Annotated in this window: 91 protein-coding genes, 1 tRNA gene and 4 pseudogenes; 44 read left to right on the top strand and 52 right to left on the bottom strand. The window is 70.6% G+C overall.

The genetic code is table 11. The annotated features are described in order from the left end of the window. From ABZV77_RS32175 to ABZV77_RS32185, 3 genes are all read left to right on the top strand, one after another. Positions 1-978, top strand: a 978-nt coding sequence (locus ABZV77_RS32175) for a PP2C family serine/threonine-protein phosphatase (RefSeq protein ID WP_356264539.1), incomplete at its 5' end; no start/stop codon positions are given. Positions 979-1,047: 69 nt separating this feature from the next. Then, entirely contained in the window at positions 1,048-2,403 is a 1,356-nt protein-coding gene (locus tag ABZV77_RS32180; protein ID WP_356264542.1) for a VWA domain-containing protein, read from the top strand. 82 nt (positions 2,404-2,485) lie between these two features. Next, the gene (locus tag ABZV77_RS32185) at positions 2,486-3,880 is read left to right on the top strand and encodes an FHA domain-containing protein (RefSeq protein WP_356264545.1); all 1,395 of its coding nucleotides are present in this window, start codon (positions 2,486-2,488) and stop codon (positions 3,878-3,880) included. Positions 3,881-3,910: 30 nt separating this feature from the next. On the opposite strand, the gene ABZV77_RS32190 is transcribed toward ABZV77_RS32185, so the two are convergent. Further along, positions 3,911-4,870 carry a methyltransferase domain-containing protein gene (locus ABZV77_RS32190; RefSeq protein ID WP_356264548.1) on the bottom strand — a complete coding sequence of 320 codons (960 nt, stop codon included), beginning with the start codon at positions 4,868-4,870 and terminating at the stop codon, positions 3,911-3,913. A gap of 126 nt (positions 4,871-4,996) precedes the next feature. Here ABZV77_RS32190 and ABZV77_RS32195 point away from each other — a divergent pair, with 126 nt between their 5' ends. The 4 genes from ABZV77_RS32195 (at position 4,997) to ABZV77_RS32210 (ending at position 12,101) form a co-directional block, all read left to right on the top strand. Continuing rightward, the gene (locus ABZV77_RS32195; RefSeq protein ID WP_356264551.1) at positions 4,997-5,410 is read left to right on the top strand and encodes a globin; all 414 of its coding nucleotides are present in this window, start codon (positions 4,997-4,999) and stop codon (positions 5,408-5,410) included. A gap of 112 nt (positions 5,411-5,522) precedes the next feature. Then, positions 5,523-8,309 (top strand): FtsX-like permease family protein, encoded by a 2,787-nt coding sequence (locus ABZV77_RS32200; RefSeq protein WP_356264554.1) that lies wholly within the window; start codon positions 5,523-5,525, stop codon positions 8,307-8,309. Position 8,310: 1 nt separating this feature from the next. Beyond that, positions 8,311-11,106: an ABC transporter permease gene (locus ABZV77_RS32205; protein ID WP_356264557.1), complete on the top strand. Its 2,796-nt coding sequence runs from the start codon at positions 8,311-8,313 to the stop codon at positions 11,104-11,106. Then, positions 11,103-12,101, top strand: a complete 999-nt coding sequence (locus tag ABZV77_RS32210; protein ID WP_356264560.1) for an ABC transporter ATP-binding protein — start codon at positions 11,103-11,105, stop codon at positions 12,099-12,101. Before ABZV77_RS32205 ends, ABZV77_RS32210 begins: the two co-directional genes overlap by 4 nt. 31 nt (positions 12,102-12,132) lie before the next feature. Here the strand turns inward: ABZV77_RS32210 and ABZV77_RS32215 are convergent, their stop codons facing one another. From ABZV77_RS32215 to ABZV77_RS32245, 7 genes are all read right to left on the bottom strand, one after another. After that, on the bottom strand, positions 12,133-12,819 hold the full coding sequence (locus ABZV77_RS32215) for a hypothetical protein (RefSeq protein WP_356264563.1): 687 nt from the start codon (positions 12,817-12,819) through the stop codon (positions 12,133-12,135). Further along, positions 12,816-13,265 carry a thioesterase family protein gene (locus ABZV77_RS32220; RefSeq protein WP_079074856.1) on the bottom strand — a complete coding sequence of 150 codons (450 nt, stop codon included), beginning with the start codon at positions 13,263-13,265 and terminating at the stop codon, positions 12,816-12,818. Before ABZV77_RS32220 ends, ABZV77_RS32215 begins: the two co-directional genes overlap by 4 nt. Positions 13,266-13,272: 7 nt before the next feature. Further along, positions 13,273-14,937 (bottom strand): energy-dependent translational throttle protein EttA, encoded by a 1,665-nt coding sequence (gene ettA, locus ABZV77_RS32225; RefSeq protein ID WP_356264566.1) that lies wholly within the window; start codon positions 14,935-14,937, stop codon positions 13,273-13,275. Between the two features lie 191 nt (positions 14,938-15,128). Next, a complete protein-coding gene (locus ABZV77_RS32230) occupies positions 15,129-16,487 on the bottom strand; it encodes a Cys-Gln thioester bond-forming surface protein (protein ID WP_356265164.1) in 1,359 nt (452 codons plus the stop codon). Between the two features lie 383 nt (positions 16,488-16,870). Continuing rightward, positions 16,871-17,314, bottom strand: coding sequence for a single-stranded DNA-binding protein (locus ABZV77_RS32235; protein ID WP_356264569.1), 444 nt, complete (start codon positions 17,312-17,314; stop codon positions 16,871-16,873). Positions 17,315-17,513: 199 nt separating this feature from the next. Beyond that, entirely contained in the window at positions 17,514-19,268 is a 1,755-nt protein-coding gene (locus ABZV77_RS32240; RefSeq protein WP_356264572.1) for a GTPase, read from the bottom strand. A 341-nt stretch (positions 19,269-19,609) separates the two neighbouring features. After that, complete coding sequence (locus tag ABZV77_RS32245; RefSeq protein ID WP_356264575.1) at positions 19,610-21,307, bottom strand: dynamin family protein; 1,698 nt, start codon at positions 21,305-21,307, stop codon at positions 19,610-19,612. 269 nt (positions 21,308-21,576) lie between these two features. On the opposite strand from ABZV77_RS32245, the gene ABZV77_RS32250 reads away from it, so the two are divergent. Next, positions 21,577-21,649 (top strand) — tRNA-Arg (locus ABZV77_RS32250). Between the two features lie 176 nt (positions 21,650-21,825). On the opposite strand, the gene ABZV77_RS32255 is transcribed toward ABZV77_RS32250, so the two are convergent. Then, positions 21,826-23,088, bottom strand: coding sequence for a site-specific integrase (locus ABZV77_RS32255; RefSeq protein ID WP_356264578.1), 1,263 nt, complete (start codon positions 23,086-23,088; stop codon positions 21,826-21,828). Beyond that, positions 23,088-23,288: a helix-turn-helix domain-containing protein gene (locus tag ABZV77_RS32260; RefSeq protein ID WP_356264580.1), complete on the bottom strand. Its 201-nt coding sequence runs from the start codon at positions 23,286-23,288 to the stop codon at positions 23,088-23,090. Before ABZV77_RS32260 ends, ABZV77_RS32255 begins: the two co-directional genes overlap by 1 nt. Before the next feature lie 468 nt (positions 23,289-23,756). Here ABZV77_RS32260 and ABZV77_RS32265 point away from each other — a divergent pair. After that, a pseudogene (locus ABZV77_RS32265) lies at positions 23,757-24,401 on the top strand (helix-turn-helix domain-containing protein); the annotation flags it as partial. Here the strand turns inward: ABZV77_RS32265 and ABZV77_RS32270 are convergent. Next, positions 24,389-24,655, bottom strand: coding sequence for a winged helix-turn-helix domain-containing protein (locus ABZV77_RS32270; RefSeq protein ID WP_356265167.1), 267 nt, complete (start codon positions 24,653-24,655; stop codon positions 24,389-24,391). The pseudogene ABZV77_RS32265 and the gene ABZV77_RS32270 sit on opposite strands and share 13 nt — an antisense overlap. A 266-nt stretch (positions 24,656-24,921) precedes the next feature. Between ABZV77_RS32270 and ABZV77_RS32275 the strand changes: the two genes are divergently transcribed. After that, the gene (locus tag ABZV77_RS32275) at positions 24,922-25,998 is read left to right on the top strand and encodes a DUF262 domain-containing protein (RefSeq protein ID WP_356264583.1); all 1,077 of its coding nucleotides are present in this window, start codon (positions 24,922-24,924) and stop codon (positions 25,996-25,998) included. A 2-nt stretch (positions 25,999-26,000) separates the two neighbouring features. Further along, on the top strand, positions 26,001-26,756 hold the full coding sequence (locus tag ABZV77_RS32280) for a HEPN domain-containing protein (RefSeq protein ID WP_356264586.1): 756 nt from the start codon (positions 26,001-26,003) through the stop codon (positions 26,754-26,756). Between the two features lie 72 nt (positions 26,757-26,828). On the opposite strand, the gene ABZV77_RS32285 is transcribed toward ABZV77_RS32280, so the two are convergent. Both ABZV77_RS32285 and ABZV77_RS32290 read right to left on the bottom strand, forming a co-directional pair. Beyond that, positions 26,829-28,268 (bottom strand): hypothetical protein, encoded by a 1,440-nt coding sequence (locus tag ABZV77_RS32285; protein ID WP_356264589.1) that lies wholly within the window; start codon positions 28,266-28,268, stop codon positions 26,829-26,831. Between the two features lie 3 nt (positions 28,269-28,271). Beyond that, on the bottom strand, positions 28,272-28,838 hold the full coding sequence (locus ABZV77_RS32290; protein WP_356264592.1) for a hypothetical protein: 567 nt from the start codon (positions 28,836-28,838) through the stop codon (positions 28,272-28,274). Positions 28,839-29,460: 622 nt separating this feature from the next. Here ABZV77_RS32290 and ABZV77_RS32295 point away from each other — a divergent pair. From ABZV77_RS32295 to ABZV77_RS32305, 3 genes are read left to right on the top strand one after another with little or no spacing between them, the layout of a single operon-like run. Beyond that, positions 29,461-30,264 carry a GntR family transcriptional regulator gene (locus ABZV77_RS32295; protein WP_356264595.1) on the top strand — a complete coding sequence of 268 codons (804 nt, stop codon included), beginning with the start codon at positions 29,461-29,463 and terminating at the stop codon, positions 30,262-30,264. A 5-nt stretch (positions 30,265-30,269) separates the two neighbouring features. Then, the gene (locus tag ABZV77_RS32300; protein WP_356264598.1) at positions 30,270-31,571 is read left to right on the top strand and encodes an MFS transporter; all 1,302 of its coding nucleotides are present in this window, start codon (positions 30,270-30,272) and stop codon (positions 31,569-31,571) included. 49 nt (positions 31,572-31,620) lie between these two features. Next, on the top strand, positions 31,621-32,478 hold the full coding sequence (locus ABZV77_RS32305) for a hypothetical protein (protein ID WP_356264601.1): 858 nt from the start codon (positions 31,621-31,623) through the stop codon (positions 32,476-32,478). An 84-nt stretch (positions 32,479-32,562) separates the two neighbouring features. On the opposite strand, the gene ABZV77_RS32310 is transcribed toward ABZV77_RS32305, so the two are convergent. Next, positions 32,563-33,123 carry a hypothetical protein gene (locus tag ABZV77_RS32310; protein WP_356264604.1) on the bottom strand — a complete coding sequence of 187 codons (561 nt, stop codon included), beginning with the start codon at positions 33,121-33,123 and terminating at the stop codon, positions 32,563-32,565. A gap of 256 nt (positions 33,124-33,379) precedes the next feature. Here ABZV77_RS32310 and ABZV77_RS32315 point away from each other — a divergent pair, with 256 nt between their 5' ends. Continuing rightward, positions 33,380-33,808 carry a VOC family protein gene (locus ABZV77_RS32315; protein WP_356264606.1) on the top strand — a complete coding sequence of 143 codons (429 nt, stop codon included), beginning with the start codon at positions 33,380-33,382 and terminating at the stop codon, positions 33,806-33,808. 28 nt (positions 33,809-33,836) lie between these two features. On the opposite strand, the gene ABZV77_RS32320 is transcribed toward ABZV77_RS32315, so the two are convergent. The 3 genes from ABZV77_RS32320 to ABZV77_RS32330 all read right to left on the bottom strand — a co-directional run bounded on the left by ABZV77_RS32320 (position 33,837) and on the right by ABZV77_RS32330 (position 37,741). Continuing rightward, complete coding sequence (locus ABZV77_RS32320; protein ID WP_356264609.1) at positions 33,837-34,889, bottom strand: hypothetical protein; 1,053 nt, start codon at positions 34,887-34,889, stop codon at positions 33,837-33,839. A 178-nt stretch (positions 34,890-35,067) separates the two neighbouring features. Then, entirely contained in the window at positions 35,068-36,990 is a 1,923-nt protein-coding gene (locus ABZV77_RS32325) for an AMP-dependent synthetase/ligase (RefSeq protein ID WP_356264612.1), read from the bottom strand. 127 nt (positions 36,991-37,117) lie between these two features. Continuing rightward, a complete protein-coding gene (locus ABZV77_RS32330; RefSeq protein ID WP_356264615.1) occupies positions 37,118-37,741 on the bottom strand; it encodes a TetR/AcrR family transcriptional regulator in 624 nt (207 codons plus the stop codon). 162 nt (positions 37,742-37,903) lie between these two features. On the opposite strand from ABZV77_RS32330, the gene ABZV77_RS32335 reads away from it, so the two are divergent. Then, entirely contained in the window at positions 37,904-38,374 is a 471-nt protein-coding gene (locus tag ABZV77_RS32335; protein ID WP_356264618.1) for an SCP2 sterol-binding domain-containing protein, read from the top strand. A gap of 84 nt (positions 38,375-38,458) precedes the next feature. Continuing rightward, a complete protein-coding gene (locus ABZV77_RS32340; protein WP_356264621.1) occupies positions 38,459-40,225 on the top strand; it encodes a hypothetical protein in 1,767 nt (588 codons plus the stop codon). A gap of 25 nt (positions 40,226-40,250) precedes the next feature. Here the strand turns inward: ABZV77_RS32340 and ABZV77_RS32345 are convergent, their stop codons facing one another. The 4 genes from ABZV77_RS32345 to ABZV77_RS32360 all read right to left on the bottom strand — a co-directional run bounded on the left by ABZV77_RS32345 (position 40,251) and on the right by ABZV77_RS32360 (position 46,183). Continuing rightward, on the bottom strand, positions 40,251-41,846 hold the full coding sequence (locus ABZV77_RS32345) for a von Willebrand factor type A domain-containing protein (protein WP_356265170.1): 1,596 nt from the start codon (positions 41,844-41,846) through the stop codon (positions 40,251-40,253). Positions 41,847-42,055: 209 nt separating this feature from the next. Continuing rightward, entirely contained in the window at positions 42,056-42,976 is a 921-nt protein-coding gene (locus ABZV77_RS32350; protein ID WP_356264623.1) for an ABC transporter permease, read from the bottom strand. After that, on the bottom strand, positions 42,973-45,636 hold the full coding sequence (locus ABZV77_RS32355) for an alpha/beta fold hydrolase (protein WP_356264626.1): 2,664 nt from the start codon (positions 45,634-45,636) through the stop codon (positions 42,973-42,975). Before ABZV77_RS32355 ends, ABZV77_RS32350 begins: the two co-directional genes overlap by 4 nt. A gap of 154 nt (positions 45,637-45,790) precedes the next feature. After that, positions 45,791-46,183, bottom strand: coding sequence for a hypothetical protein (locus ABZV77_RS32360; protein WP_356264629.1), 393 nt, complete (start codon positions 46,181-46,183; stop codon positions 45,791-45,793). Between the two features lie 186 nt (positions 46,184-46,369). Here ABZV77_RS32360 and ABZV77_RS32365 point away from each other — a divergent pair, with 186 nt between their 5' ends. Both ABZV77_RS32365 and ABZV77_RS32370 read left to right on the top strand, forming a co-directional pair. Beyond that, positions 46,370-47,629: a histidine kinase gene (locus ABZV77_RS32365; RefSeq protein WP_356264632.1), complete on the top strand. Its 1,260-nt coding sequence runs from the start codon at positions 46,370-46,372 to the stop codon at positions 47,627-47,629. After that, positions 47,614-48,267, top strand: a complete 654-nt coding sequence (locus tag ABZV77_RS32370) for a response regulator transcription factor (protein ID WP_356264635.1) — start codon at positions 47,614-47,616, stop codon at positions 48,265-48,267. Before ABZV77_RS32365 ends, ABZV77_RS32370 begins: the two co-directional genes overlap by 16 nt. 7 nt (positions 48,268-48,274) lie before the next feature. Here the strand turns inward: ABZV77_RS32370 and ABZV77_RS32375 are convergent, their stop codons facing one another. From ABZV77_RS32375 to iolC, 7 genes are all read right to left on the bottom strand, one after another. After that, on the bottom strand, positions 48,275-49,708 hold the full coding sequence (locus ABZV77_RS32375) for an APC family permease (protein ID WP_356264638.1): 1,434 nt from the start codon (positions 49,706-49,708) through the stop codon (positions 48,275-48,277). 405 nt (positions 49,709-50,113) lie between these two features. Then, positions 50,114-50,458 (bottom strand): 5-carboxymethyl-2-hydroxymuconate delta isomerase, encoded by a 345-nt coding sequence (locus ABZV77_RS32380; RefSeq protein ID WP_356265173.1) that lies wholly within the window; start codon positions 50,456-50,458, stop codon positions 50,114-50,116. A gap of 133 nt (positions 50,459-50,591) precedes the next feature. Continuing rightward, positions 50,592-52,094, bottom strand: coding sequence for a CoA-acylating methylmalonate-semialdehyde dehydrogenase (gene mmsA / locus ABZV77_RS32385; protein WP_356264641.1), 1,503 nt, complete (start codon positions 52,092-52,094; stop codon positions 50,592-50,594). Positions 52,095-52,111: 17 nt separating this feature from the next. Beyond that, complete coding sequence (iolD, locus tag ABZV77_RS32390; protein WP_356264644.1) at positions 52,112-53,980, bottom strand: 3D-(3,5/4)-trihydroxycyclohexane-1,2-dione acylhydrolase (decyclizing); 1,869 nt, start codon at positions 53,978-53,980, stop codon at positions 52,112-52,114. Next, entirely contained in the window at positions 53,977-54,789 is an 813-nt protein-coding gene (gene iolB / locus ABZV77_RS32395; RefSeq protein ID WP_356264647.1) for a 5-deoxy-glucuronate isomerase, read from the bottom strand. Before iolB ends, iolD begins: the two co-directional genes overlap by 4 nt. Positions 54,790-54,818: 29 nt before the next feature. Beyond that, positions 54,819-55,706, bottom strand: a complete 888-nt coding sequence (locus ABZV77_RS32400; RefSeq protein ID WP_356264650.1) for a deoxyribose-phosphate aldolase — start codon at positions 55,704-55,706, stop codon at positions 54,819-54,821. Between the two features lie 121 nt (positions 55,707-55,827). Then, the gene (iolC, locus tag ABZV77_RS32405; RefSeq protein WP_356264653.1) at positions 55,828-56,799 is read right to left on the bottom strand and encodes a 5-dehydro-2-deoxygluconokinase; all 972 of its coding nucleotides are present in this window, start codon (positions 56,797-56,799) and stop codon (positions 55,828-55,830) included. 138 nt (positions 56,800-56,937) lie between these two features. Here iolC and ABZV77_RS32410 point away from each other — a divergent pair, with 138 nt between their 5' ends. The 4 genes from ABZV77_RS32410 (at position 56,938) to ABZV77_RS32425 (ending at position 61,197) form a co-directional block, all read left to right on the top strand. Beyond that, entirely contained in the window at positions 56,938-57,837 is a 900-nt protein-coding gene (locus ABZV77_RS32410) for a sugar phosphate isomerase/epimerase (protein WP_356264655.1), read from the top strand. A gap of 321 nt (positions 57,838-58,158) precedes the next feature. Then, positions 58,159-58,356: a MarR family transcriptional regulator gene (locus tag ABZV77_RS32415; protein ID WP_356264658.1), complete on the top strand. Its 198-nt coding sequence runs from the start codon at positions 58,159-58,161 to the stop codon at positions 58,354-58,356. A 131-nt stretch (positions 58,357-58,487) separates the two neighbouring features. After that, positions 58,488-58,808, top strand: a complete 321-nt coding sequence (locus tag ABZV77_RS32420) for a heavy-metal-associated domain-containing protein (protein WP_356264660.1) — start codon at positions 58,488-58,490, stop codon at positions 58,806-58,808. A gap of 115 nt (positions 58,809-58,923) precedes the next feature. Next, on the top strand, positions 58,924-61,197 hold the full coding sequence (locus ABZV77_RS32425) for a heavy metal translocating P-type ATPase (protein ID WP_356264663.1): 2,274 nt from the start codon (positions 58,924-58,926) through the stop codon (positions 61,195-61,197). Positions 61,198-61,608: 411 nt separating this feature from the next. Here the strand turns inward: ABZV77_RS32425 and ABZV77_RS32430 are convergent, their stop codons facing one another. Together ABZV77_RS32430 and ABZV77_RS32435 are read right to left on the bottom strand one after the other, a co-directional pair. Beyond that, positions 61,609-62,907, bottom strand: coding sequence for a citrate synthase (locus tag ABZV77_RS32430; RefSeq protein WP_306332543.1), 1,299 nt, complete (start codon positions 62,905-62,907; stop codon positions 61,609-61,611). A gap of 133 nt (positions 62,908-63,040) precedes the next feature. Then, positions 63,041-65,326: an ATP-dependent RecD-like DNA helicase gene (locus tag ABZV77_RS32435; RefSeq protein ID WP_356265176.1), complete on the bottom strand. Its 2,286-nt coding sequence runs from the start codon at positions 65,324-65,326 to the stop codon at positions 63,041-63,043. Between the two features lie 336 nt (positions 65,327-65,662). On the opposite strand from ABZV77_RS32435, the gene ABZV77_RS32440 reads away from it, so the two are divergent. Beyond that, positions 65,663-66,229: a DUF937 domain-containing protein gene (locus tag ABZV77_RS32440; RefSeq protein WP_356264666.1), complete on the top strand. Its 567-nt coding sequence runs from the start codon at positions 65,663-65,665 to the stop codon at positions 66,227-66,229. A gap of 45 nt (positions 66,230-66,274) precedes the next feature. Here ABZV77_RS32440 and ABZV77_RS32445 read toward each other — a convergent pair whose 3' ends face one another. The 3 genes from ABZV77_RS32445 to ABZV77_RS32455 are packed head-to-tail and all read right to left on the bottom strand — an operon-like array spanning position 66,275 to position 69,434. Beyond that, positions 66,275-67,111 carry a sugar phosphate isomerase/epimerase family protein gene (locus ABZV77_RS32445; protein WP_356264669.1) on the bottom strand — a complete coding sequence of 279 codons (837 nt, stop codon included), beginning with the start codon at positions 67,109-67,111 and terminating at the stop codon, positions 66,275-66,277. After that, a complete protein-coding gene (locus ABZV77_RS32450) occupies positions 67,108-68,277 on the bottom strand; it encodes a dihydrodipicolinate synthase family protein (RefSeq protein WP_356264672.1) in 1,170 nt (389 codons plus the stop codon). The genes ABZV77_RS32445 and ABZV77_RS32450 overlap by 4 nt, the downstream gene beginning before the upstream one ends. After that, a complete protein-coding gene (locus tag ABZV77_RS32455) occupies positions 68,274-69,434 on the bottom strand; it encodes a Gfo/Idh/MocA family oxidoreductase (protein ID WP_356264675.1) in 1,161 nt (386 codons plus the stop codon). Before ABZV77_RS32455 ends, ABZV77_RS32450 begins: the two co-directional genes overlap by 4 nt. 134 nt (positions 69,435-69,568) lie before the next feature. Here ABZV77_RS32455 and ABZV77_RS32460 point away from each other — a divergent pair, with 134 nt between their 5' ends. After that, positions 69,569-70,612, top strand: a complete 1,044-nt coding sequence (locus ABZV77_RS32460) for a LacI family DNA-binding transcriptional regulator (RefSeq protein ID WP_356264678.1) — start codon at positions 69,569-69,571, stop codon at positions 70,610-70,612. Positions 70,613-70,617: 5 nt separating this feature from the next. On the opposite strand, the gene ABZV77_RS32465 is transcribed toward ABZV77_RS32460, so the two are convergent. From ABZV77_RS32465 to ABZV77_RS32485, 5 genes are read right to left on the bottom strand one after another with little or no spacing between them, the layout of a single operon-like run. Then, the gene (locus ABZV77_RS32465) at positions 70,618-71,052 is read right to left on the bottom strand and encodes an NUDIX hydrolase (RefSeq protein WP_356264681.1); all 435 of its coding nucleotides are present in this window, start codon (positions 71,050-71,052) and stop codon (positions 70,618-70,620) included. A 24-nt stretch (positions 71,053-71,076) separates the two neighbouring features. After that, positions 71,077-71,868 carry an STM4013/SEN3800 family hydrolase gene (locus ABZV77_RS32470; protein ID WP_356264684.1) on the bottom strand — a complete coding sequence of 264 codons (792 nt, stop codon included), beginning with the start codon at positions 71,866-71,868 and terminating at the stop codon, positions 71,077-71,079. Continuing rightward, positions 71,865-72,374 carry a hypothetical protein gene (locus ABZV77_RS32475; protein WP_356264687.1) on the bottom strand — a complete coding sequence of 170 codons (510 nt, stop codon included), beginning with the start codon at positions 72,372-72,374 and terminating at the stop codon, positions 71,865-71,867. The genes ABZV77_RS32470 and ABZV77_RS32475 overlap by 4 nt, the downstream gene beginning before the upstream one ends. Beyond that, positions 72,367-73,011, bottom strand: a complete 645-nt coding sequence (locus ABZV77_RS32480) for a thymidylate kinase (RefSeq protein WP_356264690.1) — start codon at positions 73,009-73,011, stop codon at positions 72,367-72,369. Before ABZV77_RS32480 ends, ABZV77_RS32475 begins: the two co-directional genes overlap by 8 nt. Beyond that, a complete protein-coding gene (locus ABZV77_RS32485) occupies positions 73,008-74,036 on the bottom strand; it encodes a radical SAM protein (protein WP_356264693.1) in 1,029 nt (342 codons plus the stop codon). Before ABZV77_RS32485 ends, ABZV77_RS32480 begins: the two co-directional genes overlap by 4 nt. A gap of 205 nt (positions 74,037-74,241) precedes the next feature. Here ABZV77_RS32485 and ABZV77_RS32490 point away from each other — a divergent pair, with 205 nt between their 5' ends. Continuing rightward, positions 74,242-75,597, top strand: coding sequence for a helix-turn-helix transcriptional regulator (locus ABZV77_RS32490; RefSeq protein WP_356264696.1), 1,356 nt, complete (start codon positions 74,242-74,244; stop codon positions 75,595-75,597). 1 nt (position 75,598) lies between these two features. After that, positions 75,599-76,417 (top strand): class I SAM-dependent methyltransferase, encoded by an 819-nt coding sequence (locus tag ABZV77_RS32495; protein WP_356264698.1) that lies wholly within the window; start codon positions 75,599-75,601, stop codon positions 76,415-76,417. Here the strand turns inward: ABZV77_RS32495 and ABZV77_RS32500 are convergent. Beyond that, positions 76,380-77,891, bottom strand: a pseudogene (locus ABZV77_RS32500) (PLP-dependent aminotransferase family protein); the annotation flags it as partial. The gene ABZV77_RS32495 and the pseudogene ABZV77_RS32500 overlap by 38 nt on opposite strands. 78 nt (positions 77,892-77,969) lie before the next feature. Between ABZV77_RS32500 and ABZV77_RS32505 the strand changes: the two are divergent. The 3 genes and pseudogenes from ABZV77_RS32505 to ABZV77_RS32515 form a co-directional block, all read left to right on the top strand. Next, the gene (locus tag ABZV77_RS32505) at positions 77,970-78,569 is read left to right on the top strand and encodes a LysE family translocator (RefSeq protein WP_356264700.1); all 600 of its coding nucleotides are present in this window, start codon (positions 77,970-77,972) and stop codon (positions 78,567-78,569) included. A gap of 116 nt (positions 78,570-78,685) precedes the next feature. Beyond that, entirely contained in the window at positions 78,686-79,618 is a 933-nt protein-coding gene (locus ABZV77_RS32510) for a bifunctional helix-turn-helix transcriptional regulator/GNAT family N-acetyltransferase (protein ID WP_356265179.1), read from the top strand. A 55-nt stretch (positions 79,619-79,673) separates the two neighbouring features. Next, positions 79,674-80,354: pseudogene (locus tag ABZV77_RS32515) on the top strand (sugar phosphate isomerase/epimerase family protein); the annotation flags it as partial. Here the strand turns inward: ABZV77_RS32515 and ABZV77_RS32520 are convergent. After that, complete coding sequence (locus ABZV77_RS32520; RefSeq protein ID WP_356264703.1) at positions 80,341-81,345, bottom strand: EamA family transporter; 1,005 nt, start codon at positions 81,343-81,345, stop codon at positions 80,341-80,343. The pseudogene ABZV77_RS32515 and the gene ABZV77_RS32520 overlap by 14 nt on opposite strands. A gap of 90 nt (positions 81,346-81,435) precedes the next feature. Here ABZV77_RS32520 and ABZV77_RS32525 point away from each other — a divergent pair, with 90 nt between their 5' ends. The 3 genes from ABZV77_RS32525 to ABZV77_RS32535 all read left to right on the top strand — a co-directional run bounded on the left by ABZV77_RS32525 (position 81,436) and on the right by ABZV77_RS32535 (position 85,906). Beyond that, positions 81,436-82,332: a LysR family transcriptional regulator gene (locus ABZV77_RS32525; RefSeq protein ID WP_356265182.1), complete on the top strand. Its 897-nt coding sequence runs from the start codon at positions 81,436-81,438 to the stop codon at positions 82,330-82,332. A 953-nt stretch (positions 82,333-83,285) separates the two neighbouring features. Then, positions 83,286-85,130: a glycoside hydrolase family 3 protein gene (locus ABZV77_RS32530; RefSeq protein ID WP_356265185.1), complete on the top strand. Its 1,845-nt coding sequence runs from the start codon at positions 83,286-83,288 to the stop codon at positions 85,128-85,130. Between the two features lie 113 nt (positions 85,131-85,243). Continuing rightward, a complete protein-coding gene (locus ABZV77_RS32535; RefSeq protein WP_356264705.1) occupies positions 85,244-85,906 on the top strand; it encodes a hypothetical protein in 663 nt (220 codons plus the stop codon). A gap of 97 nt (positions 85,907-86,003) precedes the next feature. Here the strand turns inward: ABZV77_RS32535 and ABZV77_RS32540 are convergent, their stop codons facing one another. From ABZV77_RS32540 to ABZV77_RS32570, 7 genes are all read right to left on the bottom strand, one after another. Then, positions 86,004-87,488, bottom strand: coding sequence for an aminopeptidase (locus ABZV77_RS32540; RefSeq protein WP_356264708.1), 1,485 nt, complete (start codon positions 87,486-87,488; stop codon positions 86,004-86,006). Positions 87,489-87,590: 102 nt separating this feature from the next. After that, positions 87,591-87,998: a hypothetical protein gene (locus ABZV77_RS32545; protein WP_356264710.1), complete on the bottom strand. Its 408-nt coding sequence runs from the start codon at positions 87,996-87,998 to the stop codon at positions 87,591-87,593. 100 nt (positions 87,999-88,098) lie between these two features. Next, complete coding sequence (locus tag ABZV77_RS32550; protein ID WP_356264713.1) at positions 88,099-91,836, bottom strand: ABC transporter ATP-binding protein; 3,738 nt, start codon at positions 91,834-91,836, stop codon at positions 88,099-88,101. Between the two features lie 81 nt (positions 91,837-91,917). Continuing rightward, a complete protein-coding gene (locus ABZV77_RS32555; protein ID WP_356264716.1) occupies positions 91,918-92,856 on the bottom strand; it encodes a serine hydrolase in 939 nt (312 codons plus the stop codon). A 151-nt stretch (positions 92,857-93,007) separates the two neighbouring features. Further along, on the bottom strand, positions 93,008-94,696 hold the full coding sequence (locus ABZV77_RS32560) for a thiamine pyrophosphate-binding protein (protein ID WP_356264719.1): 1,689 nt from the start codon (positions 94,694-94,696) through the stop codon (positions 93,008-93,010). After that, the gene (gene speB, locus ABZV77_RS32565) at positions 94,693-95,676 is read right to left on the bottom strand and encodes an agmatinase (RefSeq protein WP_356264722.1); all 984 of its coding nucleotides are present in this window, start codon (positions 95,674-95,676) and stop codon (positions 94,693-94,695) included. Before speB ends, ABZV77_RS32560 begins: the two co-directional genes overlap by 4 nt. A 51-nt stretch (positions 95,677-95,727) precedes the next feature. Next, on the bottom strand, positions 95,728-97,203 hold the full coding sequence (locus ABZV77_RS32570; protein WP_356264725.1) for a sodium:solute symporter: 1,476 nt from the start codon (positions 97,201-97,203) through the stop codon (positions 95,728-95,730). A gap of 177 nt (positions 97,204-97,380) precedes the next feature. On the opposite strand from ABZV77_RS32570, the gene ABZV77_RS32575 reads away from it, so the two are divergent. Further along, positions 97,381-98,850 (top strand): PucR family transcriptional regulator ligand-binding domain-containing protein, encoded by a 1,470-nt coding sequence (locus ABZV77_RS32575; protein WP_356264728.1) that lies wholly within the window; start codon positions 97,381-97,383, stop codon positions 98,848-98,850. A 222-nt stretch (positions 98,851-99,072) separates the two neighbouring features. After that, positions 99,073-99,870 (top strand): phosphatase, encoded by a 798-nt coding sequence (locus tag ABZV77_RS32580; protein WP_356264731.1) that lies wholly within the window; start codon positions 99,073-99,075, stop codon positions 99,868-99,870. On the opposite strand, the gene ABZV77_RS32585 is transcribed toward ABZV77_RS32580, so the two are convergent. The 4 genes from ABZV77_RS32585 to ABZV77_RS32600 form a co-directional block, all read right to left on the bottom strand. Then, positions 99,831-100,802: a cation diffusion facilitator family transporter gene (locus ABZV77_RS32585; protein ID WP_356264734.1), complete on the bottom strand. Its 972-nt coding sequence runs from the start codon at positions 100,800-100,802 to the stop codon at positions 99,831-99,833. The genes ABZV77_RS32580 and ABZV77_RS32585 overlap by 40 nt on opposite strands. A 20-nt stretch (positions 100,803-100,822) precedes the next feature. Next, complete coding sequence (locus tag ABZV77_RS32590) at positions 100,823-101,683, bottom strand: acyl-CoA thioesterase II (protein WP_356264737.1); 861 nt, start codon at positions 101,681-101,683, stop codon at positions 100,823-100,825. Positions 101,684-101,719: 36 nt separating this feature from the next. After that, a complete protein-coding gene (locus tag ABZV77_RS32595; RefSeq protein WP_356264740.1) occupies positions 101,720-102,877 on the bottom strand; it encodes an acyl-CoA dehydrogenase family protein in 1,158 nt (385 codons plus the stop codon). A 104-nt stretch (positions 102,878-102,981) separates the two neighbouring features. After that, positions 102,982-103,572, bottom strand: a complete 591-nt coding sequence (locus ABZV77_RS32600; RefSeq protein ID WP_150218537.1) for a TetR/AcrR family transcriptional regulator — start codon at positions 103,570-103,572, stop codon at positions 102,982-102,984. An 86-nt stretch (positions 103,573-103,658) separates the two neighbouring features. Here ABZV77_RS32600 and ABZV77_RS32605 point away from each other — a divergent pair, with 86 nt between their 5' ends. From ABZV77_RS32605 to ABZV77_RS32635, 7 genes and pseudogenes are all read left to right on the top strand, one after another. After that, positions 103,659-105,275 (top strand): carboxyl transferase domain-containing protein, encoded by a 1,617-nt coding sequence (locus tag ABZV77_RS32605; RefSeq protein ID WP_356264743.1) that lies wholly within the window; start codon positions 103,659-103,661, stop codon positions 105,273-105,275. Between the two features lie 13 nt (positions 105,276-105,288). Continuing rightward, positions 105,289-107,226 (top strand): acetyl/propionyl/methylcrotonyl-CoA carboxylase subunit alpha, encoded by a 1,938-nt coding sequence (locus ABZV77_RS32610; protein WP_356264746.1) that lies wholly within the window; start codon positions 105,289-105,291, stop codon positions 107,224-107,226. Then, positions 107,223-108,221 carry a hydroxymethylglutaryl-CoA lyase gene (locus ABZV77_RS32615; protein WP_356264749.1) on the top strand — a complete coding sequence of 333 codons (999 nt, stop codon included), beginning with the start codon at positions 107,223-107,225 and terminating at the stop codon, positions 108,219-108,221. Before ABZV77_RS32610 ends, ABZV77_RS32615 begins: the two co-directional genes overlap by 4 nt. A 6-nt stretch (positions 108,222-108,227) precedes the next feature. Then, complete coding sequence (locus ABZV77_RS32620) at positions 108,228-109,382, top strand: acyl-CoA dehydrogenase family protein (RefSeq protein WP_356264752.1); 1,155 nt, start codon at positions 108,228-108,230, stop codon at positions 109,380-109,382. A 131-nt stretch (positions 109,383-109,513) separates the two neighbouring features. Continuing rightward, positions 109,514-110,554: an ABC transporter substrate-binding protein gene (locus ABZV77_RS32625; RefSeq protein WP_356264755.1), complete on the top strand. Its 1,041-nt coding sequence runs from the start codon at positions 109,514-109,516 to the stop codon at positions 110,552-110,554. Between the two features lie 125 nt (positions 110,555-110,679). Continuing rightward, complete coding sequence (locus ABZV77_RS32630; protein WP_356264758.1) at positions 110,680-112,044, top strand: aspartate aminotransferase family protein; 1,365 nt, start codon at positions 110,680-110,682, stop codon at positions 112,042-112,044. Next, a pseudogene (locus ABZV77_RS32635) lies at positions 112,028-112,246 on the top strand (GNAT family N-acetyltransferase); the annotation flags it as partial. The gene ABZV77_RS32630 and the pseudogene ABZV77_RS32635, both read left to right, overlap by 17 nt. A 90-nt stretch (positions 112,247-112,336) precedes the next feature. On the opposite strand, the gene ABZV77_RS32640 reads toward ABZV77_RS32635, so the two are convergent. Continuing rightward, positions 112,337-113,953 carry a beta-N-acetylhexosaminidase gene (locus ABZV77_RS32640; RefSeq protein WP_356264761.1) on the bottom strand — a complete coding sequence of 539 codons (1,617 nt, stop codon included), beginning with the start codon at positions 113,951-113,953 and terminating at the stop codon, positions 112,337-112,339. A gap of 126 nt (positions 113,954-114,079) precedes the next feature. Between ABZV77_RS32640 and ABZV77_RS32645 the strand changes: the two genes are divergently transcribed. Then, positions 114,080-114,967: a DUF4429 domain-containing protein gene (locus ABZV77_RS32645; protein WP_356264764.1), complete on the top strand. Its 888-nt coding sequence runs from the start codon at positions 114,080-114,082 to the stop codon at positions 114,965-114,967. A 110-nt stretch (positions 114,968-115,077) separates the two neighbouring features. After that, entirely contained in the window at positions 115,078-115,335 is a 258-nt protein-coding gene (locus ABZV77_RS32650; RefSeq protein ID WP_356264767.1) for a hypothetical protein, read from the top strand. Positions 115,336-115,343 lie beyond the last annotated feature (8 nt).

Consider the following 115,343-nt stretch of genomic DNA (forward strand, 5'->3'; position numbering starts at 1 on the left):
GCGGCGCCCGCGCCCGCCGCCGACCCCCGCACGGCCGCGCCCGACCCCACGCCCGCCACGGGCACCAAGCTCTGCGTGGCGTGCCGCTCGGGCCGCGTCGACCCGGACGGGTACTGCGAGAACTGCGGGCACGCCCAGCCCCGCGAGCGCGACCACATGGAGCAGGAGCTCGACACCGTCGCCGCGGTCAGCGACCGCGGCCTGCGCCACCACCGCAACGAGGACGCCTTCGCAATCTCCACGGCCGCGCTGCCCGACGGTTCCCCCGCCGTCGTCGCGATCGTCTGCGACGGCGTCTCCTCGGCGACCCGCCCCGACGAGGCCTCGCTCGCCGCGTCCCGCGCCGCCAACGAGACGCTCCTCGACGCGCTGCCCCGCGGCACCCACCCGCAGCAGGCGATGCACGAGGCGATCCTCTCGGCCGCCGACGCGGTGAACGCGCTCGCCGCCGAGCCCGCAGCGGCCCGCGAGCACAGCCCGCACCAGAACGCGCCCGCCTGCACCCTGGTCGGCTCGGTCGTCGCGAGCGGCCTGCTCGTCGTCGGCTGGGTCGGCGACAGCCGCGCCTACTGGGTCCCCGACGACCGGGAGGGCCCGACCGTCCGACTGACCGAGGACGACTCGTGGGCCGCGCAGATGGTCGCCGCGGGCCTGATGAACGAGGCCGAGGCGTACGCCGACGAGCGCGCGCACGCCATCACGGGGTGGCTCGGCGCGGATGCGTACGAACTGGAGCCGCACACCGCTTCCTTCAAGCCGGACCGTGCGGGTGTAGTGGTGGTGTGCACGGACGGGCTGTGGAACTACGCGGAAGCCGTCGAGGAGATGGCCGACGCGGTGCCCGCCGACGCCGCGGACCGGCCGCTGCACAGCGCCCAGGTCCTCGTCGGCCACGCGCTGGACGGTGGGGGCCACGACAACGTAACAGTGGCCGTCGTCCCGTTCCCGTTCGTGCCACAAGGGGCAGGATCGGCCTAGAGACGGGCGGGGGGCCGTACCGGCTCGTGAGGTCTTGAGGTTCTGAAGGATCTGAGGGGGAGCAGTTCCATGGCCAATTTCTCGAAGTCGAACGTGCCGCAGTTCTCGGTCGACGTCTACCAGAACGAGTACCTTCCGGACGGCGGCCGGGAGGTCAACGCCATCGCCACGGTCACCTCGACCGGCGGCGGGACGATCGGGGCCGCGGTCGGCGCACCGCACCTGTACACGGCGGGGCAGAGCCCGGACGCCGCCGTGGCGATCATGGTCGACTGCTCCGGTTCGATGGACTATCCGCCGACGAAGATGCGGGGCGCACGCGACGCCACCGCCGCCGCGATCGACGCACTCCGCGACGGCGTGCACTTCGCGGTGATCGGCGGCACCCACGTCGCCAAGGAGGTCTATCCGGGCGGCGGGCGGCTCGCGGTCGCGGGACCGCAGACCCGCGAACTCGCCAAGCAGGCGCTGCGCAGGCTGAGCGCGGGCGGCGGCACGGCGATCGGCACCTGGCTGCGCCTGGCCGACCGCCTCCTCGCCTCCGCCGACGTCGCCGCGTCCTCGGTGCGGCACGGCATCCTGCTCACCGACGGCCGCAACGAACACGAGTCACCCGACGACCTCAAGGCCGCGCTCGACGCGTGCGCGGGCCGGTTCACCTGTGACGCCCGCGGCGTCGGCACGGACTGGGAGGTGAAAGAGGTCACAGGGATAGCGTCCGCGCTGCTCGGCACCGCCGACATCGTCGCCGACCCGGCCGGGCTCGCCGCCGACTTCACGCAGATGATGGAGACGGCGATGGGCAAGGAGGTCGCCGACGTCAGTCTGCGGCTGTGGACACCGATGGGCGTGGAGATCAAGTTCGTGAAGCAAGTGGCGCCCACCGTCGAGGAGTTGACGGACCGTCGCACGGAGGCCGGACCGCGTGCCGGGGACTACCCCACGGGCTCCTGGGGCGACGAGTCCCGCGACTACCACATCTGTGTCCAGGTGCCGGGCGCCGAGCTGGGCCAGGAGATGCTCGCGGCCCGTGTCTCACTGGTCGTGCCGCAGGGGGACGGCAGCGCGCAGACGCTGTCGCAGGGCCTGGTGCGGGCGGTGTGGACCGACGACATGGCGGCCTCCACCTCGATCAATCCGCAGGTCGCGCACTACACGGGCCAGGCGGAACTGGCACAAGTCATCCAGCAGGGACTCGACGCGCGCAAATCGGGAGATGTCGACGGGGCGACGGCCAAATTGGGCCGCGCCGTCCAGCTCGCGAGCGCCTCGGGCAACGCGGATACGGCGAAACTGCTTTCGAAGGTGGTGGACGTCGTGGATGCCGCGGCGGGTACTGTTCGATTGAAGGCGAAGGTCGCCGAGGCCGACGAGATGACACTCGAGACCCGGTCGACGAAGACCGTTCGCGTGAAGAAGCAGTAGCGCGGCGCCCCCGGCGCCGCGGACGGTTCACCAGCAGTACGTACGGCCCTCGGGCCGGAGAAGGAGAGGGGGAAGCGCCGACATGCCGACCTGCCCGAACGGACACCAGTCGGGTTCCGATGACTGGTGCGAGGTCTGCGGTCACCGCATGGCCGGTGCCGTACCGCCGCCGCCCCCGCCGCCACCCCCGGCCGGGTACGGCTATCCCCCGCCGCCGCCCGGCCAGGACCCGGGCTTCCCGCAGCCCGCGCCGGGGCGCCCGCATCTGGCCGCCGTGCCGGATCCGGCTCCCGAGGCGGAGCTCTGCCCGCAGTGCCGCACGCCCCGCGAGGCGAACGCGCCGTTCTGCGAGGAGTGCCGCTGGAACTTCCTGACGAACACGGCGACCTCGTACACCCCGGCCGCGCCGAACCCGCCGCTGCCCGGCACGCACGGCGGTCCCGGCAGTGGTCCCGGCATGCCGCCGGGTCCGAACCCGGCGCAGCAGTTCCAGCAGCCCCCGCCGGGGTACGAGTACCAGGGCTCGCGGCCCTCGCAGATGAACCGGCCCGCCGAGCCGATCCCGCCGTTCGGCAACGGCGGCGGCCAGCAGGGCCCCGGGCCTCAGGGTCCGGGTCCGCAGGGCCCCGGCCAGCAGGGCCCCAACCCCCACGGGCCCGGCCCGCAGGGTCCCGGCCAGCAGTTCCCGGGTCAGCAGTTCCCTGGCCAGCCCGGTCCACAGGGTCCAGGGCCGCAGGGTCCCGGTCAGCAGGGTCCCGGCCCCGGCCAGCCGCCGCCCGGTGCCCCGCAGGCGTTCCAGCAGCCGGGTCCGCCCGCGCCGCCCGCCTTCCCGCAGGAGACCGGCGCCCCGCAGGGCCCGCCGCCTCCGCCGCCCGGCCCTGGCGGTCCAGGTGGTCCCGGCGGTCCTGGTGGCCCGTCCTTCGGTGGCGGAGCCGACGACTGGGTGATCTCGCCGCCGTCGTCCCCGGCCCAGCAGGAGCCCTACCAGCAGGAACCGTTCCAGTCGGACTCGTTCCAGCAGGACCCCTTCCAGCAGGGCCCCCCGCAGGCGCCCCAGCAGCCACAGGGTCCCGGCACGTGGACGGTGACGATCGGTCCCGACCGCGAGTACTTCATGGCGATGATGCACCGCAGCGGCCCCGAGGCCTCGGGGCTCAACCTGCCCGCGTACTCGCCGGAGCAGCAGCGTCCGCTGACCGGGAACCAGATCAGCATCGGCCGCCGCAGGCACTCCACGGGTGACACCCCGGACATCGACCTGTCGGTGCCGCCGGAGGACCCGGGCGTCTCGCACCAGCACGCGGTCCTGGTCCAGCAGCCCGACGGCAGCTGGGCGGTCGTCGACCAGAACTCCACGAACGGCACCACGGTCAACGGCGGCGAGGAGCCCATCCAGCCGTTCGTCCCCGTCCCCCTCCAGGACGGCGACCAGGTCCACGTGGGCGCCTGGACGACGCTCACCATCCGCCGCGACTGACCCACCACGCTCCGCCCACGGGCGGGCCGGTCACAGAGGCCAGACGTACGGCCCTTCGGGGTCGTCCAGCCAGGCCCATTCGTACGGTCCGCTCGTGGTGATCCCGAAGCGCTCGCGCACCGGCCGCCCCTCGCGCTGCCACAGCGCGAGCGCTTCGTGCGGATCGAGGCTGCCCGCGGTCAGCTCCAGGAGGAAGCGGAAGAGCTCGCTCTGCAGGGCCCTGCGCGGCAGCCCCCCGACGTGCTGCTCGTACGGGGTCCTCGCGCCGCCCCCGCGCAGCGGCACGAAGTAGGCGGGTGTGTGCAGGAAGCGCCCCTCGGCGTGCTCCGCGTCCCGCACGGTCAGCGCGATCAGGCCGGTGGCCAGCGGCGCCAGGATGCGGGCGCCGGGCCTGCACTGGGCGAGCCAGGCCCCGGGCACCGAGTTCAGGGTGCAGGTGGCGATGATCCGGTCGTAGGGCGCGCGCTCGGGGCAGCCTGCCGCGCCGTCGCCGGTCACCACGGCGGGGCGGTGTCCGGCGGCCGCCAGGTGCTGCCGCGCGGACTCCGTGATCTCCGGGTCGAGGTCGACGGTCGTGACGTGGTCGTCGCCGAGCCGGTGGGCGAGCAGCGCCGCGTTGTAGCCGGTGCCCGCGCCGATCTCCAGCACGTGGTCCCCCGCGCGTACGTCCAGCTCCACGAGCATCTTCGCCATCAGGGACGGCTGGCTGCTGGAGGAGACCAGGTCCCCGTCGCGCACCCGGGTCGCGAGGGGCGCGTCCGTGTAGGCGCCGCGCAGCCAGCGGGTGCGGCGCCGGTCGTCGGGGTCCTCGCCCCACAGCCGCTCGTATCCGCCGCCCGCGCCCACGTAGTAGTACGGCACGAACAGGTGCCGCGGCACGGCCGTGAACGCCGCCCGCCAGGCGGGGTCGTCCCGCCAGGCCCCGCTCGCCTCGATCTCCCGCACGAGGGCGGTCCGGGCCTCGGCGAGCAGTACAGGATCGGGTTCCATGGGTCCACTGTGCTGCGCCGCGGCCTCCGATGCGAGTGGCGGAACCGGCGCCGGACCCCTGTCCCCGACCCCTGTTGATCGTGGATGGTCCTAAGCCTTCCGTACTCGGCCGCCCCGTCTGAGACCATGGAACGTGTGAAAGAGATCCCGCACGGCACGCTTCAGGAGCAGACCTACTACGAGCAGGTCGGCGGCGAGGAGACCTTCCGACGCCTGGTGCACCTCTTCTACCAGGGGGTCGCGGAGGACCCGCTGCTGCGCCCGATGTATCCGGAGGACGACCTGGGCCCCGCCGAGGAGCGCCTCGCGCTCTTCCTCATGCAGTACTGGGGCGGCCCCCGCACCTACAGCGACAACCGCGGCCACCCCCGGCTGCGCATGCGGCACGCGCCGTTCACGGTCGACCGGGCCGCGCACGACGCCTGGCTGAAGCACATGCGCACGGCGGTCGACCAGCTCGGCCTCTCCGAGGAGCACGAGCGCACGCTGTGGAACTACCTCACGTACGCGGCGGCTTCCATGGTCAACTCCGAAGGCTGACATCAGCTTTCTGCCCTTTCGTACCTTCCGTTGAGTGCCTGCCCTCTGAAAGCATCCTGAGTGACTGCCGGGGGGCGGCGCCGGGGCAGGGGTAGGTACGGGGGTTCACGGGGTGACGGGGTTCGTTCTTCTGCGCGTGCGCGCCCACCGGCTGCTGCTCGCCGCCGCGCTCCTCGCCGTCCTGCTGACCACGGCGGTCCTTGCCACCCTCACCGCGTTCTCCGGCGCGATCGGCGACGCCGCGCTGCGGCACACCCTGCGCACCCGGTCGGCCGCCCCGGCGGCGCTCGTGGTGCGCAGCCAGGTCCCGCCGGGTGAGGGCGACGCGGCGGAGCGTGCGGTGCGGGACGGGGCGCGGCGCACCTTCGACGGCCTTCCGGTGCGGCTGCGCTCCCTGACCCGGTCGGGCACGTACGCGCTGCCCGGCTCCCGCAGTGCCGACCAGCCCGACCTCACCCGGTTCGCGACCCTCGACCGGTCCAGGATCCGCCTCACCAAGGGCAGTTGGCCGCGGCCACCCGAGAGCAATTCCGCCAAGCAACCCGTCGAGGTCGCCCTCCCCGAGGCCGCCGCCGCCAAGCTCCGCCTCCGCCCCGGCTCCGCCCCCGTCACCCTCACCGACCGCCTCTCGGGCCCGAAGGTCACCGTCCGCGTCACCGGTGTCTACCGCCCCGCCGACGCCGCCGATCCGTACTGGCGGCTCGACGAGCTGGGCGGGCGGGGCATGCGCCAGGGCGTGTTCATGGTCTACGGCCCGCTGCTCGTCGACCCCGCGGTGCTCGCCGGGTCGCACGTCTCCGCGGACGGCACACAGTGGCTGGCCACCGCCGACTTCGCCACCGTCACCACGGACCGCGTCGACGCGCTGCGGGACACGGCCGCCAAGGGCCCGGCCGCCCTCGTCCAGAACGATGCCCTGAGCGGCAGTCCGAGCGCGACGAGCGCGCTGCCCGACGTCCTGGACCGGGCCGAGCGCGCCCTGCTCGTGTCCCGTTCGACGCTGCTCATCGTCGCCCTGCAACTGATCATGCTCGCCGGTTACGCGCTGCTCCTGGTCGCCCGGCTGCTCGCCGCCGAACGCGGCGGCGAAACCGAACTGCTGCTTGCGCGCGGTGGCGCGCGGGGCCGGATCGCGTGGCTCTCGGCGGTGGAGGCGCTGCTGCTCGCGCTGCCCGCCGCCGTCCTCGCGCCGCTGCTCGCGGGCCCGTTGACCGGGCTGCTCGCCGGGCAGGGCGCCCTCGCGCGGACCGGCCTCGACCTGCACGTGTCGGCGGGCGCCGCCGTGTGGGCGGCCGCCGCGGCCACCGCTCTGGGCTGCGCGCTCGCGGTGGTCGCGCCCGCGCTCTCGGCCACCGCGGGCGTACGTCGCTCCGTACGGTCCGCCGCGCTGCCGGCGCCGCTGCGGGCGGGCGCGGACGTGGGCCTGCTGGTGATCGCCGCGGTCGCGTACTGGCAGCTGGACAGCCGTACTTCGGGGTCGGGCGCGCTCAGCGACGACCGGTCGGGGCAGCTCGGCATCGACCCGCTCCTGGTGGCCGCGCCCGCCCTCGCGCTCCTCGCGGGGACCGTGGTGACGCTGCGGCTCCTGCCGCCCGCCGCCCGGCTCGCCGAACGGCAGGCGGAGAAGGGGCGCGGGCTGCCCGGCGCGCTCGCGGGCTGGCAGCTCAGCAGGCGCCCGCTGCGGGGCGCGGGTCCTGTGCTGCTGCTCGTACTCGCCGTGGCGATGGGCATGCTGGCCATCGGGCAGGGCGCGTCCTGGGACCGGTCGCAGGAGGACCAGGCGGACTTCGGGGCGGGCGCCGGGATCCGGGTGCTCGGCAGCCGGGTGCCGGACGGGGAACAGGGCCGGGTGTTCGCGGCGCTGCCCGGGGTGCGCTCGGTGGCGCCCGCCACCCGCTTCCCGCTGGACCTCTCCGACAACCGGCAGGCGACGGTGCTCGCCCTGGACTCGGCGCATGCGGCGGCCGGGATGCTGACCCGTGCGGACACCGCGGACGGGCAGGCGCTGGCGGCGGCCCTCGCGCCGGAACGGCAGGGGCGGCCGGTGCGCGGAGGCGGTGGTTCATCGCCGCTGCCTGCCGTGGTCACGGACGCGTTCCTGCGGGCGGGCGGCGCGAAGGTCGGTGCGGTCATGGACGTACCGGCCGGGGGCGGCACCTTGCAGGTGCGGATCGTGAAGTCGGTGCGGGAGCTGCCGACGACGGCGGCCGGGGACGGGGCGGGCGCTGGCGGGCCCGACGCGGGCGGCGCGTCCGAGGAGGGCGGTGCCGTCCTGCTCGACCTGCCGAGCGTGAACGCCCGTCTCGCCGCCGCCGAGAAGACCCCGCTGGCCCCGTCGGAGTGGTGGCTCACCACGCCTCCGGGAGCCGCCGCGGAGGCGGCCACCGCGCTGCGCGCCCGCCCCGACATCGACCCCGAACAGATCCTCGTGCGCGACGAGATCGCCGAGGAGCTCCGTGGCGACCCGCTCGGCGCGGGCCCGCAGTCCGCGCTGCTCGCCGTCGCCGCGGCCGCCGCCGCGCTGGCCGCGGTCGGCTTCGCGGTGAGCGCGGCGGCGTCGCTGCGCGAACGGTCCGCGGAGTTCGCGGTGCTGCGCGCGCTCGGCGTCCCGCGCCGCCAGCTGGCCCGGCTGATCGCGGCGGAGCAGGGCTTCCTGCTCACCCTCGCGCTCCTCGTCGGCCTGGGGCTCGGCGCGATCCTGACCCGGGCGGTGGTCCCGCTGATCGTCCTCACCGGCGAGGCGGCACAGCCGGTGCCGCCGGTCCTGGTCCAGCTGCCCGTCACGCACGTGGCGGCCCTGCTCGCCGCCGTGGCCGCCGTCCCCCTCCTGATCATCGCGGCCCTCTCCCTGCGCCGCGGCGACCCGACGGTCTCGCTCCGCCACGAAGGGGGCAACTGACATGCCGATACGCACCGTCGCCCCCTGGGTCCGCACCCGGCTGCGCGCCGCTCCTGCGGCCGCGACGGCCTTCGCGCTGCTGGTCGCCGTGACCGCCTTCCTCGCCGCGCTCTTCCCCCGTGCGGTCGAGGCGTACGAGAGCGACGGCGTGCGCGCCGCGATCACCGACGCGGGCCCGGCCCGCAGCGTCATCGAACTCGGCTCCTCCGCACCGGGGTTGGACAAGACACAGCGCGAACGCGAGGACGCGCTGCGCCCCGCCCCGCTGCGGGAGCAGTACGAGAAGACCCTCCGCGCCCTGCCCGCCCCGGTCCGCGCCGACATGAAGCAGTCGACGTACGGCGTCCAGACCGTCAAGTCACCCCAGGGCACCGACCGTTGGCTGCCGCACCTCAGCCCGGTCCACCCGCAGTTCACCCTCGCCGCCCAGTCCGGCCTGGACACCCACGCACGCCTCAGGGAGGGCCGCCTGCCCGGCGGCAAGGGCATCACGTCGGACAGCCGCCGCGTCGAGGCGGCCGTCACCGAGGACACCGCGCGCGTCATGCGGCTCAAGGTCGGCAAGGTCGTCCACCTGAGCTCGGAGCTCGGCGACACCGTCACCGTCCGGATCACCGGCATCCTCGAACCGCTGCGCCCGAAGAGCGCCTACTGGTCGTACGACCCGGTGCTCCGCACCCCCGCCAAGGCCGTGGCACCGGGCCCGACCCCGCAACCCGAGCTCTGGCACGCCGGACTGCTCCTCGCGCCCGACGCGGGCCCGGTCCTCCCTGCCGTCGACCAGAACCCGCAGCGCTACTGGCGCGTCGCCGCCGACCCCGGCGGCCTCACCGCCCGCGACCTGCCCGCGCTCAAGAGCCGGATCGCCTCACTCGAAAAGGGGCCGCTGCTCAGCGAGTTGCGCTCCTTCACGGACCGGGACGCGCGGGTCTCCACCGACCTGGACAAGATCCTCACCGAGCACGCCGGGCTGCGGGACGCCGTCGCGCCGATCGTCGCCGTCGCCGCGTACGGGGTGGGCGGGGTCGCGGCCGTCGTCCTCCTGATGACCTGCGCGCTGAGCGCGGTGCGACGGCACGGCGAGCTGGCGCTGCTGCGCTCGCGCGGCGGCTCCGTGGGCGGCATCGCACGGCGGCTGTTCGCCGAGACGTCGGTGGTGGCGTTGCCCGCGGCGGCTCTCGGGCTGCTGTCGGCGGTCCTCGTCGTGCCGCACGCGCGCGTGGGGCCCTCGGCGGTGGCCGCGGCCGCGGTGTGCGTGCTCGCGTGCGGGGCGCTGCCGGTGCGGGCCGCGTTCACGCACCGCAGGCCCCGCGCGCACGAGGGCCGCGGCGACCTCGTCACGGCGCGCCCGTCCCGGCGGCGGACCGTCGCCGAACTGGTGCTGCTCGTCCTGGCGGTGGGCGCGGTGGCGACGCTGCGGAGGCGGGGGACGGACGCGTCGGGCTCCGCGGGCGCCGACGGGAGCTCGTCAGGGGGCTCGGTGGACTGGCTGGTCAGCGCGGCGCCGCTGCTCGTCGGCGGTATCGCGGCGCTCCTTCTCGTACGTCTCTATCCCCTGCCGCTGCGCCTGTGCGCCCGCCCCTTCGCGCGACGCCGCGGCGCCCTCGGCTTCCTCGCGACGGCGAGCGCGGGCCGCGCTTCGGGCGCTCAGGTCTTCCCGCTGCTCGCGCTGTTGCTCGCCCTGACAACGGCGGCGTTCGGCGGTTCGGTGCTGGCCGGGGTGCAGGACGCCCGCGACCGCACGGCGCTGCTCGCGGTGGGCGCGGACGCCCGTGTGACGCGGGACGGCGCGCCGCTGCCCGCGTCCCTGGCCGACGCGGTGGGCCGGGCCCGCGGGGTGCGCGAGGTGGCGGCCGTCCACATCGACTGGAACCTCTCGCTGCCCGACGGCACGACGGCCCCGCTGATCGCCGCGGACCCGGCGACGTACGCGCGACTGACCGCCGAGACGGGCCTCGGCCCCCTCACCGCACCGGACCTGACAGCCCCGCGGGCCTCTGCCAAGGCACGTACGGCCGCCTCGGCTCCGGTGCCCGCCATCGCCTCCCCCGACCTCGCCCGCAAGCTCGGCAGGACGCCCCACACCTTCCGCACCCCCTCGGGCACCTTCACCGCCAAGGTCACCGGGACCCGCACGACGACCCCCGCACTCCCCACCCAGGGGGCCTTCCTCCTGGTGGACCGCCGGGCCCTGCCGAAGGCGCGGGACACCGCGCTGCTGGTGACGGGGGGCGGCATCACGCGGCAGGCAATCGTGGACGCGGGTGCCGGAGGCGGCACCCGGGGCGGGCTTGCGATCGACGTCCGGTCCGAGGAACGCGCCGCGCTCTCCGACTCGCCGCTCCAGTCCGGCGCCGAGCGCGTCTACGTGGCCGCCGTCGCCGCCGGTGCCGGATACGCCGCGCTCGCCGTGCTGCTCTCCCTCCTGCAGTCCGCGCCCCGGCGCGCCGCGCTCCTCGCGCGGCTGCGCACCATGGGGCTCGGCGCACGGCAGGGGCGGCTGCTGCTCGCCCTTGAGGCCCTGCCCCAGGCGCTGCTCGCGGCGGGCGGCGGGGCCCTCGTGGGGTGGGCGGCGGTCGAGCTGCTCGCGGACGGCCTCGACCTGCGCCGCATCGCCCTGAACACGCACGGCGGCCTCACCGGTCTGGGGGACGTCACACTGCGGGCCGACCCGTGGTCGCTGCTGCTGCCCGCCGCGGGCGTCGTCGCGCTCACCGCCGCGGTGGCGTTCGCCCAGGCCTGGTGGACCACCAGACGTACCCCTGCCGCCGATCTGAGAACGGGAGACACCCGATGACAGGTACGAGTACGAATACGAGTACGAATACCGGTACCGCCCCGTCCCCGTCCCCTTCCCTCGCCGAGCTGGAGGCGCGGGCGGCCGCGCGGCGCGACGGGCCCTCCTACGGCCACGACGCGCTGATCACCTGCGACCGTCTCGTCCGGGTCTTCGCGACGGACGGCGTCGAGGTGCAGGCGCTCCAGGGGCTCGATCTCCTGGTCCGTGAGGGCGAGTTGATGGCTCTGGTCGGCGCGTCGGGCAGTGGCAAGTCGACGTTGATGAACATCCTCGCGGGCCTCGACGAGCCCACCGCGGGCGCCGCACGCGTCGCGGGCCACGGCCTCCTCGCCATGAGCGCCAAGGAACGCCTGCGCTACCGCCGTGACGTGGTCGGTTTCGTATGGCAGCAGACGGCACGCAACCTGCTCCCGTACCTGACGGCGGCCCAGAACGTGGCGCTGCCCATGCAGTTGAAGGGGGCGCGCGGCTCGAAGCGCGCCCAGAAGTCCGAACGCACTCTGAAACTGCTGGAGTTGCTGGAGGTCTCGGACTGCCGGGACCGCCGCCCGCACCAGATGTCCGGCGGTCAGCAGCAGCGCGTCGCCATCGCGGTGGCCCTGGCCAACGACCCCGCGGTGCTCCTCGCCGACGAGCCGACCGGCGAGCTGGACTCGCACACGGCGGAGCAGATCTTCGAGGCGTTCCGCACCGCGAACGAGGAGCTCGGCACGACGATCGTCATCGTCACCCACGACCAGGCGGTCGCCTCGGAGGTCCGCCGCACGGTCGCCATCCGCGACGGCCGCACCTCGACGGAGGTCCTGCGCCGCACGGAGGTCGACGCGTCGACGGGCCAGGAGTCGTTGATCTCGCGCGAGTACGCGATGCTGGACCGGGCAGGCCGCCTCCAGCTCCCCGCCGAGTACACGGCGTCGCTGGGGATGCGGGACAGGGTGGCGCTGGAGCTCGAACAGGACCACATCGCCGTATGGCCGGACGAGCGGGAGTGATCGGAGCCCCCTCCCCCGCCCTTGTCCGCCCTTACGCGGGCGTGACCGTCAGCCCTCCGACACCGGCCCGGCGCACCGCGACGGACCCGTAGTCCGTACGCAGCCGCAGCCACGCCCCCGAGGACAGCAGGGTCAGCGTGTCCCCCCGCAGGAACCCGAGGGACTGCGCCGCGTGCGCCGCCCGCACCGGCAGGTCCGTGTCACCGACGGGCCGGGACCAGATCTCCCGCCCCACCCGGTCGAGCTCGGCACGCACCCGCCGCTCGGCGGGCAACTCCTCGATCCGCGACCTGAATTCGGCCACGGCCCGCTTGACCAGGAACCGCATCGCGTCCGGGGCGGGCAGCCCCGGCTCCTGCCGCCAGCCGCCCCGCGGCGGCAGCACGCCCGCCCACGGCGGCCCGGTGACGGCAGCGGGGACGTCGGCGACCCCCGCCGTCTCCACGGACTCCGCCGACTCGCCGACGCGCTCCAGGAACTCGCCCGCGGAGACGGTGACGTCGAGCGTGGTGTCGAGCCCGTGCTCGTACGGCTTGGCGAGCCGCGCCGTCCGGATGACGAGCACCTCGAACGACGGCGGCCGCCCGAACACGGCGAGCGTGTCCCCGGCGGCCTGCAGCCGCACCGCGGCCGCCTTGTCGTAGTGGATCAGCCGGGCCAGGAAGGCGGCGAGGTCCGCCGCCTCCCCGGCATCGGCGAAGTGGAGCCGCGCGGTCATGCGGCAAGCGCCCCCGAGCCGCCGTCGACGCCACCGGCGCTGTCGTCCACGTACTCCTGGAGGAACGACCTCTCCTCGGCGGAGATCCGCCGCGGCCGCTGTGCCTCCAGGTCGAAGGGCACGACCACGGTCGAGGCCCGCACATACACCTGCTGCGCGTCCTTGATCTCGTACGCGATGGTCAGCGACGCCGCACCGATCTTCGTCACCCACGACTCGACGGTGACCGGCTCGTGCCGGTGCACCAACGGCCGTACGTAATCGATCTCGTGACGGGCCACGACCGATCCGCCGGAGAACGACGGCGACCCGTCACCGGGTGCCAGCCGGAACATGAAGTCGATCCGCGCCTCCTCCAAGTACCGCAGGAAGACGACGTTGTTGACGTGCCCGAAGGCGTCCATGTCCGACCAGCGGAGCGGGCATTGGTATATGTGTCGAGCCACGGTCGCCTCAGCCCCGAGTGAGCTTCTTGTAGGTGGCACGGTGCGGACGGGTCGCGTCCGCGCCGAGGCGCTCGACCTTGTTCTTCTCGTACGACTCGAAGTTGCCCTCGAACCAGTACCACGTGGATTCGCCCTCGTACGCCAGGATGTGCGTGGCGACCCTGTCCAGGAACCACCGGTCGTGGGAGATCACGACAGCGGCACCCGGGAACTCCAGGAGCGCGTTCTCCAGGGAGGACAGGGTCTCGACGTCCAGGTCGTTCGTCGGCTCGTCGAGGAGGAGCAGGTTGCCGCCCTCCTTGAGGGTCAGCGCCAGGTTGAGGCGGTTGCGCTCACCACCGGAGAGCACCCCGGCAGGCTTCTGCTGGTCCGGACCCTTGAAGCCGAAGGCGGAGACGTACGCCCGCGAGGGCATCTCGACCTGTCCGACGTTGATGTAGTCCAGCTCGTCGGAGACGACGGCCCACAGCGTCTTCTTCGGGTCGATGTTGGCGCGGCCCTGGTCGACGTACGAGACCTTGACCGTGTCGCCGATCTTGATGCTGCCGGAGTCCGGCTGCTCCAGGCCCTGGATCATCTTGAACAGCGTGGTCTTGCCCGCGCCGTTCGGACCGATGATGCCGACGATGCCGTTGCGCGGCAGCGAGAAGCTGAGGTCGTCGACGAGGACCTTGTCACCGAACGCCTTCGACAGGTGCTCGACCTCGACGACGATCGAGCCGAGCCGCGGGCCCGGCGGGATCTGGATCTCCTCGAAGTCCAGCTTCCGCATCTTGTCCGCCTCGGCGGCCATCTCCTCGTAGCGCGCCAGACGCGCCTTGGACTTGGCCTGCCGTCCCTTGGCGTTCGACCGCACCCACTCGAGCTCTTCCTTGAGCCGCTTGGCGCGCTTCTCGTCCTTGCGGCCCTCGACCTTGAGGCGGGTCTGCTTCTTCTCCAGGTACGTGGAGTAGTTGCCCTCGTAGGCGATGGCACGCCCGCGGTCGAGCTCGAGAATCCACTGGGCGACGTTGTCCAGGAAGTACCGGTCGTGGGTGACGGCGATGACGCAACCCGCGTACTGCGCGAGGTGCTGCTCCAGCCAGTTCACCGACTCGGCGTCGAGGTGGTTGGTGGGCTCGTCGAGGAGCAGCAGGTCGGGCGCCTCGATGAGGAGCTTGCAGAGCGCGACGCGGCGCTTCTCGCCACCGGAGAGGGTGGTGACGGGCCAGTCGCCGGGCGGGCAGCCCAGCGCGTCCATCGCCTGCTCCAGCTGGGCGTCCAGGTCCCACGCGTTGGCGTGGTCCAGGTCCTCCTGGAGCTTGCCCATCTCCTCCATGAGCGCGTCCGAGTAGTCCGTCGCCATGAGCTCGGCGACCTCGTTGAAGCGCTTGAGCTTGCCCATGATCTCGGCGGCGCCGTCCTGCACGTTCTCCAGGACGGTCTTCGACTCGTCGAGCTTCGGCTCCTGCATGAGGATGCCGACGCTGTACCCGGGCGAGAGGAACGCGTCACCGTTGGACGGCTGCTCGAGCCCGGCCATGATCTTCAGCACCGTGGACTTACCGGCGCCGTTGGGGCCCACGACACCGATCTTCGCGCCGGGCAGGAAGCTCAGGGTGACGTCATCAAGAATCACCTTGTCGCCGTGCGCCTTGCGCGTCTTGCGCATGGTGTAGATGTACTCAGCCAAGAGAAACCGTCCGGCAATCAGTGAGTGGGCAGATACACCCCATCTTGCCGTACAGCCAGCCCCCGGCGAAAACCGGATGGTCACCCACCGGACCCCCGCCTCGCGCACGGTAGCCATACGACTACCGCACGCTGCGACTTCCGGTCCCTCACTCCTCGGCGGCTGGTCCCTTACTCCTCGGTGGAGGCCTCCTACTCCTCGGTGGAGGTCTCCGCCGGGTCGTCCTTCTTGCGCAGGAAGAACACCGCCGCGCCACCGACCACGAGGAACGCCACCGCGATTCCGATGATCAACGGGGTGTTGCTGGAGCTGCCGGTCTCCGCCAGGTCACCGCCGCCCCCGATGGTGGTGCCGCCCGCCGACGCGGGACTCGGCTCGGAGACGGGCTGTGTCTTGTTGGTGATCGTGTCGCCCGCCGTGCGGCAGTCGAGCACGCCCTTGAACCGCTTCTCCGAGCCGTTCGCCCCGTTGATCGTGAAGTCGTAGGGCTGGTCTTCCTGCAGCGGGATCGTCACGGTCTGTGACTCGCCCGCCTTGATGGTGTGCTTGAAGTCCATCAAGCGGAAGGTGAAGGGCTTGTCGCCCTTGTTGGTCGCGGTGATGTCCACCCCGCTCTTGGCGCAGTTCTTCTCGGCCGAGAGCGCGGGCAGCGCTCCCTCGGCGGCCCAGTTGGCCGTCGCCGTCGCCGACACCGACGACTCGCTGGAGCCCGCGAGGATCTGCGTCTGGCTCCTGGTCTCGGACGCGAAGGCCCGGCCGACCGGCACGGTGGTCGACGTCTGCACGGACAGCGCGGCCGAGCCGTCCGGTGCGTCCTTCGGTACGTCGAAGTAGAGACGGCTGCCGTTGCCCGCGGACTTCACGGGCTTTCCGTTCTTCCCGACGACCTTCACACCGCTCGCCACGGAGTCCGCGGGCGGCGTGACCGTCACCGATTCGGCGTCGGTCCGCACGGTGACCGGGCCGATCTTCTCCCCCGCACGGCCCGACACGGCCGGGGGCTCCAGGGTCAGCGACGCCTTGGGCTCGGCGCTGCTGCGTGCGCTCTTGTACAGATAGTCGGCGAGCTTCTCGGCCTGCGGGTCGACGGCGTCGACCTTCGCCCCGTCGGAGTATCGCCAGATCGCCACCTGGGTGCCGGCCGCGGCGGTCTGCGCGGTGAGGGATCGCGCGCCCGCCTTGCGGGCCAGCTCCGCGAGGTCGTTCACCTGCGGATACGAGTGCTGCAGGATCCAGCGGATCTTGCCCGCGTCCCGGTTGCCGTTCAGTGAGGTGCCGCTCCAGGGGGTCTCCTGGTACTTGGCGTCCTTCTGCGTGGGGTTGAGGATGTCGATGCAGTACGTCTGCAGGGCGCCGCCGCCCTCCACGGACATCTCGAAGAGCCCCGCGGGCACCCGCTGCGAGCTGCCGTTGTCACGGATGACGGCCTGGTCGAACGTCTGCAGCCCGCCCAGCGTCGCGACGGCTCCGCCCCGGTGCTGCGGCGTCTCCTCCGCCGCGGCCGCGCCCGCGACGGTCAGCCCGCCCGCCAGGGCCAGACCCGCCGCCATGGTCACTGCGGCGAGACGGGCGGCGCCTCGGCTACGTATGGACAACGCAGAAAACACTGAATTCCCCTCCGGGCGGGACCCGTTCACAACGTTGGGGGGTGGTCCCGCCAGCAGACTGAATGGGGCAGGATCACCTGCCACCTGCGTGACATCACCTGCCGACTGCCCCGTGAGCTACGTCCGGCATCCTAAGGAAACGCCGCATCACGAGCCCCACGCATAGGGCTGGACGGCGGATCCGACTCGGAATCGTTATCCCCAACAACCGCTCCGAGCTGGGCTTATCGACAAATCAATGCCACCCATTCGCCGATATGCCGTACTTCGGCGGTCTCGACGAGGGGCCTTTCGACTGTCTCCGCACGAGGCCACCTGACTGCACGTCACCCCACCGGCTCGGGCTCCCTCTTCCACACCCCGGCGGTATCTTCGCCCCGCCCCGCCGCCGGTTCCGTCAGCGTCGGATTGCCCCTGCCCACCCTTCGGAACGCCGCGGTCCCGCGCGACAGATCGTGTCCGATGGCCACCGCCTCGATGTCTGCCGATGTCCAGTGCTGGCCACCCCGCTCCTCGTCCCGCACCTTCAACCGGCCCTGCACGATGACCGGTTCGCCGACGGACACCGACCCCTGCACGTTCGTCCCCAGCGCCCGCCAGGCCCAGACCGTGAAGAAATTGGTGTGCCCATCGGTCCATGTGCTCTTCGCCGCGTCGTAATACCGCGCCGTCACCGCGAGCCGGAACCGCGCCACCGGTCCCGACGGCAGCTCCCGATACACCGGCGTCGTCGCGACATTGCCCACCACCGTCACCAAGGTCTCGTTCATCGCCGAACCCCTCCCCCGCTTCATCCGTTGCCTGCAGCCCCGCGGCTGTGATCTCAGATTGCACCGGTCCGGCCGATCCCGCTGAGCCCTGTGGGCCACCACCCGATTGTGGAAAACTCCGTCACTCGATCGGGGAAGGCGCCCCCAACACCCGATCGGGGAACGGGCCCCCGACATCCGACCGGGGAACGCGCCCCCGTCATCCGATCGGGGAACGCGCCCCCGACACCCGCACGTACTGCTCCCTGACCTCCCGGTACCGCAGCAGCTCCGCCGCCACCGGATCGAGGACTCTCGCCCGCCCGCACCCGGCCGCCGCCTCCCGCAGCCGCCGCTCCGCGTCGTGCCCGTACCGGCGCGCGGGCCCCCGCGCCGCCATCCGGCTCGCCCACTCCACGCACGGACCGCCCACGATGCCCGCCAGCATCAGCAGCGCAGGCACGCCCAGGTTCGGCGTGGCGACCCCGATGATCTGCCCCACCAGCCAGACGCCGCCCACGACTTGAAGCAGCGTCATCGCCGCCTGGGCCAGCACAGCGACCGGCCACCAGCCGGGGCGCGGCGGCCGCCCGCTCGGCACCCCCGCCGTCACCGCGAGCTCGTCGAGCGCCTCGGGAAGACCTTCGGCGCCGCGCACCGCGGCCTCCCGCACGGCCTGCCCCCAGGGCGTGGGCAGCCCCGTCGTCGCCTCGTCGGCCACCGTGCGCACGGCGTGCTCCACCCGCTGCCGCGCCGTCGCCTCCTCGTCCACGGGCGTGAGGGCGACCGGTGTCGGGACGCCCTGCGAGTAGCGCCGGGCGTCGTACCAGCGCCACAGCCTGAACCAAGGGTCGCCGCACGCCTTCCCGGCATGCCTGCGCCAGGCCCGCTCCGCGGCGTCCCCCGCGGCTGCCGCGCCCACGGCATCGGCGAGCCGATCGGCGAACTCCTCGCGCGCTTCCTCGCTGAGCCCGATCCGCCCGCGGTTGCGTCCGGCGTGCACCCCGGTGACGTACACCGGACGCAGATGTTCCGCGGCGGCGTCCACGTCCGCGGAGATGCGCCGGGCAGCGGCGCCCCTCTCCTGCGTGAACTGGCCGAGTGCCTCGCGCAGTTCGCCCACGCCCTCGCCGGTCAGCGCGGAGATCGAGAGCACCGTGGCGCCCGGCTCCCCGTGCTCGCCGAGCGCGACGCCGTCCTCGTCCAGGAGCCTGCGCAGATCGTCGAGCACCTGGTCGGCGGCGTCCCCGGGGAGCCGGTCGATCTGGTTGAGCACCACGAAGGTGACTTCGGCGTGCCCGGCCATGGGCCTCAGATAGCGCTCGTGGAGCATCGCGTCGGCGTACTTCTCCGGGTCGACGACCCAGATGACGGCGTCGACGAGGGCCAGGATGCGGTCGACGTGCTCACGGTGCTCACCGACCGCCGAGTCGTGGTCGGGCAGATCGATCAGGACGAGCCCCTGGAGCTCGTCGGCGCCGGGCCCCTGGAGCGGGCGGCGGCGCAGTCTCCCGGGAATCCCGAGCCGGTCCAGGAGGCCCGCGGCGCCGTCCGTCCAGCTGCACCCGATGGGCGCGGCGGTGGTCGGCCTGCGCACCCCGGTCTCCGAGATCATCACTCCGGCGAGCGAGTTGAAGAGCGTCGACTTGCCGCTGCCGGTGGCCCCCGCGATGGCGACGACAGTGTGCCGTTCGGAGAGCCTGCGCCGGGCGGCGGCCTCGTCCAGGACACGACCCGCCTCGGCGAGCGTGCCGCTGTCGAGGCGGGCACGGGAGAGCCCGACGAGTTCGCGCAGGGCGTCGAGGCGGGTGTGGAGGGGGCCTTCTTGTGGAGGGGTGGGGGTGGTGGAGGGGGCGTGGGCGGGGGTGCTGGTGGGAGTGCTGGTGAGGCTGCTGGTGGGGTTTACGGAGGGGGCGTACGAGCGGACTCCGGCGTCGGCGTCCGAGTCCACGCTCGCGCCCATGCCCATGCCCATGCCCGCACTCGCACCTGCACCTGCACCTGCACCCGAGCCCGAGGGCCGTTGTGCGCCCGCGACGCGTCGGGCGATGAGGCCGTCGTCCCAGGCGGGTCCGGAGCGGCTGCTGGGGCGGCTGCCGGGGGGCGTGTCGCGCCCTTCGCCGCCTGCGCGTCCCTCGGGGGCCTGTTCGGCCTCCGGCTCGCTCCGGTCACCGGGGTTGGCCCAATCGGCTCTCTCGGCGTGATCGGTGCGATCGGTGCGATCGGTGCGATCGGTGCGATCGGTGCGATCGGACCCATCAGCTCGATCGGTGTGATCGGACTGATCGGCGTGATCAGTGACGGCGGTCACCGCGGTCACCTCTCCTTCTGCAGTACGGACAGGGCAGCGATCAGCTCGGCCTGGGGTTCGGGATGCACCTCTAGGGCGTCCAGGGGGGCGAGCCTGCGCTCCCGTTCGGTGTTGAGGACCTTCTCCAGGTAGTCGGTCAGCAGGCGCCCGCCCCGGTCGCGCAGCCGGACCGCCACCTGGGCGCCGGTCCGCTCGGCGAGTACCTCCCCGGCCCCGCGCGCCCGCCGCCCGCCGAGCAGCGCCGTGGCGAGCAGCGCGGCGACGACCTCGGGGTCGGGAAGAGCGTTCTTGTCGACGCGTTCGAGGCAGCGCACCTCGTCCTCGGCGTACTCCTCCAGTTCGCGCCGCCACCTGCGGACGGCCATCCCGATGCGGTGCTCGGCGCTCTCGGTCTCCGGGTCGCGCCCGGCGAGGCCCGGGGCACCGGCGGCGGGTTCGCGCCGCCAGGCCTCGTCGATGCGCTCGTCGGCGGCGGTGACGGCGCACAGCAGCAGCGCCTCCAGGCTCTCGACGATGGCGTCGAGCAGTTCACCGGCCCTGCAGTCGAGCGGGTAGCTGCGCCACCGCTTCAGGGCTCCTCCGGCGAGTACGCCGCCCGCCTGCAAACGCCTGCCCACGCGCGCGTGCTCACTCTCGTACGCCTCGTCGACGGCAGAGGTGAGCCGCAGCGCGGCGGCGTACTGGGCGGCGACGGCGCCCGCCAGCTCCGGCATACGGGAGTCGAGGGACCCGATGACGCCCAGGGCGGTACGGGCAACGGCCCGGGTGCGGACGGCGGGTTCCTGGACGTGGTGGGCGAGCCAGGCGCGCAGGGGGGCGACGGCGGTAACGGGGAGCAGCCCGCCGCCGCCCGCCGACTCGGGCAGTTCGGGCACGGTGAAGCGCGGTACGTCGCCGAGGCCCGCCTTCGCGAGCAGCGCCCCGTACTGCCGTGACACCTCGGTCACGACCTGGTGGGGCACGCGGTCGAGGACCGTGACGAGGGTGGCGTCGTGCTCCTTGGCGGTGCGCAGCAGGTGCCAGGGCACGGCGTCGGCGTACCGCGATGCGGTGGTGACCATGACCCACACGTCGGCGGCGGAGATCAGTTCGGCGGCCAGGACGCGGTTGTCGGCGACGAGGGAGTCGATGTCGGGGGCGTCCAGGAGGGCGAGTCCGCGGGGCAGGCTCTGCGCGGTCTCGATGCGCAGGGCGCGCTCCTCCTCGCCGACCATCGCCTGTACGTCCGCGGTCTCGTCCTCGTCCCCGCTCTCCCCGCCGCCCATGTCCTCGCCGGAGTCCTGGCGGGGCACCCACACGCGCGTGAGGTCGGGCAGGATCCTCATCCCAGAGAACCAGTGATGGTCGTCCGGATGGCAGACGAGCACCGGCGTGCGCGTGGTGGGCCGCAGCACACCCGCCTCACTGACCTGCCGCCCCACGAGGGAGTTCACGAGGGTGGACTTGCCGGCCCCGGTGGATCCGCCGACGACGGCCAGAAGGGGCGCTTCGGGAGCCTTGAGCCGGGGCACGAGATAGTCATCGAGCTGTGCCAACAGCTCGTCACGGTTGGCACGCGCGCGTGGCGCCCCTGGCAGGGGGAGCGGAAAGCGTGCGGCGGCGACACGCTCGCGCAGGGCGGAGAGTGCGTCAAGCAACTGAGGCCGTACGTCCAAGGTCACCACATGCGAAGAATGCCCAATTTTGGCGCCTTTCTGAAGCATATGGCTGCCTCTGCGCGCCGATCGGACACAGGTGATGGAAGGGACGACCGGGGGCGCAGGCATAACGAGTGCACAACACCCGGGGCGTGAGACGCCAAAAGCGATGCGAGATTCGTACCTGCCTGCGATTATCAGGATCGCTTCACCGAACCTCCACATCACGGCGCGGAGGCGAAGCACCAGGGACAGGGACCAAGGAGCCCTATCCTTGTCCCCGGCAAGGTCACGGATCTCCCCCACATCCGGCTCCATGCCACCGGCCACACCCGGCCCCCGTAGCTCAGTGGATAGAGCAGGCGCCTTCTAAGCGCTTGGCCGCAGGTTCGAGTCCTGCCGGGGGCGCCTTTCATAGGCTCTACTTCGGCAGAGCCTTTCTGCTGGTCAGAGCCGCGCCACTCCCCTCAGCGGAGCACCGGACCGCCACCGAGTGATCGCGGGGAGGGTCCGGCACTGTCCGGCTGTTCACGGGTTTCTGCGGGTGGCTGCGGAGAATACGCGGAGACGTTCGCCTGAGCCGGTCACTCCCCCTCGGCGAGCTCCGGAAGGTCCCCCTGTGCCTCCATTCGACGCTTGAGGTCTGGGAGCTGTCCCTCGATGCAGCCGGCGTAGAAGCTCAGCAGGACCGGCACGCTGTTCCCCGCCCAGTAGGCCACCTGGGCGGGCGGGAAGCCGTCGTTGAGCCACTTGGTCAGGCGGGTGTGCCTGATGTCGTAGATCCGTCGGCCCATCGGCGACTCGCGCTCCCGCTCGGTCAGCTCGGCCTTACGAGCCGTTCCCCAGGCACGGCGGGTAACGGACCCGGCGAGGATCCGGATCCCGCCGAACTCCCCTTGGAACAGCCGGTCGCCGGGTATGAGGCCCTCCGCCTTGATGCGCTCCCGGAGAATCCTTGTCAGCGCCGGCGGGCCCGGCACCAATCGGGTGTCGTCTTCGGCTCGCCCCTTCAACCCACGCTGTTCGTGGATCCGCCCGTCATCGGTCCAGTTCTTCCCGACCTCCGGTTGCGCGGTGTGGAACAGGACGTCGCACCACTGGTCCTCCGCGTCCTTCGGCGGAAGCGTGACGTCGTCCACGTACATCGCCACGGCCTCTTCGGGCCGCGGGCCGGTGTAGTAGAGCGTGCTGAAGTACGCGTGGAGGCGTCTACCGCCGCGGGTGCGCCTGCGGATCCGGGCGAGGATCCGGGCCATTCGCTGTGGGTGAATCAGGGATCGGCAGTCGACGGCATTGGAGGTCTTGGGCGTTGCTCCGCGCCCCTTCGGCAGGGGATTTGTCCGAAGGATCTTGCGCTTGACCGCGTGCTCCATGGCCACGTTCAGGATCCGCCTGTTGCACTTGATGAAGCTGGCCGCGGCCCGCTTGCTGTTAAGCAGCGTGTCGACAGCTCGCAGGACATCGTCGACCTTGACCGGGTCCTCCCATGTCGCCATGGACAAGGTGTTGCGCTTCACCCACTTCAGAATGACTGCGACCTCGGGAGGTGCCTCGTCCCGGCGGCGAGCGTTGAAAGCGTACTCGCGAAGCGCAGTTCGTACGTCAACCAGCCGGAAGGCCGACGGCTGCGCGCGTAGGAAGGCAACGGTCGCGGCCGTCAGCGCCTTTGCCGTGTTCTTCCGGCTGTTGCCTGCGGTCCGGTGCCATTGAGAGTCCGCGAGCGCGCTCGTACCGAAGGGGGCGCGGAATTCCTCACCGTCCAAGGTCCAACGCACCGTGTAGGTGGTGACCTTGGTGCCTCGGTACACAGCTGTCTTCCAGACCTTGACCCTGTACGTCGTCTCCATTAAGCGGCGTCCTCAAGTTCGTTGAGCCAGTGGTCCAGGTCGCTCCGGCGTACGCGCAGGTCGCCGTTGGGGAGCTTGATACAGCGGGGCGCGCGGCCCTTCTGGCGTGAGTCGTAGAAGGTGGAGCGTGAGACGTGGAGTTCGTCGCAGACCTCGAGGCGCGTGAGCATCGTGCGAGCGTTGCCGCGGCTGGTGGGCATGGGGCGGGCCTCCATCGGAGCGGGATCAACTCGCCTGGCTTTTTTGGAGATCCGCGCGCGTGTGTCCGAGGTTCGGATTTCTGCGTCACCGCGTCACGTGCGTCATTCACGCGTCTGGCCTGCGGGTATTGGTGAAACAGGGCGGATGCAGGTGCGTCAATGCTGCGTCACCTGTGTCACTGGGGCGTGACGCAGGTGACGCAGCGTCTTCCTACTTAGGAAAAGAGAGGGGGGTGGTGTCTGTGGTTGTGCGCGCCTCAGGGCGTGAAGAAGGAGCCGCTGCGCGGCACGTCCGTGGGGCGGTGCGTTGCGCCGAGCAGCAAGAGGAGCACCCTCGTCGTGCCGGGTGCTCCTCTTACTGTTGTGCGGTGACCTCGGTTAGAACGCGGCTTCCTGCCTGTACGACTCAGGTCGTTCTTGGCTAGCGTGAAGTCGTACCAAGTCGTCCCACCCAGGCGGAGGTTGGACGTGGCAAACGAGCGACTGCGCGGCGCGATGGTGGACTTGGGCTTAAGCCTCGATGAGGTCGCCGCGCGACTCGGCGTCGCACCCAAGACGGTCGAGCGTTGGACCAACGAGCCCGAGCGAAAGCCCTACCGCCGCTTCCAGTACGCGACCGCGTCGCTATTGAAGTGCGAGGTCTCATACCTGTGGCCTGACGAACGCACACCAGCCCAGGTCACAGCCTCCGGCAATGCAGAGTTAGTCCGGCTCTATCCACACCGATCCGTCCTGATGCAGACCCTCTGGACGAACCTCTACTCCAAGGCCACCCGCCAGTTAGATGTCTTGGTGTACTCCGGGTTCTGGCTCACGGAGGATACGACGTTCCACCGTATCGTGAAGGAGAAATCAGCTGACGGGGTGCCCATCCGCTTCGTGTTGGGCGAACCGACGTCACAAGCCGTGGCCGTCCGCGGTGAGGACAAGGGAATCGGCGCCACCATGGCCGACAAGGTTCGGAACGCCCTCATCAACTACGCCTCGCTCTTCGGCCTGCCAGGGGTTGAGTTCCGACTGCACGGCACAACCCTCTACAATTCCATCTACCGGGCCGACGACGAGACGCTGGCGAACGGGCATCTATATGGCGTCGGCGCCTACATGGCACCTGCAAGGTGCGTCGGTCGCTCCCCCCGGGCCACGCGCCAACCGCTGCCTGGCACCGACTCCAGCACACCCTCTTCCTCGAGAACCTTGAGGGCACGCCGGATTGTGTTGCGGGAGACATTTTTTGCTGCCATCAGAGCAGCCTCTGATGGCAGTGTGTCGACAACCTCTCCCTTCTCAATGCTCTTGCGCAACGTCTCAGAGATCACCAAGTAGGTACCGCGCGGACTGGCCTCCGGCACTCTGCCTCTCCTCACATCGCTTCATGTCTCGCTGCCAGGGCCCCACGCGGCCGCCGTAGGGTGGCTCCGCTCGTTGGTGCTGGTAGGCGGGCAAGAGCCGTCGGTTGCCCGCCGATAGTTCCCGAGAAGTGGTCGCATGGGTCAACAGGCCTCGGAGAGGAGCGGGGACCACGCGCTCGCCCGGCCAGCACCATGCGGGCAGTGCTTGTTCAACGTGCTCATCCCGAGCATGCTGCAGACTCAGGGGCGCCCTTGAGGGCCGTCACGAGGGGAAAAATGTCATGCAAGATCGAAACCCTGCCGAGACACACGCGCAGGAAGATGTCCAGGCCGACTGGGAAGCACTCAAAGCCGACATCCGAACCATCGCCATGGACTTCTCTCTTGAATCGCTAGCAGGGATCTACGAACAAGGCGAATTGGTCATTCCGCCCTTCGCGCGAAGGATGGTTTGGAGCCTGTCTCAGCGATCGCAGTTCATCGAATCACTTTTGTTGAACATTCCAATCCCCTCGCTATTTTTCGCCGAGAACCCAGAGACATTCCAATATTCAGTCCTAGATGGAACTCAACGACTGGACGCTTCGATTTCCTACCTGAAAGGAGAATATGCACTAGCCGGCCTGGAAACCCTCACTTCCGCGAACACGCTTAAGTTTGCCGATCTGCCTCTCAGAATGCAATGGCACCTGCGCAGGTCTACGATGCGTGCCGTCATCATTAGCTCCAATTCAATCTCCGATGTGACTTCAACCGTCTTCTCTCGCCTGAACACTGGAGGAACCCTTCTCTCTTCTCAAGATCTCAGGAATGCCACTCAGCAAGGGCCGTTCAATTCTCTTACCATTGAGCTTTCCAGCATGCTCGAATTTCAGCAAGCTGTTAATGCGGGACCAGCCTTCACCAGAGGTCAGCGTGACGTGGAACTCGTGTTGCGATACTTCGCACTATCCGAAGGCTTCGCGCAAGAATCACCCCTCACGCAGCAGGCACTCACGGAGTTCTTGCACACCAAGAACGACTCATCACAGGTGGAAATTGAGAGGTATCGAGCTTCTTTCCTCAGCTCGCTCCACAAATGCTTGAATACATTCGGCCCTGAATCTTTTAGGCGCTGGCGCCCAGAACTAGGGAAAGCGGAATCTCGATTTTCTGCCCCGGTTTATGAAGCTCAAATGGTGGCAGTTGAAAGATTTCCCTCTAAGCAGCTTATTAAGCATGCACATAAAATCCGTGTCGGGATGCGGAAACTCTTCGAAAGTGATGAATTTTCCAGGTCCCTGAAGCTCAATACTCCACGCTCCTTTGAGGTCAGGGTGGAGAACATCGCGGCCATGATTGAAAGCATCGCGAGGTAGCGATGCCCACCCAAAAGTTCAGCACCCAGCTCAACGATGTCGAAGATCTATTGAATCTTGCTGAATCCATCACCCTACGCCATCCAGCATTCTCATACTTGCCGGACAGGCCATCTCCCAGTCCTATTCTTGCCGGAGCCGTGGTACTTCTCTGCGCCCGATTCGAGGAGTTCATCAAGGACGTCGTCACATATGCGTTGGAGCGACATGGAGATGCGACTCCAACGCTCATTCTGTCGGACCTTCCAGAGCAGCTTCAGATATTGCTCATTTCCAAAAACATGACAGCTGCCCTGCAAGCAAAAAGATTCGGCAGATCACGCACCTCCACGGACAGAATCAGCGACGGCCTATCGGCAGCTCGGGATGTAATCGCAGGGAAAATTAATGCCGAACACGCAATTGAAACTGGCGGGAATCCAGGACCTGACACGGTTACCGAGTTGATGAAACTTGTCGGCGTGGAAAGACCATGGTCTCAGATTTCAACACACTTTGATGCGCACTACAGCCCGCCCGTCAGGCCTGAACTTTCAGGAATAGCGGTAGGGAACCTGCAAGAACGCCTTCGAGAGCTCGTCAACCTGCGAAACATAGTTGCGCATAGCGGTGCAAGCATCCCACGCTCACCAGCGGAAATTCGATTCGATGTCCACTTCACACGCCACCTTGCGGAAGCGATCTACTTGGCGTTGAAGGAGAATGTCGAAAATTACGCGCGATCTGCCGGGCGAGTCCCTGGAGTGTGGACTCCCTAGAAAGCTCGGGCATGGCTCGCCGGCCTAACCGAGGAACTGGTTCACCGCGTTGGATCGTGCTGGCCACCCGTGCTATTCAGCGACTGGTTCGGTTCCGTCCTGCCACCAAGGAAGCCTGCCTCCCTCGGAAACAAAACGCTGAAATCCTTCCAGCGCATGCGACGATGATTGCCTGAGGAGGTCAAGTCCCAGATATGCAAGAATATGCAAGCCGATCGCAGATCCAACGGACTCGACCGCCGATCGGTCAAAATCGATCTCGACATTTTGGCGAGACCTCGGCCATCGAAGTTCAACTGAAATTACCCGCGCCATCTCTCCAAGAGCTTCAGAGAGCGCCTGCATGTCCATGGACTCTCGGAGGCCCTCGCTAGTGCTGCTTCGAATATGAGTTTTACTTCCGGGAGAGGTGAACTCGATTCCCTCGATGCCATATCGATCAAGTCGACGTTCGATCTCGTACCATCTAGGCGCAATCCCCATTTCAGTACGATGAGAAATTTTGCGCCGGTCGTCAACAAACCTAAATCCGGTCTCGCCACAGCGGAGGTTAAGCTGCGAGTCCAGAACTTCCCAGCAAGGCGGCCCACTGAGGTCATCGAATAGATCCGGGTGCAGTCGATCAACTGCTACCCCTCTCGCGTTGATGCGATCGAGGTTGACATTAACAAGCAGATCCAGATTTCTACTTATGCGCCGATTCTCAAGTTGCTGCAAGTGATCCAGTGTCAGGTTCTCGCCCAGATTTCGCCAAAACTCAAGATTAGTCACATCTTCCAGAGAGAGCAGGAATGGAAGAATTTGATTAAGCTCCTCTGATGACAGAGAGGCCGCTGTTCGACTGGCTCCCGGGAAGCGCTGAGCGTCGCCCCCTTGGCTCACCCACATGACCTGCATAACGCGCGCGATACGAGAAGCAAAGCTCTGCGATAGGTGTTCTTTCATCGCCCTCACACTTGCTTCCACTTCGATTTCATCCAATTGCGAAAGCGCCCCGTCGGCCCGCGATACGGCGCGCTGCACACCGGCAGCGGCTTCGCCTACCAGATAGCCTTTTCCGCCTTGAAGCAGCGAAGACTTGAGCATCTGGGTTACGGGCGTGGGAGAGTTCTCATTCGAGATAGATTCCAGCGTCGATGCGCTCGACAGCAAGCAGTTGTCGTACTCATGAGCCGCGAACTCTGATTCGGCTGAAGCTCGGGCACCACCGGCGATCGAGATGAACGCCGGCGACTCCTCATGGAGACTCTGTAGGTCCCTCTTGATTAGCGGAGCATCAACGCTGAACCGGAGATACACATCACGAGTCGGTCGGTGATCGCCAGCACCTCCCCAAGAAAGAACAAAGTCAGGAATGAATGTATGATTGAAGTAATCAGTAGTCTTGATTTCGGTCTTGGGGTCTAGCGATTGGAGCTCTCGCGCCACAACATGCTTAACGTCTCGCATGGCTGCTTCAGGTGAGGCCTGGTGAAGAGCATCCTGAATCTGGGTATCGATTTCCTGCAGCATGCGTCACGGCCCCTTCGTAACAACAGATCGAATGTGCCCCAGGTACTCGCGTGTCATCATCAACTCATCTTGTCTTTCGGATAGGACGATGAGCCAAAGTCTGTCAGCGAGCAGCTTACCGATCTCGGGCTCGTAAGCGTCCCCGCCGAGTTTTTCCGGGTACTCTCTGACCGCTTCCTGGATCATCGAGGAATCGCACAACTTGGTCCACGCCCCCATGGCAAAGGGGTGCCAAGTTATCCACATGAATTCACATTGGCGATCCAGGCCGTCTTTGATCATCCGCGCCGTAGCCGAATAGCAGTCCGTCAAGTACTCACGATACTTGGGACCTTGGCTGTCGCTTGAGTACGCCTTGATCTCAGCGTAGAACATATTCTTTTTCTCGTTTTCGAAATATCCGGCCACATCCCACGACTCCTGCTTTCCATTCAGCAGGGTTAGCGTGGTCATTTGTGAGGCCTCGTAAACGATCCAAGGAGCGCTCACTCGCGTGGTGCTCTCCAGCCACTGCTGCGCAAAGTAGGCGCCCTCACGACCACGCTCCTGCTGCTCCTCGCCCGCCACCATGAAGGCAAGGTATGACTCGCGAACATGCATGTCACCAGCGCGATCAACAAGTCACCCTAGGTAAGGCCATGGCCAAAGCGATCTGTCTGGCGCATCGACAGGACCCGCACGCGGCGGAATGAATCGCTCCGGTGAATAGACGGTGGCTCATGGCTGGTGGACGCGAGCGATCTCCTAGCAGTGCAGGTCACGTCTGTGGACGCGGCCAACTGACAGCCTCTCTTCTAAGCGCTTGGCCGCAGGTTCGAGTCTTGCCGGGGGCGCCTCTGTCCGTGCGGTGTTCCGCCCTCCCCTGGGGAGGGCGTTTTTGTGAGGCGTGGCCTGTTGCCGCCGGGCCGACCGCGCTCCTTCGGGACCACAGCGAGGCCGCCCGCTCCGCACGTACTGCCGCGCGGCAGTGTCATCGACCTCGCCTCGCTCCCACCCGCCACCCGCCGCCCGCCGCCCGCCGCCCGCCGCCCGCAAGGACGGGACCGCCAGACGGCAAATCGTCAGCGGGTCACTTCGGTGTTCGGCGGACCGAGCGCATATCTACTCCAGTAGCTTTCGCCTGGTGCCGTAGCTTGCCAGCGCCACCTGGAATCGCCAGATGCCGCGCAGCAGAGCGACCGGAGAGTCACCTATGCCCCGAGAGGCGCCGTACCTTGCCGTAGCCGATGCGCTGTGCGCACGGATCCTCGCGGGAGAGTGGGAGGTCGGGGAGCGGCTGCCGTCCCGGGCGCGGCTTGCCGAGGAGTACGGGGTCGGGCGCAACGTCACGCAGCGGGCCGTGGACCACTTGGTCGTCAAGGGTCTCCTCGAGGGGCGCGCGGGCTCGGGCACCTACGTCCGTCGGCCGCGCGAGCGGCTGCGGATGGTCCGTTCGCGGCACCGTGAACGCCGGGACGGCTCCCCCTCCCTTGCCGGTATGAAGGAGCGGGGCAGGGCCAACGCCTGGGATTCGCACAGCCAGGTGCGTGTTCCCGCTCCTGAGGCAATCGCCGAGCGGCTCGCCATCAGCCCCGGGGACCTCTGTGTCAACACGCACTACGAGTTCCTCGCCGACGGGCAACCCGTGCAGCTCTCCGACTCCTGGGAGCCGATGGCCATCACGGACGGAACGCCGGTCGTATGGCCCGAGAGGGGGCCCCTCGCGGGAAAGGGGGTGGTTGAGCGTATGCGCTCGATCGGCGTGGACGTCGAGAGCGTGGTCGAGCTGCCGCGTCCGGCTCGTGCCACCCAGGCGCAGGCGAACCTGCTGGGGATCAGCGTCGGGGACCTGGTGCTGCAGATCGAGCGGACCATCTACGACACCGGCGGGCATCCGGTGGAAACCGCCGACATGGTCATTCCGGACGTGCGCCGGGAAGTGGCCTACGAGTTCGTGGTCGACCATCCGCAGCCGCTGAAGCCGACAGGGCGCCCCTTCGAAGCCGACAGCAGGTAACTCGCATGTCGATATCCTCCCGGCCCGGGCTCTTACGCGATCCGGACTTCGGGCGTTTGTTTGCCGCCACCGCGCTCGGTCAGTTGGGCGACCGCATCATTTTTCTGGCGCTGCCGCTGGTTGCCGTTGTGACATTGAATGCCGACGAATTCCAGGTTGGCCTACTGACCGCGATGACCACGGCAGGCTCACTCTTCGTCGGGCTTCCGGCAGGCGCATGGGTGGACCGTATGCGGAAGCGATCGGTGATGATCAGCACTGATCTCGCCAGGGCTGTGGTCCTCTTGACGATACCGGTGGCGTGGTGGTCGGATCTCTTGACGATCTGGTGGCTCTTCACGGTCGCGTTGGTGCATGGTGTGCTGACGGTCTTCTTCGATGTCGCGTACGTCAGCTACCTGCCCCACCTGGTGGGACGCGACAACCTCGTTGAAGGAAACTCGAAACTCTCGGCGATACGCTCGGTCACCAGCATCAGTGGACCAGGGATGGCCGGGCCATTGGTCGGCTTGCTCGGAGCCCCCGCAACACTTTTGGTGAGTTCGGCCGGGATGGCGATGTCGGGTCTGCTCGCGACCGGTATCCGCAGACGCGAACACAAGCCGGAGTCGAGTGAGCGCCCTCAACTGCTTCGAGATATCAAGCAGGGGTTGAAGTTTGTTCTCAAGCAGCCTGTCTTGCGTGCAACGATCCTGGGGGATGCCCTATTCAATCTTTTTCTGGTCATGTATCAGACCATGTTGCTGGTCTTCCTGGAGAGGGAGATGGGCCTTGGGGCCTTCGGCATCGGCCTCGTTCTGTCGGGAATGGGCTGCGGTGCCCTGCTGGGTGCACTTTCGGCGAAGAAGGTCTCGCAGCGGGTCGGACAAGGTCCCGTCATCTGGCTCGCGCCACTGGTGACGTGTCCGCTGACAGCCCTGATGCCGTTTGCGCGACCGGGTTGGAGCGTCTGTGTGGCGGCGATCGGACTCGCCGGTCTTTCCCTGGGCGGAGTCGTCCGCGTGGTGGCCCAGTCGAGCCTCCAGCAAGCCCTCACGCCCGATCAACTCCTGGGCCGGATGAGCGCGACAGCCCGATTCGTGTCCTGGGGCGGCATCCCTCTCGGTGGAGTCCTGGGTGGAGCCTCGGGCTCTGTCTTCGGGGCAGCAGCCACGTTGTGGATCGGCACAACGGGCATGACATTGAGCTTTCTCCCGAACTTCCTCTCACCGCTTCGGACCATGCGCACCTTGCCCAATGAGAGGGATCCCGTGCCTCGCACCCTGAGGCCGCGGCGCCGGTCCGCCGCTTCCCGCCCGCGGCCGTGACGACATAGCCGGGCCGCACTAGGCTCCGCCCCACAACGGGGTGGTAGTCATGACGCAACCAGATCCTTCGGATCGTCGCATCAGGGACAGTCTGACCCAGGCCGGTGAGCGGGTCGATGCACGGCTCGTGGAGTTCATCCGCTGGTATCAGCTTCGTCCCAGGCGGGCGCCGGACGAGGAAGCCGCGGATCAGCATGCGGGTTCGGATTCGAGGAAGTGGGGCGCGGTGGGGCGCGCCACCATCGTGCTGGGGCTCGCCCAGGCCGGTCTGCCCGCCGTGGCGATCATGGGCCTGTACACCGCACTGGCCAACGTCGAAGAAGCCCAGGCCACGATGCTCAAATCGCTCGACAAGAAGGCCTCGCTCCTTCTTGACGGTCCGCTGCGCACAGCCCAGCTGCTGGTGCGTGAGGCGGCACGCATCGGCTTGTCCGATCCCCGCTATGCCGCGACGCTGCAGCAGGCGTGGGACCGGTTCTTCGATGCGTACGGCTTGGCGGGCTCGCCACAGAGTCGAGCGGTCGTCCAGATGCACCTGGGCCAGGTGAGCCTGCTGCTCGGTCGGCACGAGGATGCCGCCCATTGGATGATGGAGAGTTACCGCTGCGCCCGCGAAGCCATCGACGTGCTTGCGGCAGGCTCCAACGACGGACGGGTTCTGCGCAGCAAGTGGGGCACTGCAGCGAGCGTCTATGTCTCCCCGGTGGGTCTCGCCGTGTTCGCCCGGAAGCTGGGGAAGATCCGGAAGGCGCAGTACTCCCTCGAGGCGACCCGCTCCTACGTGGAGTTCGTCAACGCGGTCGCGGCCAGCGCCAATGCCGTCTCCACGCACGCCACTGCAGCCGGGCTCAGTGTCGAGCGGCTCTCCCTCAACGAGTTCGTCATTCGGGAAGTGCGGCTGCCTTAGCGTGCGTCATCGTGCGTCAGAGTGCGTCGTGAGATCGGCGAAGGGTTCTTCCAGGGCCGTCGGACGGGTGGCGTGGTCAGCCGGTCACTTCTGCTTGACCGGCGGGCACGTGCCCGTGTCCTCGCCGATCGAGTTGATCTCGGCGTTCGAACGGGTGTCGCCCGCGTAGTTGACCTGGTCCGTGCACTTCTTGTTGGGGTCCTTCGGCGTGCCCGTCGGCTTCTCGGACTTCTGGACCGGCGGGCAGGTGCCGGTGTCCGCGCCGATGGAGTTGATCTCGGCGTTCGAGCGCGGGTCGCCCGCGTAGTTCAGCTGGTCCGTGCACTTCGTGTCGGACTGCGACTTCTTGACCGGCGGGCACGTGCCCGTGTCGGCGCCGATGGAGTTGATCTCGGCGTTCGAGCGGGAGTCGCCCGCGTAGTCGAGCTGGTCCGTGCACTTCGTGCCGGACTTGGCGGGCGTGCCCGACGCCTTGTCCTTCGTGGCGTCGGGCTTCGAGGCGTCGGGCTTCGATGCGCTCGCGTCCGACGACGAGCTGCTCCCGGAAGAGGACGCGTTGTCGGCGCCGTCGTTGTTGCATGCCGTCAGTGCCAGGCCGAGGGCCACTGCGGTCATGGTCAGGGCCGAGATCTTCCGAGTGCGCATTCTGGTCTCTGTCCTCTGCGTGGGGGCCGCCGCTCCTGGGGAGCAGACGGGCGAGTGAACTGGGCGACTGTTCGTCCGTGTCGCTTTCTGTCCTGTCAGACAGTCAGCGTGGTTGCCTCGGTTTCATCTTGATCGTTCCCAGTACACGTTCGTGACATGACAGTTGTCGTGTCGTGAACTCCGCGTCGGGGTGCAGGTGAGCTGCGATGTCCTGCTTGGGGTGTTCGAACGCAGCGCCCCGCCCTACGGTGACCCGATGACGTCGATCAAGAAGTTCCAAGTCACCTTCGACTGCGCGGAACCCGAGCGCCTCGCTCGCTTCTGGTGTGAAGTGTTGGGGTACGTCGTACCGCCGCCGCCGGACGGGTTCGCCACTTGGGACGACTTCACGCGCTCGCAGCCGCCGGAGCAGCGGGACTCCTGGTTCGCCTGCAGTGATCCCACGGGTGTGGGCCCGCGGCTGTACTTCCAGCGCGTCCCCGAAGGCAAGGCCGCCAAGAACCGGGTCCATCTCGATGTGCGGGTCGGCACGGGGCTCGTGGGTGAGGAGCGCCTCGCCGTGCTCGAGGCCGAGTGCGCGCGGCTGGTTCCGCTCGGGGCCGTACACCTGCAGACGCTGTACGACGGCAATGATTCCTGTATCCCGATGCAGGACATCGAGGGCAATGAGTTCTGTATCGACTGAGCGGTGCCCTGTCGACTGAGGGGGCGCCCTAGGGTGCCCCCTCACCCTTCGCTACTTCCGGGCCTCGCAGGACCCCTTCCCCCGCAACGTCAGCACGCGGGCCGCCGCGAGGATCGGCAGGAACAGGAGCATCCAGCCCGCGGTGGACCAGCCCATGACCGCCCAGGCGACCAGCACCAGCGCCAGGTAGGTGATGGTGAGCAGCAGGAGGTCCTTCTTCTTGCTCATGGGGCGTGACTCGTTCCTCTTCGGGGTCGGATGCGACTGCGGGTGCGGCTGCGACTGCGGGTGCGCTCGCCTGGGCGGTCAGGGCGGCGCCGCAGCCCGCCGCGGCCACCGCGTTGGGGATCTTGGCGCAGGCCATGACCGTGGCCACCGCAGCGAAGTGGTACATCGGGGTCTTGGCCATGTCCTTCACCTCCTTCTTGCTGAAGCGGAGGTAGATGGACCAGCCCAGCGAGACCTTCGGGTCGGCGACCACCGGGAACGCGGTGTCGGCCGTGACGTCGACCGTCTGCGTCAGCTTGTCGCCGTCGAGGCGGTAACGGGTCGGCACGGCGTTGCCGTTGGCGTCCTTCGCCCAGGGCGCGTCGACCGCGCCCAGGATCTCGGTGTCCTCGCCCACAGCTTCACCTTCGCCCTCACCGTGGCTCTTGGTGATCAGGAAGCCGTTCTCGCCGTCCTCCGTCAGCCGCGTGCCCTCCGGGAGCTTCAGCGAGAAGTCGTGGGTCGTCGGCGCGTTGCGGTCCTTCAGCGTCACCAGCGTGCGGGCCGCGCCGTCCGACGTGGGCTGCACGGCGATGTCCGTCGAGGGGGCGGCGTCGGGGTAGACCACCGTGCCCGCCCCGGCCGCCACGCCCTCGGTGCCCTTCGCCTCCGGGAGGCCGAGCGAGACGTCGGCGTTCGGCGCGTCGAGCAGTACGTCGCCGTCGGCCGTCGCCGGTGCCGTTACCGTCACCTTTCCTTCGCCCGTCCGTCCGCTGCCCCTGCGGCCGTCCAGCTTGGTCAGGTCCGCGGTTCCGGTCGCCTTCTCGACGACCTCGGCCGCCCGAGCCGCCCGGCCCGCCGACGACGACGGCACCTCGTCCGCTGCATGGTCTGCGTGGTCTGCATGGGTCCCTCCCGTTTTTGCGCATACGAAGGCACCCCGAGCCCTCGAAGAGGATCCCCGCCCGGGGTGCCGCCCATACTTTTACATACGTGTAGAAGTTAGCGGAGGGGACTTTGGTCCCGACCCCTGTCGACGCGGTCCGCGCGCCTCACCCGCCGTAAAGATCCTCGATCTCCGCCGCGTACGCCGCCGTCACCGCATGGCGCTTGATCTTCAGGGAGGGGGTCAGCAGGCCGTTGTCCTCCGTGAACTCGCCGCCGACGATGGCGAATTTGCGGATCGACTCGGCCTTGGAGACCGCCGCGTTCGCGTAGTCCACCGCCTTCTGGACCTCCGCGATCATCTTCGGGTCGCGGGCCAGCTCTTCGAGCGGCGTGTTCTTCGGGCGCTTGCGTACGGTGAGCCAATGGTCGACGGCCTCGGGATCGAGGGTCACGAGCGCGGCGACGTACGAGCGGTTGTCGCCGACGACGATGCACTGTCCGACCGGCGCCCGGCTGCGCAGCCGGTCCTCCAGGACGGCGGGCGAGACGTTCTTGCCGCCGGACGTGACGAGGATGTCCTTCTTGCGGCCGGTGATCGTGAGGTAGCCCTCGCCGTCCAGCGCTCCCAAGTCACCCGTGGCGAACCACTCGTTGGTCAGTACGGCGTCGGTCGCGGCCGGGTTCTTCCAGTACGAGCCGAAGACGATGCCGCCCTTGATCAGCACCTCGCCGTCGTCCGCGATGCGCACGGCCGTGCCCGGCACGGGCAGCCCGACCGTCCCGGGGCGGGGCTTGAGGGGCGGGGTGATGGTGGCGGCGGCCGTGGTCTCGGTCAGCCCGTACCCCTCGTAGATGATGATCCCGGCGGCGTAGAAGAAGAGGTTGAGGTTGCGGTCCAGGGGGGAGCCGCCGCTGATCGCGTAGCGCAGCCGGCCGCCGACCTCCTTGCGGATGCGGCGGTAGACGAGGAGGTCGTACAGCGCCCAGCCCGCGCGCAGGCCGAGGGACGGGCCCGGGCCGCTCCCGTCGAGGAACTTGTTCAGGTACGCCTCGCCGAAGCGGACCGCGATCCGTTCGGCCCGGTCGAACGAGGCGGCGCGGCCGATCTTCTCGGCGGTCGCCCGGCCGGTCTCGTGGATCTTCTCGAAGAGGTACGGGACGCCGACGACGAACGTCGGCCTGAACGCCCGCAGCTCCGGGCGGAGTTCGTCCGGCTTGATGCTGGGACAGTGGCCGAGCTCGATGCGGGCCATCATGCAGGCGATCTGGATGCCGCGGCCCAGGATGTGGGCGAGCGGCAGGAAGAGGAGCGTCGAGGCGACCTGTCCCGTGATCGCCTTGAAGACGGGGTGGAGCAGCTCGACGGTGTTCGCCGCCTCCGCGTGCAGATTGCCGTGCGTGAGGACGCAGCCCTTGGGGCGGCCGGTGGTGCCCGAGGTGTAGCAGAGGGTCGCGATCGAGTCCGGGGTGAGCGCGGACCTGCGTTTCGTGACTTCCTCGTCCGACAAGTCCCGTCCCAGCGTGACGAGTTCAGTCATGGCGCCGCCGTCGATGTGGCGTACGCGCGGGGGCTCGTCGAGCGCGGCCACGGCGCCCTCGGCCGTCGTCGCGTTCTCCGCCGTCTCCGCTATGAGGAGGCAGGAGCCCGAGTCGCGGACGATCCACTCGATCTGTTCCGCCGAGGACGTCGCGTAGATGGGCACGGTCTGGCCGCCCGCCGCCCAGATCGCGAAGTCGAGGACGGCCCACTCGTAGCGGGTACGGGACATGAGGGCGACGCGGCCGCCCGGTTCGAGGCCGTCCGCGATCAGGCCCTTGGCCGTCTCCGTCACTTCGCGCGCGAACGCGGCGGCGGTGACGGGGCGCCACTGGCGGTGCTCCTTGCGGCGCAGGACCACGGCGTCGGGGGCCTCGACCGCGTTCGTGAAGGGGATGTCCGCGGTGCTGCCCGCGGTGGCCCTCGGTACGAGGGGGGCGGTGCGTGCCTCGCGCACCGTGCCGTGCTCGTCCTTGACGAGTTCGACCTCGGCGCGCTCCGCCAGGTCGCTGTGGCGCTGTGCCTTCTTCAGATCCTTGCGTACGCCCATGACGGCTCCCGGCTTCCGGTTCCCAGCTGATGTGCAGGTGATCGGCGCGCGTACTTACTCACGGGTCAACTTACTGGCACGTAAGGAAAATTCAAGGGGCGGGTCGATTACGGTTCGACCCGCCCCCTCAGCCCGTCACCGGCTTCCAGGCCTCGCCCTCCAGCACCCGCCCCATCCCGACCCACACCATGTTCATCAGCCGGAGCGTCACGCCCTCCGGGGACTGGTCGGGATGCCGGGCCATCCAGTCCGTCAGCGAGTCCGCCGCACCGACCAGCGCGTGTGTCACGAAGTCCGCGTCCTCGTCCGTGAGCTGCCCGGTCGGACCGCCCTCCGCGATACCCGCCCGCACCAGACCCGCGACCTCCGCCATCACCGCACGGCGGGCTTCGGCGACCGCCGCCGCGATGGCCTCGCTCAGCTCCGAGGCCTGGCGGTGCAGCACCACCCAGCTGTCGCGGTGCTCGGAGACGAACGCGAAGAACGCGAGGAGCCCTGCGTACAGCCGGAGTTCGGGTGTCGTGCCGCTCGCCGTCGCCGCGCCCTGGAAGGCGCCGACCAGGCGGTCCGCCTCGCGTCGCAGGCAGGCGAGGAAGAGGCCCTCCTTGGAGTCGAGGTACAGATACACCATCGGCTTGGAGATTCCGGCCAGTTCGGCGATCTCGTCCACCGAGGCGCCGTGATAGCCACGCTTGGCGAAGACCTGGACAGCCACATCGACGATCTGCCGCTCACGCTCACGACGTGGCACCCGGCGCCTGCGCGGGCCGGGGGCTCCATCGGATGCCGGTGCGCCATCGGATGCCGGTGCGCCTTCGGACGTGCCACTCATGTGCCGCTCACCCTTGTCAGCCTCCCTGGCGACGATTTACCTTACCCTTTAGTAAGTTTACTCCAGAGTAAGGAGATTGACGTGGCTGATGCCATCAGCAAGATCAGCGAGCTCGACTTCGCCCGCGTCACGCCCGACGAGTTCGCGCGGATCGTGAAGGGGCTCTCCAGCAAGGAGTTCGCCGAGATCGCGGAGGACGGGGCGCTGCGCGGCCGTATCCTCCAGGAGGTCTTCGGGCGGATGGAACGGCAGTTCAAGCCGGAGGCCGCCGCCTCGCTGACGGCCCTCATCCGCTGGAAGATCACCGGCAGCGGCGACAACGAAGAGGTGGTGTACGAGACGGACATCGCCGACGGCACCTGTGTCGTGCGCGAGGGACGCTCGGAGTCCGAGCCACGGGTCACGCTCATCCTGGCCGATGCCGAGTTCCTCAAACTGGTGTCCGGAAACGTGGGTCCCGTCGCGCTGTTCATGATGCGCAAGGTAAGGGTTGTGGGTGATGTGGCGCTGGCGGCCGGGCTCACCCGTTACTTCGACATTCCCAAGGTCTGAGGTCCCGCAGGTCGGGGCACCGGCGCCGGCCAGGTCCCGTCGCCGTCGCTCAAGCAGTCATTGACCTGCGCCGATGTAGCGGTCATGACGACGTCTGCGTACACCTCCGTCCGTGGCCCCGAAACCGTCGCCGAGCCCTCCCCCGGAGCGCTCGGCCGATGGCGGGCCCACATCCGGCTCGGGGTCTGTCTGCTGCCCGCGCTCGTCATCGGCATCGCCGGATTCCAGCGGCGGTGGATGTCGGACGACGGGCACATCTACGTCCGTACGGTCCGGCAGGTCCTTGCGGGCAACGGACCCGTCTTCAACGCGGGCGAACGCGCCGAATCGTCCACCGGCACCCTGTGGCAGTGGCTGCTCGTGGCGGGCGGGGCGCTGGGGGCCGATGTGGCGACCCTGGCGATGTACGGGGGGCTGCTGCTGACCGTCGCCGGGTTCGCGCTCGCCGGGATCGGGGCGCTGCGGCTGCGGTCTCAGCCCCAATCCCAGTCCCAGTCTCAGGGAGGCCACCGGGGCAGGGTTCTCGTGCCGTGTGGGGCGCTGGTCCTGCTCGCGCTGCCGCCCGTCTGGGACTTCGCCACCTCCGGTCTGGAGACGGGGCTCGCCACCTGCTGGATCGCGGGCGCCTGGCTCGCGCTCGTCGCGCGCCCCCGGTCGCTCGTGACCTGCGCCGTCCTGGGGCTCGGGCCCCTCGTGCGGCCCGATCTGGCGCTGGTGTCGGTGGTCTTCCTGGCCGCGCAGTGGGTGACGGTACGGCCCTCGTGGCGCGGGGCGCTCGCCGGGGCGGGGGTCGCCGGGGCGCTGCCCGTCGCGTACGAGATCTTCCGCATGGGCTATTACGGGCATCTGATGCCGCTGCCCGGCGTCACCAAGGAGGCCTCGCGGAGCCTGTGGGGGCGGGGCCTCGACTATCTCTGGGACTTCGCGGGGCCGTACGCGCTGTGGGTGCCGGTGGTGGCGATGGCGGGGGTCGGCACGGCGGTGTTGTCCGCGGGGCGGCCCTGGGGGCGGCCGGTACGGCACGTACGCACCTCAGTGACCGCTCCTGTCGTCGCGCCCCTCCTCGCAGGAGCCCTGTGCTGGATCTACGTCATCAAGGTCGGCGGCGACTTCATGCACGGGCGGATGTTCCTGCCGGGGCTGCTGCTGATGTTGCTGCCGGTCTTCCTCGTGCCCCTCACGCGCGCGTGGGGCGTCGCCGCCGTGGTGATCGGCGTGTGGGCCGTGGCGTGCGCGGGGGCGCTGAGGGTGCCGTACGAAGGGCGGATCGGCGCGGGCGGGATCGCCGACGAGCGGGGCGTTTACGTACGTCAGAACGCCTCCCCCCACCCCCTCCACCACGACTTCGCGGGCCTGCCGTCGAACAAGGCGTACGCCGACCTCGTACGCGACAGGGCGCGGGGCGGCGCCCCCACGCTGCTCCTCGCCCGGACACCCGTGGCGGGCCGCGAGCCGGGGGTGACGGGGATCTACAACACGCTCGGCTTCAGCGGGGCCGTCGTCCCGCTCTCCGGTGCCGCGCTCGACCCCATCGGGCTCGCCTACCCGCTGGCGGCCCACTCCGAAGGCATCGTCAACGGCCGCGTGGGGCACGACAAGCGGCTGCCCGACGAGTGGATCGTCGCCGAACGCGGCGCCGCCGACGTACCCGATGGCCTGGACCCCGCCCGGGTCGAGGCCGCCCGCCGAGCCCTGCGCTGCGGCCCGCTCGCGGAGCTGCGGACGGCCACCCGCGCGCCCCTGACCGTCGGGCGTTTCTGGCACAACCTGACGGGGTCCGTGGAGCGCACGTCCTTCCGCTTCCCGAACGATCCGGTGCGGGCGGAGCGGGAGTTGTGCGGCGGGGAGTGACCGCCCCCCACCGGATGACCGCTGCCTAGTAGCGCACCTCGCCCCGAGGCGACGGCGTCCCCGTCGGAGTGTGCGGCGCGTCCCCGGACAGCCGCGCCGCGTCGTCGATGGACGACGTCAGGTCGCGGATCTGCTTCGTGCGGGTCGGCAGCGCGTGGGCCCGCTCGGAGAGTTCTTCGAGGGAGGGCCTGGCGGGGACGGGGGCGGGGAGGTCACGGTCCGTGGAGCCGGGCGGGGCGGCCGCGCGCAGGCCGTCCGCGAAGTAGGCGGCGACCGCGGTGACCTGGAGGCCTTCGTCCGCCTCCCGGAGCGAACCGTCCAGGTCCGCCGTCTCGATGCGGCCCGACTCCTCGTGCGGCGCGCGGCTCTCCGGGTCGAGCCAGCGCACGCTCGCCGTGGCCAGATGGCCGCCCGCGCCCGGCTTGGCCCGCACCGCGTACAGCGCCGTCACCGTGTGGCCGGGGCCGATCTCCCCGCCGTCCACGGAGTCGTTGCGGAAGTCGTCGTCGGCGACCGCGCGGTTGTCGTATCCGATGAGCCGGAACTGTTCGACCGTCTCCGGGTCGAAGGAGACCTGCGCCTTCGCGTCGCGGGCCCGCAGCTCGATGTGGGCGGGGAGCTGCTCGCAGAAGACCTCGCGCGCGTCCTCCTCGTTCGACACGTACGTGGTGTGGCCGTCGCCCTTGTCGGCGAGCCGCTCCATCAGGGCGTCGCCGTAGTCGCTGCCGACCCCGACGCCGAAGAGGGTGATGCCGTGCTCGCGACGGGCGTCGGAGATGCGGTCCAGGATGCCGTCCGCGCTGGTCTCCCCCGTGTTGGCGAGGGCGTCGGAGAGCAGGACGACACGGTTGGTGGCGCCCTCCTTCCGGCCGCGCACCGCGGTGTCGTAGCCGGTGGTGATGCCCGCTTCGAGGTTGGTGGACTGGATGGGCTCCAGGCCCTCGATCGCCCGGTGCACACGGGTGCGGCCGTCCCCGGTGTCCCCGAGGCGCGTCATCGGCAGCACCGTCTTCGCCGTGTCGCTGAAGGTGACCAGCGCGATCGAGTCGTCGGCGCGCAGCCGGTCGGTCATCAGGCCGAGCGACTGCTTCACGAGGTCGAGGCGGCCCGGCTCCGCCATGGATCCTGATACGTCGATGACGAAGGTGAGGGCGGCGGGCGGACGTTCGGATCCGGCCGGTTCGGCGCGGGTGGCGAGCCCGACCCGGACCAGCGACCAGCCGTCGTCGTCCGTGCGGGCGCCGTCCACGCTCACCGAGAAGCCGTCGCCGTCGGGCCGCGGGTAGCTCTGGCGGAAGCTGTTGACGAATTCCTCGGGGCGGACCGTCGACGGGTCGGGCAGGCGGCCCTCGGCGAGGGTGCGGCGCGCGAAGCCGTACGAGGCGGTGTCGACGTCCAGGGCGAAGGTGGAGAGGTAGTCGGGCGCGAACTCCTTCCGGTCGCCGTCCCGTTGCTCATCGGGGGCCGCGCTGCCGCCGCCGTCCGGCCGGGCGGGCGCGGGCGCGGGCAGCGGCGCGCTGTCACGCCTTCCGCCGTCGTCGCTGGTGGCTCGGTCGACGTCGCTCCCGCCGCCTGAGCACGCGGTGAGCGCAAGACCTCCCGCCACGGCCATGGCGAGCATTCCCCGCCGCACCTGCCGGGCCCGCCCGGCCTTCCCGTCCCGCCCGCGCCGCCCGGTCTGCCACGTCCGCATCCGGTCCCCCTCGTGTCGTCGGCTCACATGACTGTGACGTCGAAGGGCCTGCGAACGATCGCTCGGAAGCGTTGCGGAAGGGTCTCGATGCGGCTACGGGTCCCGCCTCACCCCCAAAACGACACGGGACACCACATCTACGACACGACGTCCTTCCGCGCGAACCCCCGGAACGCCAGGGCAAACAGCACCAGCGCGTACGACACCGAGACCGCCGAGCCCTGGATCATGCCGCCCCACTCCGGCTGCGGCTGGATCGCGTCGGCCCAGGCGAACTGCCAGTGCGCGGGCAGGAAGTCCCGCCAGCCGCCGAGCGCGGTCACCGCGTCCAGGACGTTCCCGACGATCGTCAGGCCGACCGCGCCGCCGACCGCGCCGAGCGGGGCGTCCGTCTTCGTCGAGAGCCAGAACGCGAGGCCCGCGGTGACCAGTTGGGACACGAAGATGTACGCGACGACGACGAGCAGCCGCCGGGCCGCCGTCCCCGCGGGGAGCGTGCCGCCGGTCGGGATCTCCAGTGGCCCCCAGCCGTACGCCACCGCGCCGACCGCCAGGGCGACGAGCGGCAGCAGCACCATGGCGGCGGCGCTCATGCCGAGCGCGACGGCCATCTTGGACCAGAGCAGCCGGGCCCGCGGCACGGGCGCGGCAAGCAGATAGCGCAGGGACGACCAGCTCGCCTCGGAGGCGACGGTGTCCCCGCAGAACAGCGCGACGGGGATGACCAGCAGGAACCCCGCCGACACGAACAGGCAGGTCGCGGCGAAGTTCGTGGCCGATCCCGTGGCCGTGTCCATCAGCGTCACGTCGCCGTTGCGGGAGCCGGGCGAGCCGCCCGCGACGGCGAACGCGATGACGAGCACGATCGGCAGGAGCGCCATGATGCCGCCCATCACGAGCGTGCGGCGACGCTTCAGCTGGCGGACCGCCTCGACCCGCAGGGGCAGGGTCCGCCGGGCGCGGTAGCCGGGCGCGGTCGGGCGCTCCAGAGTGGGAGCACCGGAGCCGCTGGGAGCACCGGGGCCGCTGGGAGCGCCGGGAGCACTGGGTGCGCTCATGCGGTGGCGCCTCCGATCAGGGTGAGGAACGCGTCTTCGAGGCGGCGGTGCGGCCCCATGGACTCCACCGGCACGTCGAGGCGCACCAGTTCGGGCAGCAGGCGTACGGCGCTCGCGTGCTCCGTGCCGTCGAGCCGCACCAGGAGGCCGTCGTCCGCGCGGACCGCCGACGCGACGCCGGGCAGCGCGGCGACCTTGTCCACCAGCGGGTCCGGGATGTCGGTCGCGAGGCCCACCAGGAGCGTGTCCCCGGAGCCGACGATCTCGGCGACCGGGCCCGCCTGGACGAGCCTGCCGCGGTCCATGACGACCAGGTGCGTGCAGGACTGCTCGACCTCGGCGAGGAGGTGGCTGGAGACGATGACCGTGCGTCCGCCGCGCGCGTACCGGATCATGACCTCGCGCATCTCGCGGATCTGGGGCGGGTCGAGGCCGTTGGTCGGTTCGTCGAGGATCAGCAGGTCCGGCAGGCCGAGCATGGCCTGGGCGATGGCGAGGCGCTGCCGCATGCCCTGGGAGTACGTCCGCACGGCGCGGGCCAGCGCGTCGCCGAGCCCCGCGATCTCCAGTGCCTCGTCCAGGTGGGCGTCATCGGCGGGGCGGCCCGTCGCCTTCCAGTACAGCTCCAGGTTCTCGCGGCCCGAGAGGTGCGGCAGGAATCCGGCGCCCTCGACGAACGCGCCGACCCGGGAGAGGACGGGTGCCCCGGGCCTGATGGCCTGCCCGAAGACGCGGATCTCGCCCGCGTCGGGGCGGATGAGACCCATGAGCATGCGCAGCGTCGTCGTCTTGCCCGCGCCGTTCGGCCCCAGGAGGCCGAGGACCTGGCCCTTCTCGACGGTGAAGGAGACGTCACGGACTGCGTACCGGTCGCTGGACTTGGCGTAGCGCTTGCTCAAGTCGGTGATGTGGAGCGGAACTTCGGCCAGCTCGGGGTCGGGGGCGGGTGCGGTGGTGCGCCTGCGGGCGGTGACGAGCAGGCCGAGGGCGAGCACGGCCGCGGCGGCGGGCAGCCACCACACCCAGGCGGGCAGCGGCGCCGCCGCGGTCTCCACGCCGGGTGCGGTCGGCACCTTCAAGTCGCCCTTCAGGGAGACGGTGTACTTGGCGGGCCGGTCCGGCGACGCGTATCCGAGGTCGGTCGAGGAGAGGGCGAGGCGCAGGCGGTGGCCCTTCTGCACCTTGTGGTCGACGGCGGGCAGCCGCAGCTCGACGTCCTTGCCCTGCTTCGCGCCGGTCACGCGGACGGGCGAGACGAGCTGCGAGGGCAGTACCTGCTGCTTGCCGTCGGGCCCTACGTCGTACACCTTCGCGAACAGCACCGCGTCGTCGCCGGAGGACTTCACATGGGCGCGGACGGTGGGCGTTCCGGTGATCCGCAGGTCGTCGCGGACCGGCTCGGACTCGAACTTGGCGAACTGGCCAGGGAAGTCCACGGAGATGCCGACGCCGAGCGAGGCGAACTGGGAGAGGCGGCCGCCGCCGACGCCGGGGAGCCCGGAGATGGCGGGCGGGCTCGCGCCCGCCGGGTTGTCGAAGGTCTGCTCGCGGCCGCTCAGCGGCACCGCGCGCGTGCCGCTCGTCAGGCCCGGGTAGGCGTCGGCGCTGGCGCCGCGCTTGCGGGCCGCGCCGTCGGTGGAGTCGATGCCGCCGGTGCGGGTGACGCGGAACGCCGGGCCCGTCGGGACGCCCCTGTCTTCCTTGAGGTAGTGGTCGAACCACGCGTTGACGCGGCCCTCGACGCGGCCCTGCTCGCGGTCGCCGCCGTCGTGGCCGCCCGCGATCCAGTCGACGGAGACGGGCGCGCCGTTCGCACGAACCGCCTTGGCGATGGCGTCGCCCTGGCCGAGCGGGAAGAGCGAGTCGGTCTGCCCCTGGGCGAGGAACGTCGGCACCTTGATGCGGTCGCCGACGGCGGCGGGGCTGCGCCCGGCGAGCAGCTTGCGCGCCTCGGCGTCCGGCTTGCCCGCCTCCGCGACCCGCTCGTACATGGCGCACAGCCGCTTCTCGAACTGCTCGCAGCCGCCACCGGTGTTGATGAAGAGACCGGCCCACAGCTTCTTGAAGACGCCGTCGGGGAACAGCGCGTCCGCGAGGTTCCAGTACGTGATCTGCGGGGCGATCGCGTCCACCCGCCCGTCGTACCCGGCGGCGAGCAGGGAGACCGCTCCCGCGTACGAGGCGCCGGTCATGCCGACGCGCGGGTCGCCGTCCTTGTCGAGCATCACCTCCGGGCGGGTCGCCAGCCAGTCGATCAGCTTGGAGACGTCGGCGACCTCGCCCTTGGGGTCGTTGAGCCCGATCTTGCCGGTGGACTTCCCGAAGCCGCGCGCGGACCAGGTCAGGACCGCGTACCCGTCCTCGGCCAGGTTCTCGGCCTGCTTGCGCACGTCCGCCTTGCTACCGCCGAAGCCGTGCCCGATGAGGACGGCGGGACGCACGGTGTCCGGGTCACCGGCCGTGAAGTACGAGGTGTCGATCCGGGCGCCGCCCGTGTCGACCATGCGGTCCGTCCGCCGCACGGCGGGCCCGTCGTCCTCCGAGGCGACCGCCGACCACGTGCCCACCCCGGCGAGCACCGCGACGGCGGCCGCGGCGGCGATCAGCCTGCGCGGACCGCGTGGCACGGGGAACCTGGGCCTGGGCAGTCGTAGATCCATGTCGTCAAAGGTACGGGCGCCGACCGACAACCGGGGCAGCCGCCGGTCTGAACCCGGATGCCTCCCCGGGGAGTAGCCCCGCGCCCCGCGTACGACGACCGCGGTACGCAGTCTTCGACGGCCCCGCCCGCCCCGAGGCGGCGGTTCGCCTCGGTCAGCTGGGATCTGGACGCGGGGCCGGGCTCCGGGTGAGGAACGCGACCCGGATGACGGGGAGCATGCAGACGGTCTGCGTCACCGTGTACCAGGGCGGGCAGACACCCGGGATCAGGTCGACGGCGATGATGGCGACCGGCATGACGACGGCGAGGGTGCGCAGCCGCTCGAAGGCCCGGCGGGAGCCGCGGGAGGCGGCGACGGCCATCCGGTGCAACAGCACGGCGACGACGGGCAGCAGGACCGCCCGGACCCACATAAACGTGTTGACCTGCTGTCCCGCGCCCGCCACCGCGACGACCGCCACGAGGGCGACGGCGCTGAGTGCGACGTAGACCTTCATGCTGTTCTCGGCCCTGGCAAGGGCTTCTCGGGTTTCCTGGGTTTCCATGCCGTCGACGCTATGGAGGGCCCGTCCGGGCCGGTATGCGTCTGGACGTACGCAGGGGTGGGGCCAGACCCACTCCCCCCGTGGATCGGGGCGGCGGTGGGCTTCGGCCGGTGCAGAGTGGAACCTCGAAAGGCCGGAAGGCCAGAAGGTCAGCAGGTCGGCAGGTCGGAAGGCGAGGGAAGAAGCATGCGGCAGCTGGGTTCGTGGCTGGGGCGGGTCGGCACGGGGTTCGTGCGGGCGTGCGTGGTGGCGGTCGTCGCCCTGCTGGTGCCTGCCGTGTGGGCCGCCGCCGTGGCGCTGGGGATCCTGTGGGGTCCCGGCAACCCGTGGTCGTGGCTCGCGCCGGTCGTGCTGGTCTGCGTGGGCACGCTCGCGCTGGCCCGGCCCGTGTGCCGGACGGTGCGCACGCTCGTCGCCCGGTGGACGGGCACCGTGATCCCCGACGGGTACCGGCGGGCCGGTCCTGTGACGCGGATGTCCACCGGGTACTGGTGGAACGGCTTCGGCTACGAGCGCACCAGCCGCGACGCCCTCCTCGACCAGAAGTGGCGGGTGCGGTGGGGCGATCCCGCCAACTGGCGCGACCTGCGGTTCACGGCGGTCGTGCCGTGCACGGCGGGCCTGGTCGCCTGTCTGCCGCCGGTGGGGGCGGCCGCGGCGGCCGTCGGACTCCTCCGGGCGGGGTCCGCCGCGTACCTGGTCGGGGCGCTCGGCGCGGTGGTGGCGGTCGCCGGGGCGCCGTACGCCTGGCGGCCCCTGGTGCCCGTGGCGGTACGTTTCCTGCGCCCGTCGCCCGCGATGGCGCTGGCCGACCGGGTGGACGAGCTGACCGCCCAGCGCGCGGACTCGACGGTCGCGCAGGCCTCCGAGATCCGCCGCATCGAGCGCGATCTGCACGACGGGGCCCAGGCCCGCCTGGTGGGTCTCGGCCTCTCCCTTGCCACCGCGGAGAAGCTGCTGGCGTCCGACCCCGAGCAGGCCAGGGCGCTGATGCGGGAGGCGCGGGCCGGCGCGGCCGCCTCGCTTGCCGAACTCCGCGAGCTGGTCCAGGGGATCAGCCCGCCGGTGCTCACCGAGCGGGGGCTCGTGGAGGCCGTCCGCGCGCTCGCCCTGGACGTTCCGCTCGATGTGCGGGTCGGCGCCGACGACGGGCTGCGCCTGGACCGGCCGGTCGAGGCGGCCCTCTACTTCGGCGTCTCCGAGCTGCTCACCAACGCGGTCCGGCACGCCCACGCAACCCGGGCGCACGTCTCGCTCCGTCACGACGGCGTCGGCATCGTCGTCGAGGTGGCGGACGACGGCCGGGGCGGGGCGGACGCGCGGGAGGGCGGCGGGCTCGCGGGCCTGCGCCGCAGGCTTGCGGTCTTCGACGGCACGGTGGAGATCACGAGCCCGGTGGGCGGCCCGACGCATGTGAGGATGGCGGTGCCATGCGAATCGTTGTAGCCGAAGACCTCTACCTGCTGCGGGACGGGATGGTCCGCCTGATCGAGGCGTGCGGGCACGAGGTGGTGGCGACCGCCGCCACCGGACCCGAGACGCTCGACGCGCTGCGGAAGTGGCGTCCCGACGTGGCCGTCATCGATGTCCGCATGCCGCCGACCCAGTCCGACGAGGGGCTGCGTGCGGCCCTCGCCGCCCGCCGCGAGATGCCCCGCCTGCCGGTCCTCGTGCTCTCCCAGCACGTCGAGCAGTTGTACGCCCGTGAGCTCCTGGCCGACGGCTCGGGCGCCGTCGGCTATCTCCTCAAGGAGAGCGTGTTCGACGCCGATCAGTTCATCGGTGCCCTGGAGCGCGTCGCGGGCGGCGGGACCGCCATGGATCCGGCCGTCATCGCGAAGCTGCTGTCCGCCGGATCCCCGGGGCGGGGCCTCGAGCGGCTGACCGAGCGGGAGCGGTCCGTGCTGGGCCTCATGGCCGAGGGGCTGTCCAACCAGGCGATCGGGCGGCGCCTGTTCCTCAGCGAGAGCGCCATCAGCAAGTACACGACGTCCATGTTCGGCAGGCTCGGCATCAGCGATGACGACGACAGCAACCGCCGTGTCCTGGCCGTGCTCGCCTACTTGAACGCGCCGTCGTTCTGAGCGGCTCTCAGGAATCCTCCGGAACGCTCACCAGCCACCGCGTCTCGCGCCGCGGCCGCAGGTACAGCGCCCAGTACAGGGTCGCCACGGCCACGATGCCGCCGGTCCAGCCGAGGTAGGGCAGTTCCTGCTGGCTAAGGATGTAGGCGAGCACCGCGATCAGCACCACGGGCACCGCGGGCCACAGCGGCATCCGCCAGGCCGCCCCGGTGCCGTGGGAGCCCTTGCGGGCCAGCAGGGCGGCGACCGCCACAAGCAGGTACATGCCGGTCACGGAGACGCCGGTGACGCCGTACAGCGTGTCCAGGTTGACGAAGCACAGGAGCGCGCCGGGGACGCCCACCAGCAGCGTGGCCACCCAGGGGGCGCCGGACGCGCCGAGCTTGGACAGGGCGTTGTTGACCGGTGCGGGCCAGGCCTTGTCGCGGGCGGAGGCGAACAGGACGCGGGAGTTCTGGATGACCATGACGATGCCCGCGTTGATGATCGCGAGGGCCACGCAGAGGCTGACGAACGTGCCGACCGCGGAGCTCGACCAGGCCGTCACCATGGCGCTGATGTCGCCCTGGGTCAGCGCGGTCAGGCTCTCGGCGCCCATGGTGATCGCGACGACCGGCACCAGGATGATCACGGAGGAGATGGCGAGGGTGGCGAGAACGGTGCGTGCGACGTTGCGGCGCGGGTTCTCCATCTCCTCGGAGAGGTAGACCGCCGTGGAGAAGCCCTGCGTGACGAAGAGGGCGATGGCGAGGCCGGAGACGATCAGCATCGCTGTCACGCTGTCGACGCCACCGGACCCCGAGCCGGACCCGGACGCCACCGTCAGGTCGACCAGGCTGCCCGGGCCCCGCTCGGCGTGCGCGAAGCCGAGGACGGCCACGACGCCCGCCGCCACGACCTCAAGGACCAGGAAGATGCCGGTGATCCACGCGTTGGCGCGCAGGTCGAGCAGTCCGGCGAGGGTGGCGCAGATCATCACGCCCGCGCCCGCGTAGGACGGGTCGAGGTGCATGACCGGCGCCAGATAGTCGGCCGTGCCCATGGCGATCACGGGCGGCACGATCATCACGACCAGCAGGGACAGGACGAAGACCAGCCAGCCCGCCAGGCGGCCCGCCATCGTCGAGACCATCGCGTACTCGCCGCCGGCGCTGGGGATGAGCGTGCCGAGCTCCGAGTAGCAGAACGCGACGCCCACGCAGAGCAGCGAGCCGATCGCGATGGTGAGCGCGGTGGCGGTGCCGAGGGAGGAGAAGAGGTCGGGGACGACGACGAAGAGGGTGGAGGCGGGCGTCACGCACGAGAGCGTGAGCAGGGTGCCGCCGACGACGCCGATGGAACGCTTGAGCTTCTTGTGGTCGCCCGGGACGGCCGTCGCCGAGGGCGCATCGGAAGGCGCCTCGGTGGTGGCGGACTGGAGCGGGCGAAGCGTATCGGTCATGAAGCGCGGTCCGATCGACTCGTACGGCAGGAGGTGCGGCGGGAGCGCTATCGCCTCCGAAGGCAGTTGAGCTGCGTATTTCTGTGGCTCCCGGCGCGTCATCGAACCCCGGCGGCATCCGGAACGTCAACGGTCATTTGCCTACGGAATCCGCAGCCCCGCCGCACCCCAAGTCGCCTCGCTTTCCCAAGAGTTTGCCCACAGGGACCGCAATGAACATGCCGCTGCCGGATATGACCTTGATATTGCAGGCAGATGAACAAGGAAGGCTTAGCTGCCCGAATTGCACCCTGTGCACGGGAACCGCAAGGACGGCGTCAAAAAAGAATCAGGACCGTCCGGAGTTCGGACGGTCCTGCTCCACGCTCGGTCACGAGCGCACTGCGCTCAGTGCGTCGGATCCGCTCAGTGCGTCGGGTCGAGTCGGTACGAAGGGTCGAGGTCGCGGATCTCCACCGAGCACGTCGCGCCCTCGACCCCGGACAGATGCTTGCCGAGCAGCGTCAGCACGTCGTCGGAGAGCGCCGCCTTCACGCCGTGTGTGCGCCCCGCCAGCAGGCCCACGGTGACGTGCACGAAGGCCGCGCCGGGCCTGCCGTCCACGAAGGCCGCCGCGGGGCGGCAGAACGTCTTGCCGACCCCGACCGAGTCCACCCGCTCCACGACCAGGGGATGCAGCTCCGCCACGAGGGCGGGCAGATCCAGGACGCCGGACAGGGTGTCGGCGTAGTCGATGTCGATGTGCGGCATACTCACGGCCTTTCATGCAGTGCACACACATCGTAGAACGGTGAACCAACGGCGAAGCCCCCGGCCGGGGGGGGAGTAGGCCGGGGGCTTCGGGAGCCGGGGTCGGCTCAGTAATGCGGCTCAGTGATGCGGCTCAGTGGTTGCGCGGGAACCCGAGGTCCACGCCGGACGGCGCGTCCGACGGGTCGGGCCAGCGCGTGGTGACGACCTTGCCGCGCGTGTAGAAGTGCGTGCCGTCGTTGCCGTAGATGTGGTGGTCGCCGAAGAGCGAGTCCTTCCAGCCACCGAAGGAGTGGTAGCCCACCGGCACCGGGATCGGCACGTTCACGCCGACCATGCCCGCCTCGATCTCCAGCTGGAAGCGGCGGGCCGCGCCGCCGTCCCTGGTGAAGATCGCGGTGCCGTTGCCGAACGGCGAGGCGTTCATGAGGGCCACGCCCTCCTCGTACGTGTCGACGCGCAGGACGCACAGCACCGGGCCGAAGATCTCGTCCTTGTACGCGTCCGCCGTCACCGGCACCCGGTCGAGCAACGAGAGGCCGATCCAGTGGCCGTCCTCGTAGCCCTCGACGGTGTGGCCCGTGCCGTCCAGGACGACCTCGGCGCCCTGGGCCGCCGCGCCCGTGACGTACGAGGCGACCTTGTCGCGGTGGGCGGCCGTGATGAGCGGGCCCATCTCCGACGTCGGGTCGTTGCCGGGACCGATCTTGATCTTCTCGGCGCGCTCCTTGATCTTGCCCACCAGCTCGTCGGCGACCGCGCCGACCGCGACGACCGCCGAGATCGCCATGCAGCGCTCGCCCGCCGAGCCGTAGGCCGCGGAGACGGCGGCGTCGGCGGCCGCGTCCAGGTCGGCGTCCGGCAGGACCAGCATGTGGTTCTTGGCGCCGCCCAGCGCCTGCACGCGCTTGCCGTTGGCGGAGGCGGTGGTGTGGATGTAGCGGGCGATCGGCGTCGAGCCGACGAAGGAGACGGCCGATACGTCCGGGTGCTCAAGGAGGCGGTCGACGGCGACCTTGTCGCCGTGCACGACGTTGAAGACGCCGTCGGGCAGACCGGCCTCGCTCAGCAGCTCCGCGATCTTCATCGCCGCGGACGGGTCCTTCTCCGACGGCTTGAGCACGAAGGTGTTGCCGCAGGCGATGGCCAGCGGGAACATCCACATCGGCACCATCGCCGGGAAGTTGAACGGCGTGATGCCCGCGACGACGCCGAGCGGCTGGCGGATGGACGACACGTCCACGCGCGAGGCCACCTCCGTCGACAGCTCGCCCTTCAGCTGCACGGTGATGCCGCAGGCCAGGTCGACGATCTCCAGGCCGCGGGCGACCTCGCCGAGCGCGTCCGAGTGCACCTTGCCGTGCTCGGCGACGATCAGCTCGGCGATGGCGTCGCGGTTGGCGTCGAGCAGCGCGCGGAACTTGAAGAGGATCGCGGTGCGCTTGGCGAGCGAGGAGGTGCTCCAGGTCGCGAAGGCCTCGCGGGCCGAGGCGACCGCCGCGTCCACCTCGTCGACCGACGCGAAGGCGACCTGCGTCGTGACGGCACCGGTCGCCGGATCGGTGACCGGGCCGAACGTACCGGACGCGCCATCGACGGACTTTCCACCGATCCAGTGGTTGACGGTCTTCGTCATGACAAGCATCCCTACTCTCACAGGTGGCGGCGTCGGGCAGTGACGTGCCGGTCGTACTCTTCCCTGGCCTTGACCGCGGACACCCGGGTCGCGGTCTCGGCCACGGGCACATCCCACCACGCCTGTGCCGGGGGCGGGCCCGACACTGTGTCTGCCGTTTCCGTCTCCACATAGACACATGTGGGACGGTCTGCGCCGCGCGCATCGCGCAGCGCCTCGCGCAGGTCACGGACGGTCTTGGCGCGCAGCACCCGCATGCCGAGCGAGGCCGCGTTCGCGGCGAGATCGACGGGCAGTGGCCCCTCGGTGTACGACCCGTCGGGCGCCCGGAAGCGGTACGCGGTGCCGAACCGCTCGCCGCCCACGGACTCCGAGAGGCCGCCGATGGAGGCGTACCCGTGGTTCTGCAGGATGACGACCTTGACGGGCAGGTTCTCCTGGACGGCGGTGACGATCTCCGTCGGGTTCATCAGATACGTGCCGTCGCCGACCAGCGCCCACACGGGCCGCTCCGGCGCGGCCAGCGCGACTCCGATGGCGGCCGGGATCTCGTATCCCATGCAGGAGTAGCCGTACTCGACGTGGTACTGCCGCGGTGACCGGGCCCGCCACAGTTTGTGCAGGTCGCCGGGGAGCGAACCGGCGGCGTTGATGAGGACGTCCTCGTCCGTCACCAGCTCGTCGAGGACGCCGAGGACCTGGGTCTGCGTCGGGCGCACATCCGGCTCGTCCGTCGCGAACGCGGCGTCGACGCGCTGCTCCCAGCGCTCCTTGTCGTCCCCGTACTCGACGGCGTAGGCGGGCTCGACGCGGTGGCCGCGCAGCGCCTGCGTGAGCGCTTCGAGCCCGGTGCGCGCGTCGGCGATCAGGGTGGCGCCCGCCATCTTGTGGCCGTCGAAGGGCGCGATGTTGAGGTTGAGGAAGCGGACTCCGGTGGCCTCGAAGAGGGTGCCGGATGCGGTGGTGAAGTCGCTGTAGCGGGTGCCGACGCCGATCACCAGGTCGGCGGTGCGGGCGAGTTCGTCGGCGGTGGCCGTGCCGGTGTGCCCGATGCCCCCGACGTCCGCAGGGTGGTCGTGGCGCAGCGAGCCCTTGCCCGCCTGGGTGGAGGCGACGGGGATGCGCGTCGCGTCCGCGAACTCCCGCAGCGCCTCCTCGGCGGCGCTGTGGTGGACGCCGCCGCCCGCGACGACCAGGGGGCGCCGCGCCTCGCGCACCGCGGCCGCGGCGGCGGCCAGTTCGCGGGGATCGGGGGCGGGCCGCCGCACGGTCCACGTCCGCTCCGCGAAGAACTCCGCGGGCCAGTCGTACGCCTCGGCCTGCACGTCCTGCGGCAGGGCGAGCGTGACCGCGCCGGTCTCCACCGGGTCGGTGAGCACCCGCATCGCGGCGAGCGCGGCGGGGATCAGCGCCTCGGGGCGGGTGACGCGGTCGAAGTACTTCGACACCGGGCGCAGGCAGTCGTTGACGGACACGTCGCCCGCGTAGGGGACTTCGAGCTGCTGGAGGACGGGGTCGGCGGGCCGGGCTGCGAAGGTGTCGCCGGGCAGCAGCAGGACGGGCAGCCGGTTGACGGTGGCGAGTGCGGCTCCGGTGACGAGGTTGGTGGCGCCGGGGCCGATGGAGGTGGTGACGGCGTGGGTGGAGAGGCGGCCGCACTGCCGGGCGTACCCGACGGCGGCGTGCACCATGGCCTGTTCGTTGCGCCCCTGGTGGAAGGGCATCTCGTCGGCGTACTCCACGAGGGCCTGCCCGACCCCGGCCACATTGCCGTGTCCGAAGATGCCCCAGGTCGCGCCGATCAGCCGCTGCCGCGTGCCGTCCCGCTCGGTGTACTGCCGCGCCAGGAAACGGACAAGGGCCTGGGCCGTGGTGAGCCGGGTCATCGGTATCCCTCCGTGTGGTCGGGGTGGAAGCAGATCCGCCACTCCCTCTCCTGACCGGGTCCTGCCATCACATTCAGGTAGTACATCGCGTGCCCGGGCTGCGCGACGGACGGGCCGTGCCAGCCGTCGGGCACCAGCACGGCGTCCCCGGTGCGCACTTCGGCGAGGACGTCGGTGCCGCCCTCCCTGGACGGGAAGACCCGTTGGTACCCGAAGCCGTCGCGGCCGCCCCGCGCCTCGATCTCGAAGTAGTAGATCTCCTCCAGCTCCGCCTCGATGCCCGGACGGTGCTCGTCGTGCTTGTGCGGGGGGTACGAGGACCAGTTGCCGCCGGGCGTGATCACCTCGACGGCGATGAGCCGGTCGCAGTCGAAGGCGTCGGCCGACGCGAAGTTGCGCACCTCGCGGGTGCAGCCGCCGCTGCCGCGGCTCTCGACTGGTACCTCCGGCGCGGAGCCGTAGCGGGCGGGGAGTCGACGCTCGCACTTCGCTCCTGCCAGGGCGAAGCGGCCTCCCGCGCCGGAGGCGATCTGGATCCGGGCGTCACGCGGCACGTAAGCGAAGTCGGAGACTCCGCTGAACACGCTGTCGCGGCCCAGCAGTTCGATGATCCCGTCTGCTGTCTGCACCGTACAGCCGCCGGTCAGCGGGAGCACGATCCATTCACTCTCCCCGGTGGTGAAGGAGTGCTGCCCGCCCGGTTCGATCTCCACGACGCGCAGCTGTGAGTAGCTCCAACCGGCCCGCTTCGGATCGATGGCGAGGGCGTACGGACCGTCGGCCGCACTCCCTTTCGGTACGTACGTCATGTGGGCCTCCCGGGCCTGGTCCGCCTCGCCTACAACAGTCCTACGGCGGTGTCGACCGCCCCCGCCACGTCCCCGTCGGGCGGATACAGCAGCGCCCTGCCCACGACGAGTCCCTGCACGGTGGGCAGTTGCAGGGCGCCGCGCCACTTCTCGTACGCCGCCTCCTGGTCGCCCCCGGTGTCACCGCCGAGGAGCACGGCGGGCAGCGTCGAGGTCTCCATGACGCGGGCCATGTCGTCGGGGTTCTCGGTGACGGGGACCTTCAGCCAGGTGTACGCGGAGGTGCCCGCGAGCCCGGAGGCGATGGCGATGGAGCGGGTGACGGCCTCGGCGCCCAGGTCGTTGCGGGGCGGCCCGGCGCCGTCGCGGGCGGTGAGGAACGGCTCGACGAAGACCGGCAGCCTGCGCTCGGCCATGGCGTCGACGACGCGGGCGGCGGAGTGCAGGGTCCGCAGCGATCCCGGGTCGTCGTAGTCGACGCGCAGCAGCAGCTTGCCCGCGTCGAAGCCGAGCCGTTCGATGTCCTCGGGCCGGTACCCGGTGAACCGGTCGTCCAGCTCGAAGGCGGCGCCCGCGAGCCCGCCGCGGTTCATCGACCCCATGACGACCTTGCCGTCGAGCGCACCGAGGAGGAGCAGGTCGTCGAGGACATCGGCGCTGGCGAGCACCCCGTCGACACCGGGCCGCGACAGCGCGAGACAGAGCCGTTCGAGGAGGTCGCCCCGATTGGCCATGGCGAGCGGCGCCCCACCCACACCGAGGGAGCCACGGGCAGGATGATCAGCGGCAACGATCATGAGCCGCCCGCTCTCCCCGACCAGCTCCTCCCGCCGCACCCGCCGCACGGCGGCTTCGGCAATGGCTTCGGGATGCTGAACACGGGTCCGGGCGAGCGAACCGACATCTACAGAGCTCACGGTTCCAGCCCTTCCGACAACAGCTCCAGGCCCTCCGGCAACCGATCCAGCCCCTCCGGCGATTGAGGAGCGGGGTCCGGGGCAGAGCCCCGAGAACGGCGCCCCCGTCGGGCGTACACAGTCACGTGACGGCCCCCTCAGACACCGCCAAGGCGACCTCGCCAGCAAACGGCATGGCGGAAGAACACTCCAGCCGCGAAGCAACGATCGCCCCCGCCGCATTGGCGTACCGCATGATCCGTTCGAGGTCCCACCCCGCGAGCAGCCCGTGGCACAGCGCCCCGCCGAACGCGTCGCCCGCGCCGAGCCCGTTGAGCACCTTCACGGGCAGCGGCGGAACCTGCGCGATCTCGCCCGCACGGTTCATCGCGAGCACGCCCTCGGGACCCTGCTTGACCACGGCCAGCTCGACGCCCGCGTCGAGCAACGCATGTGCCGCCGCGAAGGGTTCGCGCTTCCCCGTGGCGATCTCCACCTCGTCGAGGTTGCCGACGGCGACGGTGGCGTGCGCGAGGGCGGCCTCGTAATGGGGCCGCGCCTCACCGGGGTCGGCCCAGGCTGTGTCTTTCCAAAACATCGGCCGCCAGTCCAGATCGAAGACCGTGGTCCCGGCCCGCGCCCGGTGGGCGAGCGCCGCCAGCGTGGCCGAGCGGCTGGGCTCCGCGCACAGCCCCGTGCCCGTCATCCAGAAGATCCGCGCCGCGGCGACGGCGTCGAGGTCGAGCTCGCTCGCGTAGATCTCCAGGTCGGGCGCCTTCGGCAGCCGGTAGAAGTACAGCGGGAAGTCGTCCGGCGGGAAGATCTCGCAGAACGTCACCGGCGTCGGCAGGCCCGCGACCGGGCTCACCCAGCGGTCGTCGACGCCGAAGTCCCGCAGCGCGCCGTGCAGGTACTCCCCGAAGGGGTCCTCGCCGGTCCGGGTGATGACGGCGACCCGGCGGCCGAGGCGGGCCGCGGCGACCGCGACGTTGCTGGCGGAGCCGCCGAGGAACTTCCCGAACGCGGTCACCTCGGCGAGGGGCACCCCGGTCTGCAGGGGATACAGGTCCACCCCGATCCGGCCCATCGTGATGACGTCGTACGGATCACTCACCCTGTGCGTCCTTTCGCCGGGCCCGACCGCTCGTGTGCCCCCAGGTCTAATCCCGCCCCAGGAACCCTGTCAACATTTTGTCCTTACATTCGGACCACTGCTTGACACTCTTCCGAACCGGCCTGGACGCTGGCTGCCATGACGACGCTGTCTCGCATCCGGATCGGTTCGGCGCCCGACTCATGGGGCGTGTGGTTTCCCGAGGACCCGCGGCAGGTTCCGTGGCGCCGTTTCCTCGACGAGGTCGCGGAGTCCGGGTACGAGTGGATCGAGCTCGGCCCGTACGGCTATCTGCCCACCGACCCGGCCGAACTGACCGCGGAGACGGCCCGCCGCGGCCTCAAGGTGTCCGCGGGCACGGTCTTCACGGGGCTGCACCACGGGCCCGCCGTCTGGGAGAAGACGTGGGCGCACGTGGCGGACAACGCGGCGCTCGCGCAGGCCATGGGCGCCGAGCACCTCGTCGTCATCCCCTCCTTCTGGCGCGACGACAAGACCGGCGAGGTCCTGGAGGACCGCGTCCTGACGCCCGCACAATGGCGCGAACTGACCACCCAGACCGAGCGCCTGGCCCACGAGGTCCGCGAGCGGTACGGGCTGCGCGTCGTGGTCCACCCGCACGCGGACACGCACATCGACAGCGAGGAGAACGTCACCCGTTTCCTCGACGCCACCGACTCCGACCTCGTCTCGCTCTGCCTGGACACCGGGCACTACGCCTACTGCGGCGGCGACAGCGTCAAGCTCATCGAGACGTACGGCGAACGCATCGGCTATCTGCACCTCAAGCAGGTCGACCCGGAGATCCTCGCCGGTGTGCGGGCCGAGGAGGTGCCGTTCGGGCCCGCGGTGGCCCGCGGGGTGATGTGCGAGCCGCCCGCCGGGGTGCCTGCCCTGGAGCCCGTGCTCGCGGCGGCACAGGAACTGGGCGTCGACCTCTTCGCCATCGTCGAGCAGGACATGTACCCGTGCGACCCGGACAAGCCCCTGTCGATCGCCCGCCGCACCCGCTCCTTCCTGCGGTCGTGCGGCGCGTAGGCCCCTGAACCCCCTGAGCCCCCGGCACCCCCGGGGTTCTCGGTCACTCCCTGTCGACCCCACGGCCACGGGGCCGCCCGCACGCCTCGTGTGCGCCGGGGCATCGCGCCCTCCGCATGCGTCTCTTCTGTCACAAACACTGCCTTCCTGTCACACATGTCTCATGTACGCGGGTCTTGCGTCACAGGGGGTCGACAGTCACTTTCCAACGGTCACTCTGCGTCGTTCACCGGGCACAGGCTGAGTGATCGCCGCGCGCTGCACCCAGCTCCCCCGTCGGCCTCTCCGGCCGCCCTGGGTGCGCGCAGGGAGGTGCCACCGATGACCGACCGCAGGCTCTGGTCGTACAAGGAGATCGCCGCGCACATCCGTGTGCAGCCCGACACGGTCCGCTCGTACCGCAAGCACGGGCTGCTGCCCGACCCCGACCACGTGGAGAGCGGCAAGCCCTTCTGGTACGCGGACACCGTCCGCGCCTGGGTGGCGGCCCGGCCCGGCAACCGGGGACGCAGGGACTGACACCGCGGCCCCACCTCGTTGAGAAATACCCCCTAGGGGTATAGTCTCGAGTGCGTCAGGAGGTCGCCGGGGTTCCGGAGCCCCCTCCCGCACGCTACGCCGCATTCGTACACACCCCCGAGGAGAACGACATGAGCGCCCAGACCGAGCTCCCGCAGGCCGCGTCCGAGACCACCGGGTCCTGCTGCTCCCCCAGCGGTTCCTGCCACTCCGACGCGACCGACGCTCCCCAGGGCGCCGTCACCACCGTGTACGAGGTGACGGGCATGACCTGTGGACACTGCGAGGGCGCCGTCTCCGAGGAGATCTCGGAGCTCGCGGGCGTCGCCTCCGTCAAGGCCGTCGCCGCCACGGGTCTGGTCACCGTGGTCTCCGAGGCCCCGCTGGACGAGGCCGCGGTGCGCGCCGCCGTCGACGAGGCGGGCTACGAGCTCGCGGGCGTCAAGGCCTGACCTCCGGGCCGCGAAGTCCGACCGGCGGCCCGCCGGGTACCCGGGCCCTGTGGTGTCGACCGACACCACAGGGCCCGTCGCCGTCCCACGATCCCGGAAGTAGTACGAAAGAGTCATGACCGAAGTCGAACTCGCCGTCGGCGGAATGACCTGCGCCTCCTGCTCCTCGCGCATCGAGAAGAAGCTGAACCGCATGGAGGGCGTGACCGCCACGGTCAACCTCGCCACGGAGAAGGCGAAGGTCTCCTTCGGCGAGACCGAGTCGGGCGCGGCGGTCGAGGTCGCCCAGCTGATCGCGCTGGTCGAGAAGCTGGGCTACACGGCCGAGGAGATCGTGCCGCCCCCGCCCGAGCCCCTCGAACCCCTGCCCGGCGGCGCCCCGGCCCCCACCACCGCCGACATCACCGAGCCCGACACCCTGCGGCAGCGCCTGATCGTCTCCGCGGTCCTCTCCCTGCCCGTCGTGCTGCTCGCGATGGTCCCCGCCCTGCAGTTCGACTCCTGGCAGTGGCTCTCGCTGACGCTGGCCGCGCCGGTCGTCGTGTGGGGCGGGCTCCCCTTCCACCGCGCCGCGTTCACCAACCTCCGGCACGGGGCCGCGACCATGGACACCCTCGTCTCGGTCGGCACGCTGGCCGCCTTCGGCTGGTCGCTGTGGGCGCTGTTCGTCGGGGACGCCGGGATGCCGGGGATGCGGCACGGCTTCGACTTCACGGCATCGCCGGGCGACGGCGCGTCGACCATCTATCTGGAGGTCGCCGCGGGCGTCGTCACGTTCATCCTGCTCGGCCGCTGGCTGGAGGCCCGCTCCAAGCGGAAGGCGGGATCGGCGCTGCGCGCCCTGCTCGAACTGGGCGCGAAGGACGTGGCGGTGCTGCGGGACGGCACGGAGCAGCGGGTGCCGGTCGGCCGACTGGCCGTCGGGGACCACTTCATCGTACGCCCCGGGGAGACCGTCGCGACCGACGGCACCGTCGTCGAGGGCGCCTCCGCCGTCGACGCCTCGATGCTGACCGGTGAGTCCGTGCCGGTCGACGTGGGCGTCGAGGACGCCGTGACCGGGGGCACCGTGAACGTCTCCGGGCGCCTGGTGGTGCGGGCGACCCGGGTCGGCTCGGACACCCAGCTGGCGCGGATGGCGCGGCTCGTCGAGGACGCCCAGACCGGCAAGGCCCAGGTGCAGCGCCTCGCCGACCGGATCGCCGGGATCTTCGTGCCGACCGTGCTGCTCATCGCGGTCGGCACGCTCGGCGGCTGGCTGGGCGCCACGGGCGACGCGACCGCCGCGTTCACCGCCGCGGTCGCCGTACTGATCATCGCCTGCCCGTGCGCCCTGGGCCTCGCCACGCCGACCGCCCTCATGGTCGGCACCGGCCGCGGCGCCCAGCTCGGCATCCTCATCAAGGGCCCGGAGGTCCTGGAGTCCACCCGCAAGGTCGACACCATCGTCCTGGACAAGACCGGGACGGTGACGACGGGCCGCATGGAGCTGACGGACGTGCACGTCGCCGGGGACACCCAAGAGCGGCTCCTGCTCCGCCTCGCGGGCGCCCTGGAACACGCCTCCGAGCACCCGGTGGCCCGCGCCGTCACGGCGGGCGCCGCCGAGCGTCTCGGTCTGGCCGCCGGGGAGCTGCCGACACCCGAGCGGTTCGAGAACGTCGCCGGGGCCGGGGTGCGCGGCACGGTGGACGGGCACGAGGTGCTCGCCGGTCGCGAGCGGCTCCTCGCGGAGGCGGGGGTGACGGGTCTGGAGGCCGTGGCGAAGCTGCGGGACGACGCGGAGGCCGCCGGGCGCACGGCGGTCCTGGTCGCCTGGGACGGCGCCGCACGCGGCGTCCTTGCCGTCGCGGACGCCCTGAAGGAGACCAGCGCCGAAGCGGTGCGCGAGCTGCGCTCGCTCGGCCTGACGCCGGTACTGCTCACCGGCGACAACAAGGCCGTCGCCCGGACCGTCGCCGACGCGGTGGGCATCGCCCCGGACGCCGTGTTCGCTGAGGTCCTGCCGCAGGACAAGGTCGACGTCGTGCGGCGGCTGCAGGGCGAGGGCAGGGTCGTGGCGATGGTCGGGGACGGCGTGAACGACGCGGCCGCGCTCGCCACCGCCGACCTGGGCCTCGCGATGGGCACCGGCACGGACGCGGCCATCGAGGCGAGCGACCTGACATTGGTGCGCGGGGACTTGCGGGTCGCGGCCGACGCCATCAGGCTCTCCCGCAAGACCCTCGCCACCATCAAGGGCAATCTCTTCTGGGCCTTCGGCTACAACGTCGCCGCACTGCCGCTCGCCGCCGCCGGTCTCCTCAACCCGATGATCGCGGGGGCCGCGATGGCCTTCTCCTCGGTCTTCGTGGTCACGAACAGTCTTCGTCTGAGGACATTCGCATAACGTCTTCACAGGGTCGTTTCAGCATCTTCACCCCGTTCCCGAGATCCACATATCGGGGATCTTGCGCATGTACTGGACATATGCAGGAGACGCAGATCACAGTGATTGCAACGTAACCATTGAGGGGGGTCGCGAGTCTAATGGGGCGATGCAGGAAGATGTCTTGGGGGACGTCTTCCGACATCGGGGGACATCTTGGGGGATGTCCCTGGAATGGCGTTGCCGGGGCACGTGCACCGGGGAGCTTTGAGCGGCCCTCCCGTACGTACGCGTCCCGGCAGACCGCAGGGCAACCAAAGACGCCCGGCCGGATCCCGTGGGGGGAATCCGCACCGGGAAAAAGGGAAGCGCCCCGACCGTCGACCCGTGGGGGGATCGATGGCGGGGCGCTTTCCGCTTTGCGGGTGGAGCTCAGCGGCCCTCGACGGGGACGAAGTCGCGGAGGACCTCACCCGTGTAGATCTGGCGCGGGCGGCCGATGCGCGAACCCGGCTCCTTGATCATCTCGTGCCACTGGGCGATCCAGCCCGGGAGACGGCCCAGCGCGAAGAGCACCGTGAACATCTCGGTCGGGAAGCCCATGGCCCGGTAGATCAGGCCCGTGTAGAAGTCGACGTTCGGGTAGAGCTTGCGCTCGACGAAGTAGTCGTCGGCCAGCGCGTGCTCTTCCAGCTTCAGGGCGATGTCGAGCAGCTCGTCGGACTTGCCGAGCGCCGAGAGGACGTCGTGCGCCGCCGCCTTGATGATCTTCGCCCGGGGGTCGAAGTTCTTGTAGACGCGGTGCCCGAAGCCCATGAGCTTCACGCCGTCTTCCTTGTTCTTCACCTTGCGGATGAAGGTGTCGACGTCGCCGCCGGAGGCCTGGATGCCCTCGAGCATCTCCAGGACCGACTGGTTGGCGCCACCGTGCAGCGGACCCCACAGGGCCGAGATGCCGGCGGAGATCGAGGCGAACATGTTCGCCTGCGAGGAGCCGACCAGACGCACGGTGGAGGTCGAACAGTTCTGCTCGTGGTCCGCGTGCAGGATCAGGAGCTTGTCGAGCGCGGAGACCACGACCGGGTCCAGCTCGTACTCGGCGGCGGGCACCGAGAAGGTCATGCGCAGGAAGTTCTCGACGTAGCCGAGGTCGTTGCGCGGGTAGACGACCGGGTGGCCCTGCGACTTCTTGTACGCGTAGGCCGCGATCGTCGGAAGCTTGGCGAGAAGGCGGATCGTCGAAAGGTGACGCTGCTTCTCGTCGAACGGGTTGTGGCTGTCCTGGTAGAACGTCGACAGCGCGCTGACCACGGACGACAGCATCGCCATCGGGTGGGCGTCACGCGGGAAGCCGTCGTAGAACCGCTTGACGTCCTCGTGCAGCAGGGTGTGCTGCGTGATCTCGTTCTTGAACGTGGCCAGCTCGTCGACCTTCGGCAGCTCGCCGTTGATCAGGAGGTACGCCACCTCGGTGAAGGTGGAGCGCTCGGCCAGCTGCTCGATCGGGTAGCCGCGGTACCGGAGGATGCCCTCCTCACCGTCGAGATAGGTGATGGCGGATTTATAGGCTGCGGTGTTGCCATAGCCGCTGTCCAGGGTCACCAGACCGGTCTGGGCGCGGAGCTTCCCGATGTCGAAGCCCTTGTCGCCGACGGTCGACTCGATCACCGGGTAGGTGTACTCGCCATCGCCGTATCGCAGTACTACACCGTTGTTAGCGTTCTCGCTCACGTCATCCCTCACCGACGTTGTGCCTCTTCTTCGAGGTGCCCTGACTGTCTCTACCATCCCCCATTTGGCCCTGGAGAGTGCACTCGGGGTCGACCATTGGGCCTATTGGCGGCACTCAGTGCCGCCAACCTGCTCATCCTGCCCCCTTCGCCCCGGTTCCGGAAGTGCTGTGTGACCTTTCCGACTCGTTTGATCGATCAAAACGTCCAGGGCCTGTCCCGCGGCGCCCCGAAAGCCGGAAATCCAGGGCCGTACAGCGCCTTCCCGCGGACACCGTGCGCACTGCCTGCCCCAGAGCCTTGCGCGAACCGACCAGGACGACCAGCCTCTTGGCGCGTGTCACGGCGGTGTAGAGCAGATTGCGCTGCAGCATCATCCATGCGCCGGTGGTGACCGGGATCACCACCGCGGGATATTCACTCCCCTGGGAGCGGTGGATCGTCACTGCGTAGGCATGTGCCAGCTCGTCAAGTTCGTCGAAGTCGTACGGGACTTCCTCGTCCTCGTCGGTGCGGACGGTGAGCCGCTGCTCGTCGGCGTCGAGGGCGGTGACGACGCCCACCGTGCCGTTGAAGACGCCGTTCTCTCCCTTTTCGTAGTTGTTGCGAATCTGGGTGACCTTGTCCCCGACGCGGAACACCCGGCCGCCGAACCGCTTCTCGGGCAGGTCGGGCCTGGCGGGCGTGATGGCCTGCTGGAGGAGGCCGTTGAGGTTTCCTGCGCCTGCGGGGCCGCGGTGCATGGGGGCGAGGACCTGCACGTCGCGGCGCGGGTCGAGGCCGAACTTCTTGGGGATGCGGTGCGCGGCGACGTCCACCGTCACGCGGCCCGCGTCCTCGGTCTCCTCCTCGACGAAGAGGAAGAAGTCCTTCATGCCCTGGGTGATGGGCGGGACGCCGGAGTTGATGCGGTGGGCGTTGGTGACGACGCCCGACTCCTGGGCCTGCCGGAAGATGCGGGTGAGGCGGACGGCGGGGATCGGGCTCCCGTCGCTGAGCATGTCCCGCAGGACTTCGCCCGCGCCGACGCTGGGCAGCTGGTCCACGTCGCCCACGAAGAGCAGATGGGCGCCGGGCGGGACGGCCTTCACCAGCTTGTTGGCGAGCAGCAGGTCGAGCATCGACGCCTCGTCGACGACGACCAGATCGGCGTCGAGCGGCCGCTCCTTGTCGTACGCCGCGTCTCCCCCGGGCCTCAGTTCGAGCAGGCGGTGCACGGTGGAGGCCTCGGCTCCGGTGAGCTCGGCGAGGCGCTTGGCGGCGCGTCCGGTGGGGGCGGCGAGGACCACCTTGGCCTTCTTGGCGCGGGCCAGCTCGACGACGGAGCGGACCGTGAAGGACTTTCCGCAGCCGGGGCCGCCGGTCAGGACGGCGACCTTCTGGGTCAGCGCGAGCCGGACCGCCTCCTTCTGCTCGGGCGCGAGCTCGGCCCCGGTGCGCGCCGCGAGCCAGGCGAGGGCCTTGTCCCACTCGACGTCCTGGAAGGCGGGCATGCGGTCGTCGCCGGTCTTCAGGAGGCGCAACAGCTGTCCGGCCAGGGACAGTTCGGCGCGGTGGAAGGGGACGAGGTAGACGGCGGCGATGTCGTCGCCCCCGTCCGGGTCGGGGAGCGCTTCGCGGACGACGCCCTCCTCCTCCCCGGCCAGCTCGGCGAGGCAGTCGATGACCAGGCCCGTGTCGACCTGGAGGAGCTTCACCGCGTCCGCGATGAGGCGCTCCTCGGGGAGATAGCAGTTCCCCTGGTCGGTGGATTGCGAAAGGGCGTACTGCAGGCCTGCCTTGACGCGCTCCGGGCTGTCGTGCGGGATGCCGACGGACTGGGCGATGCGGTCGGCGGTGAGGAAGCCGATGCCCCAGACGTCGGCGGCGAGGCGATAGGGCTCGTTCTTCACCACGGAGATCGACGCGTCCCCGTACTTCTTGTAGATGCGCACGGCGATGGAGGTGGAGACGCCGACTCCCTGGAGGAAGACCATGACTTCCTTGATGGCCTTCTGCTCCTCCCAGGCGGCGGCGATCATCTTCGTCCGCTTGGGGCCGAGGCCGGGCACTTCCACGAGGCGCTTCGGCTCGGTCTCGATGATGTCGAGGGTGTCCACGCCGAAGTGGGTGGTGATCCGGTCGGCCATCACGGGGCCGATGCCCTTGATGAGGCCGGAGCCGAGATAGCGGCGGATGCCCTGGATGGTGGCGGGCAGCACCGTCGTGTAGTTCTCGCAGGTGAACTGCTTGCCGTACTGCGGGTGGGAGCCCCAGCGGCCCTGCATGCGCAGCGATTCACCGGCCTGGGCGCCGAGCAGCGCGCCGACGACGGTGAGCAGGTCACCGGAGCCGCGGCCGGTGTCCACCCGCGCGACCGTGTAACCCGTCTCTTCATTGGCGTACGTGATGCGTTCGAGGACCCCCTCGAGCACCGCCATCGCCGGACCTGGACCTGGACTCGACATGATCCGACGCTACCGCCCGGCACCGACAGCGCGGCGGGCCTGTGGACAACTACCGGGAACTACGAAGGGGTCTGGCCTCCCAGCCAGACCCCTTCGGGTTTCCCTCCCCTGTCAGAACTTGCGATCCCCCCGGATCGCCCGGATCCCCCCAGATCCTGGTTCCCCCCTCATAAAGCTCTGACCACCTATACGACACGCGTGGTGCCCGAAGGGTTGCACGGTGTTGCCAAAAGTTTTTTCCGATCGCGGCCCGGCGCTCGGAAACGGCTCCAGGTGCCGACAAAGCGGGGCACACGTAGCGTTTGACGCATGAGCGATGATTCCCAGCCCGCCGAGTCTCAGCCCGCCGCGCCCCGGTCCTCCGAGCCCCGGTCCTTCGAGCAGGACGTGCTGAACGAGCTCGGCGACGACAGGCTCCAGGAGATCGCCGGGCTGCTCGGCACGGACGCGTCCGGCGCACAGGAAGTCGTGGGCACCACGGTCTCCGCGCTCTCCGGAGACATCCGGGGCAGGGCCGCCGACCCCGCGGAGGCCGACGAGGTGCGGCAGGCGTTCGCCGAGGTCGAGCCCGCCGATCCGCCCCTGCAGGGGGTGGCCGCCTTCGGCGGCCTCGGCGGTCTCGCCGCGGGCGGGATGATGTCCGGCATGCTCGCGAAGATGAGCAGGCCGGTGGCCAACGCGGTCTCCAAGAAGACCGGCATCCCCGCGCCGACGGTCACGCGCGTGATCGAGATGCTCATCCCCGTGGTGCTCGCGGTGCTCTCCAAGAGGGCGGCGCGGACCAAAGCACCCGGCGGCGGCACCCCGAACGGCTCCGCGCCCTCCGGCGGCGGCCTCGGTGATCTGCTGGGTCAGATCCTGGGCGGCAAGAAGTAGCTCACGCGGAGCGCATGTCACGGCTCACGGCTCACGGACCGCAGCTCACGCGTGCGTGCGGAAGCGTTCTGCCGTCTCCTTCAGCACCTCGCCCCCGTCCCGCGCCCACAGCTCCTCGTTGAAGATCTCGACCTCGATCGCGCCGCGGTACCCGGCGGCGTCCACGGCCTCCCTGAAGGCCCTGAAGTCGATGCTCCCGTCCCCCAGTTGCCCCCGCCCGAGGAGCACGCCCGCGGGCAACGGGGTGATCCAGTCCGCCAGTTGGAAGGCGTGCAGCCGACCGCCGCGGCCCGCCCTCGCGATCTGCGCGGGCGCCTGGTCGTCCCACCAGACGTGGTACGTGTCCACGACCACCCCGACCTGGTGCGCGGGGAAGCGTTCCGCGAGGTCGAGGGCCTGGCCGAGGGTGGAGACCACACAGCGGTCGGAGGCGAACATCGGGTGCAGCGGCTCGATGGCGAGGCGCACGCCCCGCTCCTCGGCGTAGGGCCCGAGGACGGCGAGCGCGTCCGCGATGCGTTCCCGCGCCCCCGCCAGGTCCTTGCTGCCTGCCGGGAGGCCGCCCGAGACCAGGACCAGGGTGTCCGTGCCGAGTGCCGCCGCCTCGTCGACCGCCGCGCGGTTGTCGTCGAGGGCACGCGCGCGTGCCCTCTCTTCGACGTCCGTGAGGAAGCCGCCCCGGCACAGGCTCGTCACCGTGAGCCCGGCGTCCCGCATGAGGCGGGCGGTGCGCTCGACCCCGTACTCCTGGACGGGCGCGCGCCACAGGCCGACGGCCCCGATGCCCTCCTTGGCGCAGCCCTCGGTGAGTTCGGGGAGCGACCACTGCTTGATGGTCTGCTGGTTGATGCTCAGCCGTGAGGACGGCACGGGCTCGCTCATTGGGGCACTCCGTGGACGGTGAGCAGGGATCGCATGCGGGCGGCCGCGAGGGCCGGGTCGGGGAACAGGCCGAGGCCGTCGGCCAGTTCGTAGGCGCGGGCCAGGTGGGGCAGCGAGCGGGCCGACTGCAGGCCGCCGACCATCGTGAAGTGCGTCTGGTGCCCGGCCAGCCAGGCGAGCAGGACGACTCCGGTCTTGTAGTAACGGGTGGGGGCCTGGAAGAGGTGCCTGGACAGTTCGACGGTGGGGTCGAGGAGTGCGCGGAAGCGCTTCGCGTCCCCCGTGTCCAAGGCGCGTACGGCCTCCGCGGCGAGCGGGCCGAGCGGGTCGAAGATGCCGAGCAGGGCGTGGCTGAAGCCGTGGTCGTCCCCGGCGATCAGTTCGGGGTAGTTGAAGTCGTCGCCGGTGTAGCAGCGCACGCCGTCGGGCAGGCGGCGGCGCAGGGCGATCTCGCGGTCGGCGTCCAGGAGCGAGACCTTGATGCCGTCGACCTTGTCGGGGTGGGCGGCGATCACCTCCAGGAAGGTGTCCGTGGCCGCGTCGAGGTCGGCCGACCCCCAGTAGCCCTCCAGGGCGGGGTCGAACATCGGGCCGAGCCAGTGCAGGATCACGGGTTCGGCGGACTGGCGCAGGAGGTGGCCGTACGTCTCCAGGTAGTCGTCCGGGGACGCGGCCGCGGCGGCCAGGGCGCGGGACGCCATGAGGATCGGCTGGGCACCGGCCGACTCGACGAGGGCGAGCTGCTCCTCGTACGCGCTCCTGACCTCCACGAGGCCCGCGGGGCCCGCCAGTTGGTCGGTGCCGACGCCGCACGCGATCCGGCCCCCTGCCGCCTTCGCCTCGGCGGCCGACCGGGTGATCAGCTCGGCCGCTCCGGCCCAGTCCAGGCCCATGCCCCGCTGGGCGGTGTCCATGGCCTCTGCGACGCCCAGGCCGTGCGACCAGAGGTGGTGGCGGAAGGCGAGGGTGGCGTCCCAGTCGACGGCGGCGGGGCCGTCCGGCGACACGTCCGCGCGGGGGTCGGCTACCACGTGGGCGGCGGAGAAGACGGTGCGGGAGGTGAGCGGGGGGCCGCCTGCGGTCGTGGGCGGCGGCTCGGCGCGCGGGGTGTACGCGCGCGTGCCGCCGTCCGCGGCCGGAAGCAGCACCTGGAGAGGACCGGTCACAGCGCGATCTCCGGCACCTCGATGCGACGGCCCTCCGCGGAGGACCGCAGGCCCAGCTCGGCGAGCTGCACGCCGCGGGCGCCCGCGAGGAGGTCCCAGTGGTAGGGCGCGTCGGCGTACACGTGCCTGAGGAAGAGCTCCCACTGCGCCTTGAAGCCGTTGTCGAAGCCCTCGGGCCCCTGGTTGTCCGGGACCTCCTGCCACTGGTCGCGGAAGGAGTGGGTGACGGGCAGGTCCGGGTTCCAGACCGGCTTGGGGGTCGTACTCCGGTGCTGCACCCGGCAGTTGCGCAGCCCCGCGACGGCGGATCCCTCGGTTCCGTCGACCTGGAACTCCACGAGCTCGTCGCGGTTGACGCGCACCGTCCAGGAGGAGTTGATCTGCGCGACGGCACCGCCGTCCAGCTCGAAGATGCCGTACGCGGCGTCGTCGGCGGTGGCGTCGTAGGGCTTGTCGCGCTCGTCCCAGCGCTGCGGGACGTGGGTGGCGGTGAGCGCCTGGACGCTGCGCACACGGCCGAAGAGCTCGTGCAGGACGTACTCCCAGTGCGGGAACATGTCGACGACGATGCCGCCGCCGTCCTCGCTGCGGTAGTTCCAGGACGGGCGCTGGGCGGGCTGCCAGTCGCCCTCGAAGACCCAGTAGCCGAACTCGCCGCGGACCGACAGGATCCGCCCGAAGAAGCCGCCGTCGATCAGCCGCTTCAGCTTGAGCAGTCCCGGCAGAAAGAGCTTGTCCTGGACGACGCCGTGCTTGATGCCCGCCTCCTCGGCGAGGCGCGCGAGACCGAGGGCGCCTTCGAGCCCGGTGGCGCTCGGCTTCTCGGTGTAGACGTGCTTGCCCGCCGCGATGGCCCGCTTGATGGCGTCCTCGCGCGCGGAGGTGAGCTGGGCGTCGAAGTAGATGTCGACGGTCGGGTCGGCGAGGACCGCGTCCAGGTCGGTCGAGTAGTGCTCCAGGCCGTGCTGGGCGGCGAGGGCGCGCAGGGCGTGCTCCCTGCGGCCGACCAGGACGGGTTCGGGCCACAGCACGGTGCCGTCGCCCAGGTCGAGGCCTCCTTGTTCCCGGAGGGCAAGGATCGAGCGGACCAGATGCTGGTGGTGTCCCATGCGTCCGGTGACGCCGTTCATGGCGATGCGCACCGTCTTGCGTGTCACGAAAGTCCCTCCGTAGGGGCGTAGCAAGCGCTTTCTATCCAGAGGCAAGCTAGCCTGCCGCACAAGGTTCGGACAAGGGCTTCGGTCGAGAGCGGTGACCGGGCGAGACAAACGGGTGACCGGAGGACCAGAAGATGACCGTGACCCTGGCGGATGTGGCAGCGCGCGCACAGGTCTCCCCCGCCACCGTCTCCCGCGTGCTGAACGGCAATTACCCGGTGGCGGCCGCCACCCGCGAGCGCGTCCTGCGCGCCGTCGACGAACTCGACTACGTCCTCAACGGCCCCGCGAGCGCACTCGCCGCGGCCACCTCGGACCTGGTCGGCATCCTCGTCAACGACATCGCCGACCCCTTCTTCGGGATCATGGCGGGCGCCGTGCAGTCCGAGATCGGCGGGCCCGGCGGGCGGGCCGGCGGGGAGCGCATGGCCGTCGTCTGCAACACCGGCGGCTCCCCCGAGCGCGAACTCACCTATCTCACGCTCCTTCAGCGCCAACGCGCCGCCGCGGTGATCCTCACCGGCGGCGCGGTCGAGGACGCCGAGCACGCCGAGGCGATCGCCGGGAAGCTGCGGCGCCTCACGGAGGCGGGCACCCGGGTGGTGCTCTGCGGCAGGCCGCCCTCCCCGGACACCGACGCGGTGGCGCTCACCTTCGACAACCGCGGCGGCGGGCAGCAGTTGACGGAACACCTGCTGGGCCTCGGCCACCGCCGCATCGGCTACATCGCGGGCCCGGAGGAGCGCACGACCACCCGCCACCGCCTGGAGGGCCACCGCGCCGCGCTCGCCGCCCGCGGCATCGGGGACGACCCGGCCCTGACGGTCCACGGCCCCTACGACCGCCGCTCCGGCTACGACGCCACGGACGAACTCCTGCGCCGCGCCCCGGACCTGACGGCCGTCGTCGCCGCCAACGACACGGTGGCGCTCGGCGCGTGCGCGGCCCTGCGCGACAAGGGCCTGCGCATCCCGGACGACGTGTCGGTGGCAGGCTTCGACGACCTCCCGTTCAGCATCGACGCGGTCCCCGCCCTGACGACGGTGCGCCTCCCCCTGCACGAGGCGGGCGCCCGCGCGGGCCGCATCGCCATGAGCAAGGAGAAGCCCCCGCCGGGCGGTGTGGCGACGGTGCACGGGGAGCTGATGGTGCGGGGGTCCACGGCGGGGCCGCGGTAAAGCCCTTACGCGCCCTGATCGGCCAGGAGCAGGGCAAGGGGCCCGGCCGCCAGGAGGAAGCGGCCCTCGGTGGCGGCATTGATCGCGTCCCGCATGAGCCACCAGGTGAGTTTGAAGTCGACTTCGGTCGGCGTGAGCTGTTGTGGACCCAGGGTCAGGTCACTAGCCTCGTAGAGGTGCACGCGGGCCGTAGAACCCAGCGTCATCGCGTACGCGCCCAGGGCCCGCCACTGATCGGCAGTGATGCCTGCTTCTTCCTGGAGTTCGCGCTGTGCGCACTCCGCAGGCGACTCGCCGTCCTCTCGCCGTCCGCCAGGCAGGAAGAGGTACTCACCACCGTGGCGCGGAAATTGGGCGCTCAGGAGGGCTACCCTGCCACCTTCGTCGCGGGCCACCACCACGGAGGCATCGCGTACTGGGCCCCTGTGAACGTCGCTCATGTGCGGCGAGCTTAGTCGCGGTCATCAGTGGACCACGGCTGCGAACGGCACGTTCATTACAACGGGGTGGGCAATCCCCCTGCCGTGGAACCCGTCCTCGCCGAAGGCATCGCCGTGATCCGCACACATGATGATCAGCCAGCGCCGCTTCATGGTCAGGGTGGTGATCAGGCGGCCGAGGTGTTCGTCGGCGTAGCCGAGGGCAGCTCGCTGGGACTGCGCGCTATCACTGCTGTCACCGAGATAGTGCCCGTGGGGGACGTGCGTGGCCGAGACATTGATGAACAGGAACAGTGGCCGGCCTTCGTGCATGTCGGCGATCTCCAGGGCCTGGTCGATCTGGTGACGAGTGGAGTCCGGTTCCGGGGAGCAGAACTCGGGCCGCCAGTGGTCTTCGTCGAACATGTCAGGGAGGACCGAGCCAAGTGGGGTCTGGCGAGAGAAGTACGTGACGCCACCGACGCACACGGTGCGGTATCCGTGCTGGCCCAGGCCGACGAGGAGGTTGGGAGCGTCGAAGACGAACGTCTGGAGTGGAACGGATTTGAAGGCCGGTGGGCGGCATTCCCACAGGCGAGCGGGCTGGTCCGGCTGGGGCCGCTTGGGCAGGAACCCGGAGAAGAACGCCATATGCGCGGGGAGGGTGAAGCTGCCAGGGGTGTGCCGCTGCTCCCAGCCTCCTGCGGGGAGCACACCGGCCAAGTGCGGCGTCAGTGCGTCGTCGTATGCGGAGCGGGCCACGTCGTAGCGCAAGGAATCCAAGGTGATGAACAGGATGCCCGTGCCGGTACGGATGATGTTGACTGCGTCGATCATTCTTCGCCTCCTTCCCCGGTCGGCTGCCGGACGTACCGCTCGACCCGGCCTTTGGCCGCGGCATTGACGGGGATGGGGACGCGATTTTCGGCGATCATGCGGCGGATCGCTGCCAGCCCGGTGCCCTCGGTGAGCGACTGGCCCTCCGCGTCGTACAGGGCGATATGGACGACCTCGGCGTCTCCTTCGTCAGTGGTGGTGACCAGGGCGCCGGGCACAGAGCCCAGCGCCTCCATCGCGGTCAGCAGACCGGCCTCGGTGGCGACTCGAAGGTCCGCCACCGTGCAAGCGAAATGCCGGGCGTTCACCGCACCCCGGCACAGGCGCCGGTGGAATGCCGCGCTGGTGGTGTTCCCGCCGTGAGCGACCACGACGCGGTCCGCTTTGAGGGCGACGACGAAGCAGGCCCCCACCCACCACGCGACGCCCTCATGGATCTCGCCGGGGTACCGGCCAATCGCACCACCCTCCCGGATCACGGCATCGGGGTCGATGGGGTTAAGCACGGTGGCTCTCCAAGTGGGCGAGGATCTGGTCGGCGAGCACGTCGGGGGTCTTGCCGTCGGTTTCGATCACTACGGCTGTGGAATCGACAGCAGCCACCATCTGGAAGTTGGCCAGCAGCCGCTTGAGGCGACCGGGTACGGCGAACAACTCGGCGTCGTCTGAGGTGAGCTGGTCCTGGCCCTTCTTGAGAGCCATGCGTTGCCGCAGTACCGGCTCGGAGCACTCGAGGTAGAAGGTGTGATCCGGCGGCGTCAGATAGGGGCGAAACGGTTCCAGTAACCGTGTCGCCTCGTTCGTCTCGATGCCGTGGACGGCACTGTGGCAGGCGATCACCGAGGAGGCGTACCGGTCGGCGATCACCGGGCCGATCGTCAAGCTCTGGCGAATACGGTCCGAAGCGTGCAGAAGGCCGGAGAGGTAGAAGGCAAACTGCGGCAGGGCCCGTAGCTGGCTGTTCACCTCCGGAGACCAACTGGAATGTGGCGGGGCCAGGGTGTGGATGCCGGTGGCCCCCAGCCGCCGGATCAGCACACGGGCGAGCGTTGACTTTCCGATCCCGGAGACGCCTTCGAGGACGATCAGGGGCTCTGGGAGCCCATCGTGTTCGATGGGCTGATAGGCGTCTGCCAGGTTCACAGGGTCCCCTCGGTGAATGACGCGATATGCCCGGCAACGGCTTCGGCAAGACGGGAGGGATCGTCCAAGAACGGTTTGAGGTCCAGGCGGAGGTCGTTGCGGAGCAGACACGGCTGGAGACCGCCGTCATGATCGACGCGCAGGGCCCAGAACCCTTCGACGCACTTGGTCCGCAGGGGGCAGGGGCCGCACTGGCCGACGTGGTAACGGCCGAGGTTGCGGTGGATGACGTCGATCTCCACCCCGTCGACGCGGAACACCCGGCGGCCCTGTCCGACCCCTGCGACCTCGATGTGTTCGTCGTTGGTGAGGCTGCGCAGGTGGCTGACGATGGAGTCGGCCGGTACGGCGGAGGCGGACCGGCTCTCGTTGAAGTCCGTGCCGACCAACTCGATGAACTGCACGGGCAATCGACGGTTCAGTGCGAAGTCCAGGATGTGCTGGATCTCGTGGGCGTTCTCCCGGAGCAGAAGGCAGTTCAACTCGACGCGCTCAAAGATCTCCCGGGCCACATCGATGCCGCCGAGCACGGTGGTGATCCCGGTGCGGGTCCCTGCGATGGCTTGCAAGGACTCGTCGGAGAAGTAGTGCAGCGAGACCTTCACCTTGTCCAACGGCGTCTTCGCCAGCCAGTTCCGGTGCGCACGGACGCGGGTTCCGTTGGTGATCAAGGTGTAGGAGGCATCAGGGCCTGAGGGCCGGAGCTGTTCCAGGACGGGCCGGGCCAAGGGCGAGGTGAGTGGTTCGCCGCCGGTGAAGTACACCCGCTTCAGCCCGGCGTCCATGAGCGAGTTGATGATCCTGAGGTAGTGCTCAGGGCAGAGCGATCGCTCGCGTGGCTGACGGGCGCGGTCGAGCCTTGCCAGTGGCGGCGGGACGTCGCCCTCGTTGTGGCAGAACCAGCAGGCGATGTTGCAGTGCGGGGTGAGGGACACGCGCAACTGCCCGCGTAGCGCGGCAAAGTTGTGCAGGGCAGTCCAGCCGACACCGGCTTCAGCTGCTGGGACGACAGCGGCAAACTTCATGGGGTATCTCCCTGGTGGGGGTGGGAGCCAGCCTTGTCCGCCACCCGCAGCAAGGTGCCTGTACAGGAGGTGCCTTGAACCGAGCGACGGATTCCAGTCAATGGCTCGACCCGAGGGCCAGGAGACTCCATCGGGTGACCCCAAGACGGAGTCAGGGCGTGAGCACTGGCTCTAACCTGAAGCCCGCGGCCAGGGAAGGCTCCAGATGGACCAGCAGGCGCAGGAGATTCGCGAGATCGTCGCGAAGATCCTCGGCGATGAACGGTTGCGCAGAGCGTGCGCCGAACGGGATGCGGGCGCGCTGTTCCGGCTCCTCAACCACCGCGGCATCAGCACTCGCCGTCTCGCCGCAGCCGTGGACATCAGCCAGGGACGGCTCTACGACTACATGAACGGCAAAAGCCGGGTCGAAAAGCTCGCGATCTTCGAGCAGATCGCGGACGCCTTCCACATCCCCGGCCACCTCCTGGGTCTTGCCCGCCGGGACTGGGAACCACAGATCGTCGGCCCGTACCAGTCAGACGGCACGGCTGCCCAGCGCCGCGATTCTCTGGCGGCCGACGCGGCACACTCTGCGAAGTTCGCCCGCCACATCGCCGCACGGAACGCGGACGCCACCATGGTCGAACAACTCGAACACGATGTGGCCCGCCTGGCGCGTCAGTTCGTCAGCCACCCCCTCTCGGAGGTGTTCAGCGAGATCCGGGAGCTGCGCGAGGACACTTTCGTTCTGCTGCGAGGACGACAGTTCCCCAGACAAACAACGGACTTGTACGTGATCGCGGGGCGACTGTGCGGGCTGTCCGCCCATATGTGCCTGGACGCCGGAGACTACGCCTCGGCCACCACACACGCACGTACCGTCTGGGCTTGCGCGGAAGCAGCAGGACACAACGAACTGCGCGCCTGGGTGCGATCCGTGGAATCACTGATCGCCTTCTGGGACGACAGCCCGATACAGGCCGCGCGGCTGGCCGAAGACGGCAAGCAGTATCTGAACCCCGGCGGAAGCCTCGGCGTACGGCTTGCCAGCCTGGAGGCCAGAGCACTCGCCGTTGCCGGAGACAGAGCAGGGGCCATTGAGTCGCTGAACGAAGCCGAGCGCGTTCGCGAAGGGGTAGAAGACGGTACCGAAGCCCCGGGCATCTTCAGTTTCCCGGTCGCCAAGCAGTTCGCGTACGCGGGTACGACCCGTCTCGCCATGGGAGGACAGCGCAACGTACGCCTGGCGATCAAATGCGCCCGGACTGCCGTTGACCTCTACCAGAGCTCCGCCGGTGACGACCAGTCGACCGGTGACCTGCTCGCCGCCCATCTCGACATCGGCCGCGGGCACATGCTCATGGGCGAACTCGACGCCACAGAATCCGTGTTGAGTTTCGTACTCGACAGGCCACCGGGCCGACTCTCCGCCAGCATCATCACGCGACTGGGAGCTCTGGTGCGTGAGTTACGGACCGCGCAGTACCGTGGCTCGCCGCAGATCACCCGGCTGTGTGAGCGCATCAAGAACACCGCCACACACGCGGCGCTCCCCGCCGCCGACCTTCGGAGCCGCTGACGTGACTGACTCCTCCGCCACGCACGACGCCGCCGTCACCGACCGCACCATCCTGACCGGGAGCGCGTACTCCACCGAGCACGACCTGGCCGCACGCCAGTCGCTCTACCAATGGCAGACCCCGCGCTACGACCTCCCCGGTCTCGTCGTCCAGCAGCTTGAGCACACCCGTGGAACCGTCGCGGACATCGGGTGCGGCAACGGCAAGTTCATCAACCGGGTCCGGCAGGAGCGCCCCGATCTCAGGCTGCTCGGACTCGACGTCTCCCTCGGCATCCTGAGCGGCGTACCTGGCCCCGTTGCGGTCGCCGATGCCGCCGGTCTCCCGCTCCGGTCCGCAAGCATTGACGCATCGCTGGCGCTCCACATGCTGTACCACGTCGAGGACATCCCCGCAGCGGTGGACGAGTTGTCCCGCGTCACGGCCGAGGGCGGCGTCGTCATCGCCTCGACCAACAGCAACCGTGACAAGGCAGAGCTCGATCGTCTCTGGGAACGAGCGGCAGGCGACGTACTCGGCATCGAGAAGGGCCCGTCCCGGATCTCGCTCAGCGCCCGGTTCTCACTGGAGAAAGCGCCGACGCTGCTCGGCGAGGCGTTCAGCAGGATCGAGACCATCGAACTGCCCGGCACCATCGTCGTGAGCGAACCCGGACCTGTGATCGCCCACATGGCCTCCTACCGGGCGTGGGCACATCAGCACGATGTGCCGTTCGAGGAGACCATCGAACGGGCGCGAGGAATTCTCCAAGCACATATCGATCGACATGGAACCTTCGCGATCACCTGTCTGGGCGGATTGCTGATCTGTTCGCGTTGAGCACCAACCGCCCCAGCACCCCCACCCCCTCGGCGATCTCCGCGGTGCCGCTCGCCGCGTAGCCGAGGACCAGGCCCGGTGGGTGCGGGAGTTGGGTGTGCCAGGAGAGGGGGTGCACCTTGATGCCCTCGGCGAGGGCGGCGGTCGCGAGGGCCGTGTCGGAACCCTCGTACGCCTCCGGCCCGAGGGTGATCATCAGATGCAGTCCGGCGGCGGCGCCGTGCACGACCGCGCCCGGGAGCCGCGTCCGGATCGCCTCGATCATGGCGTCCCTGCGCCTTCGGTGGTGCTTGCGGATCAGGCGGAGGTGGCGCTCCAGGTCGCCGGAGTCCATGAGGCGGGCCAGGACCAGTTGGGGCAGTGCCGCGGTGCCGAGGTCGGTGAGGCGTCGGGCGTCGACGAGCGCGTCCCGGTAGGCGGGCGGGGCGAGCAGCCAGCCCAGGCGCAGGGCGGGCGCGAGGAGCTTGGAGACGCTGCCCGCGTAGCAGACGTGGTCGGGGAGCAGCGCGCGCAGGGCGGGGACCGCGGGCCGGTCGTAGCGGTGTTCGGCGTCGTAGTCGTCCTCGATGACGAGGCCGCCGTCGCGGGCCCAGTCCATCAGCTCGCGGCGCCGTTCGCCGCCGAGGACGACCCCGGTGGGGAACTGGTGGGCGGGGGTGAGCAGGACGGCGGGGGCGCCGGTGGCGCGCAGTGCGTCGACGCGGATGCCGTGGGCGTCGACCGGGACGGGCGGTGTGCCGAGCGGCCGCAGGTGCTGGCGCACGCCGAGTGATCCCGGCTCCTCGACGGCCACGGCGGAGATCCCGTCGGCGTGCAGGACGTCGACGAGGAGCCGCAGCGCCTGGGCCGTACCGTTCACGATCATCACGTCGGCCGGGTCGGCGCGGATTCCGCGGTTCCGGGAGAGCCAGCGCACGACGGCGTCGCGCAGCGCCCGGGTGCCGCGCGGGTCCCCGTAGCCGAAGTCGGAAGGGGTGAGCCCGGCGAGCACGGAGCGCTCGGCACGGAGCCAGGCCGCGCGCGGGAAGGCGGCGAGGTCGGGCAGTCCCGGCGACAGGTCGATGCGGGCGGGCGCGGCGCGGATGGCGTCGAAGACGCCGGGCCCGGGAGGGGCGGTGAAGATGTCCCCGGGCCCCGCACCGGCCCCCGCACCGGCCCCCGGGGACAAGGCAGTCGGCGCATCCCCGGACGAGCCCGCCGCATGCGGTACGGCCACGACGACCGTTCCGCCGCGCCCGCGCCCCGCGACGTGCCCGTCCTCGGTGAGCCGCCGGTAGGCCTCGGTGACGACGCCGCGGGAGACGCGCAGGTCACCGGCGAGGGTGCGGGTGGCGGGGAGCGTGCTGTCGACGGGGAGGCGCCCGTCGGCGATGGCGCTCCTGATCTCCCGCGCCAGCCAGTCGGAGAGCCCGCCCCTGGGGGCGTCACCGGTGTCGAGCTGGAGGAAGTCGGAGACCCCGCAGCCGTCCCTCATGAAGCCCTCCTTATGGACCTATGGAGAGGAGATCCAATGGACCTGTTCATTGAGCCATTGTGGCGCGAGGGTCGGGGCATGGAATTCCTCCTCACCTCCCTGGTCGTCTGCGTGACACCGGGCACCGGCGTCCTGTTCACGATCGCGGCGGGCCTCTCGCGCGGCACCCGCGCCGCGGTGACCGCGGCCGTCGGCTGCACGCTGGGCGTCGTCCCGCACATGGTGGCCGCGATCACCGGTCTCGCGGCGCTCCTGAACACCAGCGCCGTCGCCTTCCAGACGCTCAAGTACCTCGGTGTGGCCTACTTGTTGTACATGGCGTGGAGCACCTGGCGGGACAAGAGCGAGCTCACCGCCGAGCGGGAGAGCGAGCCGCGTTCGGCGGGCCGCACGATCCTGACGGGCGTACTGATCAACATCCTCAACCCGAAGCTGACGCTGTTCTTCTTCGCGTTCCTGCCGCAGTTCGTGGACACGGACGAGCCCTACGCCTTCCTGCGCATGACGGAGCTGAGCGCCTACTTCATGCTGATCACGTTCGTGGTCTTCGTGGCGTACGGCCGGTTCGCCGCGGCCATGCGCCACCACGTCATCTCGCGCCCGCGCGTGGTGAGTTGGATGCGCCGCACGTTCGCGGTGGCGTTCGCGGCGCTGGGGACGCGCCTGGCGTTCCTCTGAGAGCGGGCGTACCTTTGACTCAGTCAAAGGTAACCCCGGAGTGATGCGCCATGACGACCGCGAAACCGCACCCGCACCCGCACCCGCACCCGCACCCGCACACCCCCATCCACGAGATGCGCGCCTTCAACCGCTTCTACACGAACCTGATCGGCGCGCTCGACTACAGCCGTCATCTGCACGTCCCGTACACGCTCACCGAGTCCCGCGTCCTGTACGAGCTGGCGCACGCGCCCCACACCGACGCGGCCGACCTCCGGGCCGAACTCTCCCTGGACGCGGGCTATCTGAGCCGTCTCCTCGCCAAGTTCGAGCGCGACGAGCTGGTCGAGCGCGCGCCGTCCACGGCCGATCCGCGGCGGCAGCGCATCACGCTCACCGCGCGCGGGCGCGACGCCGCCGAGCTGCTCGACGAGCGGTCGCGGGAGTCGGTCGGCTCGCTGCTCACCGAGGTGCCCGCCGCCGACCGGGCCCGGCTCGCGTCGGCGATGCGCACGGTGCGGGAGATCCTCGAGGACGGCCGGGGGCAGGGGCGCCCGCGCGAGCGCCGCGACGACGTGACGCTCCGGGAGCCAGGTCCGGGCGACCTTGGTTGGATCGTGCAGCGCAACGCCGCCGTGTACGCGGCCGAGTTCGGCTGGAACACGGAGTACGAGGGCCTCGTCGCCCGTATCGTCGCCGACTTCGCCCAGGACCACGACCCGCATCTGGAACGCGTGTGGATCGCCGAGTTCGACGGACGGCCCGTGGGATGCGTGATGTGCGTACGGGACGAGGCGCCCGGCACCGCACGGCTGCGCCTGCTGCTCGTCGAGCCCGCGGCGCGGGGCCTCGGCATCGGGGACCGACTGGTCGCGGCCTGCGTGGAGTTCGCGAAGGGCGTGGGCTACCGCGAGCTGACGCTGTGGACCAATGACGTACTGGAGTCGGCCCGCGGCATCTACCAGCGCCACGGCTTCGTCCTCGTCGCGGAGAAGCCGCACCGTTCCTTCGGCGCCGACCTCGTCGGACAGGACTGGCTGCTTCCGCTGCACGAGCGGCCCGTGTGAGCCCCGCGGCCGCGGCGGGGTTGACCACGCCCGCACGCCGCCTACTGTCGGGACCATGAAATTCGCCTTCTCCACGCTCGGCGTGCCCGGCCTGCCCGTCCCCGACGTGCTGCGGCTCGCCACGGCCCACGGCTACCACGGTGTCGAGCTCCGCGCGCACCCCGAGGAGCCGGTCCACCCGGGGCTCGGGCTGATCGAACGGGCCGATGTGGCGGCCGAGTTCAAGGAATCCGGCGTCGAGATCCTCGGCATCGCCGGGTACGCGCACGTGGCGGCGCCCGGCGACGACGAGCCCGTGCTCGACGAGATACGTTCCCTCGTCGCGCTCGCCCGCGACCTGGGCGCCCCCTTCGTCCGGGTCTTCCCCGGCGGCGGCACCGAACAGAGCGCGGAGGAGGCCGACGCGACGGCCGCGAGGCGGCTCGGCACCGCCGCCCGGCACGCCGCGGACGCCGGTGTGCGCATCCTCCTGGAGACCCACGACTCGCACCGCACCGGCGCCGACGCCACCCGCGTCCTCGGCACCGTCGGGCACCGCCAGGTCGGCGCCCTGTGGGACCTGATGCACACCTGGCTCGGCGGCGAGTCCGTCCCCGACACCTTCGCCGCGCTCTCCCCGTACCTCGGCTACGTACAGGTGAAGGACATCGCGTCGGCGGACGACACGACACCGCTGGCCCTCGGCGCCGGGGTCCTGCCGATCGAGGAGTGCGTGGCGCGGCTCAGCGCGGAGAACTGGGAGGGGTGGCTGTGCTGGGAGTACGAGAAGCGCTGGTACGAGGATGCGGCGCCGCTTCCGGAACTGCTGGGCCCCGGCCGTGAACTCCTGTCACGCCTGGTGACCCGCTCCTCCTGACCAGGCGCGCACCCACTCCCACGCCTCCCAAGGAGGCCAGCGCGACCCCGCCCACCAGCAGCGCCGCCGCGCACCACCGCAGCCCGCTCACCGACTCGCCGAGGGCCAGGGCGGCCGACGACATCCCGAAGACGGGGACGAGCAGCGAGAAGGGGGCGACCGTCGACGCGGGGTGGCGGCGCAGCAGGTATCCCCAGGCGCCGAAGCCGAAGACCGTCGTGACCCAGGCGACGTAGACGATGATGCCCGCGCCCTGCCAGTCGAGGGAGCGCAGGGCGGCGAGGTCCCGGGACGGTCCCTCGAAGAGCAGGGAGAGCGCGAGCAGCGGCAGCACCGGGACCGTACTCACCCACACCATGAAGTTCAGGGAGTCGGGCGGGGAGGCCTTGCGGGTGAGGACGTTGGAGACGCCCCAGCAGGCGGCGGCGCCCATCAGCAGCGCGAAGGCGGTGAGCGGTCCCGTCCCGCCCTCGTCGACGGCGGCGACCGCGATCCCGCCGAGGGCGATCACCATGCCCGCCACCCGTACGCGGCCGGGCCGCTCGCCCAGCGCCAGGAAGGCGAAGACCCCGGTGAAGACGGCCTGGACCTGCAGCACGAGCGACGAAAGCCCGGCAGGCATCCCGGCATCCATCCCGATGAAGAGCAGCCCGAACTTGGCCACCCCGAGCACGAGCCCCACCCCGACGATCCACTTCCAGGCCACCTTCGGGCGCCCCACGAAGAAGACGGCGGGGAGCGCCGCGACGAGGAAGCGCAGGGCGGAGAAGAGCAGCGGCGGGAAGTGGTCGAGCCCCACTTCGATGACGACGAAGTTGACGCCCCATACGGCGGCAACGAGAACAGCCAGACAGACATGTGCAGGTCGCATGCGTCGAGGATCACCCGACCCGAACATGTAGCACCAGCGCGGATCTCTGCATGGTTGAATGAAGCAACGCTAATGAATGCGAGGGCATCCGTGCTCGATCTCGCCCGGCTCCGCGCCCTGCACGCCGTTTCCGTGCACGGCACCGTGGGCGCGGCCGCCACCGCCCTCGGCTATACGCCGTCCGCGGTCTCCCAGCAGATCGCCAAGCTGGAACGGGAGACGCGCACGACGCTCCTCGAACGCCGGGGCAGAGGGGTCGCACTCACCGAGGAGGCGCTCCACCTCGCCGCTACGGCGCGGGAGTTGATGGCCATCGTCGAACGCGCCGAGACCGAACTCGAAGAGCGGCGCGGGGTGCCTGCGGGGCGCCTGACCATCGCCGCGTTCGCGTCGGCGGCGCGGGGGTTGCTGCCCTCGGTCCTGGCGGACCTGGCCCGCCGCCACCCGGCGCTCGACACCCGCATGACGGAGATCGACCCGCACCTGTCGATCGACCTCGTGGCCAAGGGGGCGGTCGACCTGGCCGTCGCCCACGACTGGGACATCGCGCCGATTCCGACGCCGCCGGGGGTCGAGCAGGCGGTCATCGGCGACGACCTCTGCGACCTCGTCGTCCCTCATGACCACCGGCTCGCGGGGCGGGCGGCGGTCCGCCGCGAGGAGCTGAAGACCGAGCGCTGGATCACTCAACCTCCCGGTCTTGTCTGCCACGAGTGGCTGATCCGGACGCTCCGCGAGGCGGGGTGCGAGCCCGACATCGCCCATCAGGCCGAGGAGAACCCCACGTTGGTCGCGCTCGTCGCGGCGGGGCTCGGGGTCGCCCTCATCCCCCGCCTGGGCCGCGGCCCCATCCCCTCGGGCGCGGTCCCGGTCCCCCTCACCCCGGTCCCGGTCCGCCGCCTCTACGCCCTGTGGCGCACGGGCGCCTCCCGCCGCCCCGCCATCGCCGAAACGGTCCGCACCCTCCAGTCCCACTGGACCCCCTGACCCACACGCCGCGCCGTCCGGCGGGGGCAGCCCCCTCAACCCCGCCGCTCCGCGGCGGATGTTCCCCACCCACCCACCCGTTTGCCCTGCGACGTCCAGCGGGGGTAGGGGCCGGGGCTGTCCCCTCGCGCCAGGGTAGGGCGGGGGTGGGGGGGTGGGGGGGACCTCAGCGACCCAAGGGGGGTGGGGAAACCCCGCAGCGGCCAGGGCAAGTGGGTGGGTGGGCGGGCGGGAGACCACCGTGACCGCCCAGGGGAGCGGGGCCGGGGAGGCCCGTCCGCCCCCACCGGGCCGCAGCCGCGTACGAGACGGGAGGGGCCGTGGGGGTATGTGCGCACGGAGCACCGAGCACACCCTGACAGACAGAAGCTCATCAGGCGCGGCGCAGGGATAGCGAGTACGTACATACCCCCACGGCCCCGCACCCACCCACGGGCCGCAGGCGCAAGCGAGACGCGAGGGGGCGTGGGGGTATGTGCGCACGGAGCACCGAGCCGACTCTGGCGGCCAGATGGTCTTCACGCGGGGCGTAGGGATAGCGAGTACGTACATGCACCCGCGGCCCCGCACCCACAAGTAGACAGCAGGCGCCCCGCCCGGCCCACGCCTACCAACTTGCCTGATTCCGCGGGGAATCGGGAACCCGTCAGACCCCCCACCCGTCCAACCCGCACACTGCCGGTGAGTCTCCGCAGGGCGGTGTCGGCATCGCTGCTGGCTGCGAACGCTGACCACCCTCTCCGCCGCCTGCGGCCGGCAGCTCGCCGTCACCGGTGCGCCCCCCTCCAAACAGCACCGGTGACGGCACCCGCAGGCAGCCACACCCCCACCTCCCTTGACCGGCAGAAATCTTCGGGATATCCGTTGCTCCTGAAAGTAATCTCCAGCCGCAGGAGCCTCCCTTGTCCCACCCCGACGGCCACGACCACAGGCTCCGCGCCCTCATCGGCACCATGTCCCTGGAGGACAAGGTCGGCCAGCTCTTCGTGATGCACGTGTACGGGCACACCGCCACCGACCCCGACCAGGCGGACATCGACACCAACCTCCGGGAACTCGGCGTGCGCGACGCCGCCGAGCTCATCGACCGCTACCGCCTCGGCGGCGTCATCTACTTCGGCTGGGCCCACAACACCCGCACCCCGCACCAGATCGCCGAACTCTCCGAGGGCATCCAGAAGGCCGCCCCCACCCTCCCCGTACTGATCTCCGTAGACCAGGAGCACGGCGCCGTCGCCCGCATCGGCGCCCCCGCCACCCTCCTCCCCGGCGCCATGGCCCTCGGCGCCTCCGGCTCGCACGAGCACGCCCGCGAGGCCGCCCGGATCGCCGGCGCCGAGCTCCGCGCCCTCGGCATCCGCCAGGACCACGCCCCGGACGCCGACGTGAACGTCGACCCCGCCAACCCGGTCATCGGCATCCGCTCCTTCGGCGCCGACCCCGACGCCGTGGCCGGATTCGTGACCGCGCAGATCGAGGGCTATCAGAGCGCGGGCATCGCGACGGCGGCCAAGCACTTCCCCGGCCACGGTGACACGACGGACGACAGCCACACCGAGCTGCCGCACATCCACCACACCCGCGAGGAGTGGGACCGCTACGACGCGCCCCCCTTCCGCGCCGCGATCGCCGCGGGCGTCGACTCCGTCATGACCGCGCACATCGTGGTGCCCGCCCTCGACCCCTCCGGCGACCCCGCCACGCTCTCCCACCCGATCCTCACCGGCATCCTCCGCGAAGAGCTCGGCTACGACGGCGTGATCTCCACCGACTCGCTCGCGATGCGCGGCGTCCGCACGAAGTACGGCGACGACCGCGTGGCCGTACTCGCGCTCAAGGCGGGCGCCGACCAGCTCCTCAACCCGCCACGCCCCGACGTCGCGTGGCACGCGGTGATCGAGGCGGTCGAGAAGGGCGAGCTGACGGAGGAACGCATCGACGAATCGGTCCTCCGCGTGCTGCGCATGAAGGCACGGGTAGGCCTCATGGACGCCTTCCTGGACACACCCCAGGCCGAAACCGAACCCACCCCCACCCCTACCCCCACGCCCACCTCCGTCGACGCCACCGTAGGCACCCCCGCCCACCTGGTCGCAGCCGACGCCATCGCCGACGCCACCACGACCCTCCTGGTCAACACCGACGGGCTCCTCCCCCTCTCCCCCGCCACCCGCCCCCGCGTCCTCGTGGTCGGCGCGGACCCCCGTTCGCCGTCCGGCACCACGGGCCCGCCGACCACGGTCCTCGCGGGCGCCCTCAACAGCCTCGGCTTCCAGGCCGTGGCCCTGCCCACCGGAACCGCCCCCGACGAGGCGGCGATCGAGAAGGCGGTGGCGGCCGCGCAGGGGCAGGACGCGGTCCTCGTGGCGACGTACAACATCACCACGCACACCACCACGAAGGACAACACCCAGGCGGCGAACACCACCCTGGACGAGGCCCCGCAAGCCCGCGCCCACCAAGCCCGCACCCACCAAGCCCGCGCCCACCAGGCGACGGACCCGAACGAGGAAACCCAGAACGGCCCCGAGGCCGGGCAGGTCGCCCTCGTCGCCGCCCTCAAAGCCACCGGCCTCCCCGTCATCACCCTCGCGATCCGCAACCCCTACGACGTGGCGCACCAGCCCCCCGTCGACGCCGCCCTCGCCTCGTACTGCTGGACCGACGTGGAACTGCGCGCCGCCGCACGGGTGATCGCGGGCCGGACCGCGCCGCAGGGGCGGCTGCCCGTGCCGGTGCGCCGGGCGGACGACCCGGCTCAGGTGCTGTACCCGATCGGGCATGGCCTGACGTACTGACACGTACGCCGCATCACTCGCGCACCACCCCCAAGAGACCCAAAGCCCCCCGCGCGCCTGGCGTGCGCCCGCTCCGGCAGGTCACGCTGGGTGCACGTATCGGGGGGATGGCCATGATTGCCTGCACCACGGGGCGGCCGCGTGCGGCCGCGGGGGCGGTCTGCGCTCTGCTGCTCGCCGCCGCGGCGGCGGTATTGACGGGCTGTCAGAATTCGCCCGGTCCCGAAGACTCCCCCTCAGGGAGCAGCGGCGACCCGAGCCCCACCGCCTCCAACCCCTCCGGCCACGGCGCCGCCTTCCTCGCCATGGACGAGTGCAGTTCGCGGGGGCGCGCGTCGTTCACGGAGGTGCCGTGCACGAGCGAGCGGGCCGCGGCGCGGGTCACTGCGCGCTACGACGGGACGGCGGCACAGGGACCCGTCTGCCCGGCGCGCACGGACTTCGTGCTGCACATCAGCGAGAGCAGGCCCGCGGTCGACGAGGACGGCGACGGCGAGGTCCCGCAGGGGTACGCCTGCATGCGGAACCTGGAGGCCCCGCACCCCGGCGACCCGGGCCGCGGCGGCGGTCCGCGGACGATCGTCGGCGACTGTGTGTACGGCGCGGGGCGGGGCGAGGTGCGGGAGACGGCGTGCGACGGCTCCGGGAAGCGGCGCCCGGAGTACCGGGTGTCGTCGGCGGTGCGGGACCGGGCGGCGTGTCCCGCCACCACGCAGCTCTACGTCACGGTGGGCGGCAAGCGCCCGGTCGGGTGCGCGGTACGGGTGACGGAATGACACGGGGGCGCCGAAGGACCGACCGGCCCTCCAGCGCCCCCACACGCCTGGCACATCACTGCCAAATCCAATTCACCGCAGAGTCAGAGTTGCCGCCTCACGGCCGCAGCGTCTGCTCCTTGCGCACGTCCCGCCGGTCCAGCTTCTTGTCGTACGCGGCCAGCGGCTTGCCCGAGGACGAGGACACCCCGGCCCACGCCTGGATCCGCTGCGTCGCCTTCGCCTTGTCGGCCGCGACGAGCTGCGCCACGTTCGCGCCGTGGTTGGCGCCGGGCGCCGTGAAGACGTACGAGTCGTGCTTGGCGCCCCGGGCGGGCTTGAACTGCTCGGCGCCCCACGGGTCGTACTCGCCGTACACGTACATCATGTTGTGCGCGTTGTGCTTCACCCAACGGTCGACGTCCCGCATGGAGTTCGGCTTGAACTTCATCGGGATGTCGCGCGGCACGAAGTTCCGCGGCGGCTGGTAGCCGTAGCGGCTGAGGTCGCCGAGCCAGGGCTGCCCGATGTTGGGCGAGCCGAGTTCGGTGCCCGCCTGGTAGTAGTACGGCGTGTAGGGCTCCAGGCCCTGGTCGGTGTAGGAGGACCAGCCGCCCACCGAGTCGACGTAGTCGAAGAGCGCCTGGTCGGTCGCGGTGGCCGCGTCCGGGATCGTCCCGCAGGCGGTGGCGGCGGGCTGGTACTGCCAGAAGCCCCACACGAGGTCCATGACGACGGCTTCGAAGGCCTTGTCCAGCGTGCCGACGGTCTTGAAGGTGTAGCCCTCCGCCTCGGCGTAGGCCGCGAGCTTCGCCGACAGCGGTTCCCTGCGCACCAGCGCCTCGCGCTGCACGTCCTGGATCCTGGTGCGGCACTCCTTCGGCCCGACCCCGGCGAGGAACTTGTCGTACGCCGAGTCCTCCTTGTCGACCACGTCGTTGGGCGCCACGTAGGCGACGACGCCGTCCATGTCACGCGGGTAGAAGCGCTCGTAGTACGTGGCGGTCATGCCGCCCTTCGAGCCGCCGGTGGCCAGCCACTTCTTGCCGTAGATCGGCTTCAGCGCCTTGTGGATGCGGTGCTGGTCGCTGGCGGCCTGCCAGATGTCGAGCTTGGACCAGTCGGCGGGCTGGGGGCGCGAGGGCGTGAAGTAGCGGTACTCCATGGAGATCTGGTTGCCGTCGACGATCTGCGTCGGCTCACGGCGGCTGGGGGCCGTGGAGACGCTGTAGCCGCTGGTGTAGTAGACCGTCGGGCGGTTGGTGTCCTTGTGCAGCACGGTCAGGCGCTGCTTGAAGGTGCCCTTGGACGGGTGCCGGTGGTCCACCGGCTGGGTGTAGTTGAGGACGAAGAAGCGGTAACCGGGGTACGGCTTCTCCTCGATCAGGCTCATGCCGGGTATGGCGAGCAGCCTGTCCTTGATATCGGTGTTATCGGTGTTATCGGTTTTCTCGGTGCTGTTCCTGTTACCGGTGTCGCTCGCCTTAGCGATGTCCGTCCTGCCCGGTTCCGCGGCTGTCGCCGCCCCGGTCGTCGCTCCGGCCGCGCCCACCGTGCCTATCAGCACCACGAGCGACAGCACCCATCTGAGCGTTTTCCGCATGCACCCTCCCCTGTCGACACAGCAATGCCCCGGAACCTAACGGAGCAACTGGGTCCACACCAGGGGGAGTTATCGGGACATCCTGCGGTCACATGCCGGACTTCAGCAGAGAATCCAGCCCGAACTGACCCCGCGCCCGTCGATCTTTCCCTTCACCCACACGCAGCGGTGGCCCGCGTGGACCGTCACCGGGCCCGCGCGGTGGGTGTAGTGGCCCTTGTCGCGCGCGGGACGGCCGCCGCGGGCCTTGACGCTGACGGACATCGTCTTGCGGGCGCCGGTGTGCTTGGCGACGGCCACGGCACAGACGTAGCCGCGGGACTTGAAGACGTCGACGCGGCCGGTGCTGAAGGGGAGGGCGCGCACCTTGCGGCCCGCGCAGAGGCCGTCGACGGCCTCCGCGGATGCGGTGCCGGGGCCCGCGAGGGAGAGGAGCACGGCGGCGGCGAGCACGGCGGTGCCGAGCGTCAGCCGCCGTCGTATCCGACCACTGCCGCACCCACTGGTCACGATTGCCCCTCCCGCAACTCCTGCCTCAACGTTCTGAGGTACGGACGCACCCTACGGCCCCTGCGGTTGCGGGATCCCGGCCCCTTTTTTCACCGCTCGTTCAGGCGGCTTCGACCGGCTCCCCCACGAACGTCCGCCACAGTCGCGCATACCGTCCGTCCAGCGCGAGGAGCTCCTCGTGCGTGCCGTCCTCGGCGACCCGGCCGTGGTCCATCACGACGACGCGGTCGGCGCGGGCGGCCGTGGTGAGGCGGTGGGCGACGACCAGTGTGGTGCGCTTGCCCGCGATGCGGTCGGTGGCCTGGTTGACCTGCGCCTCCGTGGCGAGGTCGAGCGCGGCCGTGGCCTCGTCGAGGAGCAGGATGTCGGGGTCGACCAGTTCGGCGCGGGCCAGCGCGATCAGCTGGCGCTGTCCTGCGGAGAGGTTGCGGCCGCGCTCGCTCACCTCGTGGAGGTAGCCGCCGTCCAGGGTGGCGATCATGTCGTGCGCGCCGACCGCGCGGGCGGCGGCCTCGACCTGGGCGTCGGTGGCGTCGGGGCGGCCGTAGGCGATGGCGTCGCGGACCGTGCCCGCGAAGAGGTACGCCTCCTGCGGCACGACACCGAGGCGGTGGCGGTACGAGGTGAGGTCGAGGGAGCGCAGGTCCGTGCCGTCGACCGTGACCCGGCCGCCCGTGGGGTCGTAGAAGCGGGCGACGAGCTTCACCAGCGTCGACTTGCCCGCGCCGGTCTCGCCGACGAAGGCGACGGTCTGTCCGGCGGGGATCCGCAGGCGTACGTCGCTGAGCGCGTCCTCGGGAGCGCCCTCGCCGGTGGCCGCGTACGCGAAGTCCACGTCCTCGAAGGCGATCTCGCCGCGCAGCGAGAGCACCTCCATGGGCTCGTCGGCGGCCTTCGTCGACGTCGGCTCCTGGAGCAGCTCCTGGATGCGGCCGAGCGAGACGGTCGCCTGCTGGTAGCCGTCGAAGACCTGGGAGAGCTGCTGCACGGGGGCGAAGAACAGGTCGATGTAGAGGAGGTACGCGACGAGCGCGCCGGTCGTCAGCGTGCCCGCCTCGACCCGGCCCGCGCCCACGATCAGCACGGCGACGACGGCGACGGAGGACAGGAGCTGCACGAACGGGAAGTACACGGAGATCAGCCACTGGCCGCGGATGCGGGCCTGGCGGTAGCTGTCGCTGTTCTCGGCGAACCGTTCGACGCCCGCGCGCTCGCGCCGGAAGGCCTGCACGATGCGGAGCCCGGCGACGGACTCCTGGAGGTCGGCGTTGACCACGGAGACGCGCTCGCGGGCCAGTTCGTACGCCTTCACGCTGGACTTGCGGAAGAAGTACGTGCCGACGACGAGCAGCGGCAGCGTCGCGAAGACGACGAGCGCGAGCTCCACGTCGATGACGAGCAGGGCGACCATGATGCCGAAGAAGGTGACGACGGAGACGAACGCGGTGACGAGTCCGGTCTGCAGGAACGTGGAGAGCGCGTCCACGTCGGTCGTCATCCGGGTCATGATGCGCCCGGTCAGCTCCCGCTCGTAGTAGTCGAGCCCGAGCCGCTGGAGCTGCGAGAAGATCTTCAGCCGGAGCGAGTACAGGACCCGCTCCCCGGTGCGTCCGGTCATCCGCGTCTCGCCGGTCTGCGCCGCCCACTGCACGACGACGGCGACGAGCGCGATGCCGGAGGCCGCCCAGACGGCGCCGAGCGCGAGCTCGCTGACGCCGTCGTCGATGCCGTGCCGGATCAGGACGGGCAGCAGCAGCCCCATGCCCGCGTCGACGGCGACGAGCAGCAGGCTGAACAGCAGCGGCACGCCGAATCCGGCGAGCAGCCTGCGCAGTCCGTACGACTCCTCGGGCGTGACGGCCCGTGCCTCGTCGATGCCGGGGGTGTCGTTGGCCGGGGGCAGCGCGTCGACCTGGGCGAGGAGCTCAGGGGTGGACGGCATCCCGGAGAGCGCCGGGTCCTTGGCGCTCTTGGCGTCCCGGTCGCCGGTCCACAGGGCGGGCGTGATGCCGCGCTCCGCGTCGAACTCGGCGTCGAGCTCCTCGCGTACGGAGGTGTCCTCGGGCAGGTCGGCGGGGAGTGCGTGGCCCGGGGAGACGCCGCCCAGCTCGTCGGGGTCGGTGAGCAGCCGCCGGTAGAGGGCGGAGCGCTCCTCCAGCTCCTCGTGCGTGCCGAGGTCGGCGAGGCGTCCTTCGTCGAGGACGGCGATGCGGTCGGCGAGGCCGAGGGTGGAGCGGCGGTGGGCGATGAGGAGGGTGGTCCGGCCCGCCATCACGCCCCGCAGCGCCTCGTGGATCTCGTGCTCCACGCGCGCGTCGACCGCGGAGGTCGCGTCGTCCAGGACGAGGAGGCGGGGGTCGGTGAGGATGGCGCGGGCGAGCGCGATGCGCTGGCGCTGGCCGCCGGAGAGGGTCAGGCCCTGCTCGCCGACCTTGGTGTCGTACCCCTCGGGCAGCTCGGATATGAATCCGTCGGCCTGGGCGGCGCGCGCGGCGGCCTCGATCTCCTCGCGGGTGGCCTCGGGGTGGCCGTAGGCGATGTTGGCGCCGACGGTGTCGGAGAAGAGGAAGGAGTCCTCGGGGACGAGCCCGATGGCGGAGCGCAGGGAGTCGAGGGTCAGCTCGCGCACGTCGTGGCCGCCGATGAGGACGGCGCCGTGCGTCACGTCGTAGAAGCGCGGCATGAGCAGCGAGACGGTCGACTTGCCGCTGCCGGAGGAGCCGACGACGGCGAGGGTCTCGCCGGGGCGGATCTCGAAGGAGAGCCCGTCGAGGACCGGGCGGGTGTCGTCGTACGCGAAGCTCACGTCGTCGAACTCGACCGTCGCCGGGGCGTCGGCGGGCAGCTCCTTGCGGCCGTCCGTCATGCTCGGCTCGGTGTCGATCAGTTCGAGGACGCGCTCCACGCCCGCGCGGGCCTGCTGGCCGACGGTGAGGACCATGGCGAGCATGCGCACGGGTCCGACGAGCTGGGCGAGGTAGGTGGAGAAGGCGACGAAGGTGCCGAGCGTGATCTCGCCCTTGACCGCGAGCCAGCCGCCGACGGCCAGCATGGCGACCTGGCCGAGCATGGGGACGGCCTGCAGGGCCGGGGTGTAGCGGGAGTTCAGGCGGACGGTCCGCAGCCGCCCGGCGAAGAGCTTGCGCCCGACCTCCCGGAGCTTCCCGGTCTCCTGCTCCTCCTGTCCGAAGCCCTTCACCACGCGTACGCCGCTGACGGCGCCGTCGACCACTCCGGCGACGGCGGCGGCCTGGGCCTGCGCGTACCAGGTGGCGGGGTGCAGGCGGGAGCGGGAGCGGCGGGCGATGACCCAGAGGGCGGGGGCGACGGCGAGCGCGACGAGGGTGAGCGGCAGCGAGAGCCACGCCATGATCACGAGCGAGATCACGAAGAGCAGGATGTTGCCGATGGTCATCGGCAGCATGAAGAGCAGACCCTGGATGAGCTGCAGGTCGCTGGTGGCGCGCCCGACGACCTGTCCGGTGGACAGCTCGTCCTGGCGCCGCCCGTCGAGCCTCGTGATCGTGCCGTACATCTCGGTCCGCAGGTCGTGCTGGACGTCGAGGGCGAGGCGGCCGCCGTAGTAGCGGCGGATGTAGGTGAGGACGTAGACGACGAGGGCGGCGCCGATCAGGGCGCCCGCCCAGGGGCCCATGGAGCGGCCGCCGCCCTCCCCGTCCTGTCCGATGACGTCATCGATGATCACCTTGGTGATCAGCGGCACGAGGGCCATGACGGCCATGCCCCCGAGCGAGGAGCCGAGCGCGAGCACGACGTCCTTCGGGTACCGCCATGCGTACCCGGTCAGCCGTTTCGCCCAGCCCCGTTGCTCCGCCACGTGTTGCCTCCCGTCGACCTGACCTGCCGAGAGGCCCAACACGGCGGGACGCGGATTTCATCCCGCCGCAATAAACTGGGGTCAGGCGCCGGGCGCTGCCACGAACGCCTCGCGAGGCGCGTCCGTAGGGGCGTACCTGTTCGCCGAGGAAGCACGGGGCGCGAGATCCTTGTGGATGGCCTTGGCCACCCCCTGGATCGTGGCGACGCCGTAGTTCATCGTGCTGTTGCCGTGGCTGAGCACGGAGATCGTGTAGTCGTGGCCGCCGCCCTTGAACGCGCCGATGCTGTGCACGCGCCAGCCGTGGGTCGCGCGCTGCAGCCAGCCGTTCTTGACGTGGATGGAGACGCCGGACGGCGTGCCCGCGGGGGTGCCCCAGCGCTGCGAGGGGGTGACCTTGCCCATGAGCTTGAGGACGTAGGTGCGGGAGGCGTCGGTGAGGACGGTGTTCTTGCCGGTGACCAGGGCGAGGAGCTTCTGCTCGTCGGTGACGTTGATCCTGGTGAGGCCCCAGTAGCCGCCGGAGCCCGGCACGGTCTTCGTCATCTTGGCGGCCCGGAGGAAGCCCTTGACCTTGGTGACGCCGAGCTGGCGCCACAGGGTGCTGGTGGCCGCGTTGTCGGACTTGGTGATCATGTCGGTGGCGAGGCTCTTCTCGCGGGACGTCAGCGACCGGCCGGTCTTCTGGGCGTCCCACAGGAGCGTGGCGAGGACGGTCGCCTTGACGACGCTCGCCGAGTCGAACGCGGTGCTCCCGCGCAGGGTGCACGTGGTGCCGGTCGTGCGGTCGTGGAGGCCGACCGCGACGGTGCCCTTGCGGTTCTTCAGCGCCGCCGTGATGTCCTTCGTCAGCTTGGCGGCAAGACCGGCCTGCGCGGAGGTGCAGGTGACCTGCGGTGCCGTCGCAGCGACGGCGGGCGTGGCGGCCGCGGCCGCGCCGAGCGGCAGGAGCACCCCGGCGGCGAGTCCCGCCGAGAGCACGCGGGCACGCCTGGATATCCCCGATACCGGGTGAGTCATGGAATTTTCCCGTCCCCTTGGGTCCGTACAAGACCCTCGGGGCCCGTACAAGCGCGCCCCCCGGCGCACTCGTCACACATGACTCACCGGTACCGGTGAATGGTTGCATGAACTTGTACGACAATCTGTGCCGATCGCCCGAGAAGGCCGGTCAGCCCAGATGCGTCGGCGCGAACATCCGCAGCAGCGCCGGGAGCACCACGACCGACGGACCCGGCTCGGCCAGCGCCTTCGCCAGGTCGTCCCGGAGCGTCTCCGGGGTCGTCCGGACCCCCGGCACCCCGAAGGACTCCGCGAGGGCCACGAAGTCCGGCCGCGTGAGCTCCGTGGCCGTCGCCTCGCCGAAGGCGTCGGACATGTACTCGCGCAGGATGCCGTAGCCGCCGTCGTCGACGATCAGCCAGGTCACGTTCAACCCGTACTGCCGCGCCGTCGCAAGCTCCGCGATCGAGTACATCGCGCCACCGTCGCCCGAGACGGCGAGGACCGGGTGGGAGGGGTCCGCGACCGCCGCGCCGAGCGCCGCGGGGAAGCCGTAGCCGAGGCCGCCCGCGCCCTGCGCCGAGTGCATGGTGTTGGGGCGCCGCGCGTCGAAGGCCGACCAGGCCCAGTACGCGAGGATCGTCATGTCCCAGAAGGACGGTGCCGCGTCCGGCAGGGCCTCGCGGACGGCGGCGAGGATCTGCTGCTCCAGGGTGAGGTCCTGGGCGTCGATGCGTTCGCGGACCTTCGTGAGGACAGCGGCGACCCGCGCCGGGGCCTCGGCGTCCTCGCGGGGCTCCTCGATGGTCTCCAGGAGCGCCGAAAGCGCGGTCCGCGCGTCCGCGTGGATGCCGAGTCCGGGGTGGTTGGACTCCAGCTTCCCGGCGTCCGCCTCGATCTGGATCACCCGGCCGCGGGGCGCGAACGTGTGGTAGTTCGAGGAGAGCTCACCGAGGCCGGAGCCGACCACCAGCAGGACGTCCGCGTCCTCCAGGAAGTCCGTGGTGTGACGGTCCTCCAGCCAGGACTGGAGCGAGAGCGGGTGCTCCCAGGGGAAGGCGCCCTTGCCCCCGAAGGTCGTGACGACCGGGGCGTTCACGAGCTCGGCGAGCGCGCGCAGCTTGCCGCTCGCGTCGGAGCGCACGACGCCGCCGCCCGCGATGATCGCGGGCCGCTCCGCGCGCGCCAGCAGGTCGGCGGCGACCGCGGTCAGCTCGGGGCGCGGCACGACGTCCTCGGGCGTCGCGTCCATCGCGGTGACGACCGGCAGGGTCGTCGTGGCGAGCAGCACGTCCTGCGGGATCTCCACCCACACCGGGCCGTGCGGCGCGGTGAGCGCCGACTCCCAGGCCGCGGCGACGGCGGACGGGATCTGCGAGGCCGTACGGACCGTGTGGACGGACTTGACCACGTCGCGGAACGAGGCCTGCTGGTCGCGGAGTTCGTGCAGATAGCCGTGGCGGCCGCCGCCGAGCCCGGCCACCGGGACCTGGCTGCCGATCGCGAGGACCGGGGATGAGCCCGCGGCCGCCTCCTGGAGCGCGGCGAGCGAGGTGAGCGCGCCGGGCCCGGTGGAAAGCAGCAGCGGGGCGACCTCGCCGGTGACGCGGCCGTACGCGTCCGCGGCGAACCCCGTGTTGTTCTCGACGCGGAATCCGACGTACGAGAGCGAGGAGCGCCGCAGCGCGTCGAACATGCCGAGCGCGTGCTGGCCGGGCAGGCCGAAGACGGTGGTCGCGCCGAGGCCCGCGAGGGTCTCCATGACGAGGTCGCCGCCGTTGCGCCCGGCGGGCGGGTTCAGGGCGGCCTCGGTCTGGGCGGCGGTGGGCCGCAGGACTACGTCGTGGTCGTGGCTCACCGCTCGCTCACCGTCCCGCGGGCCGCCGCGATCTGGCGGGACATGATGGTGGTCAGTTCGTACGCCGTGTGGGAGGCCGCCACCGCGGTGATCTCCGCGTGGTCGTAGGCCGGGGCGACCTCGACGACGTCCGCCGAGACGAGGTTGCAGGAGGCCAGGCCCCGCAGGATCTCCAGGAGCTCGCGGGAGGTCATGCCACCGGCCTCGGGGGTGCCGGTGCCGGGCGCGTGGGCCGGGTCGAGGCAGTCGATGTCGATGGAGATGTAGAGCGGGCGGTCGCCGATGCGCTGGCGCAGCTGGTCGGCGACCTCGTCGGCGCCGCGGCGGTAGACGTCCGCGGAGGTGACGATGCCGAAGCCCATCTTCTCGTCGTCGGTGAGGTCCTTCTTGCCGTACAGCGGGCCGCGCGTGCCGACGTGCGAGAGCGCCTCGGTGTCGAGGATGCCCTCCTCCACGGCCCGGCGGAACGGCGTGCCGTGGGTGTACTCGGCGCCGAAGTAGGTGTCCCAGGTGTCCAGGTGCGCGTCGAAGTGGAGCAGGGCGACCGGGCCGTGCTTCTTGGCGACCGAGCGGAGCAGCGGCAGCGCGATGGTGTGGTCGCCGCCGAGGGTCATCATGCGGGCGCCCGAGCCGAGGAGGTCGTCGGCGGCGGCCTCGATGGTCTCCACGGCCTCGTTGATGTTGAACGGGTTGGCCGCTATGTCACCGGCGTCCGCGACCTGCGCGAGCGCGAAGGGCGAGGCGTCCTGCGCCGGGTTGTAGGGGCGCAGGAGGCGGGAGGCCTCGCGGATCGCATTGCCGCCGAAGCGGGCGCCGGGACGGTACGAGACGCCGGAGTCGAAGGGCACGCCGACCACCGCGACATCCGTCCTGCCGCCGACCTCGTCGAGGCGGGGCAGCCGGGCGTACGTCGCCGGGCCCGCGTACCGCGGGATGCGGGAGGAGTCGACGGGGCCGCGGGGCGTCTCGTTGCTGCTCATGGATTGCCTTCCTATTTACGCTTCGATGCGCTTTGTGGGCGCTTTCTGACTTTACTGAGGTGCGGGGGCCGGTTCCGCCACGGGCTCGGCCTCGGCGCCGCGTCCCGCGAGCCGCTCGCGCCAGGCCGCGAGGACCTGTGCGTCGGTCGGCTTCGTGGCGAGGGAGACGACGACGTACACGGCGAGGGAGGTCAACAGGCCGTAGTAGATGGGCTCGTTCGCGAGGATTCCGTACCCCCACATGAGCCCGACGACGGAGAGTCCACCGGCGGCGATGGCCGCGAGCGCGCCCTCGGCGGTACCGCGCTTCCACAGCAGCCCGCCGAGGATCGGCACGAGCAGACCGGCGACGAGCAGGTTGTAGGCGACGGTCAGCGCCTGGACCACGTCGTTGAGGGCGATGGCGATGCAGACGACGCCGATGCCCATGATCAGGATGAAGAGGCGGTTGCCCTTCACCTCGTCGTGCGGCTCGTCGCCCGCTCCTTCGGCCTTCACGACGCCCCGCAGCCGCGACCAGATGTCGTTGTTGGCGACGGTCGCGCAGGCGATGAGCGCGCCGGAGGACGTCGACATCACGGCGGCGAGCGCCGCGGCGAGGACCAGGCCGCGCACGCCCATGGGCAGTTCGTCCTTGACCATGGTCGCGAAGGCCGCGTCGGCGCTCGGCAGCTTCGGGTACATGACCTTGGCCGCGGTGCCGATGACGGCGCCCGCGATCGCGTAGACGAGACAGTACGTACCGGCGACGGTGCCGCCGTAGCGGGCGACCTTGTCGCTGCGGGCGGTGAACACGCGCTGCCAGATGTCCTGGCCGATGAGCATGCCGAACGTATAGATCAGCACGTACGTGAAGATCGTCTCGCCGCCGATGCCCAGCGGGTCGAAGTACTCGGTGGGCAGCTTGGCCTTCATCTCGCCGAAGCCACCGGCCTTGACGACGGCGATGGGCAGCAGGAGCAGCAGCACGCCGACCGTCTTCACCACGAACTGCACCATGTCGGTGAGCGTGATGGACCACATGCCGCCGAGCGTCGAGTACGCGACGACGATCGAGCCGCCGAGGATGATCGCGAGCGTGCGGTTCATGTCGAAGATGACGTCGAAGATCGTGGCGTACGCGATGGTCGAGGTGACCGCGAGCATCAGCGTGTACGCCCACATGACCACTCCGGAGATGACGCCCGCGCGCCCTCCGTAGCGCAGGTCGAGCATCTCGGAGACGGTGTAGACCTTCAGGCGCGCGATGCGGGCGGAGAAGAACACGCTCAGCGCGAGCAGGCCGAGGCCGATGGTGAAGACCATCCAGGCGCCGGAGAGCCCGTACTGGTAGCCGAGGCCGACGCCGCCGATGGTGGAGGCGCCGCCGAGGACGATGGCGGCCATGGTCCCGGAGTACATCCAGGGCCCGAGGCGGCGTCCCGCGACCAGGAACTCACTCTTGGACTTGGCGCGGCGCATGCCCCACCAGCCCATGGCCAGCATCCCTGCGAGATAGACGACGATCACTGTGTAGTCGACGGCCATGGGGGGCCTCCTTCGCGCACCTCGGTGGCGTGTCGTGCAGATGGGGGTGAGGACCGGCCGCGGGGACATCCGCCCGTACCCGCGGCCTGCGGTCGGCACGACCTTAGGTGGCCGGAAAGCAACGCTGAAGTGTACGTTTCCTCCACTTGCCGCGACCTGTACGGATGGAACGTCCATATGGCCGACCCCACGGCTCCGCCCACCCCGCCCGTCCCGCTCGCCGCGCTGCTCGCCCGCGAGGACCTGGGCCTGCGGCAGATCGCCGGGCCGGACGCGCGGGCCGCGGAGACGGCCGTGCAGTGGGTGCACACGTCGGAGATGGCGGACCCGTACCCGTACCTGCTCGGCGGCGAGCTGCTGCTCACCGCGGGCGTGCACATCACCGACCCGACGGGCGCGGGCGGCGGCCTCGACGCCTACGTGGCCCGCATCGTCGCGGCGGGCGGCGCGGCCCTCGGCTTCGGCGTCGCCCCCGTGCACGACACGGTGCCGGACGCCCTGGCGGCGGCCTGCGACCACTACGGCCTGCCGCTCGTCGAGGTCCCGCCGCGCACCACGTTCAGCGGGGTCGCCCGCGCGGTGTGGCGGCTGATGGCCGAGGCCAGACACACCGAGCTGCGCCGAGTGACGGAGGCGCAGCAGGGCCTCGCCACGGCGGCGGCACGGCCCGACCCGATCCCCGCCGTCCTGCGCCAGCTCGCGGCGCGGCTCGGCGGCCGCACCGTCCTGTACGGGCCCGACGGCGCCGAGCTCCAGACGGCGGGCCAGGCGCCGCACGCGGCCCGGGACGCCCTGCGGGAGCTGACCGGCGTCGTACGGCGCCCCGCGCCCGCCGCCCCGGCGTCCGCGGCCGACACGGCGGGCGCCACCCATCTGGCCGCCTATGCGCTGGGTGGCGGCCGCGGTTTCGCGCTCGGGGTCGCGACGGACCGCCGCGAGCCGGGCGACCACACCATCGCGGGGGCCGCCGTCGTGCTGCTCTCGCTGCTCACCGGCGAACACCAGGGGACCTCCGAGGCGGCCCGCTCGGCGGCTCTCGTACGACTCCTTGTCGGCGCTCCCGCGGAGGAGATCGGCCCCCTCCTGGGGAGCGATCTCTGGACCGTGGTGCACGCGCGCGGGGAGCACACTCCGCTGGCCGCGTCGGCGCTCGGCGCGGCGCTCGGCAGCGGCCTGGTCGACCCGGGCGACGGCGACGGCGGCGACATGGTGCGCCTCCTCGTCCCCGCCGACCGCGAGATCGCTCCCGCCGACGGCTGGACCCTGGGCGTCGCGGCCCCCGCGGCCCCCGGCGACCTGACGGCGGCCGACACGCAGGCGGCCCGCGCCCTGCGCCGCGCGGAGGCCACCCGGACCCCCCTGGTGCGCCAGCACGCCAACGGCGTCGCCGACCTGGTCGACCCCGAGGAGGCCGACGCCCACGCGCGCGTGCTGCTCGCCCCGCTCGCCGAGAACGAGGCCCTGACGGACACCCTGCGCACCTGGCTCTCCCTGCACGGCAGTTGGGACCGCACGGCGGTGGCCCTGGGAGTCCACCGCAACACGGTCCGCCAACGCATCACGCGCTGCGAGTCCCTCCTGGCCACAGACCTGAACGACCCGGACACCCGCATGGAGCTGTGGTTCGCACTGACCCGGGCCCCGTAAGGGACGCGGGTTAAGGGGGGCGCAGGTTAAGGGGCGCAGGTTGAGGGGGCGCAGGTTAAGGGGCGCGGGGAACGGCGCGACAAGCCACATCGAACCCGCACCCGAACCCCAAGGACCCGCCCCCAAGGGGCGCGAGGAACGGCGCGACAAGCCACGACACACCCGCACCGCAGCCGCAGGCTGAGCAAACCCGCCCCCTGCGCAGAGCACTCGTCCCGCACAATGGGTCACATGCCCATACCCACCCGTGCCGCGCTAGTCGACCACCTCGTCCGCACCCGCATCGCGGGCGACGTCGCCACACCCCGCGACAACAACCTCAGCCACTACAGGAAGCTCGCGAACGGCGACCGCCACTACTGGCTCGGCCTGGAGCTCGGCGACCGCTGGACCGACGAGCAGGACGTCCTCGCGGTGATGGCCGAGCGCTGCGGCGTGGTCGACGACCCGCAGCACCGGCACGGCCAGGACACGATCGACCCGGAGCTGACGGTCGACGCCCTGGAGCGGATGGCGGCCCGGCTGCGCAAGGCGGCCGCGGGCAAGGAGCGGGTCCTCTTCGCCACCGGCCACCCCGGAGGGCTGCTCGACGTGCACCGCGCGACGGCCGCCGCCCTGCGCGCCGCGGGCTGCGAGATCGTCGTGATCCCCGAGGGCCTGATGGCCGACGAGGGCATGGTCTTCCAGTTCGCGGACGTGGCGATGCTGGAGCGCGGCGCCACGCTGTGGCACACGCACTCCCCCGAGCCGATGAACGCGATCCTGGACGGCCTGGAGCGCGAGGGCCGCCCGCTGCCCGACCTCGTGGTCGCCGACCACGGCTGGGCGGGGCGCGCGGGCCAGCGCGGCCTGGATTCCATCGGGTACGCGGACTGCAACGACCCGGCGCTGTTCATCGGCGAGGCCGAGGGCACCGTGCAGGTGACCGTGCCGCTCGACGACCACGTCACGAGCCCGCGGCACTACGACCCGATGACGGCCTACCTGCTGGACGCGGCGGGGCTGACGCCCTCCTCCTGAGCCGGGCCGGGCGTCGGGTCCAGATAGACCCGCCGGACCGCGGGGAAGCGCTCCTGGATGCGGTGCGCCATCCGGTCGCAGGCCCGCTCGATGTCCCCGGCGCTCGACACGTCCCGGAAGTCGACCTTCGCGGCGACGAGGGCCTCCTTGGGGCCCTGGAGGAGCGTGGTCAGCTCCAGTACGTCCACGACGTGCGGGTCGGCGAGCAGTTCGGCCCGCACCGCGGCCCGCATCTCCGGCGGCAGCGGACGCCCGATGAGCAGCTCGGAGTTGGCGTGCCCGAGGACCCAGGCGACGTACACGAGCAGCACGCCGATGCAGAGCGAGGCGATGCCGTCCCACACGCCGGACCCGGTGAGCTGGCCGCCGAGGAGTCCGGCCGCGGCGAGCAGGAGGCCCACCAGCGCCGCGGAGTCCTCCATCACGACGGCCTTGACCGCGGTGTCGGGGGTGTGGCGCAGATAGCGCTTGATGTGCACCCCGAAGCGGTCGGCCTCGCCGCGTGCCTGCTTGAGGCCGGTGCGCAGCGAGTAGCCCTCCAGGAGGAAGGCGATGCCGAGCACGACGTACGAGATGAGCGGGTCGCCGGGGTCCTCGCCGTGGGTGAGCGTGTGGATGCCGTCGTAGACGGCGAAGACGCCACCTCCTACGAAGGTGGCGACGGAGGCGAGCAGCGCCCAGATGTAGCGGGCGCCTCCGTAGCCGAGCGGGTGCTCCTCGTCGGCGGGCTTGTCGCTGGCCTTCAGGGAGACGAGCAGCATCAGCTCGGTGACGGTGTCGGCCACGGAGTGCGCCGCTTCGGAGAGCATGGCGCTGGAGCCGCTGATGACGCCCGCGACGGCCTTGGCCAGCGCGATCCCGAGGTTGGCGACGGCGGCGACGATGACGGTGGACGTGCTCTCGCCGCCCGCCTCTGACGGTTGGTCGCTCATGTATCGGACGGTATGTCCGATCAGCGGGGGACGCGAACGACACCCTCCTGGATGACGGTGACCGCGAGCCGCCCGTCCTGCGTCCAGATCCGTGCCTGGCCGAGGCCGCGCCCGCCGGAGGACGACGGCGACTCCTGGTCGTAGAGCAGCCATTCGTCCGCGCGGAAGGGCCGGTGGAACCACATCGCGTGGTCGAGCGAGGCGCCGACCACGTCGCCGACCGCCCAGCCGCCCCTGCCGTGTGCGAGCAGCACCGAGTCGAGGAGCGTCATGTCGGAGACGTACGTGGCCAGGCAGACGTGCAGCAAGGAGTCGTCGGCGAGCTTGCCGTTGGCGCGGAACCACACCTGGGAGCGCGGCTCGCGCGGCTGTCCGACGGTGCCCCAGGGCGGCATGTCCACGTAGCGCAGGTCGACGGCGGCGCGGGCCTCCACGAGCCGCTCGGCGACGTGCGCGGGCAGATGGCGCGGCAGCATCTCGGCGGCGGTGGGCAGCGTCTCCGGGTCGGGCGCGTCCGGCATGGCGGCCTGGTGCTCCAGGCCCTCCTCGTACGTCTGGAAGGACGCGGAGAGGTGGAAGATCGGCTGCCCGTGCTGGACGGCGACGACGCGGCGCGTGGTGAAGGAGCGGCCGTCGCGGATCCGGTCGACCGTGTACACGATGGGCGCGCCGGGGTCTCCGGGGCGCAGGAAGTACGCGTGCAGGGAGTGGGCGGGCCGCTCGTCGGGGGCGGTGCGTCCCGCGGCCACCAGGGCCTGCGCGGCGACCTGGCCGCCGAAGACGCGGGGCACGATGGACGAGCGGCTCACGCCCCGGAAGATGTCCTCCTCGATCTGCTCGAGGTCGAGCAGATCGAGGAGGCCCTCAAGTGCCTGGTTCATGAACGCTGTTCTACAGGGCTGTCTTCGCGGACCGGACTACAGACCCATGTTCTTGGCGATGATCATCTTCATGACCTCGCTGGTGCCGCCGTAGATGCGGTTGACGCGGTTGTCCGCGTACAGGCGGGCGATCGGGTACTCGTTCATGAAGCCGTAGCCGCCGTGCAGTTGCAGGCACTTGTCGATGACGCGGTGCGCGACCTCGGTGTTGAACAGCTTCGCGGACGCGGCCTCGGCGGCGGTCAGCTCGCCCGCGTCCAGGGCCTCCAGGGCGCGGTCGGCGACGGCCTCCGCGGCGTCCACCTCGGCCTGGCAGGCGGCCAGCTCGAACTTGGTGTTCTGGAAGGAGGCGACCGTCTTGCCGAAGACCGTGCGGTCCTGGACGTACTCCTTGGCGAACCGGACGGCGGCCTTGGCCTGCGCATACGCTCCGTAGGCAATGCCCCAGCGCTCGGAGGGCAGGTTGCTGCCGAGGTAGTAGAAGCCCTTGTTCTCCTCGCCGAGGAGGTCCTCGACGGGGACCTTGACGTCGACGAACGCGAGCTCGGCGGTGTCGGAGGTCCGCAGGCCGAGCTTGTCGAGCTTGCGGCCGATGGAGTAGCCCTCGGACTTGGTGTCGACGGCGAAGAGCGAGATGCCGTACCTGCGGTCCTCCGCGGTGGGCGCGGAGGTCCGGGCGCAGACGATCACGCGGTCGGCGTGGACGCCGCCGGTGATGAAGGTCTTGGAGCCGTTGAGGACGTAGTGCGTGCCGTCCTCGGAGAGCTTGGCCGTGCTCTTCATGCCCGCGAGGTCGGAGCCGGTGCCCGGCTCGGTCATCGCGAGGGCCCACATCTCCTCGGCGGAGACGAACTTCTCCAGGTAGCGCTTCTTCTGCTCGTCGGTGGCGAGCGCCTTGATGTAGGGCAGGGCGAGCAGCACGTGCACGCCGGAGCCGCCGAAGGTGACGCCCGCGCGGGCGGTCTCCTCGTACTGGATGGCCTCGAACTTGTGCGTGTCCAGGCCCGCGCCGCCGAACTCCTCGGGGACGTTGATCCCGAAGAGGCCCAGCTCGGCGAGCTTGTAGTAGAACTCGCGCGGCACCTGGCCCGCGGCGAACCACTCGTCGTGGACGGGCACGACCTCGGCCTCGATGAAGGCGCGCAGGGTCTCCCGGAACGCCTCGTGGTCCTCATCGAAAACGGTACGGCGCACGGAGAACTCCCTCTGCCTTCAGCTGTCTGCATCTGTCTGCATCGACTAAGCGCTTGCTCAGAGGAAGGTTACCCGGCAGTCACCAGAGCGTCCAGAGATGCGTGTCACTCGGCGGCGGCCTCGAAGGCGCCCCGGGCCAGGCGGTGCAGGAGTTCCGCCATGGCCGCCCGGCTGGGCAGTGCGTCGCGGCGGCTCAGGTGCGGGGTGGAGTTCAGCAGGCCGAAGACCGCGTGCACGGCCACGCGCGCCGCGTTCTCGGCGAGGTCCGGGTAGACCTTGCGGACGATGTCCACCCAGATCTCCACGTACTGCCGCTGGAGCTGGCGGACCAGCTTGCGGTCGCTGTCCCGCAGGCGGTCGAGCTCGCGGTCGTGCAGGGTGATCAGGGAGCGGTCGTCGAGCGCGAAGTCGATGTGCCCCTGGATGAGCGCGTCGAGGACCCGTTCGGGTGATCCGCCCACATCGGCCACACAGTGCTTGCCGCCCGTCAGGAGCTGCCCGCTGATGCCGACGAGCAGCTCGGCGAGCATCGCGTCCTTGCCCGCGAAGTGCCGGTAGAGACCGGGCCCGCTGATGCCGACGGCGGCTCCTATCTCGTCGACTCCGACTCCGTGGAAGCCTCGCTCGGCGAAGAGCCGGGCGGCCTCCTTGAGGATCTGCTCGCGCCGGGTGGGGGCGTCGGTTCTCGTGGCCATGGAATTGATTCTAGACAGGCCGGTTAGCGATCGTTAACCTAAAGGAAACCGTTAACGGTCATTAACCGAGCAAGGGGGCTCGACTGATGCGGCAGGCACCAGTGCTGGCGAGCGCGGCTGACCCCGCGTCCGAGGCATGGCGGGCGAACGAGGCGGCGCACACCGCCCTCGTCGACGAGCTGCGGGCCAAGCTCGCGGCGGCCGCCCTCGGCGGCGGCGAGCGGGCGCGGGCCCGGCATGTGGCGCGCGGCAAGCTGCTGCCCCGCGACCGGGTGGACACGCTCCTCGACCCGGGCTCGCCCTTCCTGGAGCTGGCCCCCCTCGCGGCCGACGGGTTGTACGGCGGGGATGCCCCCGCGGCAGGCGTCGTCGCCGGGATCGGCCGCGTCTCGGGCCGCGAGTGCGTGATCGTCGCCAATGACGCCACCGTCAAGGGCGGCACGTACTACCCCATGACGGTGAAGAAGCACCTGCGCGCCCAGGAGGTGGCCCTGGAGAACCGCCTCCCGTGTCTCTACCTGGTCGACTCGGGCGGCGCCTTCCTGCCGATGCAGGACGACGTCTTCCCCGACCGCGAGCACTTCGGGCGGATCTTCTACAACCAGGCGCGCATGTCGGCCGCGGGCATCCCGCAGATCGCCGCCGTCCTCGGCTCCTGCACGGCCGGCGGGGCGTATGTCCCCGCGATGAGCGACGAGGCGGTGATCGTGCGCGAGCAGGGCACGATCTTCCTCGGCGGCCCGCCCCTGGTGAAGGCCGCCACCGGCGAGGTCGTCACGGCCGAGGAGCTGGGCGGCGGCGAGGTCCATTCGCGCACCTCCGGCGTCACCGACCACCTCGCCGAGGACGACGCCCACGCCCTGCGCATCGTGCGCACGATCGTCTCGACCCTCCCCGAGCGCGCCCCGCTGCCCTGGCCTGTGCAGCCCGCCGAGGAGCCCAAGGTCGACCCCCTGGGGTTGTACGGCGCGGTGCCCACCGACTCCCGCACGCCCTACGACGTGCGGGAAGTCATCGCGCGCGTGGTCGACGGCTCCCGCTTCGCCGAGTTCAAGTCGGAGTACGGGACGACCCTGGTGACCGGCTTCGCCCACATCCACGGCCACCCCGTCGGGATCATCGCGAACAACGGCATCCTGTTCTCCGAATCCGCCCAGAAGGGCGCCCACTTCATCGAGCTCTGCGACCAGCGCGGCATCCCCCTGGTCTTCCTGCAGAACATCTCCGGCTTCATGGTCGGGCGGGACTATGAGGCGGGCGGCATCGCCAAGCACGGCGCGAAGATGGTCACGGCCGTCGCCTCCACCCGCGTGCCGAAGCTGACGGTCGTCGTCGGCGGTTCGTACGGCGCGGGCAACTACTCGATGTGCGGCCGGGCCTACAGCCCCCGCTTCCTGTGGATGTGGCCGAACGCCAAGATCTCCGTGATGGGCGGCGAGCAGGCCGCCTCCGTCCTCGCCACGGTCAAGCGCGACCAATTGGAGGCCCGCGGCGAGCAGTGGAGCGCCGAGGACGAGGAGACCTTCAAGGACCCGATCCGCGCGCAGTACGAAGCCCAGGGGAACGCGTACTACGCCACGGCCCGCCTCTGGGACGACGGCGTGATCGACCCCATGGAGACCCGGCAGGTGCTGGGTCTGGCTCTGACCGCGTGCGCGGGCGCCCCGTTGGGCGAGCCCGGCTTCGGCGTCTTCCGGATGTGAGGAACGAATGACGATGTTCGACACGGTTCTGGTCGCCAACCGGGGCGAGATCGCGGTCCGCGTGATCCGTACGCTGCGGGAGATGGGCGTCCGCTCGGTCGCCGTCTTCAGCGACGCCGACGCGGACGCCCGGCATGTGCGCGAGGCCGACACCGCGGTCCGGATCGGCCCCGCACCGGCCGCCGAGAGCTATCTGTCCGTGGAGCGCATCCTGGCGGCCGCGGCGAAGTCCGGCGCCCAGGCGGTCCACCCGGGGTACGGCTTCCTGGCGGAGAACGCGGAGTTCGCGCAGGCCTGCGCCGACGCGGGCCTCACCTTCATCGGCCCGCCCGCCTCGGCCATCTCCCTCATGGGCGACAAGATCCGCGCCAAGGCGACCGTGCAGGCGGCCGGTGTGCCGGTCGTCCCCGGCTCCTCGGGCAGCGGCCTGACCGACGCCCAACTGGCGGCCGCGGCACGCGAGATCGGCACCCCGGTGCTGCTCAAGCCGAGCGCGGGCGGCGGCGGCAAGGGCATGCGCCTGGTGCGCGACGAGGCGCTCCTCGCCGACGAGATCGCGGCGGCCCGCCGGGAGGCCCGCGCCTCCTTCGGCGACGACACGCTGCTCGTGGAGCGGTGGGTCGACCGCCCCCGGCACATCGAGATCCAGGTCCTCGCGGACGGCCACGGGAACGTGGTGCACCTCGGCGAGCGCGAGTGCTCCCTGCAGCGCCGCCACCAGAAGATCATCGAGGAGGCGCCCAGCGTCCTGCTCGACGAGGCCACGCGCGCGGCGATGGGCGAGGCCGCGGTCCAGGCGGCCCGCTCGTGCGGGTACGCGGGCGCGGGCACGGTGGAGTTCATCGTGCCGGGCGTCGACCCGTCCTCGTACTACTTCATGGAGATGAACACCCGCCTCCAGGTGGAGCACCCCGTCACGGAGCTCATCACCGGCCTCGACCTGGTGGAGTGGCAGCTGCGCGTGGCGGCGGGCGAGCCGCTGCCGTTCGCCCAGGACGACATCACCCTCACCGGGCACGCGGTGGAGGCCCGCATCTGCGCGGAGGACCCTTCGCGCGGGTTCCTGCCGTCCGGCGGCACGGTCCTTTCGCTGCACGAGCCGCAGGGCAACGGCGTGCGCACCGACTCCGGCCTGAGCGAAGGCACGGAGGTCGGCAGCCTCTACGACCCGATGCTGTCGAAGGTCATCGCGTACGGCCCGGACCGCGCGACGGCCCTGCGCAAGCTGCGCGCCGCCCTCGCGGACACGGTCACCCTCGGCGTGCCGACGAACGCGGGCTTCCTGCGCAGGCTCCTGGCCCACCCGGCGGTCGTCGCGGGCGAGCTGGACACGGGCCTGGTGGAGCGCGAGGCGGACGGGCTGGTCCCGGACGGCGTGCCCGACGAGGTGTACGAGGCGGCGGCCGCGGTCCGCGAGGACGCCCTCAGGCCCACCGGCGACGGCTGGACCGACCCCTTCTCCGTGCCCAGCGGCTGGCGGCTCGGCGGCACCCCGATGCCCGTGACGCACTGGCTCAAGGCCGCGGGACTCGAACCCGTCACTCACCGCCTCCGCAGCGCCGGACACACCGTCGCCCCCGACCGCGTGCGCGTCACCGTCGACGGCACCCTGCACGCCTTCCGCCGCGCGGGCGACTGGCTGGGCCGGGACGGCGACGCGTGGCACGTCCAGGACCACGACCCCGTCGCGGCCTCCCTCACCGGCGCCGCGCACGCCGGAGCCGACGCGCTCACCGCCCCCATGCCCGGCACCGTCACCGTCGTGAAGGTCTCCCCCGGCGACACGGTGACCGCGGGCCAGAGCCTCCTGGTCGTCGAGGCGATGAAGATGGAGCACGTCATCTCCGCCCCGCACGCAGGCACCGTCACGGAGCTCGACGTCACCCCGGGCACGACCGTCGCCATGGACCAGGTCCTCGCCGTCGTCACCCCCGAGGAGGAGCAGGAATGACCAGCACCGACCCCCTTGAGCTGGCGTCCGCACCGCTCCCCATGGTCGTGCCGACCCGCGGCCTGCCGTCCCACGTCCGCATCCACGAAGTGGGCGCCCGCGACGGCCTGCAGAACGAGAAGACGGTCGTCCCCACGGAGATCAAGGCGGAGTTCATCCACCGCCTCGCCGACGCGGGCCTCACCACCGTCGAGGCGACCAGCTTCGTGCACCCCAAGTGGGTGCCCCAACTGGCCGACGCCGAGCGGCTCTTCCCGCTCCTCGGCGACCTCCAGGGCGTCCACCTGCCGGTCCTGGTGCCGAACGAGCGCGGCCTGGACCGCGCCCTCGCGCTCGGCGCCCACCGCGTCACGGTCTTCGCCAGCGCCACCGAGTCGTTCGCCAGGGCCAACCTCAACCGCACGGTGGACGAGGCCCTCGCGATGTTCGCGCCGGTGGTCGCCCGCGCGCGGGAGCAGGGCGTGCACGTCCGCGGCTATCTGTCGATGTGCTTCGGCGACCCCTGGGAGGGCGCCGTGCCCATCTCCAAGGTCGTCCGCGTCTGCCGCGCCCTGATCGACATGGGCTGCGACGAGCTGAGCCTCGGCGACACGATCGGCGTGGCCACGCCGGGCCACGTCTCGGCGATGCTCGCCGCGCTCAACGCGGTACAGGTGCCGACCGAGCGCATCGGCGTCCACTTCCACGACACGTACGGCCAGGCGCTCACCAACACCCTCGCCGCCCTGCAGCACGGCGTGACGACGGTGGACGCGTCCGCGGGCGGCCTCGGCGGCTGTCCGTACGCGAAGAGCGCCACCGGGAACCTCGCCACCGAAGACCTCGTGTGGATGCTGCACGGCCTCGGCATCGACACCGGGGTCGACCTCGTCCGTCTCAGCGCCACCAGCGCCTGGATGGCCGACCAGTTGGGCCGACCCAGCCCGTCCCGCACCGTCCGTGCCCTCACGGCCCGCTCCCACGAAGAGCCGACCGCAGCCCCACAGGAGCAGTGAACAACGATGGACCACCGTCTGAGCCCCGAGCACGAGGAACTGCGCCGCACGGTAGAGGCGTTCGCGCACGACGTCGTCGCCCCCAAGATCGGCGACTTCTACGAGCGCCACGAGTTCCCCTACGAGATCGTCCGCGAGATGGGCCGCATGGGCCTGTTCGGCCTGCCCTTCCCGGAGGAGCACGGCGGGATGGGCGGTGACTACTTCGCGCTCGGCATCGCCCTCGAAGAGCTCGCGCGCGTCGACTCGTCCGTGGCGATCACCCTGGAGGCGGGTGTCTCCCTCGGCGCGATGCCGCTGCACCTCTTCGGTACGGAGGAGCAGAAGCGCGAGTGGCTGCCGCGGCTGTGCGCGGGCGAGATGCTCGGCGCGTTCGGCCTGACCGAGCCGGACGGCGGCTCGGACGCGGGCGGCACGCGCACGACGGCGGTGCGCGACGGCGACGAGTGGGTGATCAACGGCTCCAAGTGCTTCATCACCAACTCCGGCACGGACATCACCGGCCTGGTCACCGTCACCGCCGTCACCGGCCGCAAGGACGACGGGCGCCCGCTGATCTCCTCGATCATCGTGCCGTCAGGGACGCCCGGGTTCACGGTCGCCGCGCCCTACTCGAAGGTGGGGTGGAACGCCTCGGACACCCGCGAGCTGTCCTTCTCGGACGTCCGCGTCCCGGTGGCGAACCTGCTGGGCGAGGAGGGCCGCGGGTACGCGCAGTTCCTGCGCATCCTCGACGAGGGCCGGATCGCGATCTCCGCGCTCGCCACCGGCCTTGCCCAGGGGTGCGTGGACGAGTCCGTGAAGTACGCGCGGGAGCGGCACGCCTTCGGCAGGCCGATCGGCGCGAACCAGGCCATCCAGTTCAAGATCGCCGACATGGAGACACGGGCGCACATGGCCCGCGTGGGGTGGTACGACGCGGCGTCCCGGCTGGTCGCGGGAGAGCCCTTCAAGAAGCAGGCGGCCATCGCCAAGCTCTACTCCTCGACGGTCGCGGTGGACAACGCCCGCGAGGCCACGCAGATCCACGGCGGGTACGGCTTCATGAACGAGTACCCCGTGGCCCGCATGTGGCGGGACTCGAAGATCCTGGAGATCGGCGAGGGGACGAGCGAGGTGCAGCGCATGCTGATCGCCAGGGAGCTGGGCTTCGCGAGCTGAGCGGGGGGCCCGTCTTCGTGAGACGACCGTGACGCGAGGGGCCGCCGGGCTTCGAGGTAGCTTAGGTTAGCCTAAGCTACTCATTCCGGCCAGCGGCCCCGCCGCCGTACGTCACGAAAGCAGAGACCCACATGCGCCAGGTCCGCCTCCCCCAGCCGTCCCGCCGAGGCGTCCTCGCCGCCGGCGGCGCCCTCGGCCTCACCGCCTTCCTGGCGGCCTGCGGCAGCGAGAAGAAGGACGGGTCCGGCACGACCGGGGACGGCGGCAAGACCGGCCCCTGGAGCTTCAAGGACGACCGCGGCGAGACCGCGAAGCGCGACGCGACGCCGAAGAACATCGTGGCGTTCACGGGCGTCGCCGCAGCCCTGTTCGACTACGGCATCGAGGTCAAGGGCGTCTTCGGCCCGACGAAGACCAAGGACGGCAAGCCCGACGTCCAGGCCGGCGACATGGACATCAGCAAGCTGACGGTCATCGGCAACGAATGGGGCCAGTTCAACATCGAGAAGTACGCGGGCCTCGCCCCGGACGTGCTGCTCTCCACGATGTTCGACGACAAGGGCACGCTCTGGTACGTCCCCGAGGAGAGCAAGGACAAGATCCTCAAGCTCGCCCCGAGCGTCGGCATCAGCGTCTACGACCGCCAGCTCACGCACCCGCTGCAGCGCATCCAGGAGCTCGCCGAGTCGCTCGGCGCGGACGTGAAGGCCGACAAGGTCGTCAAGGCGAAGAAGCGCTTCGAGGACGCGTCCGCGCGGCTGCGCAAGGTCGCCAAGGCGCACAAGGACATCAAGGTCCTCATCGGCTCCGCGAGCCAGGACCTGTTCTACGTCTCCGGTTCGAACCTCTCCGTCGACCTTGAGTACTTCAAGGCGCTCGGCGTGAACATCATCGAGCCGCCGGAGAGCGCGAAGAAGGAGTCCGGCGGCTGGTTCGAGAACCTGAGCTGGGAGAACGTCGACAAGTACGACGCGGACCTCATCATGATGGACAACCGCTCCTCGGCGATCCAGCCCGCCGACATCGCCAAGCCGACCTGGAAGAAGCTGGCCGCGGTCAAGGCCGGACAGGTCATCCCGCGTATCGCGGAGCCGATCTTCTCGTACGACAAGTGCGCGCCGATCCTGGAGGACCTGGCCGACGCGATCGAGAAGGCCAAGAAGCTGAAGTAACCCCCGAGCACCGGCCGCCCCCTCCACTCCCGGAGGGGGCGGTTTCGTTTTCCGGGCCGGACCCCAAGGGGAGTTGAGATTAGGTTAGGCTTACCTAAGTCAACCCCTCACCCGGAGGACAGTTCATGCGCTCGCACCTGCTCAACGGCACCACCGCGGAGCGGTACCGCAGCTCCGTGACCGAAGGAGTCGAGCGGGTGGCCGCCCGACTCGCCACCACCTCCCGCCCGTTCACCGCCGCGTCCGCCGACGGCCTCGCACCCCGCATCGACGCCGTCGACCTGGACGAGCCCCTGCACGACACCCGCGCGGCCCTCGCCGAACTCGACGAGCTGTACCTGCGTGACGCGGTGCGCGCCCACCACCCCCGCCACCTCGCCCACCTGTACGCCCCGGCCGTCATCCCCGCCGTCCTCGGCGAAGCGGTGCTCTCCGCCGCCAACTCCGCCCTCGGCACCTGGGACCAGCCTGCGGGCGCCCCGCTCATCGAGCGTCGCGTCATCGACTGGACCGCCGAGCGCATCGGCCTCGGACCGGCCGCCGACGGAGCGTTCACCGACGACGGCGCCCAAGCCGAGCTGCAGGCACTGCTGCTCGCCCGCGAGGAGGCCGGGGACCGGGACCCCGCCGCCCTGCGGATCTTCGTCTCCGAGGCCGCCCACCTCGGCGTCCGGCGCACCGCCCGGCTGCTCGGCCTCGGCGACGACGCCGTCGTGACCGTCCCCACCGACCGCAGCAAACGCCTGCAGACCGTGGCCCTCGCCCGCGCGCTCGAGCGCTGCGCACGCGACGACCTCTCCCCCATGGCGGTCGTCGCCACCGCGGGCAGCGCCGACTTCGGCTCCATCGACCCGCTGCCGGAGATCGCCCGGCTCTGTGCCCAGTACGGCACCTGGCTGCACGTGGACGCCGCGTACGGCTGCGGGCTGCTCGCCTCGCGCGGGAACCGGCACCTCCTCGACGGCATCGAGCGCGCCGACTCCGTGAGCGTGGACTTCCACAAGGCCTTCTTCCAACCGGTGGGTTCCGCCGCCGTCCTGGTGCGCGACCGGGCGCTGCCCGACCTGCGGACGGGCCGCCGCTTCGACGCCCTCAAGCTGTGGATGACGCTGCGCGTGATGGGCGCGAACGGCATCGGCGACCTCTTCGACGAGGTCTGCGACCTGGCCACCCGTGGCTGGAAACTGCTCGTCGCCGACCCGCGCTTCGACGTGGTGACCGAACCGCAGCTCTCCACGCTCGTCTTCCGCTACATCCCCGCGAAGATCTGCGCGCCCGCCGCGATCGACCGCGCCAACCTGTATGCCCGCAAGGCACTCTTCGCCTCCGGCGACGCCGTCGTGGCGGGCACCAGGGCAGGGGGCCGCCAGTACCTCAGGTTCACCCTGCTCGACCCGGGGACGACCACCGACGACATCGAAGCCGTCCTCGACCTGATCGCCGGCCACGCCGAGCAGTATTTGGGAGAGCACCTTGACCGCGCTTGCTGACGTCCGCCCGCTCGACCCCCTGACCGACTCCGAGCTGGTGCACCGCTGGGTGACGCACCCCCTGGCGGAGCACTGGATGATGCGGGACGCCACCCTGACGGACGTCGAGCGCGCCTACATGGCGATCGCGGCCTCCGGCCACCGCGGCGCCTACCTGGGCCTGTGCGAGGGCGTGCCGTCGTTCCTCGTGGAGTGGTACGACCTGCGGCAGCTGTCCGCCCCATGACCGAGCGGGGTCCCCGAGACGGTCCTCGGGGACCCCGCTCCTGACCGGACCGGGCCTGGACTGCGGCTACTTGCCGGGCCAGGGCACCTGCGGCGACTCGTAGTAGCCGATGCCCAGCGCGTCCCAGCGCGGGGCCTGCGCGGCGAGCCGCACCTTGTACTTGTCCCAGTCGTGCGTGGCGGCGGGCGACCAGCCGAGCTCGGCGATGCCGGGCAGCCGCGGGAACGCCATGTAGTCCAGGTGCGCGGAGGTCGAGAGCGTCTCCGTCCACAGCGGCGCCTCGACACCGATGACCGAGTCCGCGGGCGCGCCCTGGAGGTAGGTGGCCGGGTCCCAGTCGTAGGAGCGCTGCACCTCGACGTAGCCCGCCCAGGAGAGGCCGAGCGGGGTGTCCTTGGTGTACTTGTGGTCGATGTAGGCGCGGTCGGCCGGTGAGAGCAGGAGCTTCGTGCCGTTCTTCGCGGCGTTCACGACCTGCTCGCGCTCGGCGGCGCCGGTCCTGTCGTAGCCCCAGTACTGGGCGACGGCGCCCTTGGCGGGCTCGGCACCGGTCAGCTGGTGCCAGCCCATCACCGTCTTGCCGTACTTGGCGACGATCGGCTGCACCTTGTCCATGAACGCGACGAAGTCCTCGTGGCTGGTGGAGTGCGCCTCGTCGCCGCCGATGTGGAGGTACTTGCCGGGCGTCATCGCGGCGATCTCACGGATCACGTCATCCACGAAGTCGTACGTCACGTCCTTCTTCGCACACAGCGTGCTGAAGCCGACCTCGGTGCCGGTGTAGAGCGGCGGGGCGACGCCGTTGCAGTTCAGGTCGGCGTACGAGGCGAGCGCGGCGTTGGTGTGCCCCGGCATGTCTATCTCGGGGACGACCTCCAGGTAGCGCGAGGCGGCGTAGTCGACGATCTCCTTGTACTGCGCCTTCGTGTAGTAGCCACCCTTGCCGCCGCCGACCTGCGTGGACCCGCCGTACGTCGCGAGCCGCGGCCAGGAGTCGATGGCGATGCGCCAGCCCTGGTCGTCGCTGAGGTGCAGGTGCAGCTTGTTCATCTTGTAGAGGGCGGCCTGGTCGATGTAGCGCTTGACCTGGTCGACGGTGAAGAAGTGGCGTGCGACGTCGAGCATCGTGGAGCGGTAGCCGTAGCGCGGCATGTCCTTGACGGTGCCGCCCGCGATCCGCCAGGGGCCGCGCTGCCTGGTCTGCTTCTCCACGGCGGCGGGCAGTTGCTGCCGCACGGTCTGCACGCCGTGGAAGAGACCGGCGCCGCTCCAGGAGGTGATGGTGAGGGAGCCCCGCGCGGAGATGACGCGGTACCCCTCGTCGCCGAGCTCCTTGTTCGCCGGTTCGGCGCTGATGCGCAGCCGGATGCCGTCGGATCCCTTGTCGCTGGTGACGGGGAGCTTGTAGCCGGTGGAGGGGCGCAGCACCTTGGCGAGGTACTCGGCCACGCGGCGCTCCTCCGCGTTGCCCTTGCCGACGCGGATGCGGGTCTTGGCGGTGATCTCGTATCCGTCCCCGGCCGCCTCGGCCGCGAGGGGCGCGGGGACGACCTGGCCGAGTGGAGTGACCGCGGGGGCCCTCGCCTCTCCCGAGGCGGGTGCTGCGGCGAAGGAGGAGATTCCGGCGGCCGCCACGAGCAGGAGCGAGCCGAGTATGCGTGTCGTTCTTCTGTGCGATCTCACAAGCGGGTCCCTTCGGGCGCATATGTGGTGCATCGCAATCGAACGGTCCCCATTGGTAACCCGGCCCCCACAAGGGGTCAAGGGGTGTAGACCATTTATCCAAGTGCTCGGTGCGAGAATCCTGGCATGGCGGAAATCATCCAGCGCGACGGGACCTGGACCTTCGACGGAGAGACGTTGCGCCTCGTGCCGGGCCACGACAAGAACGTGTCCCTGCTGCGCAAGACACTGGGCGAACTGGCGGTCCCCCTGGCCGCGTTGGCGGGCATCTCCTTCGAACAGGGGAAGAAGTCGGGGCGGTTGAGGCTGCGGCTGCGGGACGGCTCCGACCCGCTGCTCCAGTCGACGGGCGGGAAGCTGACGGACTCCTCCGACCCGTACCAGCTGACGGTCGAGCCGGACCGGTACGGCGTCGCGGAGTATCTGGTCGACGAGGTGCGCAACGCCCATCTGATCGAACAGGTGCCTGCCGCGCCCTGCGACGCCTACCTCCTCACGGGTCCTTCCGTGCCGCTTTCCGTCTCCGCGGGGGACGGCACGGCGAGCTTCGACGGGGAGAGCATCCGCCTGGAGTGGAACTGGAAGACGGAGGAGGCCAAGACGGCGGCCGGTCCGCGGTCGCTGGCGCTCGCGGACGTCGCCGCGGTGGAGTGGCAGCCCGCGGTCGGCCTGGAGAACGGCCATCTGCGGTTCACGGTGAAGAACGCGCCGACCAAGGCCCCGCCGAAGTACGACCCGAACTCGGTCGAGCTGTGGGGCTTCAAGAAGGACCCGCTGATGGCGCTGGTGGCGGCCGCGGTCCAGGCCCGTCTGCCACACCCCTCGGGCCCCGCCCCGAAGGCGCTCACGGGCTCCTCCCCCGACGGGGCGGCGGCCGGGGCGCCGCGGCCCGCGGCCGATGACCACGACGCGCTCCTGCGCCGCCTGCGCGAACTGGGCGAGCTGCACCAGGCCGGGATCCTCACGGACGAGGAGTTCGCGACGGCCAAGCAGGCGGTCCTGCGCCGCATGTGAGCACCGCAGGTGAGCGCCCTTTGCGCCACTCGCTGGCCCGTTCGACACGCTCCTGCCCGATTCCGGGCAGGATTCTTGCGAAAGGGTGTCCGATACCCCAGGATCAACGGATGCACGACGACCTGGTGGATCACCTCACCCGCAGCACCCCGCTCCAGCGGGGCGAAGCGCTGCGGGTCATCCAGGACGTGCTCGCCTACTTCGACGAGACGACCGAACAATTCGTCCGTCGCCGCCACCGCGAACTGCAGGGTCAGGGCCTGCTGAACGCGGCGATCTTCGAGCAGATCTCGGCGGATCTCGAATACCGCGCGGTCGCACCTCCGGAGCTCACCCTCAGGCAGCTGCGCCGCATCGTCTACGGCTAGGACACCCT

Source organism: Streptomyces sp. NPDC004732 (assembly GCF_040609235.1).
GTDB lineage: Bacteria > Actinomycetota > Actinomycetes > Streptomycetales > Streptomycetaceae > Streptomyces.

Bases quoted from the DNA above. Each gene is read 5' to 3' on its own strand.
- ABZV77_RS32415 (WP_356264658.1), top strand. From the start codon at position 58,159: ATGACCGACCGCAGGCTCTGGTCGTACAAGGAGATCGCCGCGCACATC.
- ABZV77_RS32255 (WP_356264578.1), bottom strand. From the start codon at position 23,088: ATGGAGACGACGTACAGGGTCAAGGTCTGGAAGACAGCTGTGTACCGA.
- ABZV77_RS32470 (WP_356264684.1), bottom strand. From the start codon at position 71,868: ATGATCGACGCAGTCAACATCATCCGTACCGGCACGGGCATCCTGTTC.
- ABZV77_RS32340 (WP_356264621.1), top strand. From the start codon at position 38,459: ATGACGACGTCTGCGTACACCTCCGTCCGTGGCCCCGAAACCGTCGCC.
- ABZV77_RS32575 (WP_356264728.1), top strand. From the start codon at position 97,381: ATGGCCGACCCCACGGCTCCGCCCACCCCGCCCGTCCCGCTCGCCGCG.
- ABZV77_RS32460 (WP_356264678.1), top strand. From the start codon at position 69,569: ATGACCGTGACCCTGGCGGATGTGGCAGCGCGCGCACAGGTCTCCCCC.
- ABZV77_RS32350 (WP_356264623.1), bottom strand. From the start codon at position 42,976: ATGAGCGCACCCAGTGCTCCCGGCGCTCCCAGCGGCCCCGGTGCTCCC.
- ABZV77_RS32185 (WP_356264545.1), top strand. From the start codon at position 2,486: ATGCCGACCTGCCCGAACGGACACCAGTCGGGTTCCGATGACTGGTGC.
- ABZV77_RS32530 (WP_356265185.1), top strand. From the start codon at position 83,286: ATGTCCCTGGAGGACAAGGTCGGCCAGCTCTTCGTGATGCACGTGTAC.
- ABZV77_RS32485 (WP_356264693.1), bottom strand. From the start codon at position 74,036: ATGAAGTTTGCCGCTGTCGTCCCAGCAGCTGAAGCCGGTGTCGGCTGG.
- ABZV77_RS32260 (WP_356264580.1), bottom strand. From the start codon at position 23,288: ATGCCCACCAGCCGCGGCAACGCTCGCACGATGCTCACGCGCCTCGAG.
- ABZV77_RS32310 (WP_356264604.1), bottom strand. From the start codon at position 33,123: ATGCGCACTCGGAAGATCTCGGCCCTGACCATGACCGCAGTGGCCCTC.
- ABZV77_RS32490 (WP_356264696.1), top strand. From the start codon at position 74,242: ATGGACCAGCAGGCGCAGGAGATTCGCGAGATCGTCGCGAAGATCCTC.
- ABZV77_RS32615 (WP_356264749.1), top strand. From the start codon at position 107,223: ATGACCAGCACCGACCCCCTTGAGCTGGCGTCCGCACCGCTCCCCATG.
- ABZV77_RS32300 (WP_356264598.1), top strand. From the start codon at position 30,270: ATGTCGATATCCTCCCGGCCCGGGCTCTTACGCGATCCGGACTTCGGG.
- iolB (WP_356264647.1), bottom strand. From the start codon at position 54,789: ATGACGTACGTACCGAAAGGGAGTGCGGCCGACGGTCCGTACGCCCTC.
- ABZV77_RS32610 (WP_356264746.1), top strand. From the start codon at position 105,289: ATGTTCGACACGGTTCTGGTCGCCAACCGGGGCGAGATCGCGGTCCGC.
- ABZV77_RS32210 (WP_356264560.1), top strand. From the start codon at position 11,103: ATGACAGGTACGAGTACGAATACGAGTACGAATACCGGTACCGCCCCG.
- ABZV77_RS32360 (WP_356264629.1), bottom strand. From the start codon at position 46,183: ATGGAAACCCAGGAAACCCGAGAAGCCCTTGCCAGGGCCGAGAACAGC.
- ABZV77_RS32355 (WP_356264626.1), bottom strand. From the start codon at position 45,636: ATGGATCTACGACTGCCCAGGCCCAGGTTCCCCGTGCCACGCGGTCCG.
- ABZV77_RS32410 (WP_356264655.1), top strand. From the start codon at position 56,938: ATGACGACGCTGTCTCGCATCCGGATCGGTTCGGCGCCCGACTCATGG.
- ABZV77_RS32540 (WP_356264708.1), bottom strand. From the start codon at position 87,488: ATGCGGAAAACGCTCAGATGGGTGCTGTCGCTCGTGGTGCTGATAGGC.
- ABZV77_RS32345 (WP_356265170.1), bottom strand. From the start codon at position 41,846: ATGCTCGCCATGGCCGTGGCGGGAGGTCTTGCGCTCACCGCGTGCTCA.
- ABZV77_RS32445 (WP_356264669.1), bottom strand. From the start codon at position 67,111: ATGAGCGAGCCCGTGCCGTCCTCACGGCTGAGCATCAACCAGCAGACC.
- ABZV77_RS32645 (WP_356264764.1), top strand. From the start codon at position 114,080: ATGGCGGAAATCATCCAGCGCGACGGGACCTGGACCTTCGACGGAGAG.
- ABZV77_RS32620 (WP_356264752.1), top strand. From the start codon at position 108,228: ATGGACCACCGTCTGAGCCCCGAGCACGAGGAACTGCGCCGCACGGTA.
- ABZV77_RS32375 (WP_356264638.1), bottom strand. From the start codon at position 49,708: ATGACCGATACGCTTCGCCCGCTCCAGTCCGCCACCACCGAGGCGCCT.
- ABZV77_RS32590 (WP_356264737.1), bottom strand. From the start codon at position 101,683: ATGAACCAGGCACTTGAGGGCCTCCTCGATCTGCTCGACCTCGAGCAG.
- ABZV77_RS32585 (WP_356264734.1), bottom strand. From the start codon at position 100,802: ATGAGCGACCAACCGTCAGAGGCGGGCGGCGAGAGCACGTCCACCGTC.
- ABZV77_RS32290 (WP_356264592.1), bottom strand. From the start codon at position 28,838: ATGGTGGCGGGCGAGGAGCAGCAGGAGCGTGGTCGTGAGGGCGCCTAC.
- ABZV77_RS32285 (WP_356264589.1), bottom strand. From the start codon at position 28,268: ATGCTGCAGGAAATCGATACCCAGATTCAGGATGCTCTTCACCAGGCC.
- ABZV77_RS32440 (WP_356264666.1), top strand. From the start codon at position 65,663: ATGAGCGATGATTCCCAGCCCGCCGAGTCTCAGCCCGCCGCGCCCCGG.
- ABZV77_RS32295 (WP_356264595.1), top strand. From the start codon at position 29,461: ATGCCCCGAGAGGCGCCGTACCTTGCCGTAGCCGATGCGCTGTGCGCA.
- ABZV77_RS32505 (WP_356264700.1), top strand. From the start codon at position 77,970: ATGGAATTCCTCCTCACCTCCCTGGTCGTCTGCGTGACACCGGGCACC.
- ABZV77_RS32315 (WP_356264606.1), top strand. From the start codon at position 33,380: ATGACGTCGATCAAGAAGTTCCAAGTCACCTTCGACTGCGCGGAACCC.
- ABZV77_RS32420 (WP_356264660.1), top strand. From the start codon at position 58,488: ATGAGCGCCCAGACCGAGCTCCCGCAGGCCGCGTCCGAGACCACCGGG.
- ABZV77_RS32625 (WP_356264755.1), top strand. From the start codon at position 109,514: ATGCGCCAGGTCCGCCTCCCCCAGCCGTCCCGCCGAGGCGTCCTCGCC.
- ABZV77_RS32280 (WP_356264586.1), top strand. From the start codon at position 26,001: ATGCCCACCCAAAAGTTCAGCACCCAGCTCAACGATGTCGAAGATCTA.
- ABZV77_RS32190 (WP_356264548.1), bottom strand. From the start codon at position 4,870: ATGGAACCCGATCCTGTACTGCTCGCCGAGGCCCGGACCGCCCTCGTG.
- ABZV77_RS32370 (WP_356264635.1), top strand. From the start codon at position 47,614: ATGCGAATCGTTGTAGCCGAAGACCTCTACCTGCTGCGGGACGGGATG.
- ABZV77_RS32305 (WP_356264601.1), top strand. From the start codon at position 31,621: ATGACGCAACCAGATCCTTCGGATCGTCGCATCAGGGACAGTCTGACC.
- ABZV77_RS32520 (WP_356264703.1), bottom strand. From the start codon at position 81,345: ATGCGACCTGCACATGTCTGTCTGGCTGTTCTCGTTGCCGCCGTATGG.
- ABZV77_RS32555 (WP_356264716.1), bottom strand. From the start codon at position 92,856: ATGACTCACCCGGTATCGGGGATATCCAGGCGTGCCCGCGTGCTCTCG.
- iolD (WP_356264644.1), bottom strand. From the start codon at position 53,980: ATGACCCGGCTCACCACGGCCCAGGCCCTTGTCCGTTTCCTGGCGCGG.
- ABZV77_RS32245 (WP_356264575.1), bottom strand. From the start codon at position 21,307: ATGCTTCAGAAAGGCGCCAAAATTGGGCATTCTTCGCATGTGGTGACC.
- ABZV77_RS32570 (WP_356264725.1), bottom strand. From the start codon at position 97,203: ATGGCCGTCGACTACACAGTGATCGTCGTCTATCTCGCAGGGATGCTG.
- ABZV77_RS32215 (WP_356264563.1), bottom strand. From the start codon at position 12,819: ATGACCGCGCGGCTCCACTTCGCCGATGCCGGGGAGGCGGCGGACCTC.
- ABZV77_RS32580 (WP_356264731.1), top strand. From the start codon at position 99,073: ATGGGTCACATGCCCATACCCACCCGTGCCGCGCTAGTCGACCACCTC.
- ABZV77_RS32180 (WP_356264542.1), top strand. From the start codon at position 1,048: ATGGCCAATTTCTCGAAGTCGAACGTGCCGCAGTTCTCGGTCGACGTC.
- ABZV77_RS32275 (WP_356264583.1), top strand. From the start codon at position 24,922: ATGCAAGATCGAAACCCTGCCGAGACACACGCGCAGGAAGATGTCCAG.
- ABZV77_RS32535 (WP_356264705.1), top strand. From the start codon at position 85,244: ATGATTGCCTGCACCACGGGGCGGCCGCGTGCGGCCGCGGGGGCGGTC.
- ABZV77_RS32365 (WP_356264632.1), top strand. From the start codon at position 46,370: ATGCGGCAGCTGGGTTCGTGGCTGGGGCGGGTCGGCACGGGGTTCGTG.
- ABZV77_RS32650 (WP_356264767.1), top strand. From the start codon at position 115,078: ATGCACGACGACCTGGTGGATCACCTCACCCGCAGCACCCCGCTCCAG.
- ABZV77_RS32325 (WP_356264612.1), bottom strand. From the start codon at position 36,990: ATGGGCGTACGCAAGGATCTGAAGAAGGCACAGCGCCACAGCGACCTG.
- ABZV77_RS32195 (WP_356264551.1), top strand. From the start codon at position 4,997: ATGGAACGTGTGAAAGAGATCCCGCACGGCACGCTTCAGGAGCAGACC.
- ABZV77_RS32630 (WP_356264758.1), top strand. From the start codon at position 110,680: ATGCGCTCGCACCTGCTCAACGGCACCACCGCGGAGCGGTACCGCAGC.
- ABZV77_RS32465 (WP_356264681.1), bottom strand. From the start codon at position 71,052: ATGAGCGACGTTCACAGGGGCCCAGTACGCGATGCCTCCGTGGTGGTG.
- ABZV77_RS32230 (WP_356265164.1), bottom strand. From the start codon at position 16,487: ATGGCGGCGGGTCTGGCCCTGGCGGGCGGGCTGACCGTCGCGGGCGCG.
- mmsA (WP_356264641.1), bottom strand. From the start codon at position 52,094: ATGACGAAGACCGTCAACCACTGGATCGGTGGAAAGTCCGTCGATGGC.
- ABZV77_RS32435 (WP_356265176.1), bottom strand. From the start codon at position 65,326: ATGGCGGTGCTCGAGGGGGTCCTCGAACGCATCACGTACGCCAATGAA.
- speB (WP_356264722.1), bottom strand. From the start codon at position 95,676: ATGAGCAGCAACGAGACGCCCCGCGGCCCCGTCGACTCCTCCCGCATC.
- ABZV77_RS32235 (WP_356264569.1), bottom strand. From the start codon at position 17,314: ATGAACGAGACCTTGGTGACGGTGGTGGGCAATGTCGCGACGACGCCG.
- ABZV77_RS32380 (WP_356265173.1), bottom strand. From the start codon at position 50,458: ATGCCGCACATCGACATCGACTACGCCGACACCCTGTCCGGCGTCCTG.
- ABZV77_RS32510 (WP_356265179.1), top strand. From the start codon at position 78,686: ATGCGCGCCTTCAACCGCTTCTACACGAACCTGATCGGCGCGCTCGAC.
- ABZV77_RS32425 (WP_356264663.1), top strand. From the start codon at position 58,924: ATGACCGAAGTCGAACTCGCCGTCGGCGGAATGACCTGCGCCTCCTGC.
- ABZV77_RS32240 (WP_356264572.1), bottom strand. From the start codon at position 19,268: ATGGGCATGGGCATGGGCGCGAGCGTGGACTCGGACGCCGACGCCGGA.
- ABZV77_RS32605 (WP_356264743.1), top strand. From the start codon at position 103,659: ATGCGGCAGGCACCAGTGCTGGCGAGCGCGGCTGACCCCGCGTCCGAG.
- ABZV77_RS32600 (WP_150218537.1), bottom strand. From the start codon at position 103,572: ATGGCCACGAGAACCGACGCCCCCACCCGGCGCGAGCAGATCCTCAAG.
- ABZV77_RS32205 (WP_356264557.1), top strand. From the start codon at position 8,311: ATGCCGATACGCACCGTCGCCCCCTGGGTCCGCACCCGGCTGCGCGCC.